The 99,829-nt window shown below is 60.5% G+C and carries 81 protein-coding genes, 3 tRNA genes, 2 rRNA genes and 1 pseudogene (2 of these 87 only partly in view); 44 read left to right on the top strand and 43 right to left on the bottom strand.

All coding sequences use genetic code 11. The features are described 5' to 3' along the window. From AC2ISB_RS14390 to AC2ISB_RS14370, 5 genes are all read left to right on the top strand, one after another. Window positions 1–1,477: ribosomal RNA gene (locus AC2ISB_RS14390) — 23S ribosomal RNA — on the top strand; it begins 1,354 nt to the left of the window's first position. Between the two features lie 72 nt (window positions 1,478–1,549). Beyond that, window positions 1,550–1,664, top strand: a 5S ribosomal RNA gene (gene rrf, locus AC2ISB_RS14385). A 63-nt stretch (window positions 1,665–1,727) separates the two neighbouring features. After that, window positions 1,728–1,804: transfer RNA gene (locus tag AC2ISB_RS14380), tRNA-Met, on the top strand. 118 nt (window positions 1,805–1,922) lie between these two features. Next, a complete protein-coding gene (locus tag AC2ISB_RS14375; RefSeq protein WP_486577005.1) occupies window positions 1,923–2,144 on the top strand; it encodes a hypothetical protein in 222 nt (73 codons plus the stop codon). A 267-nt stretch (window positions 2,145–2,411) separates the two neighbouring features. Further along, entirely contained in the window at window positions 2,412–2,822 is a 411-nt protein-coding gene (locus tag AC2ISB_RS14370; protein ID WP_486577004.1) for a hypothetical protein, read from the top strand. Between the two features lie 92 nt (window positions 2,823–2,914). On the opposite strand, the pseudogene AC2ISB_RS14365 reads toward AC2ISB_RS14370, so the two are convergent. Then, window positions 2,915–3,919: pseudogene (locus AC2ISB_RS14365) on the bottom strand (type I restriction-modification system subunit M); the annotation flags it as partial. A gap of 249 nt (window positions 3,920–4,168) precedes the next feature. Between AC2ISB_RS14365 and AC2ISB_RS14360 the strand changes: the two are divergent. Both AC2ISB_RS14360 and tnpC read left to right on the top strand, forming a co-directional pair. Continuing rightward, entirely contained in the window at window positions 4,169–4,411 is a 243-nt protein-coding gene (locus AC2ISB_RS14360) for a helix-turn-helix domain-containing protein (RefSeq protein ID WP_486577003.1), read from the top strand. A 182-nt stretch (window positions 4,412–4,593) separates the two neighbouring features. Beyond that, window positions 4,594–6,300 (top strand): IS66 family transposase, encoded by a 1,707-nt coding sequence (tnpC, locus tag AC2ISB_RS14355; protein ID WP_486577002.1) that lies wholly within the window; start codon window positions 4,594–4,596, stop codon window positions 6,298–6,300. A 450-nt stretch (window positions 6,301–6,750) separates the two neighbouring features. On the opposite strand, the gene AC2ISB_RS14350 is transcribed toward tnpC, so the two are convergent. The 4 genes from AC2ISB_RS14350 to AC2ISB_RS14335 all read right to left on the bottom strand — a co-directional run bounded on the left by AC2ISB_RS14350 (window position 6,751) and on the right by AC2ISB_RS14335 (window position 11,986). Then, the gene (locus AC2ISB_RS14350; RefSeq protein ID WP_486577001.1) at window positions 6,751–8,406 is read right to left on the bottom strand and encodes a DUF6119 family protein; all 1,656 of its coding nucleotides are present in this window, start codon (window positions 8,404–8,406) and stop codon (window positions 6,751–6,753) included. Beyond that, the gene (locus tag AC2ISB_RS14345; protein ID WP_486577000.1) at window positions 8,403–9,743 is read right to left on the bottom strand and encodes a hypothetical protein; all 1,341 of its coding nucleotides are present in this window, start codon (window positions 9,741–9,743) and stop codon (window positions 8,403–8,405) included. The genes AC2ISB_RS14350 and AC2ISB_RS14345 overlap by 4 nt, the downstream gene beginning before the upstream one ends. 626 nt (window positions 9,744–10,369) lie before the next feature. After that, the gene (locus tag AC2ISB_RS14340; protein WP_486576998.1) at window positions 10,370–10,729 is read right to left on the bottom strand and encodes an ASCH domain-containing protein; all 360 of its coding nucleotides are present in this window, start codon (window positions 10,727–10,729) and stop codon (window positions 10,370–10,372) included. A 438-nt stretch (window positions 10,730–11,167) separates the two neighbouring features. Next, window positions 11,168–11,986 (bottom strand): alpha/beta fold hydrolase, encoded by an 819-nt coding sequence (locus tag AC2ISB_RS14335; protein ID WP_486576997.1) that lies wholly within the window; start codon window positions 11,984–11,986, stop codon window positions 11,168–11,170. 76 nt (window positions 11,987–12,062) lie between these two features. Between AC2ISB_RS14335 and AC2ISB_RS14330 the strand changes: the two genes are divergently transcribed. Further along, window positions 12,063–12,359 carry an ArsR/SmtB family transcription factor gene (locus tag AC2ISB_RS14330; protein ID WP_486576996.1) on the top strand — a complete coding sequence of 99 codons (297 nt, stop codon included), beginning with the start codon at window positions 12,063–12,065 and terminating at the stop codon, window positions 12,357–12,359. A gap of 240 nt (window positions 12,360–12,599) precedes the next feature. Here the strand turns inward: AC2ISB_RS14330 and AC2ISB_RS14325 are convergent, their stop codons facing one another. Next, window positions 12,600–13,373 carry an alpha/beta hydrolase family protein gene (locus AC2ISB_RS14325; protein ID WP_486576995.1) on the bottom strand — a complete coding sequence of 258 codons (774 nt, stop codon included), beginning with the start codon at window positions 13,371–13,373 and terminating at the stop codon, window positions 12,600–12,602. Window positions 13,374–13,542: 169 nt separating this feature from the next. Here AC2ISB_RS14325 and AC2ISB_RS14320 point away from each other — a divergent pair, with 169 nt between their 5' ends. Continuing rightward, complete coding sequence (locus AC2ISB_RS14320) at window positions 13,543–13,737, top strand: hypothetical protein (RefSeq protein ID WP_486576994.1); 195 nt, start codon at window positions 13,543–13,545, stop codon at window positions 13,735–13,737. Window positions 13,738–14,176: 439 nt separating this feature from the next. On the opposite strand, the gene AC2ISB_RS14315 is transcribed toward AC2ISB_RS14320, so the two are convergent. After that, window positions 14,177–17,701: an AAA family ATPase gene (locus tag AC2ISB_RS14315; protein ID WP_486576992.1), complete on the bottom strand. Its 3,525-nt coding sequence runs from the start codon at window positions 17,699–17,701 to the stop codon at window positions 14,177–14,179. 887 nt (window positions 17,702–18,588) lie between these two features. On the opposite strand from AC2ISB_RS14315, the gene AC2ISB_RS14310 reads away from it, so the two are divergent. From AC2ISB_RS14310 to AC2ISB_RS14300, 3 genes are all read left to right on the top strand, one after another. After that, the gene (locus AC2ISB_RS14310) at window positions 18,589–19,503 is read left to right on the top strand and encodes a HamA C-terminal domain-containing protein (RefSeq protein ID WP_486576991.1); all 915 of its coding nucleotides are present in this window, start codon (window positions 18,589–18,591) and stop codon (window positions 19,501–19,503) included. 1 nt (window position 19,504) lies between these two features. Beyond that, complete coding sequence (locus tag AC2ISB_RS14305) at window positions 19,505–21,661, top strand: DEAD/DEAH box helicase (RefSeq protein WP_486576990.1); 2,157 nt, start codon at window positions 19,505–19,507, stop codon at window positions 21,659–21,661. Window positions 21,662–22,154: 493 nt separating this feature from the next. Further along, window positions 22,155–22,346 (top strand): hypothetical protein, encoded by a 192-nt coding sequence (locus tag AC2ISB_RS14300; protein ID WP_486576988.1) that lies wholly within the window; start codon window positions 22,155–22,157, stop codon window positions 22,344–22,346. Between the two features lie 281 nt (window positions 22,347–22,627). On the opposite strand, the gene AC2ISB_RS14295 is transcribed toward AC2ISB_RS14300, so the two are convergent. After that, window positions 22,628–22,717 (bottom strand) — tRNA-Ser (locus AC2ISB_RS14295). A 385-nt stretch (window positions 22,718–23,102) separates the two neighbouring features. Between AC2ISB_RS14295 and AC2ISB_RS14290 the strand changes: the two genes are divergently transcribed. Continuing rightward, a complete protein-coding gene (locus AC2ISB_RS14290) occupies window positions 23,103–23,516 on the top strand; it encodes a hypothetical protein (RefSeq protein ID WP_486576987.1) in 414 nt (137 codons plus the stop codon). A gap of 973 nt (window positions 23,517–24,489) precedes the next feature. Here AC2ISB_RS14290 and AC2ISB_RS14285 read toward each other — a convergent pair. The 9 genes from AC2ISB_RS14285 to AC2ISB_RS14245 form a co-directional block, all read right to left on the bottom strand. Beyond that, window positions 24,490–24,565 (bottom strand) — tRNA-Val (locus AC2ISB_RS14285). A gap of 335 nt (window positions 24,566–24,900) precedes the next feature. Further along, window positions 24,901–26,481 (bottom strand): malate dehydrogenase (quinone), encoded by a 1,581-nt coding sequence (gene mqo / locus AC2ISB_RS14280; protein ID WP_486576986.1) that lies wholly within the window; start codon window positions 26,479–26,481, stop codon window positions 24,901–24,903. Window positions 26,482–27,874: 1,393 nt separating this feature from the next. Next, window positions 27,875–28,687, bottom strand: a complete 813-nt coding sequence (locus tag AC2ISB_RS14275; RefSeq protein ID WP_486576985.1) for a sulfite exporter TauE/SafE family protein — start codon at window positions 28,685–28,687, stop codon at window positions 27,875–27,877. 1 nt (window position 28,688) lies between these two features. Then, window positions 28,689–30,098, bottom strand: a complete 1,410-nt coding sequence (locus tag AC2ISB_RS14270; RefSeq protein WP_486576984.1) for a M20 family metallopeptidase — start codon at window positions 30,096–30,098, stop codon at window positions 28,689–28,691. A 289-nt stretch (window positions 30,099–30,387) separates the two neighbouring features. Beyond that, window positions 30,388–31,491 carry a hypothetical protein gene (locus AC2ISB_RS14265; protein ID WP_486576983.1) on the bottom strand — a complete coding sequence of 368 codons (1,104 nt, stop codon included), beginning with the start codon at window positions 31,489–31,491 and terminating at the stop codon, window positions 30,388–30,390. A 165-nt stretch (window positions 31,492–31,656) separates the two neighbouring features. Further along, window positions 31,657–32,442, bottom strand: a complete 786-nt coding sequence (locus tag AC2ISB_RS14260) for an aldolase/citrate lyase family protein (RefSeq protein ID WP_486576982.1) — start codon at window positions 32,440–32,442, stop codon at window positions 31,657–31,659. Window position 32,443: 1 nt separating this feature from the next. After that, on the bottom strand, window positions 32,444–33,256 hold the full coding sequence (hpaH, locus tag AC2ISB_RS14255) for a 2-oxo-hept-4-ene-1,7-dioate hydratase (protein ID WP_486577044.1): 813 nt from the start codon (window positions 33,254–33,256) through the stop codon (window positions 32,444–32,446). A 2-nt stretch (window positions 33,257–33,258) separates the two neighbouring features. Beyond that, a complete protein-coding gene (locus AC2ISB_RS14250; protein WP_330629367.1) occupies window positions 33,259–34,113 on the bottom strand; it encodes a fumarylacetoacetate hydrolase family protein in 855 nt (284 codons plus the stop codon). A 98-nt stretch (window positions 34,114–34,211) separates the two neighbouring features. Next, complete coding sequence (locus AC2ISB_RS14245) at window positions 34,212–35,447, bottom strand: DUF3500 domain-containing protein (protein WP_486576981.1); 1,236 nt, start codon at window positions 35,445–35,447, stop codon at window positions 34,212–34,214. Between the two features lie 179 nt (window positions 35,448–35,626). On the opposite strand from AC2ISB_RS14245, the gene AC2ISB_RS14240 reads away from it, so the two are divergent. The 3 genes from AC2ISB_RS14240 to hpaD all read left to right on the top strand — a co-directional run bounded on the left by AC2ISB_RS14240 (window position 35,627) and on the right by hpaD (window position 38,302). Then, window positions 35,627–36,274, top strand: coding sequence for a GntR family transcriptional regulator (locus tag AC2ISB_RS14240; RefSeq protein WP_330629364.1), 648 nt, complete (start codon window positions 35,627–35,629; stop codon window positions 36,272–36,274). Between the two features lie 58 nt (window positions 36,275–36,332). Then, on the top strand, window positions 36,333–37,139 hold the full coding sequence (locus AC2ISB_RS14235) for an IclR family transcriptional regulator (protein ID WP_330629363.1): 807 nt from the start codon (window positions 36,333–36,335) through the stop codon (window positions 37,137–37,139). A 155-nt stretch (window positions 37,140–37,294) separates the two neighbouring features. Further along, on the top strand, window positions 37,295–38,302 hold the full coding sequence (gene hpaD, locus AC2ISB_RS14230) for a 3,4-dihydroxyphenylacetate 2,3-dioxygenase (protein ID WP_330629362.1): 1,008 nt from the start codon (window positions 37,295–37,297) through the stop codon (window positions 38,300–38,302). 88 nt (window positions 38,303–38,390) lie between these two features. Here hpaD and AC2ISB_RS14225 read toward each other — a convergent pair whose 3' ends face one another. Then, window positions 38,391–38,783 (bottom strand): hypothetical protein, encoded by a 393-nt coding sequence (locus tag AC2ISB_RS14225; protein ID WP_330629361.1) that lies wholly within the window; start codon window positions 38,781–38,783, stop codon window positions 38,391–38,393. A gap of 228 nt (window positions 38,784–39,011) precedes the next feature. On the opposite strand from AC2ISB_RS14225, the gene AC2ISB_RS14220 reads away from it, so the two are divergent. From AC2ISB_RS14220 to AC2ISB_RS14185, 8 genes are all read left to right on the top strand, one after another. Then, a complete protein-coding gene (locus AC2ISB_RS14220; RefSeq protein ID WP_486576980.1) occupies window positions 39,012–39,722 on the top strand; it encodes a dienelactone hydrolase family protein in 711 nt (236 codons plus the stop codon). 10 nt (window positions 39,723–39,732) lie between these two features. Further along, on the top strand, window positions 39,733–40,515 hold the full coding sequence (locus tag AC2ISB_RS14215) for an SDR family oxidoreductase (protein WP_330629359.1): 783 nt from the start codon (window positions 39,733–39,735) through the stop codon (window positions 40,513–40,515). After that, the gene (locus AC2ISB_RS14210; RefSeq protein WP_486576979.1) at window positions 40,515–40,919 is read left to right on the top strand and encodes a nuclear transport factor 2 family protein; all 405 of its coding nucleotides are present in this window, start codon (window positions 40,515–40,517) and stop codon (window positions 40,917–40,919) included. The genes AC2ISB_RS14215 and AC2ISB_RS14210 overlap by 1 nt, the downstream gene beginning before the upstream one ends. Window positions 40,920–41,094: 175 nt before the next feature. Next, window positions 41,095–42,312, top strand: a complete 1,218-nt coding sequence (locus AC2ISB_RS14205) for an MFS transporter (protein WP_330629357.1) — start codon at window positions 41,095–41,097, stop codon at window positions 42,310–42,312. Window positions 42,313–42,352: 40 nt separating this feature from the next. Then, complete coding sequence (locus AC2ISB_RS14200) at window positions 42,353–43,657, top strand: FAD-dependent monooxygenase (protein ID WP_339109897.1); 1,305 nt, start codon at window positions 42,353–42,355, stop codon at window positions 43,655–43,657. A 24-nt stretch (window positions 43,658–43,681) separates the two neighbouring features. After that, window positions 43,682–44,737, top strand: a complete 1,056-nt coding sequence (locus AC2ISB_RS14195) for an amidohydrolase family protein (RefSeq protein ID WP_339109895.1) — start codon at window positions 43,682–43,684, stop codon at window positions 44,735–44,737. A gap of 73 nt (window positions 44,738–44,810) precedes the next feature. Next, window positions 44,811–45,662 carry a fumarylacetoacetate hydrolase family protein gene (locus AC2ISB_RS14190; RefSeq protein WP_339109894.1) on the top strand — a complete coding sequence of 284 codons (852 nt, stop codon included), beginning with the start codon at window positions 44,811–44,813 and terminating at the stop codon, window positions 45,660–45,662. A gap of 419 nt (window positions 45,663–46,081) precedes the next feature. After that, window positions 46,082–46,369 (top strand): SH3 domain-containing protein, encoded by a 288-nt coding sequence (locus tag AC2ISB_RS14185; RefSeq protein ID WP_330629352.1) that lies wholly within the window; start codon window positions 46,082–46,084, stop codon window positions 46,367–46,369. Between the two features lie 86 nt (window positions 46,370–46,455). On the opposite strand, the gene AC2ISB_RS14180 is transcribed toward AC2ISB_RS14185, so the two are convergent. After that, complete coding sequence (locus AC2ISB_RS14180; protein WP_341485954.1) at window positions 46,456–47,370, bottom strand: LysR family transcriptional regulator; 915 nt, start codon at window positions 47,368–47,370, stop codon at window positions 46,456–46,458. A 119-nt stretch (window positions 47,371–47,489) separates the two neighbouring features. Here AC2ISB_RS14180 and speB point away from each other — a divergent pair, with 119 nt between their 5' ends. The 9 genes from speB (at window position 47,490) to AC2ISB_RS14135 (ending at window position 62,477) form a co-directional block, all read left to right on the top strand. Further along, window positions 47,490–48,530, top strand: a complete 1,041-nt coding sequence (speB, locus tag AC2ISB_RS14175; RefSeq protein WP_330629350.1) for an agmatinase — start codon at window positions 47,490–47,492, stop codon at window positions 48,528–48,530. A gap of 2 nt (window positions 48,531–48,532) precedes the next feature. Further along, window positions 48,533–48,898, top strand: coding sequence for a RidA family protein (locus AC2ISB_RS14170; protein ID WP_339109891.1), 366 nt, complete (start codon window positions 48,533–48,535; stop codon window positions 48,896–48,898). Window positions 48,899–49,247: 349 nt separating this feature from the next. Next, window positions 49,248–50,378 (top strand): acyltransferase family protein, encoded by a 1,131-nt coding sequence (locus AC2ISB_RS14165; protein WP_486576978.1) that lies wholly within the window; start codon window positions 49,248–49,250, stop codon window positions 50,376–50,378. 292 nt (window positions 50,379–50,670) lie between these two features. Beyond that, the gene (locus tag AC2ISB_RS14160) at window positions 50,671–52,134 is read left to right on the top strand and encodes a mannose-1-phosphate guanylyltransferase/mannose-6-phosphate isomerase (protein WP_330629347.1); all 1,464 of its coding nucleotides are present in this window, start codon (window positions 50,671–50,673) and stop codon (window positions 52,132–52,134) included. Between the two features lie 5 nt (window positions 52,135–52,139). After that, on the top strand, window positions 52,140–53,306 hold the full coding sequence (locus AC2ISB_RS14155; protein ID WP_330629346.1) for a nucleotide sugar dehydrogenase: 1,167 nt from the start codon (window positions 52,140–52,142) through the stop codon (window positions 53,304–53,306). Window positions 53,307–53,315: 9 nt separating this feature from the next. Next, window positions 53,316–54,710, top strand: a complete 1,395-nt coding sequence (locus tag AC2ISB_RS14150; protein ID WP_486576976.1) for a phosphohexomutase domain-containing protein — start codon at window positions 53,316–53,318, stop codon at window positions 54,708–54,710. Window positions 54,711–55,017: 307 nt separating this feature from the next. Beyond that, on the top strand, window positions 55,018–57,792 hold the full coding sequence (locus tag AC2ISB_RS14145; RefSeq protein WP_486576975.1) for a calcium-binding protein: 2,775 nt from the start codon (window positions 55,018–55,020) through the stop codon (window positions 57,790–57,792). Between the two features lie 233 nt (window positions 57,793–58,025). After that, window positions 58,026–60,974, top strand: coding sequence for a hypothetical protein (locus AC2ISB_RS14140; RefSeq protein ID WP_486576974.1), 2,949 nt, complete (start codon window positions 58,026–58,028; stop codon window positions 60,972–60,974). A 108-nt stretch (window positions 60,975–61,082) separates the two neighbouring features. Then, complete coding sequence (locus tag AC2ISB_RS14135) at window positions 61,083–62,477, top strand: oligosaccharide flippase family protein (protein WP_330629342.1); 1,395 nt, start codon at window positions 61,083–61,085, stop codon at window positions 62,475–62,477. Window positions 62,478–62,747: 270 nt separating this feature from the next. Here AC2ISB_RS14135 and AC2ISB_RS14130 read toward each other — a convergent pair whose 3' ends face one another. The 8 genes from AC2ISB_RS14130 to AC2ISB_RS14095 form a co-directional block, all read right to left on the bottom strand. Then, entirely contained in the window at window positions 62,748–64,220 is a 1,473-nt protein-coding gene (locus AC2ISB_RS14130) for a c-type cytochrome (RefSeq protein ID WP_486576973.1), read from the bottom strand. Window positions 64,221–64,222: 2 nt separating this feature from the next. Beyond that, window positions 64,223–65,812, bottom strand: coding sequence for a GMC family oxidoreductase (locus AC2ISB_RS14125; protein WP_330629340.1), 1,590 nt, complete (start codon window positions 65,810–65,812; stop codon window positions 64,223–64,225). 22 nt (window positions 65,813–65,834) lie between these two features. Next, entirely contained in the window at window positions 65,835–66,404 is a 570-nt protein-coding gene (locus AC2ISB_RS14120; protein WP_406721708.1) for a sugar dehydrogenase complex small subunit, read from the bottom strand. Window positions 66,405–66,835: 431 nt separating this feature from the next. Beyond that, the gene (locus AC2ISB_RS14115) at window positions 66,836–68,143 is read right to left on the bottom strand and encodes a TRAP transporter large permease (RefSeq protein ID WP_330629338.1); all 1,308 of its coding nucleotides are present in this window, start codon (window positions 68,141–68,143) and stop codon (window positions 66,836–66,838) included. Further along, on the bottom strand, window positions 68,140–68,643 hold the full coding sequence (locus tag AC2ISB_RS14110; protein ID WP_330629337.1) for a TRAP transporter small permease: 504 nt from the start codon (window positions 68,641–68,643) through the stop codon (window positions 68,140–68,142). Before AC2ISB_RS14110 ends, AC2ISB_RS14115 begins: the two co-directional genes overlap by 4 nt. Before the next feature lie 5 nt (window positions 68,644–68,648). Further along, window positions 68,649–69,626 carry a TRAP transporter substrate-binding protein gene (locus tag AC2ISB_RS14105; protein WP_330629336.1) on the bottom strand — a complete coding sequence of 326 codons (978 nt, stop codon included), beginning with the start codon at window positions 69,624–69,626 and terminating at the stop codon, window positions 68,649–68,651. A 112-nt stretch (window positions 69,627–69,738) separates the two neighbouring features. Then, entirely contained in the window at window positions 69,739–70,914 is a 1,176-nt protein-coding gene (locus AC2ISB_RS14100; RefSeq protein WP_486576972.1) for a LysR substrate-binding domain-containing protein, read from the bottom strand. 5 nt (window positions 70,915–70,919) lie between these two features. Then, window positions 70,920–71,795, bottom strand: a complete 876-nt coding sequence (locus tag AC2ISB_RS14095) for an NAD(P)-dependent oxidoreductase (RefSeq protein ID WP_330629334.1) — start codon at window positions 71,793–71,795, stop codon at window positions 70,920–70,922. Window positions 71,796–71,960: 165 nt separating this feature from the next. On the opposite strand from AC2ISB_RS14095, the gene AC2ISB_RS14090 reads away from it, so the two are divergent. Genes AC2ISB_RS14090 through AC2ISB_RS14075 form a run of 4 tightly spaced genes read left to right on the top strand, consistent with a single transcriptional unit; the run spans window position 71,961 to window position 75,470 of the window. Beyond that, window positions 71,961–72,692, top strand: a complete 732-nt coding sequence (locus AC2ISB_RS14090) for a PIG-L deacetylase family protein (RefSeq protein ID WP_330629333.1) — start codon at window positions 71,961–71,963, stop codon at window positions 72,690–72,692. A 38-nt stretch (window positions 72,693–72,730) separates the two neighbouring features. Further along, window positions 72,731–73,699: a VOC family protein gene (locus AC2ISB_RS14085; protein ID WP_341485963.1), complete on the top strand. Its 969-nt coding sequence runs from the start codon at window positions 72,731–72,733 to the stop codon at window positions 73,697–73,699. Between the two features lie 15 nt (window positions 73,700–73,714). Continuing rightward, window positions 73,715–74,386 carry a 4-carboxy-4-hydroxy-2-oxoadipate aldolase/oxaloacetate decarboxylase gene (locus AC2ISB_RS14080; RefSeq protein ID WP_455153326.1) on the top strand — a complete coding sequence of 224 codons (672 nt, stop codon included), beginning with the start codon at window positions 73,715–73,717 and terminating at the stop codon, window positions 74,384–74,386. Beyond that, window positions 74,379–75,470 carry a 4-oxalomesaconate tautomerase gene (locus tag AC2ISB_RS14075; RefSeq protein ID WP_486576971.1) on the top strand — a complete coding sequence of 364 codons (1,092 nt, stop codon included), beginning with the start codon at window positions 74,379–74,381 and terminating at the stop codon, window positions 75,468–75,470. Before AC2ISB_RS14080 ends, AC2ISB_RS14075 begins: the two co-directional genes overlap by 8 nt. A 57-nt stretch (window positions 75,471–75,527) precedes the next feature. On the opposite strand, the gene AC2ISB_RS14070 is transcribed toward AC2ISB_RS14075, so the two are convergent. Both AC2ISB_RS14070 and AC2ISB_RS14065 read right to left on the bottom strand, forming a co-directional pair. After that, entirely contained in the window at window positions 75,528–76,610 is a 1,083-nt protein-coding gene (locus AC2ISB_RS14070) for an acyltransferase family protein (protein ID WP_341485964.1), read from the bottom strand. Between the two features lie 169 nt (window positions 76,611–76,779). Next, on the bottom strand, window positions 76,780–77,715 hold the full coding sequence (locus AC2ISB_RS14065) for a glycosyltransferase family 2 protein (RefSeq protein WP_330629328.1): 936 nt from the start codon (window positions 77,713–77,715) through the stop codon (window positions 76,780–76,782). A 189-nt stretch (window positions 77,716–77,904) separates the two neighbouring features. On the opposite strand from AC2ISB_RS14065, the gene AC2ISB_RS14060 reads away from it, so the two are divergent. Both AC2ISB_RS14060 and AC2ISB_RS14055 read left to right on the top strand, forming a co-directional pair. Then, the gene (locus tag AC2ISB_RS14060; RefSeq protein ID WP_486576970.1) at window positions 77,905–78,957 is read left to right on the top strand and encodes a hypothetical protein; all 1,053 of its coding nucleotides are present in this window, start codon (window positions 77,905–77,907) and stop codon (window positions 78,955–78,957) included. Between the two features lie 54 nt (window positions 78,958–79,011). After that, window positions 79,012–79,956, top strand: a complete 945-nt coding sequence (locus AC2ISB_RS14055; protein ID WP_486576969.1) for a capsular polysaccharide synthesis protein — start codon at window positions 79,012–79,014, stop codon at window positions 79,954–79,956. Window positions 79,957–80,125: 169 nt separating this feature from the next. On the opposite strand, the gene AC2ISB_RS14050 is transcribed toward AC2ISB_RS14055, so the two are convergent. The 3 genes from AC2ISB_RS14050 to AC2ISB_RS14040 are packed head-to-tail and all read right to left on the bottom strand — an operon-like array spanning window position 80,126 to window position 85,837. Continuing rightward, a complete protein-coding gene (locus tag AC2ISB_RS14050; protein ID WP_330629325.1) occupies window positions 80,126–81,517 on the bottom strand; it encodes an efflux transporter outer membrane subunit in 1,392 nt (463 codons plus the stop codon). After that, window positions 81,514–84,624 (bottom strand): multidrug efflux RND transporter permease subunit, encoded by a 3,111-nt coding sequence (locus AC2ISB_RS14045; RefSeq protein ID WP_330629324.1) that lies wholly within the window; start codon window positions 84,622–84,624, stop codon window positions 81,514–81,516. The genes AC2ISB_RS14050 and AC2ISB_RS14045 overlap by 4 nt, the downstream gene beginning before the upstream one ends. 4 nt (window positions 84,625–84,628) lie before the next feature. Beyond that, window positions 84,629–85,837, bottom strand: a complete 1,209-nt coding sequence (locus tag AC2ISB_RS14040; RefSeq protein WP_330629323.1) for an efflux RND transporter periplasmic adaptor subunit — start codon at window positions 85,835–85,837, stop codon at window positions 84,629–84,631. Window positions 85,838–86,083: 246 nt separating this feature from the next. Here AC2ISB_RS14040 and AC2ISB_RS14035 point away from each other — a divergent pair, with 246 nt between their 5' ends. Then, window positions 86,084–86,689: a TetR/AcrR family transcriptional regulator gene (locus AC2ISB_RS14035; RefSeq protein WP_339109875.1), complete on the top strand. Its 606-nt coding sequence runs from the start codon at window positions 86,084–86,086 to the stop codon at window positions 86,687–86,689. A gap of 115 nt (window positions 86,690–86,804) precedes the next feature. Here AC2ISB_RS14035 and AC2ISB_RS14030 read toward each other — a convergent pair whose 3' ends face one another. The 6 genes from AC2ISB_RS14030 to dsbD form a co-directional block, all read right to left on the bottom strand. Next, a complete protein-coding gene (locus AC2ISB_RS14030) occupies window positions 86,805–87,701 on the bottom strand; it encodes an MBL fold metallo-hydrolase (RefSeq protein ID WP_486576968.1) in 897 nt (298 codons plus the stop codon). Between the two features lie 23 nt (window positions 87,702–87,724). Continuing rightward, window positions 87,725–88,501 (bottom strand): sulfite exporter TauE/SafE family protein, encoded by a 777-nt coding sequence (locus tag AC2ISB_RS14025; protein ID WP_330629320.1) that lies wholly within the window; start codon window positions 88,499–88,501, stop codon window positions 87,725–87,727. A gap of 12 nt (window positions 88,502–88,513) precedes the next feature. Further along, window positions 88,514–89,554, bottom strand: coding sequence for an SLAC1 anion channel family protein (locus tag AC2ISB_RS14020; protein ID WP_330629319.1), 1,041 nt, complete (start codon window positions 89,552–89,554; stop codon window positions 88,514–88,516). A 126-nt stretch (window positions 89,555–89,680) separates the two neighbouring features. Continuing rightward, window positions 89,681–90,298, bottom strand: a complete 618-nt coding sequence (locus AC2ISB_RS14015; protein ID WP_330629318.1) for a DsbA family protein — start codon at window positions 90,296–90,298, stop codon at window positions 89,681–89,683. Continuing rightward, the gene (locus AC2ISB_RS14010) at window positions 90,295–91,035 is read right to left on the bottom strand and encodes a L,D-transpeptidase (protein ID WP_486576967.1); all 741 of its coding nucleotides are present in this window, start codon (window positions 91,033–91,035) and stop codon (window positions 90,295–90,297) included. The genes AC2ISB_RS14015 and AC2ISB_RS14010 overlap by 4 nt, the downstream gene beginning before the upstream one ends. Window positions 91,036–91,106: 71 nt before the next feature. Beyond that, on the bottom strand, window positions 91,107–92,903 hold the full coding sequence (gene dsbD / locus AC2ISB_RS14005) for a protein-disulfide reductase DsbD (RefSeq protein WP_486576966.1): 1,797 nt from the start codon (window positions 92,901–92,903) through the stop codon (window positions 91,107–91,109). Window positions 92,904–92,975: 72 nt separating this feature from the next. On the opposite strand from dsbD, the gene AC2ISB_RS14000 reads away from it, so the two are divergent. Next, the gene (locus AC2ISB_RS14000) at window positions 92,976–93,653 is read left to right on the top strand and encodes a response regulator transcription factor (protein ID WP_330629315.1); all 678 of its coding nucleotides are present in this window, start codon (window positions 92,976–92,978) and stop codon (window positions 93,651–93,653) included. Then, window positions 93,644–95,026 carry an ATP-binding protein gene (locus AC2ISB_RS13995; RefSeq protein ID WP_486576965.1) on the top strand — a complete coding sequence of 461 codons (1,383 nt, stop codon included), beginning with the start codon at window positions 93,644–93,646 and terminating at the stop codon, window positions 95,024–95,026. Before AC2ISB_RS14000 ends, AC2ISB_RS13995 begins: the two co-directional genes overlap by 10 nt. 15 nt (window positions 95,027–95,041) lie before the next feature. On the opposite strand, the gene AC2ISB_RS13990 is transcribed toward AC2ISB_RS13995, so the two are convergent. Continuing rightward, window positions 95,042–95,962 carry a DMT family transporter gene (locus AC2ISB_RS13990; RefSeq protein ID WP_330629312.1) on the bottom strand — a complete coding sequence of 307 codons (921 nt, stop codon included), beginning with the start codon at window positions 95,960–95,962 and terminating at the stop codon, window positions 95,042–95,044. A 151-nt stretch (window positions 95,963–96,113) separates the two neighbouring features. Between AC2ISB_RS13990 and AC2ISB_RS13985 the strand changes: the two genes are divergently transcribed. After that, entirely contained in the window at window positions 96,114–96,575 is a 462-nt protein-coding gene (locus AC2ISB_RS13985; RefSeq protein WP_330629634.1) for an Lrp/AsnC family transcriptional regulator, read from the top strand. 3 nt (window positions 96,576–96,578) lie between these two features. On the opposite strand, the gene AC2ISB_RS13980 is transcribed toward AC2ISB_RS13985, so the two are convergent. From AC2ISB_RS13980 to AC2ISB_RS13970, 3 genes are read right to left on the bottom strand one after another with little or no spacing between them, the layout of a single operon-like run. Then, entirely contained in the window at window positions 96,579–97,589 is a 1,011-nt protein-coding gene (locus AC2ISB_RS13980; RefSeq protein WP_486576964.1) for an Lnb N-terminal periplasmic domain-containing protein, read from the bottom strand. A gap of 60 nt (window positions 97,590–97,649) precedes the next feature. Further along, a complete protein-coding gene (locus AC2ISB_RS13975; protein ID WP_330629310.1) occupies window positions 97,650–97,925 on the bottom strand; it encodes a YiaA/YiaB family inner membrane protein in 276 nt (91 codons plus the stop codon). Window positions 97,926–97,950: 25 nt separating this feature from the next. Then, window positions 97,951–98,628, bottom strand: coding sequence for a PspA/IM30 family protein (locus tag AC2ISB_RS13970; protein ID WP_330629309.1), 678 nt, complete (start codon window positions 98,626–98,628; stop codon window positions 97,951–97,953). A 162-nt stretch (window positions 98,629–98,790) separates the two neighbouring features. On the opposite strand from AC2ISB_RS13970, the gene AC2ISB_RS13965 reads away from it, so the two are divergent. After that, the gene (locus AC2ISB_RS13965; protein WP_486576963.1) at window positions 98,791–99,372 is read left to right on the top strand and encodes a TetR/AcrR family transcriptional regulator; all 582 of its coding nucleotides are present in this window, start codon (window positions 98,791–98,793) and stop codon (window positions 99,370–99,372) included. A 67-nt stretch (window positions 99,373–99,439) separates the two neighbouring features. On the opposite strand, the gene AC2ISB_RS13960 is transcribed toward AC2ISB_RS13965, so the two are convergent. Continuing rightward, window positions 99,440–99,829, bottom strand: partial view of an Lrp/AsnC family transcriptional regulator gene (locus tag AC2ISB_RS13960; protein WP_330629307.1) — the 3' portion only. The gene runs 72 nt beyond the window's last position; only the last 390 of its 462 coding nucleotides appear in the window; its start codon lies beyond the right edge, outside the window; its stop codon occupies window positions 99,440–99,442.

Raw genomic sequence — 99,829 nt, 5'->3', positions numbered from 1 at the left:
GTGAGAGACCCTGTCGCCGAAAGTCCAAGGGTTCCTGCTTAAAGCTAATCTGAGCAGGGTAAGCCGGCCCCTAAGGCGAGGCCGAAAGGCGTAGTCGATGGGAACCAGGTTAATATTCCTGGGCCGTGAGATGGTGACGGATCTGAACCGTTGTTCACACTTATCGGATTGTGTGGGCAGCCTACAGGTCCCTGGAAATAGCCTCTCTATAAGACCGTACCCGAAACCGACACAGGTGGACTGGTAGAGAATACCAAGGCGCTTGAGAGAACCACGTTTAAGGAACTCGGCAAAATGCCTCCGTAAGTTCGCGAGAAGGAGGCCCCATCGCTAGGCAACTAGTGGTGGGGGGCACAAACTAGGGGGTGGCGACTGTTTACTTAAAACACAGGGCTGTGCGAAGCCGTAAGGCGACGTATACAGTCTGACGCCTGCCCGGTGCCGGAAGGTTAAAAGGAGGGGTGCAAGCTCTGAATTGAAGCCCCGGTAAACGGCGGCCGTAACTATAACGGTCCTAAGGTAGCGAAATTCCTTGTCGGGTAAGTTCCGACCTGCACGAATGGCGTAACGATCTCCCCGCTGTCTCAAACGTGGACTCAGCGAAATTGAACTGTGTGTCAAGATGCACACTACCCGCGGTTAGACGGAAAGACCCCATGAACCTTTACTACAGCTTCACACTGGCATCAGGATTGTGATGTGCAGGATAGGTGGTAGCCTTTGAAACCAGAACGCCAGTTCCGGTGGAGGCATCCTTGAGATACCACCCTTCGCACTCTTGATGTCTAACCGCGGTCCGTTATCCGGATCCGGGACCCTGTGTGGCGGGTAGTTTGACTGGGGCGGTCGCCTCCCAAAGAGTAACGGAGGCGCGCGAAGGTGGGCTCAGACCGGTCGGAAATCGGTCGTTGAGTGCAATGGCAAAAGCCTGCCTGACTGCGAGACTGACAAGTCGAGCAGAGACGAAAGTCGGCCATAGTGATCCGGTGGTCCCAAGTGGGAGGGCCATCGCTCAACGGATAAAAGGTACTCTGGGGATAACAGGCTGATGGTGCCCAAGAGTCCATATCGACGGCACCGTTTGGCACCTCGATGTCGGCTCATCTCATCCTGGGGCTGGAGCAGGTCCCAAGGGTACGGCTGTTCGCCGTTTAAAGAGGTACGTGAGCTGGGTTTAGAACGTCGTGAGACAGTTCGGTCCCTATCTGCCGTGGGTGTAGGATACTTGAGAAGAGTTGCCCCTAGTACGAGAGGACCGGGGTGAACGGACCACTGGTGGACCAGTTATCGTGCCAACGGTAGTGCTGGGTAGCTATGTCCGGACAGGATAACCGCTGAAAGCATCTAAGCGGGAAGCCCCCTTCAAAACTAGGTATCCCTTGAGGGCCGTGGAAGACCACCACGTCGATAGGCTGGAGATGTAAGTGCAGCAATGCATTCAGTTGACCAGTACTAATTGCCCGATTGGCTTGATTTGATCCAGTAGTAGACAGACACTCCTACAGATCAAAATCATGCATACAACTTGACTTGCACGCTCTTTACTCGGTTTGGTGGTCATAGCGCTGGCTATACACCCGGTCCCATTCCGAACCCGGCCGTTAAGGGCCAACACGCCAATGGTACTGCGTCTTAAGACGTGGGAGAGTAGGTCACCGCCAAACCTAGCAAAGAGCGTCAATCATCTCTATATAACGATAACACCCCCCAAACGAGACAAACAATAACGCGGGATGGAGCAGCCCGGTAGCTCGTCAGGCTCATAACCTGAAGGTCGTAGGTTCAAATCCTACTCCCGCAACCAAGACTAATTATCTAGCAATATCAAAATCTTCCAGCCGTACGTCGCAAGACTGCGCGGACGTTTGCGTGCGTGCCTCCTCCTGAGCTGACGCAAGTTGAAGTAATCCGCCGAACGCTCCGTGCAAATCGATCGAAAGACCATCGCCAGACGCATCAGGCGTCAGCACGATCCGATCGATATCGATCGCTACATCGGTGAGGACAGCGAAGACCTGCGCGAACGTCTGGCGCGCGCACGCGAATTGGCGGATGAGCGCAAGGCCTCCGAGCGCGAGAGAGCCAGGCTGATGCGGCTTCTATTGTCCGCAACAAAATGGCGGCAAGGCAACACCCTATATTGACTTCAGCGCGACGGCTGTCTGAACCGTCCCGGGTTTGCCGGAGGCTCCAACTCCTGAGTAGGATGGAGCGTCATGTCCGCCTGTGTCACAGCCGGATGCTCTTCGTGCGTGCCTAGGTATTCCGTAAGCGTTGCATCTGAACCCTCCTAAAGGGGCTTTATTCCCTTTTGGGGGGACTTTTCGTAAGCGTTGCATTTGAACCCTTCTAAGGGGCAAATCTCTCCCCTCGTCACTCTGCTAGGATCCTCGAAACACGAGGTATCATGCATGAATGACTTTCCAAAGATTCGGAACCACTATGGCTTTGCGATCGAGTTGCATCCAGGAGGCCGTCGCGTTTGGCCGCCGAGCTTCAAAAGATTTATACGCGAGAAAATCGAAACAGGTCAACTGAGCGTCGAGGAAGTGCGAGAGGAATGCCGGGTTTCCAAATCCCTCGTGTACAAATGGCGCGATGATGTCGCGAAGGGGCGGGTTGCCGCTTCCGCGCCGGAAGACAACTCTGCCGAGCCGCTATTCTCGGAGATTTTGGTCCAGAATGACGAACCTCTACCGACAGGGGATGCGGCGCCCGAAAGCGTCATCACGCTCAGCGGAGAAGTCGTCAATCTGACGCTTCCGGCCAACTATCCTTTGAACGATCTGGTCATTCTTATCCAGACGCTGGAGCGCGGATAGATGTTTGCGCCTGCTGGAAACTTCAAAATCTATCTCGCCAGCCAGCCTGTCGACTTCCGGAAAGGAATGGATGGTCTCGCAGGGCTTATACAGGCGGAGAAGAGCACCCCGTCCGGCACGACCACCGCCGCACGGCCCCCGATGCGCAAGAGCCGCAGGAACAGCGCCATGAACAGCAGTTCGGTCTTCTTGGTTTTGACGATCTTCAGCAGATCCTTGGCCGTGGTCTCGTAATCGAGCGATCCGGCGAAGGGCGGGTTGGCGAGGATAAGGGAATAGTCGCCCGCATCCTCGCCATGCTCCTGCGCGAGGCTGTCGCGATAGGAGACATCGGCATTCTCGACACCGTGCAAGGTCATGTTCATCGCGCCGATCCGCAGCATGGTCGCGTCGAAATCGAAGCCGTGGAACATGTGGTTGTGGAAATGCTCGCGGCTGTCCTTGCTGCGCAGAATCTGGGGGTGATGGTCGCGCAGATATTCGCCCGCCGCGACAAGGAAGCCGCAGGTGCCCGCCGCCGGATCGCAGATCGTGTCACTGGGCTGCGGGGCCATGAGGTTGACCATCAGCTCGATGATATGGCGGGGAGTGCGGAACTGGCCGTTGGTGCCGGCGCTGGCGATCTTGCCCAGCATATATTCGTAGACATCGCCCTTGGTGTCGCGGTCGTCCATCGGGATGTCGTCAAGGAGCTGCACCACTTTGGCGAGGAGGTTGGCGTTGGAAAAACCCAGCCGCGCGTCCTTCATATGGGTGCCATAGGACGAGCCTTCCTCACCCAGCTGACGCAGGAAGGGGAAGACATGTTCGTCGACGATGCGCATCATCTCGCGGGCTTCGAAATGCTTGAAGCGGGACCAGCGGAGATTGTCATAGGGCTCGCCTTTGTCGTTTTTGCCCTCGGGGAAGATGCGGCGAGCCATCGGAAGGCCGAGGTCTTCGGCCTTGCGCTCTTCGACGGTGTGGAGATCGTCGAGCCGCTTGATGAACATCAGGAAGGTCAGTTGCTCGATCACGGAAAGCGGGTTCGAGACGCCTCCGGACCAGAATGCGTTCCAGATCTGATCGATCTGATTTTTGATTGTACCGGTAATCATTTAGGGGCCCGCCTTAGGTTTGGCGCGATGATAAACTGTGTAGAGATAGGCGCAACCGGCAACCTTTAGGGCAGTCGCCTAGTGGGTGATGAAAGCGGGAAATGCGGAATGGCCGAGTAGCATATGAGCGTTTTACTCTTGGCATAAGGTGTTGAAAAATATGAATTTTAAGCAATATTTATCCTTGACCGGCTGGATTCGACGCTACAGAATCGAGTGGAATGACCCAACATGTGAGGCAGAGGCTCCATGACCACGATCGCTGAACGAGAGTTTGTCAAATCCCAGCTGCGGATTGCCGGATCATCGATGGCGGCCGTCGGGCGTGAGCTTGGTCTGACGCGGAGCACCGTAGCCGGAGTGGTTGCCGGCACATGCAGGTCGGCGAGGGTCGAGCGAGCGGTTGCCGAGAAGATCGGCGTGCCGCGCGAGCAGCTTTGGCCAAGCAGGTTTATGGATACTGGAGATGACGATGCCCTAGATATCAGATGACAGGGCTCTGAAATAGGTTGAGGCCCCGGACTGCAATCCAAAGGGCCTCGAAAATCGCGCCGTGCGATACCTATACCATCCCCCCGCAGGTTCGAGAAGTCAAGCGTCGCGTTCGTCTGAACGCGCGGCTCGACTTATGCCGTTTGCGGCCAAGTTGCCGCCCGATCGGGATGTTTAAATCCATGGACGCAATACAAGAGGCCTGCGAGCTACTTGCGGGCCATCAGGACAGTTCTGTCCAAAAAGCTGCATCGGCCATATCCACTCATGATCTGGCGCGTGATCGCGAAATGGTCGTCCTTCAGGCGCGGCTCTCGACGGCGACTGCACAAATCAAGACTTTGCGCGCCGAAGTCAGGCGCCAGGCAGAGATCATTGAAAAGCTAAAGGCCATGAATTTTGGCCAAGCCTCTGAAAAAACACCCAAGCGGAAGCCAGATGAGTCCACTGGAGATCCGCCTCAGGCGCTTGCATCTGATGAACCGGAGGACGACGCCGAGGATAGTGCGAATGATGATGCTCCCCAAGAAAACTCGGAACTCAAAAAGGCTCGTGGCAAGCGCGGGCGTCAGAAGGTATTAGAACCTGCTCATCTTCGGCGGGAGACGATCGTCATTGAGCCTAAAGACGGGCCGCAGTGCGGGTGCAACTGGGGCGCTTCGTTGGCTGGGGAACAAAGGGTCGAGAGGCTCGCCTATAAGCCTGCAGAAGTATATGTAATTAAAGAAGTATATCCAAAATATTGCTGTCGAAAATGTAGCACGTTTTTTCAGGCGAAAGCGCCGGAGCGGGTGTTCGATTATTCCCGTTTCGACGACACGATGTCCCTTGCTGCCGTGATTTCGAAATTTGCGGATTTTCTGCCACATTATCGGCTGCAAGAAATATTTGGACGGAGCGGTTTGAAGATCAACCGATCCACGCTCTGGAGACTTGCCAAGCGGACGGGTGACGTTTTGCGGCCCCTGTACGAACTACTGATATCTGATCTACGGCAATCCGGAAAACTGTTCATGGATGAGACGAGGGCCCCTTTGCAGGCCCCAGGATTGGGAAAGACGAAAACTGCCTATATGTGGGCGATGACCCGCGATGACCGACGCTGGAAAGGCAATCGGCCTCCAGCAGTGGCGTTCCGGTTTGCCCAGACACGTGAGGGCATTCATGGCGAGAGTTTCCTCGGAAATTTCGCCGGAACGCTGCAAGTCGACGGCTACGCTGGATACAGGCGCCTAACCGCAGCGGACCGTGATGGTCGTCCAATAGTTCTTGCCTATTGCTGGGCACATGTCCGCCGCAAATTCTATGAGGCCTGGAAAAGCGGTAAATCGGAGAAGGCGTTCGAAATCGTGGAAACCATCGACGACTTGTTCGCAATCGAACGAGGTTTGAAAGGTCAGCCGCAGGTTGTGCGCCAAGCAGAGCGCGCCCGTCAAAGCGCCCCTATAGTCGATGCGCTATTCAAAGATCTCGAGGCTTTAAGCACTGAGATCATGATGAACTCGCTGCTGGGCGAGGCCATCAACTATGCCATGAAGCTGCGCGAAGGCCTGAAAGTATTCCTCGCCGATGGCCGTGTCGAAATAGACAATAATCCAGTGGAAAATGTTATTCGGCCTCTGGCGCTGATCCGGAAGAATTCTCTGTTCGCAGGCTCGCTGATTGGCGGTGAGATCTGGGCCATTCTGTCGAGCCTACTGGGAACCTGTAAGCTGAACGGTCTCGAACCTTATGCCTATCTGCAATGGGTGTTCGAAAAGCTTCGGGCCAAGACTCCATTGGCGGATTACCACAAGCTCTTACCTTGGAACTGTCCGCTTGAGCGATATACCGATGATGCAGAAGAACCCAAGTCTGAAGAGGCGGATGCGGATGCTGCTAACCCATAGATTTTGATTGCGTTATCGTTCTGACAGGGAAGATGAATAGCGACGGCTTCAGGCTGTCGCTTGGTCTCCAAATTCACGGATGAAAAATTTTGGGCACCAATGAAGCCGCGGTTGAAGACCGCCGGTCAGCATGTGATTGGCAGGGACCTGGCGCTCCAGATCGAAATCGTAAAACAGCTGCGCCGGTGCTTCTTGCCTGCCCATAACGCCGAAATCCTCCCGTCCTCTCATAGTCGAGTGAAACGAAAGACTTCCGGCAGCGCAACAAAGACTTTTTCAACAGCATGGGCGGAAGGCGGACGTTCGCCGCGCTTGTCACGAATGACTGCAGTGCGTCAAGAGAACCAGAATTTAGTTAGTACATGTTGAGAATATGTTGTGTGAGGACCGCGCTTGAGGGCCTTAGGTTACTTGCCTACTGCCTTGGGGTGGTGGGGTTTAGTCTTTCGGTTATTCTATAACCTCCGCATCCTCTTCAGCGGCTTTCTTGGATCGTTTGGCTTTCGCCTTTGCGCCAGACTTCGGCTTCTCGATCCAGGCGAAAGCCCATTTGTAGCCGAGCGCGTGCAATTCGCGCGCAGCCTGGCGGAACGACACCAAGCTGAAGAAGGGGAGTTTCGGCTTATCAGATGCAGCAATGACGCTGTAGACGACGGTGAAATCACCACGGGTGAAGTCATTCCCGGAATTCGGAATGATGTCCTGGTAGCCGGTCTGTCCGGTTTCAGCCTGGACTGCGATCACTTCGTTCCGAACGCTGTCGCGCGACGGTGGGTCGGTCGCGAGGACACGTGCGGAGACGGTCCCTTGGCTGAAAAGGTGACTGAGTCGAGACGAGGACGTCTTGTCCTTAACGTGGATCAGTTGACGCTCACGGCCGAGAAAGTCGCAAGCTTCGATCTTGCTCGCAGCACCTGTTGGCTTGATGAGCCGACGGTCTAAGCAGATCATGTCCGCATCCAGACCGGCGACACGCTTGTTGTAGGTCTCTTCTGTCTCGTCAGCCTCAGCGGCAGGCATGTCGACCTTGCTTGTCGTGTCGAAAAACTCCTGTACCTCTTTGGCGAGGTTCTGGTCGATCTGGTACCAGCGGCCTCCAGAGAAGACGTAGGTCGAGCCATCGAGTTCTGTTTCGAACACGATGCATTCCCGCAACTTCCACTTCCCACCACAGTCGTGGCCATCATCATCGACTTCGTGGACGGTGTGATTGCGGAGGTCCTCGTCCGAATAGCCGGCTTTCTCGCGCTCCTTCAATGCGTCGAGGTAACCGGGCAAGTCGAGGTCGGCATAAAGCTGCCAGCTGCGAAAACCCTTGTAGCGGATGAGGCTTGATTTCTCAGGGTCGTAAATGACCGGAAACGCGAGGTGAATACCGTCGGCCTCGCCTTCGTCAACCGCCTTCGCCAAAGCTTCAACCAGCTTGGCGTCCAGCTTGTCGATCAATTCTTGCTCGCGGATGTGGCGAATCTGGTCGATCCATCCGAAGTCGGTCTTGTAGTCGGTCTTCTGGTAGATTGCATACGCGTCCGCGCAAGCCTTGGCGAGTTCCGCAATCTCAAGCTTTCGGTTGAGCGTCAGGCCGTCGGTCCCCGCCACATAGGAGCCGAAGCCTGCATCCTTGGGCGTCCCCGCCAGACCACGGACAAGGTCACGCTCGATGTCGATGGCGAAGGCAGTCTGATCGGAGCCCCGGCTGGTCTGCGTACGGCGGGAAAGGGTATTCTCATCCGGTGTCCGAACGTCCGCGCTTTTTAACTGCTTCGGGTCAACCGAGTTGAGGACGACCCGAAGCCCAAAATCCTGCTCGAACGCCGCAGGATCAAGCTTGACGTGACCCATACCAAAAGACACGGCGAACCAGCGCCCTGACGCCTGGACGAACACGAGTCCGAAGGCTGTGTGGTTGAAAACCTTCTTCTTCTCGTCTTCTGACAGTGCGAGAAACCCCGCCCATTTCGGTGCGCCGCCGCCGAGCGTTGCCAATGAAATGAGTGCGCCTTCCAGCTTGTCCCATGGTGTTAGGTCTACACCGTCGCGCACTGCGTCAGCGGGGGCGAGGCGATCTCGAAGTAGGCGAATTGCAAGCTTCTGAGTATTGCTCATTCAGCGGCCTCCATTTCGGACGCGTGAGGAGGCGAGGTGTGCTTGATGGCGATCGTGACGGTCTTCCCGGTTTCCAGCACCTGCCGGACAATCTCGCTGAGTACAGCGGATTGCTCTATCGACGTGCCTACCCACGATCCGGCTACGAGCCCGACAAACTCCGAATTGTTGATTCGACGACCGACGTTCTTGAAGGTCAGAACCTTGCCGCCGCGCGGTCCCTTGAACAGACCAGCGGCATCCGCTCGTTTCCATAAATCGAGAGGCAGATAGATACCCTTGAAGAGTCCCTTGTCGTCGGGGTTGAAGACGACGCGCGGACAGAACTTTAGGAAAAACGGATTGTCCGAGAAGCGGAACCCATCAGGGTGGCCACCGCTTGGGAGCTTCCTGAGCTCGGCCAGTAGGGTTTCCATCCGCTGAACTTCGTCGCAGAACTGATCCTTCGCCTGCCAACGAAATTCCACCTCGTCTTTGCGCTTCTCCATCGCCTTATATTGGACCATCACGAAGCTGCGGTAAGCTTCGTTGAAGTAGATGAGGTCGGCGCCGGTCTGTTGTTCGAGGGGCAAACGGTTGGCCATGATCACCGTCAACCGCTTCGACGAATCCTCTTCGCTCGCGAACACCTTCGAGCCGTAGTGGGTGGTCTCGCCCATAGCTTCAAAGCCCGGCACGGTCGAGAAGTCGGACAAAAGCATAGCATCTTCCCGAACCTGTGCGCCCGGCAGTCCATCAAGGAAGGATTGCTGTGAAGCGTCCGTCGGGGTCCACGCCAAAAGGTCGTCTCGCGACATGCCAGCAATCTCGAGTGCGAGGCCGAGCGTTTCCTTCTGGTAGGCGAGGTTTTCGCGGGCACGGGGCTCGAGCCACCGCAGCGCTTGGGCACGGCGCTCGGAATAGCGCGCCAGGCGTGGGCTGACGGTCTCATCGAGTTGCGTGATACGATCAACAAATGCGCCGAGCGACTTCGGCGGGAGCAGGCCGCCTGTTTCCAGGCGCTGCTTGACGTGCCGGGCAACGCGTATGTCGATACCAGCAAGGATCTCATCGAAGCTCACGGGTCGCTTCAGCGGTTGGAGTTCTTCGAGATTCAGCCGGACGAGGCCTGTGCCCGCTGACTGTCCTTTTCGTCCGCCGGCGATGTGAGTAATGAAGCCATCCTCGAAGGACGCGAAGACGGCAAGCGGCGCGCGACGGCTGTGATCGAAGCGCGAAACAGGCTCCGAGACAAAAGGTTTCGGCGAATAAAACGAACCGCCGTGTTCGGCTTCGTTGAGCAGCAACTCTCTCCTTTGCTTCGGTACCCGCAGAATGTAGCCACCAGCCGCCACCATCGTTTTATGTCCTTCTTCGTAGAGCGGGCGCCAAAGCAAAAAACTCCAAAGCATTAAGGCTTACGGTTAGCCGGAAAAGACCCGAGATTATAATCCAATAAGCTTGACTCGTATTGATGGCGTCCGCAACTAACTTTGGTCTTCGCGCCCACTCGAAATACTTTGAAAGTACCCAAGGTCTGCTTTTCGGATGCCGCGTTGCAGAGACTCTGGCTATGGCCAATGTCCGCGATGGGCCGAAAGTTTCCCATCTTTCAGCATTTCCTATTGGCGCGTAGCGCCAAGATAGCCCCTCAGGACAATAGAGAAAAGTCCCCCCTAAAGGGAATAAAGCCCCTTTAGGAGGGTTCAGATGCAACGCTTACGACTTTTCTCTATTGCCCTTAGGGACTATCTTGGCGCTACGCGCCAAGATGAAATGCCGAAAGATGGGAAACTTTCGGCCCTGTCCGGACATTCGCCAAGCTGGCTCCGCTGGAGCGCAGCTTCCCCAAACCGGCCGTCCGTGGCATAATGCAGCGTGACTCGGCAGCCCGATGTCGGCAATGCGGGACGAAGCCGCCTTTCGCCGCGTGACAGCAGTCCCTGGCTATCTGAAGTTCCGCGCAGCGGGGCGAAGTGGGCGTTCACAGCATTTGCAAATCGACGGGCACTTCATAGATTCCCCTCGCGGCGAGCACGGGCAGCGAACATGATATCGGGCGGAGGTTCGTGAGTTCCCATGCCAGCCAACCGTCTTCGTAGTAGCTGGCGCAAGCCGCTGCGATGTCTGTGCTGCGGAAGGGCCTCACAGAAGCAACCCTCACGACCGCAACCGCCTTCCCATCTTGATCCTCTTCGTCGTCAATGTGCAGAAAACGAGAATTTTCAACGATCAAGAGATCTTCGTCAGGCTGAAGATCTGGAACCCATCGCCTGACCTCTAGTGTTTTTTCGCCACACGCAATTCTGGCTCCGCCGGGGGCAACAATAGATAGGGCCTTCATACGTTTAGCCTTCAACTGATCTTTATCTCGGAGCTTTTACCTGCAATGTATTTGCCGAGCAATGACCGCAACGGGCTCAAACCGGTCATGCGGCGGCGCGGCGGCCCCATCACAAGGGCCGCGTCACCCTATCGACGCGTTTGGCCGATTGTGTTGAAAAACTCCCTCACCGAGCAATCACAGGGCTCCGACGAGAATTTCGTTCTGGTGGATGTCAGACTTTCCGCTCTGGCGCAGCATCTTAGCTCCAAGTTAGAACAGGCGTTCTGGAGTTCCGTGCCGTGTTGGAGCCGCCCGAGTTCTTCAACACAATCGGCCCATTGCGGACGTTCGCCGGGTTGGCTTTCGCCGCGACGCAGCTTCTCCAAACCGGCCGTCCGTGGCATCATGCAGCGTGACTCGGCAGCCCGATGTCGGCAATGCGGACACAGCGGCCGGTCAGCTATCTTTAAGGCCTTTCAGAACCGCCGCCACCAGAACCTCAGGCCTATCTTCCTGTACCAGATGTCCGGCCTCGGGGACTGGAACCACGGGATGCCCCGAGATTAAGGTGGCAAGCGCTGTGCCCTTCTCATATGGGATCCAGTTATCTTTCAGCCCCCAAAGCACGGTGACCGGGCATTCCAGACGGTCATAGAGCGCTTCGACTTCATCCGTGAACCGCTGGTCCATCTGGGCGATCTGCCGGTAGAACGCTGCCTGTCCCACCGAACCGAGCCACGGTGCGCTGTATATTTCCAGGGCCTCATCAGACAACGGTTTATGCGCTGCCGTCTGTAGATAGGCGCTCAGCAGCGCCTTGTGCATGTAGTCCGGCATTCCTGTGAATGCTGCTTCATGTCTGCGTACATGCTGGACGAAGGGCGAACCCCAGGGCGCTAGAGCAACCGCATCGAAGATCGTCAGCGAGGCATAGCGCAGCCCGTTCAGATACCACGCGCGCAGTGCCGTCGCCCCACCGAAGTCATGTGCCAGAACGTCGGGGCGTTCGAGGCCCCAGTCCTCAAATAATGCAGCAAGAACCCTGTTCTGCACGGCGAGTGACACATCCTGCCCCTCACGCATCTCGGACAAGCCATATCCCACCAGATCGAAGTAGTAGACCGTTCTGCGGTCGGCAAGTTCCGGTACGATCCTGCGCCAGACCTGCGAAGAAAACGGGGTTCCGTGGATCGCGACAAGTGGTGGCCCGTCCCCGATCCTGCCCCAGCGGACGGCATTGCCCTCGATGAGCGTAGTATTCGGCAGTTCCAGCATCTCAGCAACTCATATTGTCATTTAGCTAATTGACGATATGATGATAAACATGGACAGATCAACACAAATCCGGGCTATGGCAAGCAAGCCGCGACTGCGCATCCTTCGGCTCTTAGCCGAGCCGGGAAAGCACTTCGGCCACCAGTGGTCCGCCGATCCGGTGGAGTTCGGCGTCTGCATGACGCTGATTTCCGAAGCGCTAGCTGTCGCCCAACCCACCGCCAGCAGGCATCTGGATATTCTCCGGCAGGCGGGCTTCATCTCGGTTCAAAAACACCTGAAATGGTCCTACTGCAAACGGGACGAGGTCGCGATCAGCGGTTATCTGAATTGGTTGGGCCGTGAAATTTCCGCGATTTCAACATGCAGATAAGGGCTCGAAGCGGTCATGCGGCGGCGCGGGTCCCCATCACGAGGGCCGCGACACCGTATCGACGCGATCGGCCCTCTGCGGTCATTCATCGGGCCGGTCTACGCGGCGACGCAGCTCACCGAACCGGCCATTCGCGGCACTGTGCAGCATGACCCGGTGGCCCGATGCCGGCAGTGCGGACAAAGTGTGCTTTCGTCGCGGATACGTCAGCGCCTGCTCTTCGACGACCTTGTGATGCTACTACCCCAAAGATCGCTGCAAAAAAGACAACAGCAGTTCGTGGTGGTGATTCTCACCTTCACTCCCGGGAACATGTCCCTCGTGCTCATAGTAGTGGGCTTCAACAGGTAAGCCATTGGCTTCTCTTCGTTTATGTAGTCTTTTTGTCATTTCCGGGGACCAAGTCAGATCTTTTAGCCCAACTGATAGGAAAAGCGGGCGAGCGTAGCACTCTATTTTAATCCGCTCCGACGGTAAGAGTTTGTCAGACGATCCGTTCCATGTCCAAGCGCGCCGAGACGGGTCCCACGCCTGCCAGCCCGGATCGCCGCTATCTCGAAAACCGCGCGCATCGAACGCGCCACAGATAACGTCCGGAGCGGCCAAGCACGCCACGGCATCGGGCTGGCCTAGCATATCTTCCTCGCCCATCAAGCTGGCCAAGAGCAAAGCATGTTCTGCTCCGCGTGATACGCCATAAACGGCAACTTTCCCGTTGCATGCCTCGAAGTTTCTAAGAGCTGAAAGAGCACTGACGGTTTCGGTAAGTTCTACGTCTTCGATGTGGCCTGCATTCCATGCGTTGCCGCCTTTTGAGTAACTGTGCGGGTAGCATAAAAAACCGTCCGCTGCGAGCATTGCAGCCGTTCGATGAGACCATCCTGAAACACCGCCTTCGGAGCCATGAAGGATCAAGAGGCCCGGAAATTTGCCCTCTCCTGAGGGGCCGTAGGTGGTTCCCCACTTTGGCAGAAAACGTCGCTTAATATTTGGGTGCATGCGGTCCTGTTCCAAAAATCAGTCTGTTAGGAGCTTGGTTAACAGACATTCACTTCGTGCGCAGCATCAATCAGTCCGGGCTCGAAGCGGCCATGCGGCGGCGCGGGGGCCCATCACGAGGGCCGCGACCGCCAAGGCGCCGGGACGTGCATGGCCGAGCGCATTGATCAAGGAGGCCATCGGAGTGCCCGCGCATGATCTGCGCACGCTGGTCGCAGACACCATGCGCTGGTATGACCCTGATACCGCTGCCAATATCATTTCCGCACATCTTGGCCACAAGTCCCAAGCGGCAGGAGAGGCCTATCGGTCATTGGCAGACGGGGACTCCGCGGCAAGATCTTGGACGGAAATGCGCGAGAAGCTGCTGCAAACCTGAGTGTGATCAGGATGAATTTGATCGTGCCCCAATCGTGCTTGTCAAATTCGACCCACAACAGACCTTCGCCAAGTTCTTTTTCGCTGCGGTGCCGCATTCTGATAACGGCTTTTCGTCGCATAGTGCAGCAATACTGGGAAGACCGATTTTAGTAATGCGCGGAACGCTGCCACCACTACACGACATTCTTTGGTTGCTAAGAGGTTCTAATCGCACTTTTAGATAACTGTCTCATCTCCACGATCCCATCTTGATCATTAAACCGCATCGATTTCCTCATTAGGCTCGCCCCCCCTTGCCGGCACCTGTAGGCTAAGAGGCAAACGTCCGAAAGAAGAGATCTTGCGCGAATGATTGCCTTAACGGCAGATTTTGTTGGGGAGCGAAGATACATTCAACGCAACCTTGCTGCAATCGCAGTAATTCAACCAGAAAAACCTTAGAGTAATATCAGCTTGGCAAGTCGTTCCACCTCAGTCATGTCAAGTCCTGAACCGGCAATTTCGCGTGTCTCGATCAGAACATCCCCACTTGCACTCTCTTCGATCGGCCGTATTCCAGCGGCGAGATAGGCGGCTCGTTTCGTCTTCCAGCGCGCAGCGTATTGCGGGTCAGACAGCATTCCGAGGTGCTCCCAGTAGTATGTGACGCCAGACTCGTCATCGGCAATGGTGAAGTCTGGCCAACGAGTCTTGCCGTCCAATTGCACCGGCTTCTCATAAACGTAAGCGATGCCCATGCCATGCAGCTTCTCGGCAATGGCAAGTTCAGACTTCGATCTGACGAATTCGCCCCTACTCGTGCGATGAAGAAGGTTCTGGTCGAGAAATCGGGGCCCCGAGCTTGTTTTGACCTCAACCGGGCCCGGATCATTGAAAAGATCAGTCATTCTTCGTGCGATCTCAGACGCGGACGGATCTGCGTAGCGTCGTAGCGCTCCCAGCTCCTCTTCGTGAAGAATAATGAGTTCGTCTTTGTGGCGAGTGATGGCGGTGTAGAGCAGCTCTCGAGAGAGCGGTCGGCAGTTGCGAGGGAGGACGAGGTACGATTGTCCGAACTGGCTTCCTTGAGTCTTGTGTACGGTCAGAGCATAGGCAAGTTCAATATCGGGAGAACTCTCCTGACCGGAGAACTCGCTTGCGTAGTAGGTGAATTTTATTCCCGGCTGACTCGCGAACTCGATCTCGAGATCGCGAGGGCGAAATTTCATATTCTTTGTCTTGTAGCCCCCAACTACCACGCCGATATCACCATTCGCGATATAAGGCCGCTCTTGACGCGGATATGTCCGTCGGCGGCCGTTGTTGTTCAAATTGATGACCTTGTCGCCCCATAAAATGCCCTGTGGCCCGGCGGGCTTTGGAAACTTGGCATATCTCGTCAATGCTCTTTCCCGGACCTTGCTCCGGAAGCGCCTCTGGACAGCTAAGTTAATGGCTTCGACGCCTGATAGACCTGCACGAACTGGCGACAGGATCTGCCAGTCATGCGATTGCGCTGCAGCGCCGCCTTTGGTCTCGCCAACGCGCCGCGGCCAGAACAACATGTGGCCTTCCCAATCGCTACCACCGATGCTCCGTTCGAAACCGTGCTGATCCGATCCATTTGCCAGTTTCAAGCCTCGTACTAATTCTTCCGTGAGTACGGGCTCCAACTCACTGGGCAGATTCCATCGGGCAGTTCGGACGTGCGAAAGTTTACCAAGCTGGAGAGCATCCCAAACCTCATCCGCGCCCGCATCGAGTGGTTCACCACTGAACTGTCTGGCGAGCAGCACGTCCCCCCTGTCGCGGCCTCTTTGCCGTCCAATGATCGTCAGTTCGGCGTATCCTCGGACGACCTTGGGGAAAATCGGTTTTGTTTCGTCAGGCGCCAGATGCCTGCAAATGTCGACAAAAGGCCTGCCAGCCCCAATAGGTGGCAGTTGGCGGGGGTCGCCGACCAAAATAAGCCTTTCCACACCCTCAATTGCGTCAATGAGCGCCGCGAGCTGATCTTCGGTGAGCATCGAGCATTCGTCTACGACCACGGAGCGATAGCCTTTCTCGCGTGGCGCGTCTGGGTTGCGGAAGTAGCGACCACTCGATCCATCGTAGCGTTGATGACGTTGCAGGAATTGCGCCAGGGTCATACCTTCGCCCAGACGCTCGGTGGCCTCTTCCAAGCGAACGCGCGCTTTACCTGTTGGAGCGAGCAGAAGGACGCCGCCCGCCTTTACCTCTGCGAGGTCGCAGATAACCTTAAGCAGCGTAGTTTTGCCCGATCCTGCGGGTCCGATCAGCACGGAAAAGCGCCTCGACATAAGTTCTTCAAGCGCGGCGGTCTTCTCCTTTCGAGCCAACTCTTCAGTCTCGGCATTAGGGCTGGTATCCATGTCGGGTAGGGCATCGTCCACGAGCGCACGCCAAGCCAAAGATAATTCATGTTGTTTTCCATACACCCGCTTGCGTACTGCATTGGCAATCACGGTGCGTGCCGAGCCGTAGCGCCTTAATTTTAGCGCGGGCTCATGCGACGAAGTTTGAGCCTCTTCCAATGTTTCTGCGAGATGGGCCGCCGCCATGTCGAGTACATCTTCATCCACCGCACAGCGAGGCTCTAAGGTGGCAGCAAGGGCGCGTCGCACGATCCAGGTCCGAGGCAGCAGGGTATGACCCTCTAACTGCACCGCCCGCTCAAGTAGGTTGGTCACAAGCCCTCGCACGCGGCGGCGGTCGATACCATCGGTCATGGCCGTGCCCGGCGGCAGCGGACGCTTCACGCGGACCACGTCTGGTGGAAAAACGCCCCGGTCTACAATGCCAAAGGCCACGCGATCAGCCGCAGCTTCGTCGCGCTCAAACAACAAATATGGGTTCGTCAAGATCTCAGCATCCGTAGTCTCTTCTGAGTAGGCTCGCTGACTTGATTGATAGGCCCTTTGCGCTTGTTCAGGGGTAAGGCTGCACCGAGCAATCAGGTCGAGAAGCTGCCGTCGAGGTTTAGGCAGCCCCCTCCACTTCTCGCGATAGGTGGAGCCAAAGCCAAAGGTCTCTGCCTGCGGGAATAATTTCGGCTCGGCGGCGAACCCGTCGATGAACGAGAACGCGTCGAATACTTCGCCTTCCTTGCTCCCGGTCGTCGCGATTTCGTGAGCAAGCAGGGCCCCATGCTCGAGCCCAAATGCCGCCAGTGCGCTACCGAGCCCCGGATGGATTCCCCTTGCTGTCCAAAGGCGGGAAACTTCACGGTCAATCCAAGTAAGCGCGGTCGAAATGTCCGTCTCGATCACGTCTGCCGATGCCCTGAGAGCGGCAGCACAAGCGAGCAGCGATGCTATGGCGCCATCATGGCCCAGATGCTCCGATCCGTAGGAGAATGCATCGAATTGATCATCGGGCGCGAACGCGACGCACTCTTCGATTGCGAGGCCAGCGTCGGCGTCTGCTGCGGCGAGCACATCGTAATAGGGCATTAGGAACCCATCTGCTCCATCGGGTCGCAGACTATGTCGAACGCACCGTTCCCAAAGGACGCCTCGCAGCTCCCCCGGCGTGTCGTACGCGTACTCTGTGAACTGACCGATACCTTTAACGCGCGCTGCTCCAATGATGACACGGCTTGAGCTCTCGGAGAGGGGAGTCTTCTTCGCGTAAAAAAAGCAAAGGGATTTTTCGGGCTCCACCGCGCCGAAGAAAGTGTCCAACATGATGAGTTGGTTGGTCTTATCTTGCACCCAAGCTGTCTCAAAGGAGAGCGAGGGTTCGCGTTCGGCCTCGTAACCGATGCGCAGGGCTGTGGCCTTCCCGACCACCCCTGATTTTTCATCGCCTTCCACGTTGGACTTCAGCATCCATCCGAAGGGAATGCAGGCGGCTGAATAAGCTTCGAGCCTAAGGGTGGTCTCGCCGAAATGACCATGGCTCTGAGGGCTCGACACCTTATACGGATGCTGTTTCCTTAGAACGAAATCGTGATCAGCCATGAAGCTCACCCGCTCGTCAACACAAGGTGGTAGCTACAAGGCATCCAAGTCCTCGAATAATCGCCCACTTTGCTCGTGCTGGTATTCACGGCGTCCCGCGGCTATTCGACTTAAAACGAGGCAAGAGGTGTTCGCTGATGGCGAGGTGCACACGCGGCCATTCCAGCCTCCGTCATGCCAAGGCACGCGTATTGTCAGATGCTGAGATGCCAGCTTCCTCGATCCCGAAATCATTTATCCCCACATCAGTTTACCGAAATATATTTTTGGAAATCCGCGGCAGCCTTAAAGGAGGCTATACGCGCTTGTGGCCCCAACATTGGGCGCAAGTCTACATCTTGCGCTGTCAATTGGAAGGCGGCCCGTCCAAAATCTTCTTAAAAGGCGCTTGCCGATTTAGCCCAGTTCCTTGGATCATCTCCGGATGCAGCCAACCGGTAGGTATTTCGCGCCTATCTACTGCACATTACAAGCATCGGGACAAAGGCCCACGCGTTCAGCGTGCGGATCGTTGTGTGCAGACCTCGCAGATCACCCGAGGCATACCGAGGGCCTTAAGGCCGCCATCCAGAGTGACCGTAAGTGTGCGGCACCGAAGTTCCCACGAACCGGTCATTCGTGCAAGCTGCAGCCTTTAGAGCAATTCAAGTTTTGCAGTGCACCCATGCCCATCAAGACCCTGTGGAATAATGCTGCTCACCCGAAAAGATGGCCGATGTTAGACCGATGCCTTCAACCTTAAATCGTTCAGAAAAAATGCTTCACAAGCCGCACAACGTGGAGCCACTTCAAGGGCTTCTATTGCAACCTCCAAACAACTTAAGCAAAGTGACGATAAATTTGGGCTTTGTGAAGGCTTGCCCGTCGAAGCTATCGAGTAGAACGCAATGACAATTAGTTTTGAAATTTTGTTTAGTGACGAAATTGGTTCATTCTGCGACCACAAGGACCTTGGCGTTCCGCAGAATACCTTGCTAAGTCTGCTCAATGACTTTGAAGATGGCCGCTGGATGGAAACTAAGTTTAATAATTTCATCTGGGACCATGTAGCACTAACAGCCCTGTCAAAACGCGAGCGAGATGCACTTGCGGGCAAGTCGCAGACAGGGCTGACAGCCGCTGCAAGAAATTTAAGACTGACTGATAAAGACCCCATCGGTGAGGGAAGCGAAATTGCAGAGATTATCCTATACGGAATCATGAATGATCACTATGGAGCCCTACCCGTGGTCCCGAAGATCTTCTACAAACAAAATAGCCAAGACAATGCAAAGGGTTCGGATGGCGTTCACATCGTCATAGATGGCGACGACTTTACCATCTGGTTTGGGGAAGCAAAGTTCTATAACTCCATCGAGGATGGACGGTTGGATAGCGTGATTGCTTCCGTGCTAACATCATTGCGCACTGACAAACTCAAGAAGGAAAACTCGATCATTACGAGCGTTCAGGATCTTGACCTTTTGGGCGTACCTGCCGCGGTTCTTGAAAAAATCAAGCAAGCGTTAAGCTCATCAAATTCAATCGACTACCTCAAGCCCAAGATTCACATTCCCATCCTCTTGGTTTATGAATGTAGCATAACTGGATCGTCCCGTGAAATGACCACCCAGTACCGCCAAAATATCTTGGAATTTCATCACCAGAGAGCAGAGCGATATTTCTCGAAGCAATTCAAGAAATCGCACGAAGTTCACAAATATGCGGACGTCCACTTTCATTTGATACTCCTACCCGTCCCGCAGAAGAAAGCGATTGTCGACAAATTCTCCAAGGCTGTCGAGTTCTACCAAGGTATTTAATATGGATATTTTTGAGTCTTGCCAAAAGGCAAACGACTTTCTTGCGCAGGGTCAAGAGAAGGCTGCGCGCAACATATTAATTCTCCTTTTGGACTCCTTGTCCAGATCTGGAGAGCCGTATCCTGAATTGCTAAATCAAATGCTGAGGGAAGCTGGCCTATATCCTTACATGCAACATTCGACTTCGAGTTGGGATCAGCGTTTCTTGATAAGAGCATTTTCTTCCCAAATTGGGCTATCTCCAAAAAATAGGCTGACCTTACATCGAGAGCAATCCCGCGTTCTGCGTCTTCTTCTGGAAGGAAAGAGTGTTTCCGTAAGCGCCCCAACAAGCTTCGGAAAGAGTTTAATTGTAGATGCGTTTATAGCTGAGAATAAGCCAAATACTGTGATGATCATTGTTCCGACGATCGCACTGATGGATGAGATGCGGAGAAGGTTGAACCGAGGATTTGGCAGTTTATATCGAATTGTCACGACAACGGATGCTACACTGAAAGATCGAACGATCTACGTGTTTCCTCAAGAGCGCGCACTCTCTTATGTGGGGAAAATCGACAATTTGGATTTGTTGATAATAGATGAGTTCTACAAGATAAGCTCAGCCCACGACAGAGAGAGGTCCGCAGCGTTATACAAGGCGGCTTTGAAGTTCTCGCCGCTTTCCAAGCAACGATACTTCCTTTCACCCAACATCTCCCGCCTGCATGACAATCCAATTACGGAAGGTATGCAGTTTGTTGAGCTCCTAAATTTCAACACTGTCTACCTCAGAGAGCATAACCTCCACCGGGGGATTAAGAGGGATGCGAGCAAAAAGTTTTCAGCAATTCAAGAGATTTTTTCCAGAGCCCCTGGAAACACTCTCATATACGCAGGATCATACACGGAGATCGACAAACTCTCGAAGTGGTTCAGGAAGGTAAGACCTGTAAATCCCTCAGGGATTCACTTCGATTTTGCGAACTGGCTGGCTACGAATTACTCGAGGGATTGGCATCTCCCGCATCTTGCTGCCCGCAATGTCGGAGTGCACAATGGAAGAATGCATCGATGCTTGTCTCAGTTACAAGTAAAGCTATTTGATCTCAAAGAAGGTGGATTGGACGTGCTTGCCTCAACGTCTTCAATAATTGAAGGCGTCAACACGAGCGCACAGACCGTTGTCGTATGGAACAACAAAAGCGGCGGGCGCAATCTGTCCAGCTTTTCATACAAGAATATCGTCGGTCGGGGCGGCCGAATGTTCAAGCATTTCGTGGGTGACATATACATCCTTGAGAAGCCCCCGGAAGACAAGGACACGCAGCTTGAGGTTGACTTTCCAGAATCGATATTGGGCGGATTGGACGCCGAAAAAGATAAAGATTTCCTGTCAGACGGTCAGAGGGCGCGAATTGGTGACTACGATTCTGAGATGGATGACCTCTTGGGAGCTGATAATTACCGCAAGGTTAAGTCGGGAGGGCTTCTTTCCGATAGTGATGCGAACTTCTTGCTTAATCTCGCACGTAGCATGAAAAGTCAGCCTGGCGATTGGAACGGGTTCTCTTATCTCAACTCCAATAGGCCGAGAGAATGGGACACGACTATTTACAAGCTTCTCCGTCTGAAGCCAGCGGCGTGGGAGGGTAATCACAGAGATACCGTTAGGTTCCTTCATGTTCTGTCTCAGAACTGGACGCTGGATATGAGAAGTATCCTCCAAAGGGCTTCCCAAATTGACGTTGATGTTGAGAGATTCTTCCAGTTGGAACGAGTAATAAGCTATAAGTTGTCATCTCTCATTTCTGATGCAAACGTTCTTTATCAGTGCATAATCAACGACCGAGTTGACGTGAGTCCATTTGCAACACGTGTCGGACACGCTTTCCTACCAAAGCTGGTGTATCAACTTGAGGAAGTGGGCATGCCACGAGTTGTTTCTCGAAAGATTCATGATTCTCAAATATTTAACATGGAAGCCTCCGATGTCCCGCTCGCGACGGCATGCCAAGAAATATCGCTGATTGGGGCAAATCGCCTTGCCAAAGAAATAGGGGCATCTTCCTTTGAGGCATTTATTTTGGATTACTTTGTCGAAGGCGTGACTCCGGAACCAATAGATAGCGCACCGATTCCGAATAAAGGCGACGAAGGCCCGTCGTTTTTAATGTAGTTCACAGCCAGCACTGCTGCCTTTGACCGTAAGCGGCGTCTGGGCCCCACCTTCTGTATGACCCGTTAAGCTGCAACTCCGCGCCTGAATGATATCGGGCGGGAGTTTCGCGATGGCGACTACGGTGGAGTTTCTCAGTAACCACCCGATTGTCACCGCCTGCCTGATCTTGGGCGGACCAGCTATGAGACGTGCATAACGACGTCTCTTATGCGGGGGGCAGGTCAGTCCATAAAAACATGATTAAAAATATTCTTGCGGGAACCAATAGCACCGAGCGCATCAAAGAGAAAAGAGGCGGGCTCAGCATCTCCATGCGCAGACTGGGTGTCGCGCATGAAGATGCTGTCCCTTTGGGTGTTGAAAAGAGGGGAGAAGCGAAAAGACGCGAAACGTCAGCTCTTGCCTCAGCTATGCGCTGTGCTCTTCCGTGGTCTTAGAACTCGAGGCGTTGCTTGCAGCCGTAGAAGGACGCATCGCTGAGGGCACCTCCATGGTCCCGTTCGAGACGAATGACAGGCTGATTGTAGGACGCGAAGCACCTTACCTCGTTAAACAATATGACACCGCCGCGGAGGCACTGCGCAAAGATCGTGCAATGCTATTGGAAATGCAGCGTGCCGTTATCCAAGTGCTGGATCTCTCGACAGCAATCAACGTCACCAAGGAGCTTCTGACCAACTGAAAAACGTCGGCGCCTTCATCAGGGGCGCCCTCTTGACGATCACAAGCATTACGCGACTTTCCTTGCGGGACTGTAGGATCATCCGGCGACTGGCGCGCCGGCATTCCACCTCTTTGCTGTAGCTGTCGGCGGACATCATGATCACCTTTGCAGGCGGGATATCAAAGCCGATCTTCTGGGCCGATAAAATTATCCACAGAAAAAATGTGGCACAAAAAGTGGCACATTTTGTGGCACAAATGGCCCCATAGGGGTTAAGTAATTGATTTTATTGAATTAAATGGCGGAGACGAAGGGATTCGAACCCTCGATACCGTTCCCGGTATACTCCCTTAGCAGGGGAGCGCCTTCGACCACTCGGCCACGTCTCCGTTGACCCGTATAGCCGACCAACTCTCGGATATACAAGAGCAAATTTTAGATTTTGGACAAAAAGACAAAAGCGCCTTCAAGCCTCTGAAAATGCCGAAAAACACCCAGATTTACGGTACTTTTAGTCAGGATCTGACCGTCTCCACAAGGTTGTATTTCGCGCGGAGTTTATCCCCACGGTGATCAATCGCACAATAGGTCCTCGGCTCTTTGCTCATGGACTTGAAAAGCTCCGCCAGAATTCGCCGCTTCTATTTCTGAGACGTCCAGAACGATCCCACCTCCTTGTCAGCGCAAAGGAGGTCTTATGAAGCACTCGGATTCACGCAGCGGCGAATGTGCCGCACGTCACAAAAAAGAGGCTGCAATAGAAGCTGCGAAGCTTTGCGCAGCTATGCCCGCGCCTTATCGCGTCAGACGCTTAGAAGCTTCACACAACAGGAGTTACGTCAACGCTGGCGGCTTGGCCCTGACACCGTGCGCGCAATTCTCGCTTCGGCATACCCAAACGTCAGCACTCTACCGAAGTCTTTCGATCTCCTTGAAGTTCTATCGATCGACGGCGTCAACGATCCGATCAGGGAATGGGTCGACACAACAGATCTTGGTCGTGCCATTTTTTGCGCTGACCTTCTGACGATGGATGAATGGCGAGAGACCGTCATTCGAGAGACGAAGCTTGATGCCTCCCATTATCACCGTGCGCTCAAAACGGGGAAGCACCCTTCTATTCGCTTAGGCAAATCTTATCGCTTTCGTCCAGCGCACGCTGTCCACGAAAGGAAAAATCAAAAATGACTCGAGGCGACAACGCCGACATTCAATGCGCCTGACCCGCTCAAGAAAAGGCACAAAAATTATATGCTTAAATCGAAAAAATGACACTTGTGGATACCGGTCATGGTTCAATGGTCCGGCAGCCCCGTTGAGCTAAAATACGCAACAATCGCCGATTTGACTGCGCTTTCTGCATATCTGCCCTGAGGGTCGCCCTTCTTCATCACTTGCTTTCGATAGAAGAAAGGACGTCCCTATGCTTGAAACCCATCAGTCATGTAATACGCCGCTAACGCCGCAAATCCTACTCGTAAGCTGGAATGCCGGTCTTTATAGCGCGTGTTGGGCAACCTCGGTCCAGCCACGCAAAGTTGCGGCATTGCGCAAGGCCGCGGCAGTTTTTCGTTGGGCCGGAAATATAACTGATAATGCGGACTCTCCTGCTTAAATTGATGAGCTTCGATATTTTGCCGATCAATACTGTACGACAGAACCGTTACCAGCACGGTGCAAGCTGAAATCTTCCAAGCACGCCCAGAAGTGGCTCAATGAGTATATTTCCGTGTTACGCGTTGGAGTGACGAGGCGTACGCTCAATACCCTTACCCCAAGTTTGTCGGACGATTGGAAGACTCTCTTTGACCATCTGAGTGGACGGACGTCCGGCGTCACGATCCTCGCGAATCCTGAACTAAGACTTGTCTTGGATTGCCCGCAGCTTTGTGACACCGCAGGGCTTAGGATATGCTCGGCGCGGGAATCCCGATCGAGAAGGTCGCACAGGTGCTCGGCCGCTCGAACGTGTCGGCAACGTATCGGGTCTATGGGTGCTTCCTGCCGAACCAGATGCAAGATGCCGTTGCGGCGTTAGATTTCATGAACCTTCGGCGCGGATAGTTCTCTGATTTTTGACGGATCCGACGATTTTGGGTTCACGGAACTTTATAAAGCTTCGTTGAATGCGTCCTATAATCATGTAAGTGATTGTTTTACATGGTGGGCGGTGAGGGACTCGAACCCCCGACATCTTCGGTGTAAACGAAGCGCTCTACCAACTGAGCTAACCGCCCGCCTGAAGGTGCTTCTACCGACAGTTTCTTTGCACCGCAAGAGCATTATGTCGTAAAATATCTGAATTTCCGGCATAGGTTTCAGGGGGCATACCTGATAGAACGTCAGTCGCAGCCCCGCAGACAAACCGACCCAACCCCATATTTTTAAAGGGACTCTTCGGTAGGCAGGCCAGCGGATCAACCGCCCTCCCTGGCACAAAAGACCGGATGGCGCGGGGCGCACATCGGATCTGGCAGGTGGGTGGGACATCACGCGCGCCTGCATATGGAAATCCCCGCCTTCCGGAGGGAGGGCGGGGGGTTCCGGTACGCTATGCCGCGCAGGCAGGGGGTCAGGCCGCCTGCGTTTTCAGCTCGGCTTCCGAAGAAATCAGGAACTGATCGATGAAGTTACGGATGTCCTCGACAGGAGCATCCAGCAGTTCAAGCACCTTGCCGGTCTCCGACCATTCGCTGGCGATCAGATCGGGGCTGTCTTGCAAAGATTGCCCGTAGCTCGGCACGATATCACGCAGCTTGGCCTGCCATGCGGCGCTGGAGACACGCTCGGGGAAGACCTGATCCAGCAGCTTGAGCATGATCGGAGCGGCCGTGGACGCGCCCGGAGATGCGCCAAGAAGCGCCGCAATCGAGCGGTCCTCACAGGCTACGATCTCTGTGCCGAGTTTCAGCTGACCACCGTTTTTCGGGTCTTTCTTGATGATCTGCACCCGCTGACCGGCCTGCCACAGGTGCCAGTCCTCATCACGGGCTTGCGGGAAATAGGCACGTAGGGCTTTCATCCGGTCTTTCTCCGACAGCATCAGCTGACCGGCCAGATATTCGACCAGATTGAAGTTATGCACACCTACCTGCATCATCGGCACAAGGTTGCGCCGCGTAATCGAGGACGGCAGATCCCACAGCGACCCCTCCTTCAGGAACTTGGTCGAGAAGGTCGCAAACGGACCGAACAACAGCATGTCCTTGCCATCAATCACCCGACGGTCGAGATGGGGCACCGACATCGGCGGGGCGCCGGTCGAGGCTTTGCCATAGACCTTGACGTTATGCTTGTTCACCACGTCGGGGTTTTCGCACACAAGGAAGGACCCGCCAACGGGGAACCCTGCGTATTCGCGGGCCTCGGGAATGCCGGACATCTGCAACAGCGGCAGCGCACCGCCCCCAGCCCCGAGGAAGACAAACTTCGCGTCGACGATCTGCTTGTCGCCCCCATGCGAATTTGTGCACACAACGCGCCAGCCCCCCTCTTTGCGACGGCGGATGCCGGTCACGGTGCGGCCCGTATTCAGTTGGAAGCGCGGACTGCTTTCAAGGAAGCGGATATATTGGCGGGTAATTTCACCATAATCGACATCGGTCCCTTGCGGGGCCCATGTGGCCGCCACTTTTTCGTCGGGGTTCAACCCTTCGCCCATGAGCGGTGCCCATTTGGAAATTTCCGCATGATCGGTCGAGAATTTCATGCCGGCAAAAAGCGGGCTCCGCACCAGCGCCTCATAACGCTTGCGTAGGAAATTTACGTTTTTCTCGCCCCAGACAAAGCTCATATGGGGGGTGCGGTTGATAAAGGAGCGCGGATTGGTCAACACGCCCTGCCGCACCTGATGGGCCCAGAATTGGCGCGAAATCTGGAACTGCTCGTTAATCGACAGCGCCTTCTCGATATTGATCGTGCCGTCTTCGGCTTCAGGCGTATAGTTGAGCTCGCACAGCGCCGAGTGGCCCGTGCCGGCATTGTTCCAGCCGTTCGAGCTTTCCGACGCGACCTCATCCAGCCGTTCGGTCAGCTCGATTGTCCATTCCGGTTCCAGCTCATGCAACAGCACACCCAAAGTTGCGCTCATGATGCCGCCACCAACAAGGAGTACGTCGACCGAACGGTCTGCGGTTTTGTTTTTGAAATCCATGATAACCGCCCCCTTCGCGGATCCGATGGGGCGAAACTATGAATTTGGCGAAAGGATGCAACCGCCGCGTTGCAGCATAAGCGGCCCGAGAATTCCTGAACAAAATTGTGAGGAAACGCAAAGTCTTACGGCTAAAGCTATGTTTGGGAAGCATTTTACTTTGCAAAAGCAGCATCGCAAGTTGGATCTGAGATATGCGTTTCACGCCTTATCTGCAAATCCGCTATGCATCAGGCGGGCAGCTCTTGCCCGTTATGGGGTCTGCGTCAGCTTGTCGCAGCCCGTGATGCTATCGCTAACTGACCGGACTCGTTTCATCTGGTCATAAAAACTAACCACCGAGCCAGGGTCACAAACGAATCATTCAGGGCCACAAAGATGGAAGTCGCCGTTCCACCTTTCAATGACACAGATTGTCGCATGCAATTGCATACCGAAACGGAGAGCACAATGGATGACGTGCCATTTTGTGTAGAACCGTCGCCTTCAGCCGAGCAAGACCTCGGTCACGCCGCGCTTCGTCGAACCGCTTGACGCGATATGGCAGACAATGTGACCTTGACGTAAAAGACGAGGCCCCGCCAAGCGCCGTCATGCCACGGTATGCAACAGGCAACTCGGCGCGGTGCCCTATATCAACATCATCGCGTTTGACGTTGGGATTTGGAGAAGGTTGCAATTCTGGTCACGCTCTTCAAATCCACAGACAGGGAAAAGAAGACCGATCGTGTCAATTAGATCCGATAGTGGGTCGGCGATACGGGTCAACGGAGACGTGGCCGAGTGGTCGAAGGCGTTCTCCTGCTAAGGGAAAGTCAATTTCCTCAAAAATGTCATAAAATCAGTTAAATATGAGAATGGCGCGCGGGCAATGTGGTGTAAGCGCCGCGCGCCATTTCCGCGTATCTTCCGGTGTATTCGATACACGCAAGAGGATGCATGGAAGACAACGGATTTTGTGAAGGGGCTGGGCGCGACGCAGGCATTTTACACGATGCTTGCAGGGCATTCGCGTGGGGCGACAATGGTGGCGCGCGGCTTGGGGCTTAATGCGCATGCGGCTGAATTCGACAAGAGCAAGGAAATCAATCTGGCACGCGCGGATCTGCGTGGCGGCCCGGCGCTGCGGTCTGGATGCCGCGTGGGGCTAGTCGGTTCAGCATGTCGTCTAGTCTTCATCAAAATGTCACCAGCCCCACAGGTAAAACCCCACAGACGGCGTGTACTTTGTAGCAATTCTCTGCACGGCCTTGCAATAAATCCACCCTTTAATATGCTGATTTTACTGAATTTAGGTCATTCGCTGTAAAACAATTCGTTCTGGAGATGGGTCCGATCTGCGTTGCAGGCAGGTCAACGCCCCGCGCGGTGGCGGGGCGGTTCTTGATTGCGGTTACCCCATCAGGGCCTTGCGCAGCATGTTTCCGGCAAGCACCAGCACGGTCAGGGAAAAGACCAGCCGCAAGCGTTGGGGGCTTAGCCGGTGCGCCAGTCGCACGCCGAAGGGCACCGCAATCAGCGAGGTGACCATGATCATTGCGACGGCGGGCAGGTTGACATAGCCGACTGTGCCGGGGGGCTTGCCGGTCAGGTGCCAGCCCGTCAGCAGATAGGCAATGAAGCCGGGGATCGAGATCAGCAATCCGAAGCCGGGCGAGGTGCCGACCGCACGATGGGGCGGCACGTTATAGGCGGTCAGCAGCGGCACAGTAAAGCTGCCGCCGCCAATTCCCATCAGGGCCGAGAAAAAACCGATAAGGCTGCCATAAAGCGCGGCAAGGCGACGTCCGGGCAGGCTGTCGGACAGGCGCCAGCTTTTCTTGCCCAGCAGCATATACAGGCCCAGACAGACGCCGATACCGCCAAAGATCACTTGCAGTTCATGGCTGCGCAGGCTGGCGGCGGCCAGCACGCCCAGCACCGATCCTATCGCGATGAAGGGCCCCCAACTGCGGATCAGCGCGAGGCTGACGGCGCCGCGCTGGTGATGGGCGGTGACCGATCGCAGCGAGGTGACGATGATGGTGCCTGTCGATGTGGCCACGCAGATCTGCATCAGCTGTTCGGGTGCATAGCCCAGCCCCTGAAAGACGTAATAGAATGCGGGCACCAGAATGATGCCATCCCCCACGCCAAGCAGGCCGGAGATCAGTCCGGCAACAAGCCCTGCGACACCGATCACAAGAACAAAAATCAGAATATCCATTTCAGGTCGGGGCCTTCGCGGTCAGGGGGACAGGCGCACCCTGTTCGGCCAGATCGGAGAATAGCCCCGTCATGCCGATAAGGGCCTGTCGTGAAAGGGATTTCAGCACATGCTCATTGGGCGCATGCTGGTTGCATCCCGCATAGGAATGGGGCACCCAGATCGTGGGCAGCCCCAAAGCGTCGGAAAAACAGTCATTGGGGAGAGAGCCGCCCAGATTGGGCAGGATATGCACGGCTTCGCCCGTGCTGCGGCCGAGGGACTCTGCGGCAAAGCGCACCCAGGGGTGGTCCGGGTCCAGACGTGTGGCGGTAAAGCTGCCATGGTCGGTGTGCCGGATGGTGACCTTGTCGAAGCCTTGCGCATCCAGATAGCGGCGCAGGGCGGGCAGGATCTCGCGGGCCTCGGTTCCCACCACATAGCGCAGCTGGCAGGTGGCCCGTGCCTCTCCTGAAATCGCGTTCAGCGGGGTCTCCGGCACGCCCGACACCATCGCCAGCACGGCGAAACTGTTCCAACCGAAGACACGCTCGGCCATGCTCAGACTTTCCTCGCCCCAATCGGGATCAAGGGGGAAGCCCGACTCTACCGGCGGGAGGGCCGCCAGAACCTCGCGCAGGCGCGGGGTCAGGCTGTCGGGGCGCCATTCCGGCACACGGATCTGGCCGCGCGCATCGGTGATACTGGCCAGAGCATGGGCCAGATAGATCGCGGGGTCAGCCAGAAGCCCGCCGAAATTGCCCGAGTGATGGGCCCCTTCGCGCAGCGCGACGACCAGCTCGAACATGATCGCGCCGCGCGCGCCGGTAAAGATGGTGGGCGCTTTGGGGGACAGGCGCGGCCCGTCCGAGGCAATCAGCACATCGGCGGCCAGCAGTGCCTGATTATCCTCACAAAACTGCCGCAGCCCCGGCGAGCCGGTTTCTTCGCCGGTCTCGATCAGCACTTTCGCGTTGAACCCCAGCCGCCCTTGTGTGGCGATCACCGCCTCTAGCGCGCGGAGATTGATCAGGTGTTGGGCCTTGTTATCGGCGGCACCGCGCCCATAAAGCCGGTCCCCCTCCTCGATAAGGGTGAAAGGGGCAAGCCCGTCGCGCCACTGGTCTTCCTGCGCCCGCACCACATCGGCATGCCCATAGATCAGCACGGTCGGCAAGGCGGGGTCTTCACGGCGACAGGCCACCAGAAACGGCCCCGCCTCGGGATCGGGGTTGGCATGGATCGTTGTTGTGAAGCCCATTTCCGTCAGCATCGGTTGCATGGCCTCGTGCAGATAGGCATGCAGATGGGGCCTGCCGCGCGGGGTCTGGCTTTCGGTCGGGCGGGCCACCAGTCCGGCCAGATCGCGCTGGAATGTCCCGTTGTCGAAATAGGCGCTGATCCGGGTTATGGCGGCGTGGCCGAGTGTCATGAACTGCCTCCTTCGTCGGTCGCGGGCCTGCCGCTGCAAGGCGGACAAGGGGGTCTTCTGCCGGAGGGGGCCACGGCCATACGCCTGGCATCCGGTCTTTCACCGCAGAGCATAGGCGAAAGCCGCAGGCTTGGCCAAGGCCGGAACGGGCCGGATTGCCCGAAAGCGCGGTCACAGGCCCGTGTGCCGGAACACAGGCTGGATGCTGCGGCGGCGCGTACTCTGCGGGGCCGTCCGGAAAAGGGTCTGCAGGCCGCGCCCGAGGGGGCCGCCTGCAGACAGGGCTTGCCTAGAATGTATAGGAGAAGATCGCCTTGAAGGTCTGGTTGCGGACATTGCCGCGGAAGCCGTCATAGCGCACATAGGCAAGGTTGAAGAACAGGTCCTTGCCGATCTGCCGTCCCAGCCCGACGGAGCTGTAATAGAAGTTCTGCTCGTTCGAGTAGCTGTCAAAACTATTGACGAATTCATGCTTGAGACCGAATTCAAGCTGCGGCGACCATGCGCCCGGACCGTAGACGGGCTTTTCGAAACGCAGCGTGGCCATGCCTTCGCTGTAATGGATTTTCTGTTTGTCGACCTTGGTGCCGAGGCTGTTGATGGAGGAGGAATTGGTCAGCTCCTCGATGGCAAAACCCAGACGCGGATGCATCAGCCAGCCTGCAGGCAGAAAGCCGATCTCGGCATCGGAATAGGTGCCCACAAGATCGCTTTGCCAATAGGTCAGGGCGGTGTGCTGGCGGTCGGTCAGCGTGGCAAAGCCCAGCGGGATTTCGCTGCGTGCGTTGCCCCATTGCGCGACAAAGCGGTTGGCCAGCGCCCAGTGCTCGTTCATCTTGTAAAGCAGGTCACCCCGAATGCCGCCCCAAGGGTTGTTGATCTTGCCGTCATTCTGCTTGAGATTGGTATGGGCATATTGCGCGATCGCGCCAATGCCCCATGTCAGGTTGTCGCTGGGCATATTGAGATATTCGACAGTCAGCGTGCCGATCCCGCCGCTGGCATAGGCCAGATCGGGCGAGGCCGAGAAGCCGTTCAACGACAGGTTCGTATAGACCATCGCGTGATCGCTGATGCCCACCAGCGCCGAAATCGGGACCTCGGCCGTCGAGATATTGTCCCGATAACCGGACAGGACGCCGGAATTCTCGGCCTGATTGAAATGCAGCATGCCGTTATTGATCTTGTCCTGCGTGATGCCGAAAACCTCGTTGCTGCTCCAGATCGTCAGCAATCCGGCATGGCCGAAGCTGCGCTGGAAACGGGATGTGATGGCCGAGCGTTCCGTTTGTGCTCCTGTTGTCCGGCCATCCGGCATATCGGCGAAAACGGGGGCGGCTGTCATCAGGCCGATTCCCGTGGCGACTGCTGTCAGAACAGTAAGTGCTTTCATTATTTCCTCCCTGATAGTGACGATGGTCTGGCCGCTCTCCTCCCCGAGGCGACCGGTTTGCGGACATGACCCGACGCGCCCGCAAAAGCTGTTTGCGGGGATAGGGGCGGGTCAGGTTGTCGCTCTGGCGTCTGGCGTCTGGCGTCTGGCGTCTGGCGTCTGGCGTTAGCGGTTGCTCTCCGCGCTGTTGCGGTAGCGCGCGGCAAGCTGGCGCAGGGCATGGGCAAAAACGGTGACATCAATGCCTACGCCCACAAAACGTGCCCCCGCCTGCGTGCAGGCTTGGATGAATTCGGGATCGGTGCTCAGGACACCTGCGGCCTTGCCGGACCGGTTGATCCGATCAAGCGCCTCCAGCACGGCCTGCCGGACTTGGGGATGGCCCGGATTGCCCAGATGCCCCATATCCGCCGCCAGATCGGACGGGCCGATAAAGACGGCATCCAGGCCTTCGATCTGCAAGATGTCATCCAGCGCGGCCAGTCCCGCGCGGCTTTCGACCTGCACGATCAGGCAGATCTGCGCATCCGCCGTGTTCAGGTAGTCAGGGATCTCGGCAAAGCGCGAGGCCCGCGCCAGCGCGGAGCCAACCCCGCGCAGCCCGTTGGGGGGATAGTGGCAGGCCGCCAAGGCGCGTTGTGCCTGCGCCGCGGATTCGATCATCGGCACCAGTAGGGTCTGCGCGCCGATATCCAGTGCCTGTTTGATCTTGGCGGGATCGTCATCGGGCAGGCGCAGCACGATATCGCTTGGCCCGTTCTGCAGCACACCGATCTGGGCCGAAAGCGAGCGGATGTCATTGGGCGCATGTTCGCCATCCAGCAAAAGCCAGTCGAACCGCGCGGTCGCGGCGATCTCGGCCAGATAGGGGTCGGCCAGACCCAGCCACAGGCCATGCGTGGTCTCGCCGGCTGCCAGACGCTGTTTGAGACGGTTCACAGGGGCAGGCATATCAGCTCTCCGCAAAGGTTAGGTCGACATGGCCGAAGGGGCCGAAATCGGCATGGAAACAACTGCCCGGCGGGGCCTCTATCGGGCGGATGAAGCTGCCCGACAGAAGGATGTCTCCCGCGGCGACCCCTTGGCCGTACTGTGCCAGACGCCGCACAAGCCAGACGATCCCTGCAACCGGATCATCCAGAACCCCCGCGCCAAGGCCGGTTTCCTCGACAATGCCATCGCGTCGCACGATGGCCCCGATCCAGCGCAGGTCGATGCTCTGCGGGGCGTGCCGTGCCGTGCCCAGCACGATGCCCGCATTGGCGGCATTGTCGGATACCGTGTCATGGATCTTGCGCGAGACGCCCGTGACCGGATCTGCGCGCAGGATGCGGGTGTCCAGAATTTCAAGCGCCGGTGCCACGAAATCGGTCGCGGCCAGCACATCGGCCCGCGTGACATCGGCCCCCGCCAGCGGAGCGTTCAGGACAAAGGCGATCTCGGCTTCGATCCGTGGCTGGATGAAGCGGCCCAGTGGAATGGTCGCGCCGCTGGGAAAGGCCATATCGCTGAGCAAGACACCGGAATCGGGGGTGTCGATATTCAGCGCCTGCTGCATCGCGCGCGAGGTCAGGCCGATTTTCCAGCCGATCACCTCCAGCCCCGCCGCCCGTTTGTGTGCGATCAGGGCGGCCTGTACCGCATAGGCGTCATCCAGTGTCATCTGCGGATATTGCTGCGACAGGAGGCCGGTCTGCTGTCTGCGGCGCTCGGCCTCGAACAGGGCGGCGGCGGCGGCGGCGATCTCGGCGTGGGTCAGGGTCATGGTCATTCGTCAGCCACTCCGTTGGACAGGGTGCCGATGCCTTCGGCGGTGATGTCGATCCTGTCCCCCGGTGTCAGCCAGATGGGCGGATCATGGCGCGCCCCCGCCCCTGTGGGGGTGCCGGTGACGATGATGTCGCCGGGCCGCAATGTGGTGAAGGTCGAGATATAGGCGATCTGTTCGGCCACCGGAAACAGCATCCGCCCCGTGCGGTCAGACTGGCGCAGCTCGCCATTCACGCGGGTTTCCAAGGCGATATCAAGGATCTGCGCGGGGTCGGTAAAGGGTACAAGCCACGGCCCCATTGCCCCCGAACGGTCCCAGTTCTTGCCCTGCGTGACGTTGAATTTCGCATGGCGCACCCAGTCGCGGATCGTGCCCTCGTTGCAGAGGGTCAACGCGGCGATATGGGAAAGCGCTTGATCCCTTGCGATGCGCCGCCCTTCCTTGCCGATGACAATCGCGATCTCGCCTTCGTAATCCAGCTGTGCGCTTTCGGGCGGGCGGATCAGGTTTTCTCCCTGCCCGACAAAGCTTTGCACGAAGCGTGGGAAAAGCGACATATGTGGCGGTGCCTCTTTGCCATCCTTATATTCGGCGTTGCGGTCGGGGAAGTTGACCCCGACACAAAGGATCTTGCCGGGATCGGGGATCGGCACCGTATAGCGGAACAGGCCCGCCTTATGGCTGGCGGTGCGGCCTTGCGCGGCGGTCAGGATGTCGGGCAGGGCCTGCGCGGCAATCACGTCGCGCAGGGTGCGATATTGCGGGAATTCCGGCGACAGGGCCAGAACGCCATCCTCTCGCGCGACACCCCAGAAGGCGGTGCCCTGCGCGGTGAATGAGACCAGATTCATAGGGGATCTCCGAAACAGGAAAGGATAGGACAGACGGGCAGCAGGGCGGCCCGTTCAGAAGCGGTGCTGCGGTGGCGCGGGCAGGGGCTGGCCCTGTGTCAGCGGGAGGCCCGCTGCTGGTGGGCGGCCAGAAGGGCCTTGCCGTAGTCATTGCCATTGGGGATGCGGCTGATGACATGGATATGGAATTTGGCGGGGGCTTCATTGCCGAGCCACATGCCGGAATGATGGTCGAATTCCAGCATCACGACCGGCGAGTGGATATGGTAGTAGAACGGGTCGTCGGGGCCATGCCCGCCGATCCAGCTGAAATACGTCCGGTCGAGATGGGCCTCGATCTGTTGCAGGCGGGCCTTGCGCGGACCATCCGGCCAATGGATGTGGAAGGTTTCGCACAGATCCATCAGGGCCTGCCGCTGCGCGGGGTCGAACTCTGCGGCGCAGACGCCCTCCAGTGGCACGATCCTGTTGTCCTGAAAAGCTCCGCCCAGATGCCGCTGGTCGGCAAAGTTGAAACGCCATTGCGGCAGGGCGGGATCTTCCATCTCCTTGTAAAGCGTAGCGCGCTCCTGAAGGGGCGGCGGCAGGCTGCGCATCAGGGCCAGCCCCTGCGCCTCTTCCTCCTTGAACATGCAAAACGTCTCGCCGCTGCGCAGCACGACCTCATTGGGTTCGGTGCCCATGAAGGTGGGGGAAATCACCATCTGCCGTCCCAGAATGAAGACGTTGAAGCCGACATGATGGCCGTAGATATGCCAGCCCCACGGCTCTGTTACGGATGGGGTGCCGAAAATCTCGAAATGATAGGACCACTCGTTCATGATCGTCGTCAGATCATAAAGCTCGCCCAGAAACAGATTCGCCTTCATCAGACGCCGGATCTTCTGGAACCCCCGCGCCGAGGTGCAGGCCGCCAGCAGATCCCAGAAACAGTCGCGCGAGGCGGGGCCGAGATGTTCCAGCCGGACGCCTTCGGTGTTGAACACCAGTTCGGGATTATACCAGCCGCGCCAGTTGCGATGGTCGATCGGCTTCATGGCGGCGGCCTTTTCCTGCGGGCGCAGCGTGGCCAGCATCGCCTCCATTGCCGAAACCGCAAGCGCCACGTCGAACCCTTCATCCGCGAGGTCGAACAGGCCTGTCTCTGCGGTGCCGTCATGGGTGACACCGATATAGGGGGCATCCTGTAGCCGTGCCCATTCCTCTTTCAGCGCAATGGCTTGCGGGGTGGCCAGAACCGGCTGGGAATAGGTGACAGGGTCGAGGCCATGCGATTTCCCGACCCGATCATAGCTTTCGGGCAGAATATAGGCGCGATAGTCTTGTGCAGTCATTTGGTCCTCTCCGCTGCTCCTCGCCGTCTATCAGGGCCAGCCCTGGGGGCCTGCGCAAGCGGCACGGGGGGAATCTTCCATATTCCGGAAAATCTCGGATCTGTGACAAAATAGATTTTGACAAAAATATATATTTTATGGTGAGCTTCCTCATGAACGCAGGACCGGAGGGCGGCAGGATGGCCATCAGCAAGACCGCAGCGCTTTATAGCGACCTCAAGGAAGAGCTGCTGAATGGTGGCTACGCGCCGGGATCGAAGCTTGCGATCGACTCCCTTGCGACGAATTTCGAGGTCAGCCCCAGCGCGGTGCGCGAGGCCCTGTCGCGACTGACATCGGACTGGCTGGTGCAGGCGATGCCGCAGCGCGGCTTCACCGTGGCACCGGTCTCGCGCGAGGATCTGATCGACCTGACGGCTGTGCGGATCGATATCGAGGCGCGCTGTGTGCGGCGGGCCATTGCGGTGGGCGATCTGGATTGGGAGGCGCGGATCTTGGCGACATGGCACTGCCTGTCGAAGACCGGTGCCTCTGCCGAGGGGCGGGCGCATGCCGACTGGCCGCGTCTGCATGCGCAATTCCATGATGATCTGGTCTCGGCCTGTGACAGCCTGTGGTGGTTGCGGTTGCGCGACCAGCTTTACGTGCAGGCCGAGAGGTATCGCCGCATCCTGCTGCCCCATGCGCGGCAGGACCGCGATACCGAAACCGAGCATCGCCAGATCATGGAGCTGGTGCTGGAGCGCAAGGCCGAGGAGGCGGCCGAGGCTCTGGGGGCACATTTGCATCGCACGGCGCAGGATCTGCTGGATGCGGGGCTGGTCTGAACCGGACAGGGATACCGAATGCATATGCCGGGTGGAGACGGCAAAGGAGGAGGACAGAATGGGCTATCAAGAAACAGGGGGCGTGCTGCGCAACGAGGTGACCGGCACGCAAAGCATCCGGCGCAGTTTCGCCATCATGCGGATGCTGGCGGGGGGCGATCATGACGGGGAGAAGCTTGTCGATATTGCGGGCTCGCTCAAGCTGTCGCATCCGACGGCGCATCGCATCCTGAAGGCGCTGGAAAAGGAAGGCGTTGTCGAGCGGGCGGGGGGCACGTCGCGTTACCGGTTGGGGGCAGAGGCCGCATGGCTCGGGGTGGCCCCGTTCAACCGCTGCCCGATCACCCGCATCTCTTCGCCTGTTCTGGACGAACTGGCGCAGCTGACCAAGGATTCGATCTTCCTGTCGGTGCCATCACATAATGATGCGGTTTATGCCGACCGCCGTTTCGGCAGCTGGCCCGTGCAGGCGCGCGGGGTGCATGTGGGCGCACGGCGTCCGCTGGGGGTCAGCGTGGCGGGACGGGTCATGATGGCCTATCTGGGCGAGGCCCGCGCCACCGAAGTGTTTCAGGAAAACCTTGAACGCTATGCCGAATGGAACTGCCCCGAGGCCCTGATCCTTGACGGGATCACGCGCGCGCGCGAACAGGGGTATCTGGTCGAGGACAGTCTGACGGGTCGCGGGCGGCGGGCGCTTGCGGTGCCGGTGCGCGATATCGGCGGGCGGGCCATCGGGGCGCTCTGTGTCATCGCGCCTGCGGCACGGCTGGGGGCGGAACGGGTCAACCGGCTGTGGCCCGCCTTGCGCGAGGCCAGCCGCAAGGTCAGCGCCTCGCTCTTCGAGACCCGTCTGGCGGGATGAGCCATGTGCTGCTCCGGCACCGGTCTGGCCGGTTTCGGGGCAGGGTATTCCGGCATGTGAACAGAACGCCCCGCAGCGCTTGCCCGAACCCTTTCCGGAACGAATGCTCGGTTCATACGAGCGCGGGGTTGCCCCGCCGTCCAGAGGAGGAAAGCATGCATATTCCGGACCCAGTTCTGACCCCGCCTTTCAATATCACCCGCTCAAGCCATGTGGTGCTGAGCGTGCGTGACCTCGAGGCCAGCCGGACATTCTACACCGATCTGGTGGGGCTGGTGGTCAGTGATGCCGATAGCGAAACGGTCTGGCTGCGCGGGCGCGAGGAGAACGCGCATCATTCGCTGGTGCTGCGCAAGGGCGAGACCCCGAACTGTCAGCGGCTCGGGTTCCGCGTGCAGACCGAAGACGACATCCACAAGGCCGAAGCCTATTTCAACAGCATCGGCACCGAGGCAAAGCTGGTCGATGTGCCGTATCAGGGCAAGACATTGCAGTTTCGCGATGCGATCGGGATGCCCGTCGAGCTGACCGCCTCCATGCCGATCCGCGAGCGCATGTTTATGGCCTATGACCAGTATCGCGGGGCGTCCGCGCAGCGCATCGACCATTGGCAGATTCAGGCACAGGATGTGCGGAAGGCGTTCGATTTCTGGCACCCTCTGGGCTTCCGGACCTCGGAATATACCTATTCGGACGGGGCGCAGGGGCAGGTGGACCTGTGGGGGGTCTGGATGCAGCGCAAGGGTAATCCGCATGATCAGGTTTTCACCAACGGGCCGGGGCCGCGCCTGCACCATTTCGCCTATCTGCTGCGCGATACCGCCGATCTGATGCATGCCTGTGATGTGGCGGGGGCCTTGGGGCTGGGCCGCAGACTGGAGCGCGGCCCGGGCCGTCACGGGATTTCTGGCGCGATGTTCTTGTATTTCCGCGATCCTGACGGCCACCGCATCGAATTGTTCAACACCCATTACCAGCATATCGATCTGGAACCGCCTGTGGCCTGGAGCCTCGATAACCCCAAACGGGCCGATCAATGGGGCATGCCCGCACGGGCGAAATGGTTCAACGAGGCGACCGTTTTTGAAGGTGCGGCGCCGGTCGAACCGGATCTGTCGGTCGAAGCTCCGACACTCGAGCGTTTTCTGGAACTGACCAGCTAGGGCCCTGTCCTGCCTGACCCGTTTCATGGACATGACCGCCGGAGCCCGAGGCTCCGGCGGTCGGCGATGTGAAGGACGGATATTCGGCCTAGAGGGATTTGGCCATATGGGCATGGATCGAATTGGTCTTCCATGACCCTTCGGGATCGGCCTGATCGACATAGAAGGTGATGCCCAGACCACGCCGCGCACTTTCGGCCTCGAAATGGGCGACGACAATCTCGTAGGCCTTGGAAAAGAAGGCCTTGCGGATATCGGCGGGGCGGCCTGCGCCGATCCGGCACATCACGTTGACAAACGCATGTTCGGGATTGCCATCGGCAATCACATAGCGCGTCACCGGCCAGGCCCGCACCCGCACGCCACCTGTGGGGAAGACCTCCGGCGCGGTGCGGAAATGCGCGGCGATCTTGTGCAGGAGCGCGTCGATCTGGCCGCTTTCTTCGAGATTGCTGGAATATTCGATAATGCAATGCGGCATGGCTATGTCCTGACTTGCCAGAGAAAAGGGTAGGGTTTTTGTAGTCTTGCGCGGCGCGGCGGGAGATCAATCCCTGCACGCCGTTGTGTTCATCATGTGGAGCCTCTTCGTGTGAGCGCGGCCGATTTCGCCTGCGGTTTCGCAATGTGAACAAAACCTGTCGTCCTGCTTGCCCCCATCGCCCTGCCACGGGCCAATGGGCACACCCCGAACCACAGGAGCCGCCCGATGACCGCCAGAGATCTTGCCTATAGCCTTGCCGGAACCACCATGTCGGGCCGGTTTGTCTGCGGGGACAGCCCCTTGCCCCGACCGGCGCTGCTACTGGTGCACGGTGCCCACGGTCTGGACCGGTTCATGCTGGACACCGCTGTGAGGCTGGCAGATCTGGGCTTTGCCGTGCTGGCGGTGGATCTGTGGGGCGGGCGGGCCCTGCCGGAGGGGCCGCAGCAGATCGAGGCCCGCATCGGAGCCTGCCTTGCCGATCGGGCCGCATGGATGGCGCGGCTGGAGGCGGCCCGTCAGGCGCTGGCGGCCCAGCCGGAGGCCGATGCCGCGCGGATCGGGATGTTGGGATATTGTTTCGGCGGCAGTAGCGCGCTGGAATTCATCCGCACGGGCGGGGCTGTGCGCTGTGTGGCAAGCTTCCATGCAGGGCTAGATCTGGTCGCGAATGACTGGTCTGCGGCCTCGGCGGGGCGTGTCCTGCTGTGCACCGGCAGCGATGACCCGATGGCACAGAGCACGGACTTGCAGCGTCTGACGGCGGCCATGTCGGCGGCGGCGGTCCCGTGGGAGGCCGATATCTATGGCGGGGCGCGTCATGCCTTCACCGAACCCGATGCCCCCGGTCGTCCGCCCTTTGCCAGATACGATGCCTATGCCGACCAGCGTTCATGGGCGGCGATGGCGGATTTCTTCACTCATTGTCTCGCTTGAGGATAGCTATATGGAACTTGGATTACAGGGCCGCAGCGCGTTTGTATGCGCCTCGTCACAGGGGTTGGGGCTGGCCTGTGCCACCGCCCTCGCGCGCGAGGGGGCGCGGGTGACGATCAATGGTCGCACCGAAGGCAAATTGCAGCGCGCGGTCGCGACGCTGCAGGCCGCGCATCCCGATGCGGTGGTGGGGTATATCGTTGCCGATCTGAACAGCGCGCAGGGCCGCGAAACCATCCTGAAGACCCTGCCCGAGGTCGATATTCTGGTGACCAATAACGAAGGCCCGAAACCCGGCGGTCTGGAGGAGTGGACCGAGGAGGCGCTTCTGGGCGCGATGGAGATGAATATGATCCCTGCCGTGCAGCTGATGCGGCAGTATATTCCCGGGATGCGGGCGCGCAAATTCGGGCGGATCGTCAATATCACTTCGGCAATGGTCAAAAGCCCGCGCTATTTCATGGGGCTGTCAACAGCGGCCCGCACCGCGCTGACAGCGATTTCGAAGGCCATCGCGCGCGAGGTCGTGGCGGATAATGTCACCATCAACAACCTGATGCCGGAAAAGATCGACACCCCGCGGCAGGACGCGGTGGCGGCGCATTTTGCCAAGACCGAGGGGCTGACCCGTGACGAGGTGCGCGCCCGCACGATTGCGACCATTGCCGCCAAGCGCTTCGGGCAGGCCAGCGAATTCGGTGATGCCTGCGCCTTCCTGTGTTCGGCGCAGGCGGGCTATATCTCGGGGCAGAACCTGCAACTGGATGGCGGCACGTATGAGGGGCTGATCTGATGGCGCGGCTGTCTCATGACAGCGCGCTCGCGCAGGCCCTTCTGGCGTTCGAGGCGCGGCGCTGTAACGCGCTGGTGTCGGCGGATGCGGCCGAATTGCACGCGCTTTTGCATCCCGATCTGGTGCATGTGCATTCAACGGGGATGGTGCATGACAAGGCCGCGTTCATGGCGCATGTCGCGCGTATGGGCGGCTTTGTCGAGATCGAGCGGGGCGAGATCGAGCTGCGCCAGACAGGAACGGATGCGGCGGCGGGGGCCATTATCAGCGGCCCGACCCGCAATCGCGTCCGGCGTCTTGATACAGGGAAAACCGTTGATCTGATTGGCTTTAGCACGGTTGTCGCGACCCTCGGGGAGGAGGGGTGGCAAGTGCTTTTGTCGCAGCTCACCCTGACGGGCTAGGCCCGATATCCAGCCGCGTTCCGCAATATGAAATATCTCAGAAGTAACATTGGCGGAAGGCGCAAGGGCACGACAGACTACCTTTAGAGGGCGCCGCAAGCGCAGAGAGGACTGCCGGTCGGGAGAGATCCGGACCAAGCTTGCACCGCCCGTCTTCATCTTGGGAGGGGACTTTATGTCGACTGTGATCACGTCGCCGTTCGGGCGCGTTCTGATCGTCTACGGGCTTGGTGTAGCTGCCGCGATGTGCGTCAGCGAAGCCGTGACCGAACTGGGAAAGATTGCACAGGAATTCCATCCGGGCTCGCATTCGACAATCGGTTTCATCATGTCGATGCCGTCGCTTGTCGTGGCCCTTGGGGCATTGCTGGCGGGCTATCTGGTGGACCGTCTGGGAGACCGCCGCGTGCTGTATGCCGGTGTGGTCGTGATGATCCTTGGCGATGCCTGCGCGATTGCGGTGCCGTCGCTGGGACTTTTGCTGGCGGCCCGTGCGCTGACCGGTGTGGGATATGTGCTGACGGCGGTCGCCGCGATCACCGCGCTGATCCGCCTGACCAAGGGCCACCAGCGGACGATGGCGCTGGCGCTCTGGTCGACATTCGTGCCGATGAGTTTCCTGCTGCCGTTCCTGTCGGCGGGGCTGGCCGCCGAACTGGGCACCTGGCGCGCGGCTTTCGGCTTCCATATCGCGCTGATGCTGGGGCTTCTGGTGCTGGCGGTGCTGGCAATCCCGCGCCGCACCGAGGGCGAACGCGCTGTGCGCAGCCGTGGTGTCGGCAAGGTTCTGCGCGCACCGATGGTCTATCTGCTGGGGATTTCCTTCGCAGGGGACTCCTTCCTGCAAACCGGTGTTCTGGCCACGCTCGGCCATTATCTGGCGGCGAAATACAATCAGCCGGAAGTGGCGGTGGCGCACTGGAATGCGGTCTCGATGGTGGTCAATGCGCTGGCCTGCCTCAGCGTGGGCCTGCTGCTCCGGCGGGGCGTGTCCAGCCGCGCGGTGACCACGCTCGGCATCCTGATCACCGGCATTCCGGGGGCGCTGCTATACGGCACGGATCTGGGCTTCATGAATTCCATCTATGCGGTCTGGGGGCTGATGTTCGGTTCGGGGCTGCTGGTCGGGATGTGGACGCTGGTCCCCTATACCGCGCCGTCTCCTGAAACCAACGGTGCCACCAGCGGCCTTGTGACCCAGTTCACCCTGCTTGGTGTGCTGCTTGGCCCGCCTGCCTATTTCGCCGCACAGGCCGCAGGGGCCGGCGTCACGGTGGCCGTCTTCCTTGGTGCGCTGGTCGTCTGTGCACTGCGCTATCCGGTCTGCCGTCTGGCCGATCACGCTCCGAAGACCTCTGCGGCCCGTGCCGTTGTCGTCGAAGCCACTCATTGAACGCTTGGTCACCGCACCAAGCCCCCGAAAGGAGAACCCTATGCTTGATATCGCCATCATCGGCGCAGGCCCCGGCGGCCTTGCCACAGCCCTCCGCCTTGAACAGAAAGGCTTCCGTCCGAAAATCTACGAGGCCGTGCCCGATTTACAACCGCTTGGCGTAGGCGTCGACATCAAGGTCTATGGCACCAAGGAACTGACCGAGATGGGACTTCTGGAACGGTTTCAGGAGATCTCGGTCGAGGCGACGGAATCGATTTTCTATACCGGCCACGGTCAGGAGATCTTCGGCGAGAAATGCGGCAAGCATATCGGCTATGATCACGAACAACGCTTCGTCCATCGCGGGACGCTGCAGTTTCTGCTGCGCGAGGCGGTGATCGAACGTCTGGGCCCCGATGCGATTGTCTATGGCGCGAGGTTGCAGACCTTCGAGCAGGACGAGACCGGCGTCACGCTGCATTTCGCCGAGGCCGAAGGGGTGCCGCAGACCGTACGTGCCGATGTCATGCTGGGGATCGACGGGATCCATTCGGCGGTGCGCAAGCAGCTTTTGCCCGCCTCCACCCGCACCCATTATTCCGGCATCGCGATGTATCGCGGGGTGACGGTGATGCCCGCCTATCGCGATGGCGGCACGATCTTGCATATCGGGGACCCGATCCGGCAGGGCAGCCTGATTGTCTATCCGATCCGCAACGATGTGGATGGCCAGGGCAATGTGCTGGTCAACTGGGTCTGCGAACAGCGCGGCAAGCCCAAAGGGGTCGAGGATTGGTCGGTGCGCGTCAGCCCCGACGAGATCGCCCATGTGTTCGATGACGTGAAGCTGGATTTCTTGGATGTGGGCAAAATGATCCGCGAGGCCCGCGAGATCTATATCTACCCGCTGATCGACAATGATCCGCTGGAGCAATGGTCCTTCGGGCGGGTGTCTCTGGTGGGGGATGCAGCCCACGCCATGTATCCGCGCGGCGGCAACGGGGTCTGTCAGGCGCTGGTCGATGCCCGCGTCATTGCCGAGAAACTGCACGAGATCGACGATCCGGTTGCGGCCCTTCAGGCCTATCAGGACGCCCGTCTGGAGGGGGTCAACCGTCTGGTCATCGCCAATCGCGGCGAAGGCCCCGAGGTGATCCGCCGGCTGGTCGAAGAGAAATCCGGCGGGCAGCCCTTCGACGATATCGACACGGTCATTCCCCGTGCCGAAGTCGAGGCGCTGTTCATGGAATACCACCGCATGGCCGGGATGAAACGTCCCGACGATGCCCAAAAGGCCGCGTTCAAGGCCGTCTTCACCGAAGAAACCATGAAGAAAACGGCATTTGCCGAAGACATCCGCTGAGTGAGTAGGAAAGAGAGACTGAAAATGGTTACGAAACCGCGCGTCATTGACGCAAATATGCACTGGCTCCCCGATACGCTGTTTACCGATGACGACCTGCGCGAGAAAATGATGCGCTGTATCCCGCGGCAGAACAATATCCACGTCAAGATGGTGCCGATCGAGGGCAAGAACCTCAACCAGATCATCATTGAAGAGCCGAAGGGCTTTGTGAATATCAACTACGCCGAAGGGCAGTATAATATCGAAAGTCAGCTTGAGGATATGGACCGCGCGGGGATCGACCATGCCGTGTTCCGTATTCCGGTCTGGCAGGAGTGGCTGGATCTGGAATGCTCCAAGCGCATCAATGACGGTCTGGCCGAATATGTCAGCCGTTCGAACGGGCGGTTCACCGCGCTGGCGGTCTGCCCGCCTTGGGGTGACAAGACCATGATCGACGAGGTCGAGCGCTGCATCGACCAGCTCGGCTTCAAGGGCGTGCAGCTTGCCTGCAAATACGGCGACATCTATCTGGATGACGAGGCCTTCTACCCCTATTTCGAATTCCTCAACGACCGGAAGATCCCCGCCGTTGTCCACCATACACCGCTGCCGGTGGATTATGACTCGATCCTGTCGTTCAACAACCAGCGTCGCCAATATGGCCGTTGCATCGCGCAGGGCACGGCGGTCGGGCGTGAATTGTTCTCGGGGTTGTTCGACCGTTTCCCGAACCTGCGGCTGAGCCATTCGATGCTAGGCGGCGGCTTCTTTGCCTTCGTCGATATGTTGGTGCCCAAGCCCAAACATGCCTATGGCGATGCGGTGGACCGCTTCGATACCGGCAATTCCAACCTGCGCGAAAAGCTCAGGAACAACCTGTTCTTCGATATTTCCGGCCCGCCGCAATGGGGCAAGAAACAGCTTGAATGCGCGGTCGAGGTGCTGGGCGAGGACAATATCCTTTACGGTGCCTCCTATCCGATCCGTAAGGACTGGTTCTTTGACGGTGTGCCAACGGTCGAAGCGCTCGATATTTCGGACAGCGCGAAAGAGAAGATCTTCTCGAAAAATGCCGAGACGCTGTTCGGGCTGTAAGCCCGCAGGTTCGGGTGGCCGGAGCTTGTCCGGCCGCCCTTTGTGAAAAACGATGTAGAACAAGGCGATATCAATGAAACTTGCCCGCTTCACCGAAGCGTCGCGCACCCGGATCGGCAAGGTGCTTGGCGACGAGATCGTGGATCTGACCCCTGTGCTGGGCGAAGGGGCCTCGATGCGCCGCGTGCTGGCCGATCTCGATGCCCTGCGCCCCGCTCTGGAGGCGCTGGAAGGGCCGCGTTATGCGCTGGCCGATATCCGGCTGGAAGTTCCGGTGCCGGACCCGCAGAAATTCATGGCGATCGGCATGAATTATGCCAAACATGCCCAAGAGGCCGCAAAGGCCGGTATCCCGACCCCGACCAGCCAGTTCTGGTTCAACAAGCAGGTCTCGTGCCTGAATGCGCCCTTTGATCCGGTGGTCAAGCCGGATGCCTCGGAGAAGGTCGATTACGAAATCGAACTGGGCGTGGTGATCGGGAAGGCCTGCCGACATGTCGCGCGCGCGGATGCGCGGTCGGTGATTGCGGGATATGTGATCGTCAATGATGTTTCCGCGCGGGACTGGCTGCCCAAATCGCCCACCTTCACCTTGGGCAAATCCTTTGACACGCATGGGCCGGTGGGGCCGTGGATCACGACCGATGACGAGATCCCCGATCCTTTGGATCTGGCCATGAAACTGTGGGTCAATGGCGAATTGCGCCAGAATGACCGGACCAGCGATATGATCTACGACATCTATGACCAGATTGCCTATCTGAGCACGGTCATGACGCTGCAGCCGGGTGATATTCTGGCCAGCGGAACGCCCAGCGGCATCGGTGCGCCCAGCGGGCGGTTCCTGCAACCGGGCGACCGGATGGAGTTGGAGATCGAGCGGTTGGGCCGGATTGCGGCGGAGGTCATCGCAGAGACGGCCTGACCGAAAGGCGCTCGGTATTTGGCCGGAGGCTTGTGGCACCCGTGCTGCGACGTCCGGTCAATGGCGGCACCTTGGCCCGAGGTTGCCGCCACCCTGTCATGCCGGATCGGGGAGGGCGAAACCCTGCTATGGCCCCTCCCGAGACCGGCGCAGTGCTTTGTGCCGCGGGATTTGCCTCTCCCATGTGGCACAGGTTCAGGGGCGGGTGGCCTTTACGCTTCTGGACGGGGGGCGCATGATCGCATAAGCCAAGGGGGCATCCTGCGATTTGCGGCCCTTCTCGGCGCGTCGGGCCGGTCCCGCAGATCGGCTGGTGCCCGCAAAGACGTTTCGATTGGAACGCTCCGGCGGCTCTCGCCGGACGGGGTACGCGGAACGTCCTGCGGTCAGGCAATAAGAAAAGACGATGAGGCAAATCAATGCGTGGTCACACCTTTCTCAAAGTAATGGCGCTTGCGCTGCTGGCAGGCTGCACCGGCATGGGGTCGGGGGGTGTTGTGGTTAAAGGAGCAGGGCCGGACGAGCTTTTGAAGCTGCGTGCGGGGCCGGGCCTTGGCTACAATATCATCATGGGCCTGCCCAATGGCACCCAGTTGAAAAAGCATGAATGCGTCACCGAGGTCGGGCAGCTCTGGTGCCATGTCTCGCTGGTGAATGCGCCGCAAGTCATGGGCTATGTCTCTGCCGATTATCTGGCGATCCGCTGATCCGGCCCCGCCGCCATAGGCCGGAGCGGTGTCTCCGGCCCGAGCGGGCGGCTGAGACGGCATGGGTGCGCGCGAACGGTGCGCGATCAGCCCAGAAAAAGCGGCAGGAAATCCGATAAGGTGGCCGATTGTTCCCGATCGCTGCGCCAGATTGCATGGATCGGCGTGCTGTAGCGGAAAAGTTCCGGCAGCAGTTCGTGGCTGCGCCCGTGCAGATGCCGCTGGCAGTGAACGGGCAGGAACCCGATATAGATCCCGCTTTGGATCAGCCCCATCACCGCCTCGGTCTGATAGGCGGTGCTGCCTTGCGGAAAGGCCAGTTTGCGCTGACGCAGCAGATCGCTTTCGAAATAGCCGCGATAGACCAGTGCATGTGCGCGGATCTCGCGCTCTGACAGCGGCGCGCCCCGATCCAGCGCCTGCGCCAGCGGATGGTCCCCGCCGCAAAATAGCCCCACCGGTTCATCGTAAAGCGGGTGGCATTGCAGCCCCGGTGTCCGGTGGTAATCCGGCACGACCCCAAGATGCAGGCGGCCATCCAGCACCCCGCGCTCGATTTCGGCGGGTGTGCCGACCGTGATATTCACGGTCAGGCCGGGCGCATCGGCGCGACAGGTCTTGATGGCCCCAAGCAGCGGATTGGCCTCGTCGGTCAGCGCAAAATCCATCAGGCCGATTTCCAGCCGTCCCACCAGACGGTCTCCCATCGCGGCGATATTGGCGCTGAAGTCATCGGCGGATTTCAGGAAGCGGTCCACATAGTCCAGCACCTGCCGCCCCGCCTGTGTCAGGCTGAACCCCGCCCGTCCCCGATGGCACAGCCGCAACCCAAGCCGCGTTTCCAGATCCGCGATCTGGCGCGAGATCGTCGAGCGCCCGACCCCCAGTTCGGTCTGGGCTGCCGACAGGCCGCCACATTCGATCACCGTGCGGAAGACGCGCATCAGCCGGATGTCGACATCACTGATCTGCCCCGAAAAGACCTTGCGTCGCCGTGCCATGAGTTCTCCTGCGCAATGACGTGCATGAATATGCAACTTATGTTTGATTCTTGCAAGTTTAAGAAACTTTTGCCGCCGCTAGGATAGGCCGCATAAAGACAGTTTGCCGGAATGGACCCATGTGGAATGACGAAAAACTTGCAAAGCTGCGCCAGCAGTTCTGCAATACGAATGGCGGCGAGATGGTCGATCCGGATTTCCGCCGGATTGCGGCGCAGATCTTTGATCCGCAGGGGCGCCGCACCGCGCCCTATGCCGGCCTGCCGACCTTGCTGGATGCCCCCGCACGGGCGGATGGAAGCGCCGAGGGGCTTCAGGTCGCGCTTTACGGGATGCCGATGGATCTGGGCGTGACCAATCGCAATGGCGCACGTTTCGGTCCGCGCGCGCTGCGCGCGATCGAGCGGATAGGCCCCTATAACGATGCGCTGGTCTGCGCGCCCGTGCACGAGATGGCGGTGGCCGATATCGGGGATGTGCCCTTCCGCAGCCGCTTCGACCTGACGCGGAGCCATGAGGATATCGAGGCATTCGTGGCGGGGATTGTCGCGTCGGGGGCCTTGCCGCTGGGGGTCGGGGGGGATCACTCGGTCAGCCTGCCGGTCTTGCGGGCCATCGGGCGGGAACGCCCTGTGGGGATGATCCATATCGATGCGCATTGCGATACGGGCGGGGCCTATGAGGGCGAGAAGTTCCATCATGGCGGCCCGTTCCGCAATGCCGTCCTGGAAGGGGTTCTGGACCCGGAGCGGACCATCCAGATCGGTATTCGCGGGGCGGCGGGATATATCTGGGAATTCTCGACCCTGTCGGGCATGACGGTCATTCCCGCACAGGAAATCACCGAGGCATCGCTGCCCGACATCATCGCCCGTGCCCGCGCGGTGATCGGCACCGGCCCGACCTATCTGAGTTTCGACATCGACAGTCTCGATCCGGCATTCGCCCCCGGAACAGGGACGCCGGAGGTTGGTGGCCTGACCCCGCGCGAAGTGCTGCGTCTGCTGCGGGGCCTCAAGGGGGCCAATATCGTCGGTGCGGATGTCGTCGAGGTGGCTCCGGCCTATGACAGCACCACGAATACCGCGCAGAACGCGGCCCAGATGCTGTTCGAGATCCTCAGCCTCATGCAGTTTTCTCCGTCACTTCCCAAAGGATAATCATGTTTCCCCCGATTACACGTCTTGAGCCCGGCCCCCGCATGAGCGAGGCCGTCATTTACAACGGTCTGGTCTGGCTGGCGGGGCAGGTGGGCGAAGGGGCCACAGTGGCCGCCCAGACCGCTGATATGCTGGCCCGTGTCGAGACCCTGCTCGGGCAGTCGGGCAGCTCGAAATCCCGCATTCTGTCAGCCCAGATCTGGTTGGCGGATATGGCCGATTTTGCCGATATGAATGCGGTCTGGGATGCTTGGATCGACCCCGAGCATCCGCCCGCACGCGCCTGCGGCGAGGCACGGCTGGCGACAGAGGAGTATCGCGTCGAGATCCTGATCCTTGCGGCGCAGGGCGACGATGCGGCGGCATAACCGCGAAGCGATAGTGTGAAGACACGCAACAGCCGCAAGATGACTTGCGGCTGTTGTCCTGATGGCGCGCGCCGCCATCGCCTGGACCTGGAACGCCCGAAGCATAAGAAAGCGTCGCGCTCCGGCGGTGCAATCCCGCAGCGCGCGTCGGGGATGGGCGCATGGGCAGTTTTTGCGCATTTGCAACCAAGGAGGGAAATGCCGTTCCGGAAATATCGCATTTGGGTATGGAAGGGCATGGGCAAGCCGTGGCAGAATGGTTAATGTCGGGGCTGTTATTTGTGCTCCCGAGCATATTGTTGAACTCTTCCCGCCCACGTTGTCCATTTTAACGGATCCCACAGGTTTCATGGCCCATCTTGACACGACTTCTTCGTTTGCGATCCGTTTGGCGCGGGTGCTCTGTATCACCCTGATGATCGGGATCCATTTCGCACCGGGGATCAATACGCTTCTTGCCCTGCCGCTGACGCGGCTCGAGCATGGGCTGATCTGGTTGGTGCTGGATGAATTCGGCCGTGCCAGCGTCCCGCTGCTCAGTATCGTTTCGGGGTTTCTGGTCACGCAGGCGATGTCCTCGGGCCGCGCCCGCACCAAGATCCTGCGTTCCAAACTGGCGCGGCTGGGCATTCCGCTGCTGTTCTGGTGTTCTGTCAGTTTCGTCCTGCTTCTGGCCTATAGCCCTGCGGCTTTACAGGCGGCTCTGGCACAGACAGACTGGCTGCAACGCATCAGCTGGTTCACCGCCCTGACCGAGATGCCCGCCAATACACCCTTGTATTTCCTGCGCGATCTTCTGGTCTGCAATGTTGTCTTGCTGGCGCTTTGGCCGTTGGGCAAACATGCGCCGGCCTTGCTTCTGGGGGTGCTGCTGGCGGTCTACGTGGCCGCATGGGGGGTGAATAACCTGCATCTGCCGATGCTGCCGATCTTCATCAAATCCCGCATCTTCATTTTCTTTCTCTTTGGCGTCGCGATCTCGCTATTTGCCAAGGCCCCGCCGCGTCCTGCATTCTGGCTGATCGGGATCGTCTATGCGGCACATCTTCTGGATCTGTGGACGGGGCGCAGCTATCTGCCGCAAACCCTGAGCGACATCCTGCACCGTCTGGCGATTTCGATGCTGATGTGGCGGGTCTGCCTGTCGCTGGCCACGAAACCTGCCGTGTCGCATCTGCTGGGACGGTGCGAGCCCTACATGTTCTTCATGTTCTGCTCGCATTGGATCGTGACGATCCTTTATATGCGACTTCTCGACCATCTCGGGATCACCGATAACGACCGTGTGTTCCTGTTCCTGTTCTTGCTGAATTATCCGCTGTCTTTTGTGACCGCATGGCTGCTGCAACATATGGCACGGCATGTGCCGGTGGCACGGCTTCTGATGACGGGCAAGGGGCCCTCCAGACATCGCCCGACCGTTCTGGCACATACCGCCCCCGCCTCTGGCACGTCCGAACAGGAGCTTCCCTCGCGCTGACGTGGCGGCACACGCGGCCTGTCCCGTTCGTCGGGGAGGGCGCAGGTGATTCAACTTACGGTTTTGTGGCGGGGCTGTCATTCGGGCACTGCCCGTCTGTTGGGCATCACGCGGCGGATCTTGGCGCATCGGGGCCGTTCTATAAGCAAAACGGCACCGAAAGCGGCTGCAAACCCCGCAAATACCATTTTACCCTACGGTTTTTTCATCCTCTTTCGGGCGAGTGCTCTTGGCATTTCTCGCAAGGTGGGGTTTCTTGGCCAAAAGCCTGAGTTTATCCAAGGACTTTCTCATGACTGTCTTTTCCCGTCAAAAGATCACTCCCGTTATTCTAGCGGGAGGGTCGGGGACGCGGCTGTGGCCGCTATCACGTAAATCCTACCCCAAGCAATTCGTGCCACTGGTCGGGGAAGAAACCCTGTTCCAGTCTTCCGCAAAGCGGATGGTCGGTGCGGTCGGGACTATGGATTTCGCAGCGCCCGTGGTGCTGACCAATTCCGATTTCCGTTTCATCGTGACCGAGCAGCTTGCCGAGGCAGGCATTGATCCGGGCGCGATCATGATCGAGCCCGAGGGGCGCAATACCGCCCCCGCCGTGCTGGCGGCGGCGCTTCATGCGCAGGCCAAGGACCCGCAGGCGATCCTGCTGGTCTCGCCCTCCGATCACGTCATCCCCGACGGGGACAGCTTCCGCGCCGCCGTCGAGGCGGGGCTTGCGGCGGTTGCGCAGGGCAATCTGGTGACCTTCGGCATCACGCCCGACCGCCCCGAAACCGGCTATGGGTATCTGGAGCTGACCGGCACGCCATCCGGCACCGATCCTGTCGCGCTCAAGCGCTTTGTCGAAAAGCCCGATGCCGCCCGCGCCGCCGAGATGCTGGCCGCAGGCACCTATCTTTGGAATGCGGGCATCTTCCTGTTCCGCGCGGCGGATATCATTGCCGCTTTCGAAACCCATGCCCCCGATCTGATCCCGCCGGTACAGGCATCGGTGACCGAGGCGCAGCCCGATCTGGGCTTCCTGCGGCTGGACCCGACCGCTTGGGCGGGGGCCAAGGATATTTCCATCGACTATGCGGTGATGGAAAAAGCCGGAAACCTATCGGTCGTGCCGTTCTCGGCGGGCTGGTCGGATCTGGGCGGCTGGGATGCCGTCTGGCGCGAAGGGGCGCGCGACGAGAACGGGGTCGGGCTCTCGGGGGCGGCCACCGCGATCGACTGCGAGGACAGCTTGCTGCGTTCCGATAGCGACCGTCTGGAAGTCGTGGGCATCGGCCTGAAGAACATCATGGCGGTCGCGATGAATGACGCCGTGCTGGTGGCCGATATGAGCTGCGCGCAGGATGTGAAAAAGGCGGTGGATGCGCTCAAGGCCAAGAAATCGCAGCAGGCGACGCATTTCCCGAAGGACCATCGCCCGTGGGGCTGGTTCGAAAGCCTTGTGGTGGGCGCGCGTTTTCAGGTGAAGCGTATCCATGTCCATCCGGGGGCGGCGCTTAGCCTGCAAAGCCATTTCCACCGCTCCGAGCACTGGATCGTGGTCGAAGGCACCGCGCGGGTGACGATTGATGACGAAGTGACCCTCGTCACCGAGAACCAGTCGGTCTATATCCCCTTGGGATCGGTGCACCGTATGGAAAACCCGGGCAAGGTGCCGATGGTGTTGATCGAGGTGCAGACCGGCTCGTATGTCGGCGAGGATGATATTGTGCGCTACGAGGATATTTATTCCCGCGGGCAGGGTGAAAAAGGATAATCCGGATGAAAATTGTTGTTGCTGGCCTTGGGTATGTAGGCCTGTCGAATGCTGTGCTTCTGGCGCAGAACAACGCGGTGGTGGCAGTCGATGTGGATGCCCGCCGCGTGGAGATGGTCAATAACAAGAAATCCCCGATCGAGGATCGCGAGCTGGAAGACTATCTGGCCAACAAGGATCTGGATCTGGTGGCCACGACCGAGGCAGGTCCGGCCTATGAGGGGGCGGATTATGTGATCATCGCGACGCCCACCAATTATGACACCAAGTCGAACTATTTCGATACCTCTTCGGTCAATTCGGTGATCAAGCAGGTGATCGCGGTCAACAAGACGGCGACCATCGTGGTGAAATCCACGATTCCGGTGGGCTATGTGCAGGATATCCGCGAAGAGCTGGACACCCAGCAGGTGATCTTCTCGCCGGAATTCCTGCGGGAGGGCCGCGCGCTTTACGACAATCTCTACCCCTCGCGGATCATCGTGGGCGAAGAGAGCGAGCGCGCCAAGATCTTCGCGGACCTGCTGCTGGGCGGCGCGATCAAGAAGGACGTGCCGGTCATGTTCACCGGTCCGACCGAGGCCGAGGCGATCAAGCTTTTCGCCAATACCTATCTTGCGATGCGGGTGGCCTATTTCAACGAGCTTGACAGCTATGCGATGGCGGGGGGCATGGACAGCCGCCAGATCATCGAAGGCATCGGTCTCGACCCGCGGATCGGCAGCCATTACAACAACCCCTCCTTCGGCTATGGCGGCTATTGCCTGCCGAAAGACACCAAGCAGCTTCTGGCCAATTACAATCAGGTGCCGCAGAACCTAATCCGCGCCATCGTGGATGCCAACCGCACGCGCAAGGACTTCCTGTCGGACCAGATCCTGATGCGCGGCCCGAAAGTCGTGGGTATCTACCGTCTGGTGATGAAGGCGGGGTCGGACAATTTCCGCCAGTCCTCGATCCAGGGCATCATGAAGCGGCTGAAGGCCAAGGGCGTCGAGGTCATCGTCTATGAGCCCGTGCTGAACGAGCCCGAATTCTACCGTTCGCGCGTCGTCAATGATCTGGCGGCCTTCAAACGCGAGGCGGATGTGATCGTGGCCAACCGGATCACGGATGATATCAGCGATGTCGAGGCCAAGATCTTCACGCGCGATCTCTTCCACGCGGATTAAGGAACGAGGATGGCACCCGCTTTTGGTACGTCAGGCCTGCGTGGCCTTGTGACGGAGCTGACGCCCGATCTTGTGGCGTCCTATATCGAAGCGTTTCTTGTGGCCTGTCCGCAGGGACGCGCGCTTTATGTCGGGCGTGACCTGCGCCCGTCCTCGCCCGAGATTGCCGCCGCCGTCATTGCTGCCGCACAGGCGGTGGGCATGGATACGGTGGATTGCGGGGCGCAGCCCACGCCGTCTCTGGCGATGGCCTCGATGGCGGCGGGCTGTGCCGCCGTGATGGTCACTGGCAGCCATATTCCGGCAGATCGCAACGGGCTGAAATTCTACATCCCCGAAGGCGAGATTTCCAAAGCCGACGAGGCCGCGATCAAGGCAGCCCGCGCGGCGGGGCACAAGCCGCAGGGCAGCGGCGGGCAGGCGCGTCCGGCCCCCGATGCCGGTGCCGCCTATATCGCGCGCTATGTGCAGGGCTTCGGCGCGCAGGCGCTGGCGGGGCTGCGCGTCGGTGTCTACCGGCATTCCTCGGTGGCGCGGGATGTCATGGAGGCCGTGATGGCGGGGCTGGGGGCCGAGATCGTGCCGCTTGCCAACTCCGATGTTTTCATTCCCGTCGATACCGAGGCCGTGGACCCCGGGACCCGCCACCAGTTGGCGCAATGGTGCAGCGAGTACGGGCTGGATGCGGTGATCTCGACCGATGGCGATGCCGACCGTCCGATGCTGACCGACGCGGCGGGCAATGTCGTGCCGGGCGATATTCTGGGCGTGCTGAGCGCGCGCTATCTGGGCGCCGAGGTGATCGTCACGCCCGTATCGTCGAATGACATGGTGCGCCAGATCCCCGAATTCCGTCAGGTGCATCTGACCAAGATCGGTTCGCCCTTCGTGATTGCGGGCATGGAGGCCGCACGTGATCGGGACCCGCAGGCGAAAATATGTGGTTTTGAAGCCAATGGTGGCTTCCTTCTGGGGTTCGAGGCACAGCAGCGCCAGCCGCTTGCGCCGCTGATGACGCGTGACAGCCTGTTGCCGATCGTTGTGCCGTTGATTGCCGCGCGTGCGGCGGGCCTGTCTCTGGCGGCGCTGGTTGCGGCGCTGCCGCCCTGCTTTACCGCCGCAGACCGCTTGCAGGATATCGACCGTGACAAGGCGGGGGCATTCCTGAGCCGGTTGAGCACCGATATGCAGGCGCGAGCCGCCTTCTTCGCGCCCGAAGGCCCGATTGCCGATATCGACCTGACCGACGGGCTTCGGGTGAATTTCACCTCGGGCGCTGTCGTGCATCTGCGGCCCTCGGGGAATGCGCCCGAATTCCGCATCTATGCCCAGGCCGGAACCGCCCAAGCGGCGCAGGATCTGGTGCCTTCGGTTATGGAACGCGTATCTGCCCATATGGGCTGATGATGGGAAACGCAAAAAAGGGGGTCATGCCGTCGCGGCATGGCCCTTTTTTTATTGGCTTTTGCGTAATATCTACTCGGTTGCGGCGCACAACCTGAGGATGCAAAAGACATATCCACATTGCAGAAAATACGCGCATAGTTTGGATTAATTGTCGCGATCCGCCCAATAATCGCCACGAACATGACGCGGCTTTAGCGCCGCGCGCATGCAGCCTGTTCTCACGTAGACGTATCTCCACCGGTGCGCCTGCGTCTCACGGATTTTGAAACCACTCCTTGTTCCGAGACCAGAAAGGGCCTGCCCGATGACGAGCTATTCGACCATTTCCGCGACCGGAAATGATAATCCGACACTGGCTTTCAATTTGTCGCGTATCACCGATTGGAATTCTGCCTCGCAGTTTCTCGATCAGATGAAGATGATGCGGCAATGGCTTGTCCATGAAGACGGTGTCTGGGGTGGAGGTAGCCTGTCTGAGGCGATCGAGGCCGGTATTTTCGACGAGAACGGCTGGCCTACGGAAATTCCCGAAGGGGCGGACGGGATCGGTACGGTGTTCGACTGGACCACCTCCTCGACGGCGGATGCGGCCCTGGCCGAGCAACGGGCCGGCGTCTATATCGTGGAATACGAGGGCGAGGGGACGCTGAAACTTCAGGGCGATGTGACGATCCTGTCGAACGAGGATGGCAAGATCGTCTTCGAGAATGTGTCCGGAAACAGCTGGACCCTGACCATCACCGAGACCGACCCCGAAGGCACGGGCGATTACATCCGTGATGTTACTGTGGTGGCCGAGGAGGATTATGATCTGTTTCAGGCAGGGGCGGTCTATAACCCCGACTGGATCAACCTGATCGACGATGCCCGCCAGTTGCGCTTCATGGACTGGCTCAACACCAACAGCTCGACGGCGGTCACGGTGGAGGATCTCAAGATTTCCACCGACGAGCGCGGGCTGACCACCGATGCCTCGCTGGAGGATATGGTGCGGCTGGCCAATGAGGTCGGGGCGGACCCGTGGTTTTCCATCCCCTATCTGGCGGATGAGAGCTATATCCGCGCCTTTGCGGAATATGTGCGCGACAATCTCGATCCGGATCTGGTGGTGCGGGTGGAATATTCGAACGAGGCCTGGAACACCGATTACGCCGTCAATGCGTGGCTGGCCGAGCAGGCCCTGTCCGAATGGGGGCTGACCGGGCAGGAAGCCAAGGATGCCTATTATGTGAAGATGGCCAGTCAGGTGGCGCAGATCTGGGAGGAGGTCTTTGGCGAGGAGGCCGATGACCGTCTGGTCAATGTGCTGTCCGGTCAGGCCAATAACACATGGCGCACGGCCCGCTTGCTGGAGGCCTCGGCCTGGGCCGAGAACGAGCCGGATGCCTATGTCGATCCGTCCGAGCTGTTCGAGGAATTCGCGATCACCAATTACTTCGGCACCAACCCGCTGCAGACCACTGCGGGGCGCACCGCGGTGCTGGATTTGCTGCAGACGCAGGGCACGCAGGCGGCGATCGATTATATCGTCGCGCTGACGATGGACCCGTCACAAAGCTATTCGATCCCGACGCTGGCAGCGGCTTGGGCCAAGCAGGCCGAGCTTGCCCATGATGCGGGGCTGGAACTTGTGGCCTATGAGGGCGGGCAGCATCTGTTCAGCTGGTTCTCGACCACGGGGCTGAGCGCCGACGAGCGGACCCTCCTGATCGATTTCATGGCCGAACTGGTGCGCACGCCGGAAATGGCCGAGATGTATCAGACCGCGTTCGACCTGTGGTCCGCCGTGTCCGACGGGCCCTTCATGCAGTATCAGGAAGCCTCGACGGTGACGGCCTATGGCTCTTGGGGGCTTTATGCCAACCTCTCCGACAGCAATGAACGCGCCGATCTGCTGACCGAACTGAACGAGATCAGCGATACATGGTGGGAAGCCACCGGCGGCACGCAATATCTGCAGGGGATCGTGGCCCGCGGCACCGCCGAGGACGACATTCTGATCGGCACCGATCAGGAGGATTACCTGATTGGCGGCGATGGCGATGACACATTTGTGGGCGGCGCGGGCAATGACGGCATCAATGGCGGGGAAGGCACGGACCGTCTGATCCTGTCGGGGAACTTTGCCGATTACACCATCACCGCCGAGGGCGACGGCGTCTATCTGGTCGAGGGGGCCGACGGGCTGGACTACATCCGCGATGTCGAGGAATTGCAGTTCGACGATACTGTCGTGGGTCTGGATGTCGAGATTGCCGCCGCAGAGCCGGATCTGGTGGCTGCAGCGCTTGTCGAGGAGGCCGGATCGACCGCAGTCAACGAACCGCTGGCTGACGAGACCGAAGTGGTGGCCACGGAAAATATTCTGGATCTGTCGGATCTCACCGAAGGGCAGTCGATCAGCGCGATCAACCGCTATAGCGCGCTTGGCAAGGAATTGGGGTTGCAGGATTCGCAGAACTATTTCTACGCCGAAAGGGGCAGTACCGCGACGGTGGACGGGCAGGAATTCGGGATCAGCTACTGGACGACCAATGAAAACAGCCTTGATTCCGGCAAGGTGGCCCTGACCAGCAGCGCGTTGATCACCGCGCAGATGCTGGGGGATGTGGCTTTGGATGTGGATCAGGTCATCGGTTCGCAGGGGGCGGATAGCTTCAACATGCGCAGTGCCGATGATGTGGTCTATGGCGGGGCGGGCAACGACACGATCAACACGTCCGACGGCAATGACTTTGTGGATGGCGGCGCTGATAACGACTGGATACAGGGCGGCGGGGGCAATGACACCCTGTTGGGCGGCGACGGTGCCGACGGTCTGGTGGGCGGCACGGGCGATGATCTGCTGACCGGCGGTGCGGGGGTGGACCAGTTCATCTTCGATCAGGGCACGGGGCAGGATACCATCACCGATTTCACCGATGAGGATATCCTGATCCTGCGCGATTTCATGGAAGGCGTTTCCGATCTTGCCTCGGCTCTGAGCGAGACGGATGAGGGGCTTTTGCTGAGCAACGGCACGGATTCGATCCTGTTTGCGGGATGCAGCCTCGAAGATGCCGACTGGATTTTCGAATAGCGCGAAGAGGGCGGCTTTGCGCCGTGCTCTGACCGGATCAGGCGGTCTTATCAAGGGCGATCAACGGCGGGTGAGGGTGCGGGAAACCGCACCCTTTGCGCGTTTACAATCGCGCGGACGCGTGGAAAGCTGTGACCTTTGCAGGCGGGGAGGCAAGCGGTCTTGTTGCTCTGCCGACCGGTCCTATGTGCTTTTTGTTTGTCGCTCTTTCGCTCTGCTTTCTGGAATACCCCATGATCCTGTCGCGCCTTTCCCTGTCCGGTTTTTCCCGTATGCCCCGTCTGCCTGATGGCGGGCGGGTCTGGTATGGCCTCCGGCATCTGGCTCTCGGGGCCGTTTCGCTGGGCGGGCTGCTGGCGGGCGGCGTTCTGGCGGGGAGTGTTCCGGCGGGGGCGGTCCATGCCGGACCGGAGATCACGGTAAGCCCGCAGGTGCTGCAGCAGGATCTGCACCCCTTTACCGCGACGGTGGGCGATTTCGGCAATGGCGCGGATCTGGCACCGATGGGGTTCGAACCCACGATCTACCGCACCATGTTGACGGCAACACAGGATGCCACGGATCGGGTGAGTGCGGACCCCGCCAAGATTTCGGCCAATGGCCTCCTGCGTGACGGGGCGCTGGACGGGGCCGAGCTTGAAGTGCTGCGGATCGAGAACGGCCAGTTCCGCTCGGTGCGGCTGGGGCATGTGGCGCAGGGCGGGTTCCATGCCAGCGGGTTCCTGCCGCTGGCGGAGGGACGGATGCTGCGCGGCACGCAGACCAGTGTGCAACTGGATCTGGGACAGGACGCCCGTCCCGGATCGGCGCGATATTTCCGGCTGCGTGCGGTGGATGCGGCGGGGCGCCTGTCGGAGCCGTCCAATGTCGCGGTGGTGAATGTGCCCAAAACTGCAGGCAAGGCACCGCGTCCCCAACTGGCCAAGGCGGACCTGCGCATGGATCATGCGTCACGGCTTTCGGCACCGCGTCTGGCGGCGCGGCTGACCGCCTCCGGTCTGGCGCAGCTCAGCTGGGCGGCCCAGAGCGGCGCGACAGGCTATGTGATCGAAAGCTCGGACACGGCCCCCGAGGCCCAGAAGGGCTATGCGCTGGTCTTTGACAAGGCAGGGGCCTCGGTGAAGGCCGGAGATCTGGTGATCGTGCGTGCCAATCTTGCGGGGCGCGGGCGCGATGCGCTTGTCACCGATGCCGAATGGACCTCTTGGCCCGCCCGTCGTCTGCTTGCGCCAAACGGGATCGGGCGGGCCTTATGGGAGGGTCGCCAGCCGTGGTCTCTGCGTATGTGGGATGGCAAGCAGCCCGCCGGTATGGCGGCAGGCGCTGGCGGCCAGAGCTATCTGCACCTTGATCTTGCGGGCGGCAAAACCGCTTTGGGCAATTACAACCATTCCGGTGCGGGGCAGGCGTTCTATCCGGTGCTCAACCCCGAAAAGACCTATCGCGCCGAAGTCTGGATGCGTGCCGATCCGGGGGTGAAGGCGCGATTTGTCCTGCAGGGGCCGCTGGCCAAGCTGGGCGTGACGGGCCTGCCCGCCGCATTGCAGATCAAGGATGGCTGGACGCGCTATAGCGTCGAGTTCCGCCCCGACCGCATCTATCAGGGCGACAAGCCCGGCGCGATCCAGCTGGAACTTTCGGGGCAGGGGGCTGTCGATCTGGACAATCTACGGATCTATGCCACCGATGCGGGCTTTCTGGACTGGAGCCCCGAAGATCTGGCGCGTCTGAAGCTGTCGGGCATGTCGGATCTGCGCACCCATGCTTTGGTGCGCACGGGGCGCGATAGCTATGATCTGGCGCAACTGACCAATACCGGCGGGTCCAGCAATCTGCCCGGAACGGCGACACTGGACCAGAGCCTCAAGGGGATTGCGGCGGCGGGCATGTCGCCCTGGCTCCAGATCGAACCGCATCTGTCCCGCGCGGAATGGCTGGGGCTGGCGGAATATCTGGCAGGGCCGGAGGGCGCGGGCCCGATGGCAGACAAGCGCGCAGCCCAAGGCCATCCGGCCCCGTGGACCGACAGTTTCCCGCATATCCGGCTGGAATTGGGCAACGAGACATGGAACCGGCTTTTTGCGCCCTGGACCTTTCCGAAGATGCGCGATGCCACAACCGGTGCGCAGTATTCCAATGGCGATGTCTACGGGCTTTATCAGGAATATGTGCTGTCCATCCTGCGCCAGAGCCCCTATTGGGCCGCGCTGGAACCCGAGCTGATCCCTGTGCTGGGCGGGTTCAATGGCAGCGATTACGGGCCGGATGCCGCCGCGCATTCGCCGCATAGCGCCGAGCTGACCCATGCCGAATATATCGGCGGTTGGGATCAGGGCGAGGGCGTGGTCCGCCCGAATGATGCCAATTTCGCGACCATTCTCAGTTTCGGGCCACAGATGGGGGGGCCGAATGCGCAGCGCTACGGGAAGGATCTGCGCCAGCTGGACCGCGGACGGAAACGGCCCTTGGCTCTGGGGACCTATGAGGCCGGGCCGGGCTATACGATCAACGGGCTGAACGGGCGGAAGGTCAGTGCCGATCAGGCCGCCCAGCAGGAACTGGCGATGAAAGGGGTGGTGGCGGGCACTGCGACGCTGGATGCGTTTCTGCTGCAGGCTGCGGATGGCTATAAGGTGCAGAATTTCTTCACCTTCGGCGAAGGGCGCACATGGTCGTCGCATGCGCGCTGGGATCATGGCGGGCAGGCCTATCCGTCATGGGACTGGCTGGCCCTGATCAACCGGCTGGTGCTGGAGGGGCCGGAGGCCGGGGGGGCGCAGATGCTGGAGGTGCGTGGCACGGACCTGCCCCGCATGGATATCCCCAAAATGGCGCGGCGGGCCGCACGTGAGGATGTGCCGATGGTCGGGGCCTATGCGCTGCGCCGCGGGTCGCGTCTGGTGGTGGTGGTGACCTCGCGCCTGCTGCCGCAGATCCCGAAAGGTCAGGATGGCCATCTGGCCCTGACGGTGGATCTGCCCGCAGGCACCGGCCCCAAGGTGACGCGCTACCGGATGGAGGGTGGATATCGGGCCAGCAACTATCTGGCCCCCGAGGCGAAGCTGGTGGCGGAGCCACAACCGGACCTTGTTTCCGACAAAAGCGGAAAATTGAGGCTGAATATCGCCGATCTACCACCGGCAGAGGCTTTTGTTTACGTATTTGACGCTGCGCAAGGGTGATCGGGCGCGCGGCAGGCCTTGTCCCCGCCGTGAAAGCGGATGAAAAGCTTACCAAGATTTCAGAACGGCAGCCCCCGGAAATTGCGGGGACCATGAAAAGGAATATCCATGCGCGGCAAAATCGGAGAGCTCATCCGGGGCGATAGCGTCAAGGCGCGGTCGATGCGGTCTTCGGCTTTTGTGGTTGTCGGGTTCGGCGGGCAGAATGTGCTGCGGCTTGGCTCGAACCTGATCCTGACGCGGCTTCTCTATCCGGAAGCGTTCGGCCTTATGGCGTTGGTGCAGGTGTTCCTGACCGGCCTGCAGATGTTTTCCGATCTGGGGATCAACGCCTCGATCATCCAGAACAAACGCGGGGAAGAGCCCGAGTTCCTGAACACCGCCTGGACCGTGCAGATCCTGCGCGGGGTGCTGCTTTGGGCCATTGCCTGCACTCTGGCATGGCCTGCCGCCCAGCTTTACCACGAGCCGCGCCTGATGGAGCTGATGCCGGTCGCGGCCCTGACGGCGGTGATCACGGGCTTCACCACCACCAAGATCGCCGTGGCCAACCGGAACCTGCAGATTGGTGTGCAGGTGATGACCGAGCTGGCCGCGCAATTTGCAGGGCTGATCGTGACGGTCGTGCTGACGTTCATCTGGCGCGATGTCTGGGCGCTGGTGATTGGCGGGGTCTGCGCCGCGGTGTTCAAGGTCTCGGCGCAGCATGTCATGCTCAAGGGCCCTGCGAACCGCTTCCATTGGGACAAACCCGCCGCGCAGGAGCTGATCCGTTTCGGCAAGTTCATCTTTCTCAGCTCGATTGCCGGTTTCATCGTCAACCAGAGCGACCGTGCCATTCTGGGGGCGCATATTCCGCTGGGCGATCTGGGGATCTACACGATTGCCTATACGGTGGCCAGCATCCCGCTTCTGCTGGCGCAGCAGGCGGGCGGCAAGGTGATATTTCCGCTCTATCGCCGTTTTCCGATGGATCAATCCGCAGAGAACCGCCGCAAGGTCCATCGGGCGCGGCGGCTGACACGGCTGTTCACGCTCTGTCTGGCCTGCGCGATCTCGTTGGGCGGGGTCGGGCTGATCGGCGTGATGTATGACGAGCGATACATCAAGGCCGGTCCGATCGTGGTGCTGATGGGGTTCTCTATGGCGGCACAGATCTCTGTGTCGATGTATGACGGGGCCTATCTGTCGAAAGGCGACAGCCGCAACCACTTCTTCCTGACCTCGCTGTCTGCCGCGCTGCAACTGGTGTTTTTGCTGGTGGGCGTGGCGTGGTTCGGCCTGCTGGGGGCGATCTTCGCGCCGGTCGGCGTGGTGCTGTGCGTCTATCCGTTCCGCGCCAAGCTTCTGCGGCGCTATCAGGCATGGGACCCGATCGGTGATATCGGTGCGCTGGCCTTGGGCTGGGCGATCACCGCTTTGGCGACGTGGTATTGGTGGGGGTCTGTCGGGCCGTTCATCCGGCAGGTGCTGGCGGCTGCGGGCTGGGCGATCGCTGCCTGAGCGTGAGGCAGGCGCCGTTTGCGGGCCTTCCGGCATTTGGACACAAAGAGCCTTCTTGCCCCGTCATGGCGGGCAGGAGGGCGGTTTGCACATCGCGCGGTCTTCGGGCAGGGTGCTTGTGCAGAGTTTTCGCAAACGCCCTCCGGACCTGCCAAAGGCGTATGGGACTGCCTATGAAAAAGCTCGAACGCGCCGTTTGTCCTGCGCGTTCGGGCTTGTGTTTTTGGGGAGCGCGTGGCCTCCGGCGATGACCGGAGGCCCGCAGACCCGTTAGCGTTTGCGGCGGATCACACGGATCAGAGCCGCCAGAAGCAGCACCAGAACAAGCACGGCCCCGCCCAGCAACCAAGGTGTGGCGCGCAGCAGCCAAGGCGTGGGACCACCGGCTTTCATCTGGGCCACATCCCGTGCGGTAACGCTGAGATCCTTGTTGCCGAAGCTGGTCAGGACATAGTTCGAGACCGCCGCGATCTGCGGATCGCTGAGCGTGTCGCCAAAGGCGGGCATCGAGACGGTATAGCCATTGGTCTCGCGATGGATGCCATTGGCCACGGCCATCACAAGATTGGCCGCCGACAGCCCGCCCGTTGCCGAATTGGCACTCAGCGAGGGGTAGAACTGGTCTGCGGTACCTGCGCCGTCCAGCTGGTGGCAGCTCGAGCAGGCGCCCGCATAGATCTCGGCCCCGTCGGTCGAGCTGCCATCGGCCATAGCCCGCGGCGCGTGATCGATGGGCGCATCAAAGGCCATCATCTGCACATCTGCCGCCTTGGTCACGCCATAAGAGGGAATGGTCTGGCCCTCGGCATGGATGGCCGGCACGGTTTTCAGATAGCCCGCAATCGCCTCGAGATCGGCATCCGAAAGGTGACGGAAGCTTTTCCCGACGGCTTCGGCCATTGCGCCGCCCGCCTGTGCCTTGCCATGTGCGGCCCCGCTGCGCAGGTAGGACACGATCTCGTCCTTGCTCCAGCCGCCGATCCCCGAGATCTTGTCGGAGGTGATATTGGGGGCGTGCCAGCCATTCAGATCCGCCCCGCCCAGATAGGCCGAAGAGGTCTCGCCCATCAGCAGGTTGCGCGGGGTATGGCAGGTCTGGCAGTGCCCCAGCACATTGACCAGATAGGCCCCGCGCCCCTCGGCACCCGGTGCGACATCGGCGGCCTGTGCCGGTGTGCCGCCGGCAAACATCAGGTTCCAGCCCGCCATCAGCCAGCGCTGGTCATAGGGGAAGCCAAGCTGTGTCTGCTGCGCAGGCGCGACATCAACCGGCTGCACCTGTTGCATCAGATAGCTGTAGAGCGCGTGCACATCCGCATCGGTCATGCCCGCATAGGCGGTATAGGGCATGGCCGGATAGAGATGCCCGTCCGGCGCGACGCCCTGACGCAGCGCCTTGGCAAATTGCTCTTCGGACCAGTTGCCGATCCCGAACTCTTTCGAGGGCGTGATATTGGAGGCGATGATCGCTCCCATCGGAGAGGCGATCGCATAGCCGCCCGCCATATCCTTGCCACCCGGTGCGGTGTGACAGGCAGCGCAATCGGCTGCGGTCGCGATATAGCGACCCTGCGCGATCAGATCGCCCTCCGGTGACAGAAGCGCCTCCGTGCCCAGCGTGCTGTCGTCGGCAATCCGCTGCACCAGATCGGGCGTGGCGTCCGGACCGCCGGTATAAAGACCGTCGGCTGCGGCGGGCAGCGCCCCTGCCAGAACAAGGGGCAGAACAAGACTGTAACGCATGATCAGATCTCCCGCGCGATGATGTCGGCCGAACGCAGCGCCAGTGCGACGCCGGGCAGGGTCGGGTTGATGACACCCGAGGCCGGAATGACGCCGGTCGTGGCCATGAAGAGGTTCGGGTGATCCCATGTGCGGCATTCGTGGTTCACGACCGAGTCCTTCGGATCGTCGCCCATGATGACGGTGCCCATGATATGGTCGCGGTTCTGGAACCCGGTATCATCCTCGATGACCTCGCCATTCATGATGCGGACGAAATCGGCGAAGTTCTCCTTGGCCTTGACCGCGCCCGCCTTGACGTAATCATCCACGTCATAATGCACGCTCAGTCCCGGAATGCCCAAAGCATCCTTCTTCTGCGACGGTGTCACGCGGTTTTCCGGATGCGGCAGCATCTCGAACACGGTCGAGACATCCACCCAACGTGCGGCCATGTCGCGGATACGCTCGTCCAGCTCCGGCCCGACGACCCCTTGCTTAAGAAGGCGCTCGGCAATGGCGCGGTTGGGCACGGTATTGGTCAGCGCATGTTTGACGGCGGAATGCTCGCGGCGGAAATCGCCGTCGCGCAGGTTGAAAATGCCGCCTTGTTGCACCTGACCGCGGCCCGGCCAGAGCTGTTCATCGGCGAGGAATTGCAGCCCCATGCCGCTATGGTCCATCAGGTTGCGCCCGACCTGATCCGAGCTGTTGGCCACATCCGACAGCAGCAGCAGCTTCGGCGTTTCCAGACCGTGGCAGGCAATGATGAAATACTTGGCCGTCAAGCGCACGTCATCGCCCTTGGACGAGCGGTAATGCACCGCCGCAATCTTGCCGCCCTCGCCTTTTTCCAGCTTGTAGGCGGTGGCATCGGTCAGGATCTTGGCCCCGGCCTTCTGTGCATGGCGAGCATGGACATCGCCCGAATACATCGCCCCGATGGGGCAGACGGGCATGCAGTTATTGTTGCCCGAACAGGCCGGACGCCCGTCCCACGGCTGGTTGGTCCGGCCATTGGGCTCATGCAGGAAGTTATAGCCTTCGGCCCCGATCCGCGCCTTCAGACGCTGGAAGTAATAGGTTTCGGCCTCGGGCGGCACCGGATAGGGTTTCGAGCGGGGCGGGTAGGCGCTATCGCCCCCGCGGCCCGACTGGTCCTCGGTATCGGAACCGGCCACACCCAGATTGTATTCGGCCTTGGTATACCACGGCTCCAGCTCGTCATAGTCCATCGGCCAGTCGCGGCCCACGCCATAGAGCGTCTTCAGCTTCATGTCATTGGGGATATAGCGCCATGTGGCCGCCGCCCAGTGCCATGTGGTGCCGCCCACCAGCTTGAGCATCCCGGGCTTGAATTCGAAGCTGCCGGTGTTTTCAAGATAGTCCCCGTCAAAGGAGGTATGCGCCCAAGGGGCGTTCGGATAGGGGTCGTTATGGTTGCCTTTGCGCGGCGAGGCGCGGAAATTCTCGACCACTTTCCAGCGCGGGATCCATTCGCCGGCCTCCAGCATGATCACGGATTTGCCGCGACTTGCGAGTTCATATGCCGCATTGCTGCCTAGAGCACCGGAGCCGACGACGATAACGTCGGCGTCAAATTCAGTTGCCATTTGGGTTGCTTTCGAAAACTTGTTACTTGCCAGTCATGAAGGCGGGCGGGTTTTTCCAGTAATTGGAATGGCCGCGCGACCAGCTGGGGATCACCGTTGCATCGCGGGTGGGCTCGTACATCAGAGCTTCCGCATAGGATACGAACTGGGCATCGTCTTTGGTGGTGTTCATCGACGGGGTTCCGGTATAGCCCAGATACCATGCAGAGATGATCTTCATTGCCACCGGACGCAGCGCCGGATTGGCCTCGGCAAAGCTGTTGAACTGCCGCATATCCGAAAAACCGGCGGCCTCGATGGCCTGTGCAAGCTCGGCGGCCTGGGCGGCGAAAGCGTCATCGTCTTGCGACAACGCGGCAAGGGCGCGCGCGCCCACCACAGGCGACAGGGTCTCGCGGCCGGTCAGCAGTTGCGACAGGCGGGTAAACCCGTCTGCATCAAGCGGCTGTGTCACCGCAGCCCCGACCGCCGCCGGCATTGCCGCAGCGGCCAGCATGGCGGTTGCGCTTCCCAGAAGACGCCTGCGCGTCAGACGACCGGAAGCCGCCCCATCGGCCTCGTGTCCTGTCCTCTCATACAATGAGGAAATCATGAGTGTACCTTTCTCGTTTGGGTCAGGTTTCGCGTCTGTCGGCGCCGCGGCCCTTGCAGGATCTGCCCGATGCCATCCGCGTTCAGGAGATCACGCGTGCGCGCGAAAGACGTGAAAAACCTTGCCTTGCCTGCTGATTGTAGTGATTTTGCGCTAACATCAAGAGTGTTATTGGCTGGCTTATTGTATCTTTGCTCAAGATATCAAAACGCATCCCGAGTGCGAAAGATACGGGATGGATCACGCTTTGATCGCGCTATTTTGTGTCGCGCCATTTGCGGCCTGCGGGGAATTGCACAGCAGATGGGCACCTTTTCCGAGGCCTTACAGGTCCTGTCGCTACCGGCGGGGCTGATTCACCCGCACAGAAAAAGGCGCGGCACCGGTCGTGTTCCGGTGCCGCGCCCTGGTTCGGAACGAACAGGCCGCCGTTATTGCCCGAACATCGAATTGGGCACGATCAGGGCGATCTGCGGGAACAGGATGATCAGCAAAAGCCCCAGCACCATCGCCATCAGGAACGGCGTGACCCCCTTGAAAACGGTGGCCATCGGTACGTCGGTTGCGACCCCCTTGACCACAAAGACGTTCAGCCCGACCGGCGGGGTGATCATCCCCATTTCGATCACGATCACCGCCACGACCCCGAACCAGACCGGATCGAACCCGAGCTGGACGATGACCGGAAAGACGATCGGAATGGTGACCACCAGCATCGACAGCCCGTCCAGAAACATGCCCAGCACGATATAGCCCAGCAGGATCAGCGCCAGCGTGCCATAGGGGCCGATCTCCATCGATACCAGCGCATGGCCCAGCGTTTCGGGGATATGGGTGACCGCCAGAAACGGGTTGAGGACATTGGCCCCGATCACGACCATATAGAGCATGGCCGATGTCTTCAGTGTCTCGAAGAGGGCATCGCGGAAGGTGCGCAGGCTGATGGCCCGCATCACGAAGGCCAGCAGGGTCACCAGCCCCGCTCCGATGGCAGAGGCCTCGACCGGCGTGAAGATCCCCGCATAGATCCCGCCAATGGAAATGCCGATGATCGATAGAAGCGGCATCGCCCGCCCCAGCAGGGCCAGACGCCGTGTCAGCGGCACCCGAGCGCCGCGCGGGCCGGTTTCGGGGGAGAGTGTCGCGATGATGGCAATCGTGCCGATGAAAAGGCCCATCAGCAGCAGTCCCGGCAAGATTCCCGCCATGAACAGGCGGCCAATGGATTCTTCCGTCAGGATGGCATAGAGCACGAAGCCGGTCGAGGGCGGGATCAGGAAGCCCAGCGTGCCGCCTGCGGCGATGGACCCCGTCGAGAGCGCATCGCCATAGCCCAGCCGTTTCATCTCCGGCAGCGCCACTTTGCCGATGGTCACCGCCGTGGCCACAGATGAGCCCGACACCGCCGAGAACACCGCGCAGCCCAGCACCGAGGCCGAGGCCAGACCGCCCCTGAACCGCCCGACCCATGCGAAGGCCGCATCATACAAGGCGCGCGAGAATCCGGCGACCGAGGAGATATTGCCCAGTAAGATGAACATGGGCACCACGATCAGGTTATAATTGGTCACCGCCGAATAGGTCTCGGTCAGGGTGACGGCACCCGCCGTGCGGCTGCCCTCAAGCTGCCATAGCCCGAAATAGCCCACGATCAGCATGGCGAACGCCACCGGAGTGCGGAAGATCATCAGCAGGAAGAGCCCGCCAATGCCCAGCAGGCCAACAGAGAGATCGGTCATGCGCGCACCTTTTCAATCATAATAACAATGGCTTGCAGGGCCATCACCACGATACACAGCGCCACGCCCGCCGCGATGATCGCGTAGAACGGCCAAAGCGGCAGGCCCAGCATATTGGTGGTGTCTTCGTAGTCCCACGCATCCACCGCCTTGGCGATGGCCCGTGTGCACAGGATATACAGCACGAAAGACGACAGCACGCGCGAGACGATATCGCCCAGAAAGCGCCCCCACGCGCCGATGACCCCGTCCAGCACATCCACGCTGACATGGCCCGAATAGGAGGTGCAATAGGGCAGGGCCAACATGACCACCGCCGCCGAGGCCAGTTGCACCACCTCATTGATGCCAAGGATGGGGGCATTGAAGACATAGCGTGCAAACACCCCCACAAAGACCAGTCCCAGCACCACCATCAGGAAGGCCCCTGCCAAGGTCACCAGAACCAGATTGGCGCGGTCGAAGATCTGTAGCCAGAGCGGGCGAGATACAGGTTCCATCACGGTTACTGCGCCGAAAGCACGTCAACGATATGCTGGGCGTCCTTGCCCTCTTCTTTCGCGATGGTTTTCACCAGCCCGTCCGACAGCCTGTCAAAGGCGGACGCTTCCTCGGGGGTGAGATGGATCACCTGCTTGCCGGGCAGGGCGGCGAAATCCGCGATCCCCTTGCTGGCAACGGCAAGCTGGCTGTCATGGCCGTTCTTCGCCGCCTCCAGCCCTGCCGCATCGATGGCCTTCTGGTCGGCCTCGCTGAGATCGGCATAGGCGTCGCGGTTCATCAGGATAAAGAAGGGCGAGATGGTCGTTTCCATGCCCATCGTGATGTAATTCGTGACCTCGGACAGCTTGAAGGCATTGATCCCCGTGCCATCGATCATCGCCCCGTCGATCACGCCGGTCTGCAGGCTGTTATAGATTTCGGACACCGGCATCGAGACCGGCGTGCCCCCCCATGCCTCGACCAGTCGGCCGGTATTGCGCGACGGCACGCGGATCTTCAGCCCTTTTAGATCTGCAGGGCTATGAACGGGCTTTTTCACGGTGAACAGGATGTTTTCGGCATTGGACCACAGCGCCACCAGATGCGCGCGCCGGTATTCCTTGGCGAACAGGTCGAGATGGGCGCTCAGCTCCTGCGTGCCGGTCTTCTCGTCCAGCAGTCCGGGCAGTTCGGCGGTCAGCGTCAGCGGGAATTGCGAGGCGGTATAGCCCGGAAGCGAGACCGCGAATTCCGCCACCCCGTCCACGACACGGCCATATTGCTCGGCAGGGCCTGCCCCCAGTTCGCCGCCGGAATACAGCTTGACGGTCACATCGCCTTTGGTGGCCTGCGCCACCTGATCGGCAAAGGGTTGGAAGGTCGATGCCACATAAGGATGCCCTGCAGGCATAAAATTGGCAAATTTCATTTCGTCGGCCTGTGCGGTGACGGCCAGTCCGGATCCCATCATCAGACCCAGCAAGAGATTAGCGGCTTTCATGTCATCCTCCCCTTGGTGTAGCGGGCTCCCCCCGCGCTACTTCGCCCTGAAAGATCACATTTTAAATCGGGGCTCTACCAATCAGAAGAAAGCGCCCCTTCATAAATTTACGCTATAACGCCTCGGCAGAGGCCTGCCGGATCTCTTCCATGATCAGGCTTTGCGCAGGCGTCGGCATCCAGTCACGGCGATAGGTCAACCCGATGGCGCGGGTGGAATGGGGCACCGCGAAAGGCAGCACCGCCACCAGCTTGCGGTCGATATCGGCGCGGGCCTGCAGATGCGAGACACAGGACAGCACCTCGGAAATTTCCATCATCTCGCGCATCAGGATGACAGAGCCCGTTTCGATAATGCTGTCGGGCAGCGCCAGACCCGCCGCATGGAACATCGCGTCGAACTGGGTGCGCGTCGGTGTGCCAGTGCGGGTGACCAGCCAGTGCTGCTGGCGCAGCACCTCCAGAGACAACGGGCGGTGCAAGAGCGGATGGTGATGGCCCGCCAGTAGCACCAGATCATCGTCGAACACCCTTTCCTGCACCACATCCTCGATGGGGGCGGGACTGCGCAGCGCACCGATCAGGAAGTCCAGATCGCCCCGCCGCAACTGGCCCAGAAGCTCGTCATACGTGCCTTCGATAATGCGGATCCGCAGATTCGGGCGTTTTTCGCGAAACCGCGCCAGCACCTTCGGCATCGGGTGCGACCGCGCCAGTGGCATCGCTCCGATGGTGATCTCCCCGACTTCGCGCCCCACCAGATCACCCAGTTCCGACACCGCCTGATCCAGCTCGGCAAAGCTCAGCCGCGCGATCCGTGCCAGCATGGCGCAGGCGCGGGTTGGCACGATGCCGAACGCACTGCGCTGGAAAAGCGCCTTGCCCGCCTCGCGTTCCAACTGGGTCACGGCCCGATGCACCGTCGGCTGGGCAATGCCAAGCTGGCGGGCCGCCAAGGAGAAATTCTGCGCCTCCGAGGTGGCAATCAGCGCCAGAAGCTGCGCCCGCGTCGCGGTGAGTGGCAGGCGGGGGGCGATCTCGTTCAGCGCCCCGTCCAGCATGTCCAGCGCGCGTTTGCCGCGCCGCGCCAGCAGTGCCCCCGCTTCGGTCAGGAAAAACCCCTGTGACGTGCGCCGGAACAGCGGCAGTTCGGCCTCGGCTTCCAGTTTGGCAATCGCCTGTGTCACGGCGGGTTGCGACACAAGGCAAAGCTCTGCCGCCCGCGTCACCGAGCCCGTTTCGGCCACCGCATGAAAGACGCGCAAATGGCGCAGATTGGAGCCCAGCATTGCCCTTACCCTTTATGTGCCAACCCTTCTAGCACAGCGGTGCTACGGGATTCGAGACCATCTTTGCCCGCGCCCAGCCCCAGTGACCCGACGGTCCTTTGCCACCGCGTGACGGCCTGCGCCATGTCGTTGGGCAGCCCCAGATCGGCCAGCGTCTTGGCGACCTCTTCCATCTCGGCGGCGCGGCGTGTGCCATGCACCATCATGCGTTCCAGATTGTAATTGCCCCGTGCGGCCCAATCCGTATCGGGGTCGGAAGCCTGCAACGAGGCGATCACCGCATCGGTCAGATTGGCGCGGCGGGCCGCCAGCAGACATTCGGCACTGAGCGCCTCCATACCCTTGATCATCACCGAGCGGATCATCTTTACAGAAGACGCCGCGCCGATTTCGGGGCCTGCCAGCGTGGCACGCATATCCAGCGCCTGAAGATAGGGCAGGGCGGATGCCGCATGCGGGCCGGACACCAGCAGCGGCACATGATGCAGTTTCGGATAGACAGGTGCCATCACCGCCACATCCACATAGCGCCCGCCCGCCGCCTGCACATAGCCCGCCGCCTGTGTCTTGCTGCTGGGCGCGCAGGAATTGCAGTCAAGCCACAGCGCCTCAGGGCGCAGGAAGGGCGCATAGTCGCGCGCGGCATGGACAGCCTGATCGGCGGTCACCAGCGACAGCACGATCTGTGCGCCGGAAAGGGCGGCCTCGGGACTGTCCTGCGCGGTAACAGAGAGCGCCGCCGCCCGCTCCAGAACCGTGGCGCGCTCTGCGCCGCCCATCTTCCGGTCATAGCAGCCCAAGTCAAAGCCTCGCGGGGCGTTCCAGCCCTTGGCAAAGGCTTGGGCGGCCTCTCCGAACCCGATCAATGTTAGCTGTGTCATCCTGTCATGGCCCCTTGCAAACTCGTGTGAATTTTGGGCCGATCGGTGCGTATTTCAAAGCGGTTATAGCGCGTTCTTATGGGTTGGCGAATGTTTCTGAATTGCCTCCGCTGCCGGATTTCCGGAAGTTTGCGACAACAGGTTTCGAGGATCTCGGAGGAAAGAATGTCAGATCGTAAAACGGCGCTGGTGATCAGCGCGCATGCGGCGGATTTCGTGTGGCGCTGCGGCGGGGCCATCGCGCTGCATGCCGCGCTTGGCTATGACGTGACGGTGGCCTGCCTGTCATTCGGAGAGCGGGGAGAAAGCGCGCGGCTTTGGAAAGAGGGCAAATCGCTTGACGAGGTGAAGGCGATCCGCCGTGACGAGGCCGAGAAAGCCGCCGCGGTTCTGGGCGTGGCCGATCTGCACTGCTTCGATCTGGGGGATTACCCGCTGGAGCTTGACCGCGAGGACAAATTCCGTCTGGTCGATCTGATCCGTAAGGTGCAGCCGAAATTCATGCTCAGCCATAGCCAGTATGATCCCTATAATACCGACCATATGTATACCACCCGCATCGCGCTTGAGGCGCGGATGGTGGCGCAGGCTTGGGGGCATAATCCGGGCGAGAAGGTGCTGGGCGCGCCGCAACTATACCTGTTCGAGCCGCATCAGACCGAGCAGATGGGCTGGAAACCCGATACGTTCCTCGACATCACATCGGTCTGGGACAAGAAGCGGGCGGCGATGGAATGCATGAACGGGCAGGTCCATCTGTGGGAATATTACACCCGCGTGGCCCAACAGCGCGCCAACCATTTCAAGCGCAATTCCGGTGGTATGTCGGGAGGGCGTGACTGCCAGTATGGCGAGGGGTTCCAGTCGGTTTTCCCGCGCACCGTCGACGAATTGTAAGAGAGGCGGCCCTCGGGCCGTTTCGGGAGGAGACTATCATGAGCCATCCGGCAACCAATCCAAGCTTCGACATTGCCCATCTCGGCCATGTCGAGATGCTCACCGACAAATTCGACGAGAGCCTCGATTTTTTCACCCGCGTCTACGGGCTCAAGCTTTCGGCGCAGGACGGGAACTCGGCCTATCTGCGGGCATGGGATGATTACGAATTCTGCACGCTCAAACTGACCAGATCCGATGTCACGGGTGTGGCCCATATCGGCTATCGCGCCTCTTCGCCCGAGGCGCTGGAGCGTCGGGTTGCGGCCATCGAGGCCTCGGATTTCAAGGTGATCGGCTGGAATGACGGGGACCTGTCGCACGGGCGGGCGTTCCGTTTCGAGGATCCGTTCGGGCATGTGTTCGAAATCTATTACGATACCAACTGGTATACCGCGCCGGATGCGGCAGAACGGGCCGCGCTGAAGAATACCGCGTCGTCCTTTACCGGCGCTGCCCCGCGGCGTCTTGACCACCTCAACCTGCTGGCCGAAGACGTGACCGAATTCCGCCGCTTCATGACCACCTGTCTGGGCGCGCGGGTGACCGAACAGATCCAGCTGGATAACGGTCGGCTGGGGGGCTGCTGGTTCACCGTTAACAACAAGACCTATGATCTTGCCTGCACGGAAGAACATGGCGGTGGCACGGGACGGCTGCATCATGTGACCTATGCCACCGACCAGCGCGAGGACATCCTGCGCGCCGCCGATATCTTCCTGCAAAACGACATCCATATCGAAACCGGCCCGCATAAGCATGCGGTTCAGGGCACGTTCTTCCTGTATGTCTGGGAACCTGCGGGCAACCGCGTCGAGCTGGCCAATTCCGGCGCGCGGCTCATTCTGGCCCCCGACTGGGAGACCGTCACCTGGACCGAGACAGAGCGCAAGAAGGGGCAGGCCTGGGGCTTGAAGACCATCGAGAGCTTCCATCTGCATGGCACCCCGCCGGTCCGGAAAGCCTGAAAGAAGGAGAGAATGATGCCTGTGGTAGTCCAAGATATCCAACGCGCCGATCCCGATGTGATCGCGGCTCTTGCGCAGGCCGGTGTGGCCACCGTCCATGAGGCGCAGGGGCGGACCGGTTGTCTGCAAAGCTATATGCGCCCGATCTATTCGGGGGCAAAGATTGCCGGATCGGCCGTGACCATTTCCGCCGCGCCGGGCGATAACTGGATGGTGCATGTGGCCATCGAACAGCTCCAGCCCGGCGATATTCTGGTGCTGGCCCCGACCTCGCCCTGCGATAACGGCTATTTCGGTGATCTTCTGGCAACCTCGGCGCAGGCGCGCGGCTGTCGCGGGTTGATCATCGATGCGGGGGTGCGTGACATCGCGGATCTCAAGGCGATGGATTTTCCGGTCTGGTCGAAGGCGATCTCGGCGCAAGGCACGGTGAAAGAGACGCTGGGATCGGTGAATGTTCCGGTGGTCTGCGCGGGGCAGTGCATCGAGGCGGGAGATGTGATCTGTGCCGACGATGATGGTGTGGTGGTGGTCAAGCGGGCGCAGGCCGCGCAGGTGATGGCCAACGCCACGGCACGGCTTGCCGCCGAAGAGGCCAAGCGCCAGCGGCTTGCCGCCGGAGAATTGGGGCTGGATATCTATGACATGCGCCCGCGTCTGAAGGAAAAGGGCCTGCGCTATGTCTGAGCCGCAGGTCGGCGGGTCCGGCGGCGGCGGGGCGTCCGAGGGGATCGCCTGTCTGTGGATGCGCGGCGGGACGTCGAAAGGGGCGTATTTCCGTGCCAGCGATCTGCCCGCAGACAGGCAGGCGCGCGATGCGCTTTTGCTGCGGATCATGGGGTCGCCCGATCCGCGCCAGATTGACGGGATCGGCGGGGCCGATCCGCTGACCTCCAAGGTGGCGATCCTTTCGCCGCCCAGTCGCGACGATGCCGATATCGACTACCTTTTCCTGCAGGTCTTTGTCGATCAGGCGCTGGTGTCGGATGCGCAGGCCTGTGGCAATATTCTGGCCGGTGTCGGGCCTGCGGCGCTGGAGCTGGGGCTTGTTGCCGCGCAGGAGGGCGAGACATCGCTGCGGATCCATATGCGCAATACCGGCGAGATTGCCGAGGCCACGGTGCAGACACCGCAAGGGCGGGTCAGCTATCGGGGCACGACCGCGATTGACGGTGTGCCCGGTACGGCGGCACCGGTGCGGTTGCTGTTTTCCAATCTGGCGGGGTCGATGTGCGGTCACCTGTTTCCCACCGGCCAGCCGCGCGATTGGGTGGATGGCATAGCGATGACCCTGATCGATTATGGCATGCCGGTCGCGCTTGTCGCCGCGCAGGATCTGGGGCTGACAGGGCAGGAAAGCCGCGAGACGCTGGAAGGGGACATGCCCCTGCGCGCAAGGCTCGAGGCCCTGCGGCTGCAGGTGGGGCCTTTGATGGGGCTTGGCGATGTGTCCGAGAAATCCGTGCCGAAAATGACCATTCTCAGTGCCGCGCAAGAGGACGGGGTGATTGCGACGCGCAGTTTCATTCCCCATCGCTGTCACGCTTCTATCGGGGTTTTCGCCGCGATCAGTGTGGCCTCGGCCTGCACGATTGAGGGCACGGTGGCCGCGCCTCTTGCGCGGCTGCCAGAGGGCGAGACCTTCCGCATAGAGCATCCGACGGGGGCGGCCGATATTGTCCTGCGCACCGATGGCGCGGGTTATCCCGTGGCCGCAGGATCTGTGCGCACGGCGCGCAAGCTGTTTGCGGGGCAGGTTTTCGCTGACTGATCCCTGCGCGGGGATGTACATTCTGATGCGGGGCGGGGCGGGCAGGCCCGTCCCGTTCTATCGTGCCGCAGTGGCCACGCGACGCGGTGCGAACGGCATGCCGATCCCCAGACAGAGGAAGCGCGACAGGCGCGACTGCAGGATCACCTGATGCAGCAGGATCGGGCCGGTCAGGCCGCATAGAAGCGAGACCGGATAGATCCAGTGTCGGTCAAGAGCGGGCAGGAGATGCTGCATCGCCAAGGTCGCCGCCGCGGTGAAAAAGACGTGGAACAGGTAGATGGTAAAGGACTTGTCGCCGATCCATGCCAGAAACCGGATATGGACCCGCAGCACCAGAAAGGACAGGGCGGCTGTCAGCCCGACCAGCACCGACAGGCTGCGCCGGATCTCGGACTGCCACGGGCCCAGAAGCTGGAAGGCGCACAGCGCCCCCCACAGAACCAGCGCCCCCAGCCAGAGACCGGCAAGCACACGCGGCCAGCCGCGATCCGACAGCCCCGCCAGTGCCGGTTTCAGGCGCTGCGCAACGATATGCCCGCCCATGAAGAACGGCGCCAGATAGGCAGCACGCGGGAAGGAAAAGATCTGGAACCCGTCCAGCCGCCCCGAGATGAAGATGGCCGCCCCGAGGGCGCCGATCAGCGCGGCATTGCGCACCGACACCGCTTTGGGGTCGCGGGCGAAGGCGTCGGGCCTGATTTGCGCATAAAGCCAGTTGAGCGCCAGAAGCAGTACCATCAGCGTGAAGGTCGCCTGCAGGAACCAGAAATGCGCATAGGGCAGGAAAAGAGTATCGACCCACGGCATCTGCACCCGTCCGGTGGCATCGCCAATCACCCAGAACAGGCCGCCGACAAAGATCATCGGCACCAGCAGGCGGCGCATCTTGCTGGTTAGCACCTGCCCCCAGCTTTTGCGCGCACTCAGCACGGCGGTGAAGACATAGCCCGAGATGAAGCTGAACAGCGGCATCCGCATATCCGCCAGCATCAGTTGCAGCCGGAACAGCCAGTCGGTGCCGGGAACCTCCAGCCCGACCTGCGGGGTCGCGCCGACCACATGGTAGGATACCAGCGCCAGACAGGCCAGTCCCCGCATGGTTTCCACATGCGTTTCGCGTTTCTGTGGTCCTGTCATCGCGGTGCCTTTCTGACCCGGAAAGAAGGGGAGCGCGCCCCGTTTGAGCGCCCCGTTTGTGCGAGCTGTTCGAGCGGGCGCCCTGTGGCGGCGCGGCCAGAGGCTTTCGGTCGCGGCGCCAGGGCGACTGAGCGGCTAGATGGCGGGAACCGGCGTGGAGTGCCGCGCCTCAGACGGCGGCGCGCGCATCCCAGACCGGTGCCTGTGCTGCATCGATTTCGGCAATCGCCGCATCCTTGCCCTTGACCAGTGCGCGGCGCTGGTAAGACCGGATGAAGGCGCGCAACTCGGGGTCGGGGAGCTGCTCTTTGCCCTGAAGGGCGGCACGCACATATCCCCACCACGAGGCAAGTCCGCCGGTGACATAGGGGGGGTGCGCCATGCGGAAAATGCAGCTTGCGGTGAAGAACCAGAAGCTCGACCCCATGAAATACTGGCCATAGCCGTGGCGCATCCGTCCCGTATAGACCGACTTCTGCGACGACCCCATCGGACGCAGATGCTCGAAAGACAGCGCCTCGTCGTCAAAGGCGCGGGCCTGCCAGCCAAGCTGGCGGGATTTGTGGCAATCGATCGCATCCCACATCACTTCGCGCACGAAGCCGCCGATCTCGCGGAAACATTGCACACGGTAGAATTTGGTCATGCCGACCGACATTTCCGAGCCGCATTTCTCCGAGACCTTGGCCCCGTTCCACATGAACCACGGCTTGCCCGAGCACGACCCCAGACGCGGATTGGCCTCCATCTTGTCCATCAGGATCGCGAAATATCCGCTGGGCATTTCCAGATCGAGGTCGAATTTGCAGATATAGTCGAATGCGCCCATATCGATCTGGTCAAGGCCGAAATAGAAGGCTTCGATCACGCCCGGACCCACAGCGCGCGCGCCGCGATTGGGTTTGGGAACCACGCGGATCCAGTCATGCCGCGCGGCATATTCTGCAAGGATCTGCGGGGTGTCATCTGTCGAACCGTCATCGACGATCAACCAGAGGGCGGGGTGTTCGGTTTGCGCGACAACACTGTCCAGCGTGCGGCGCATATATTGCGCCTCGTCACGGCAGGGGGTGATCAGTGCATAGCGACGACCTGAGTGGGGCATGAAAGGTTCCGTGCTGAAATTGAAGCGACTTTGGTGCAGTTTGACCCTTTGGCGCGCCCATGACAAGAGACCTCACACGATTGTCGCTGCGTCGCGGCACAACCTTGACGATTATCCGCTTACATGCTTGTCAACTGCGCAGCAAAAGGCCAAAACAGGGTTAAATTTATTCCTTATCGTGGATATTCAATGACCCGTCGCTATCTTTTCTGGAGCCCGGACATCACAAAAGCCGCAGGCGGGGTCGCGGTGATCTATGATCTGGTGGCGCTGTTGCGACGCAATGGGCTGGATTGCGCGCTGTTGCATAACAGCCCGTCCGGCTGCTATCCCGACCATCCGCAGGATCTGCCCAAATTCTGGACCGGCGCATTCGACCGTATCTATGGCCGTTACCAGCCGCGCCGCAGCCGTCTGGGATATTATCTCAAGACGCGCCGTCGGGTGCGCCTTGCCGGCCCCAATCCGCGTTACGTGGCGCGGCCGGAGGATGTGATCGTGATGCCCGAACTCTTTCTGGCCGAGGCGCTGGAGGCGTTCCCCGGCCAGACACTGTGCATTCTGGTGCAGAACCCGTTCCTGCTGATGGAAAGCTATCAACGCGCGGTCGAGCGCGGCCTTGATCCGGCGCGCTCGGTGCGGGCCTATCTGAGCACCTCCGAGGTCTGCCATACCCATCTCGACCTGATCGAGGCCGAGACGGTGCTGAAATTTCCGGTCAGCATGAAGCCCGAAGAGATCGGTTTCGTGCCGATGCCCGACAAGGAGCGGCTGATCACCTATATGCCGCGCAAGCGTCCCGAAGAGGCGCGCCAGATCGTCGAGATGCTGGAAAAACGCGGCAAGCTACAGGGCTACCGGCTGGAAGCGATTGATGGCATCCCGCGCGCACAGGTGATCGACAAGTTGCGCAAAAGCCGCTTTTTCATCTCGCTCATGCGGCGCGAAAGCCTTGGCTTTCCGGCGGCGGAAGCGATGGCTGCGGGGGCGGTGGCCATTGGCTATGACGGGCTAGGGGCTGCGGAATATTTCGACCGGAGCACCGGCTTCCCGATCCCCGAAGGCGATTTCGCGGGCATGGTGCTGACGGTCGAGCAACAAATTGCCGCTTTCGAGGAGAGCCCGAAGGTTTTCGATGTGCTTTGCGCCCGCGCCTGTGCCAGAATCCACGAGCGGTATTCGCAAACCTATTTCGAAACCAATGCCCTGCGTGTGTGGCGCGAACTCGACGCAATCCTGTAGCCCGCGCGCCATCTCTCCCTAAATTCCTTCTGAAAACCGTTTTCAGGATCTCCCATGCCCCTTCCTTCCTGCCTGTCCAAAGCTCTCAAATCCGCGCGGTTCACCGCGAAATGGCTGCGTTCGGAGCTGCCTTATGCGCCGGGGCTTGAACTTTACGCCCGCCATATCGACCGTCATAACCGCCATCTGACCGCGCAGATGATGTTCAATGCCCCCGAGGCGACACCGGCATATTACGCCCCCTATCGCGGACGGGCGATCCCGAAGATCATCTGGATGTATTGGGCACAGGGGATCGAGGCCGCCCCCCCCGTCGTGCAGCGCTGCATTGCCCAGTGGCGGGCAATGAACCCGGGCTGGGATCTGCGCGTGCTGACGCGTGAGACGGTCGGCGAATGGGTCGATTTGTCCGATATCGATGACAGCCTCGCGTTCCGTCTGCATGCCAATGCGCTCCGGCTGCGCCTGCTGGCCCGCTATGGCGGGCTTTGGGCCGATGTGACCACCTATTGCCACCGCCCGCTGGATGAATGGATGCCGCTTCTGGGCGGGCAGACCGGCTTTTTCACCTTTGGTGGCCCCTATCATGACCGCTGGGTGGATAACTGGTTTATCGCCGCCCATCCCGAAAACCCGCTGATCCAGCGCTGGTGTGCCGATTACGATGCCTATGTGACCCGCCTGCGCCATACGCCGCGCAAGTATTTCATGATGATCTACACCTTCCAATGGGCGATGATCCGCAATGCGAAGCTGCGCCATGCATTTCGTGCCGCCGGAAGCCTGCCCGCCGTGCCCGCCTATTATCTGATGGCCGCGCTGGAGGGGAATGCGACGCTCGATCCCTTCCTTGCCGCGCAGGAATGTGGCTTTCCGGTCAGCAAGCTCAGTCACCGCTCCAGCCTTGACCCGCAGGGGCTGGTCGACCGGCTGGAGGCACTTCTTGCCGAGGCGCAGCCCGTGCTGGCCGCTCCACGATCCGCCCGTCCGGCGCAATAGCCCGTGCGGCGCGCCTGTCGTTTCCGCCGCTCTTAGGGGCTGCTCCTAAGCGCCGTTCCGAGGGACGGCACGGTTTGCCCGCGCGGCTTGCCGAAACCACAAAGGGCGGCCCCTCACGGGACCGCCCTTTTCTGGTGGTGCAGGGGGGCGCGCCCCCCTATCCCAAAGCCTATTTGGCGGCGGCCTTGGGGGCCGGAGCCTCTTCGGGGCTTTCGGCATAGCCTGCGCCCGCACCGATGGCGATCTGCAAGGTCGCCCATTCCTGTGCCGCGCTATTGGCCGCCGAGGCTGCCGAGATCCGTGCCGATGCTTCGGAACGGTCGGTATCCAGCAGGTCAAGCAGGGTCATGCCGCCATTGCGATAGGTGGTGCGCCCCAGTTCCAAGGCTTTGGAATAGGATTGCGCCGCGCGGTTAAGCTGTGCGGCCTGCGCGCGGTACTGACGCAGGTTGGACTGCGCGACCTGCACATCTTCCACCGCCGAGGTGATGGCCGAGCGATAGTCGATCTCGGCCTGTTTGGCGGCGGAGACCTGCGCATCGCGGGCGGCGCGCAGGGACCCCTGATTGAAGATGGCCTGGGTGATGGTGGGGCCGAAGCTCCAGCTGGTGGATTTGCTGGTGCCCGACACGGTGCCCGAGAGGCTGAGCGAGGGGTAAAGGGCTGCCGTGTCCACGCCGACGGTGGCCACTTCCTGATGCAGCACCGCTTCGTAATAGCGGATATCGGGACGGTTGCGCAGCAGGTCCGCCGGAACGCCGGTGGCGCTGTCGGTCGGAATCCGCAACGGGGCGGCCCCTTTTTCCATCCGGTCCATCAACGGGCCGGCGGGCACGTTCAGCAAGGTCGCGATGGCAAAAACCTTGGCGCGGAATTGCGCAAGGTAGTTGGGCAGATCGGCTTTGGCCGATTCCAGCGCGGCTTCGGCTTCGGCCTGTTCCAGCGTGGTCGCGGCACCGGCATTCACTTCCTGCTGGGTAATGTTGAACGTATCCTGACGGGTCGCGATGGTTTTGCGCGTCAGCTCCAGCGCCTGCTGGTAATAGCGCGCATCGGCATAATCGGCGACCAGCTCGGCCAGCCATGCCAGACGCTCGGTGCCGACATTGGCCTGGCTGGCTGCCAGATTGGCCTTGGCCGCCTCGCGTTCGCGGCGCAATCCGCCAAACAGGTCGAGCACGAAATCCGCATCCAGCGTGCCGGTGGCATTGTCCCAGCCGGACCCGCCCCCTTTGGTGACGCCCGAGCGGGTCTTGGACCCGCTGGCCGACCCGCTGAGCGCCTCGTTCACGCCGGTCTGGCGAAGCTGGGCGCGTGCCTGACGGATGCGCTCTTGCGCCTGCAGGATGTCGAGGCTCTGTTTCATCCCCGTCTCGACCAGCTCGTTGAGCAGCGGGTCACGGTAATCGCGCCACCATGCACGATAGGCCACCTGCGCCAGCGGGCTGGTGTCCCCGCCCACGAATTGGGTGGTGACAGGCACGGCGGGCGTTTTGTAATCCGGCCCGACCGCACATCCCGCGAGAACCATTAGCGGAACCAGTTTCATAAAGCGCATCATGCATTCTCCTTGCGGCCTGCGCCGGATTTTCTGTCAACAAGACGACGGACCGCCACATACAATACCGGAACCATCAGGATACCGAAGACAGCCGAGAAGAGGATCCCGCCCAACATGCCGATCCCGATGGAGTTCTGCGCATTTGCACCTGTGCCGCTGGCAATGGCAAGGGGCAGAACCCCCAGCCCGAAGGCAAAGGTGGTCATCAGGATCGGGCGCAGACGCATCCGCGCGGCCGTTTTCACCGCCTCGAACAGGCCCAGCCCCTCGGCGCGGAGTGTCTCGGCGAATTCCACGATCAGGATGGCATTACGCGCCGCCAGACCGATGGTCGTCAGCATCCCGACCTTGAAGTAGACGTCATTCGACTGCCCGAAGACCAGAGCCGCGATCAGCGCCCCGAGCAGGCCGATCGGCACGGCCAGCATCACCGCGAAGGGCACCGACCAGCTTTCATAGAGCGCCGCCAGCGCAAGGAAGACGACCACTGCCGAAAGCGTATACAGGATCGGTTCCTGATTGCCCGAGAGCTGTTCCTGATAGGACAGGCCGACCCAGGCGCTCTGGTAATTGCCATCCATGCTATCGACGATTTTCTCCATTTCGGCCATCGCATCCCCGGACGAGACGCCCGATGCCGGAGAGCCCTGCAATTCGATCGCGTTGACGCCGCCATAACGGGCGATCTTGGTATAGGTCTGCCCCCAGCTTTGCGACGAGAAGGCCGACATCGGAACCATTTCGTCATCGCTGTTACGCATATACCATTTCTTGATATCGCCCGGCTGCATCCGGTATGCCTGATCGCCCATCACCCGCACGTCGCGCAGTTTGCCGTTCAGCGTGAAGTCGTTGACATAGCTGCCCGCGAAGATGGTCGAGAGGTTGGAGTTGATGTCCGAGATCGTCAGCCCCATCGACTGCGCCTTGGCCGCATCCAGATTGATCGCAAGCTGCGTCTTGGAATTGGCCTCATAGCCGCGGATGGCGGTTGCCTTGCCCGATTCCTGCGCTTTCTGGGCCACCTTGGCGGCCGTCTCGCGCAGCTTGTCGAGCCCCTCATTGCCTTGGTCGATCAGATACATCTCGAACCCGTCAGACGAGCCCATCCCGTGGATCGGCGGCGGTTGCAGGAAGAAGACCTGCCCGTAACGCCCCGAGCCGAAGAACATATTGGCTTTCATCGCGATGGAGGCTGCCGTGATGCCCTTGCGGTCTTCCAGATCCGACAGCTTGACGAACATCATCGCATTGTTCTGGCCGGACCCCGAGAAGCCGAAGCCGATCGCCGCAAACACGCTTTTGGTCGCGTCGGGGTAGTTCTGCTTCATGAAGTCGGTGATGGCCGTAACGCTTTGTTGGGTCTGCGCCCGCGTCGCGTTCTGCGGCAGCGAGATCGACGCCATCAGCACGCCCTGATCCTCGGTCGGTACGAAGCTCGAAGGCAGGCGGGAATAGACGCCATAGATGCCCACGCCAACCGCCACCACCACGACCAGCATCCGGAACGGACGGCGGATCAGGCGGATGACCGTGCCGGTATAGCCGGAATTGACGCGGTCCATGCCTTTGTTGAACTTGCGCGCGGGCCAGATCTTGGGCTTGTCATGCGAGGGTTTCAGCAGGCTTGCACACATGGCCGGCGTCAGGATCAGCGCCACCAGCAACGACAGCACCATTGCCGAAATGATGGTCACCGAGAACTGCCGGTAGATCACACCGGTCGAGCCGGACATGAAGGCCATCGGCAGGAATACCGAAGACAGCACCACCACGATCCCCACCAGCGCGGTCGAGATCTCCTTCATGGATTTCTCGGTCGCCTCGACAGGGCCCAGCTTTTCTTCTTCCATCACCCGTTCGACGTTTTCCACCACAACGATGGCGTCATCCACCAATAGCCCGATGGCCAGCACAAGGGCGAACATCGTCAATGTGTTGATCGACATCCCCGTGGCGGCAAGCACGGCGAATGTGCCCAGCAGAACCACCGGCACCGCGATACAGGGGATAATGGTCGCCCGCCAGCTTTGCAGAAAGACCATGATCACCACGAAGACCAGCACGATGGCCTCGAAGAGGGTGTGATAGATCTGGTGGATGGATTCCTGAATGAACGGGGTCGTGTCATAGGGATAGACCAGCGTCACGCCTTCGGGCAGCGACTTGGCCAGCTTGTCAAGCGCGGTATGGACGCGCTCGGAGGTCTCGACGGCATTGGCACCGTTTTGCAGGTTGACGCCGAAACCGGTGGCGTTCTTGCCGTTATACTGGCCCAGCACCGAGTAATCGTCATCGGCCAGCTCGACCGTAGCGACATCGCCCAGATAGACCGAAGAGCCGTCATCATTGGTTTTCAGCAGGATCTTGCGGAAATCATCCACCGTCGAAAGCTGGCTTTGGGCCTTCAGCGAGATGGTGACTTCCTGCCCGTTCTTGCTTGGCAGATCGCCCAGCGACCCGACCGTGACGTTGGTGTTCTGTTCCGAAACGGCATCGGTGACATCCGAAGGGGTCAGCGAGTATTTGTAAAGCTTTGCCGGATCGAGCCAGATGCGCATGGCATATTCCGACCCGAAGACCTGAATCGAGCCGACGCCTTCCAGACGCTGGACGGTATCTTCCATCTGGTTCGAGAAGAGATCCCCCAATTCGACATTGCTGCGCTTGTTATCGTCGGAGACAAGCGCGCCCACCAGCAGGATCGAACTGGTGGAGCGGGTGACCGAGACCCCCGTCTGGGTCACGGCTGTAGGCAGGGAACTCTCGACCAGCTGTAACTTGTTCTGCACCTGCACCTGCGCCATATCGGCGTCGGTGCTGGAGTTGAAGACAAGCGAGATCTGCGAACTGCCCTGCGAGGAGTTCGAGGTCATGTAAAGCAGACCATCCAGCCCTGTCATGCCGTCCTCGATGACGGATGTCACCGAATTGGCCACGATCTGGGCGGAGGCTCCGGTATAGGTGGCCTGAATCCGCACCGTGGTCGGCGAGACTTCGGGATATTGCGAAATCGCAAGCGAGTTTAGCCCGAAGACACCCGCGATCATCAGGACAATCGCAAGCACCCAAGCAAAGACGGGCCGGTGAATGAAGAACTGTGCCATCGGATCAGTCCGCCGTTGCTGCGCTCTCGGCGCTGTCCTGAGAGGCGGCGTCGGTGGCGACATCCTGCGTGGTGCCGTCGTCGGCAATCTTCACCTGCACGGCCTTCACTGTGGCACCGTCCTGCAGGGTTTTCTGCCCGTCCACGATCACTTTCACCCCGTCCTCAAGGCCGGAGGTCACAATCCACGCGGTATCGGTGCTGCCTTCGGTCGGCACGCTGACCTGTTTGGCCTTGCCGTCCGCATCGACCACGAAGAAGCTCAGATTGCCATTGGTATCATGCTCGCCTGCGCGCTGGGGCACCAGAAAGGCCTTGAGCGAGCCGAGCTGCACATTCCCGCGCAGGAACATGCCCGGCAGGATGATATGGTCGGGATTGTCGAAGCGGAAGCGCACCGTGACCGAACCGGTGGTGGTGGACACCGTCGGAGACGGGGTGACCAGCTCGCCAGTCGCTTTATAGGTCTCGCCGTTTTCAAGCACCAGATTGGCCTGCAACTTGTCGGAAAGCTGCAATTCGCCGTTCTTGACCTTGGAGCGGAGCGACAGGATATCGGCGGCAGGTTCCAGCAATTCCACATCGATCGGATCAAGCGTCGTGACCGTGGTCAGGGCGGTGTCCTGCCCCGAGGTCACAAGGTCGCCGGTCGAGACATCGGCCACATCCACCACCCCGTCAATCGGCGAACGGATCGTGGTCCAGCCAAGCTCGATCTTGGCATATTTCAGCGCCGCTTGCGCCGATTGCAGCGTCGCTTTTGCCGATGCCAGATCCGAGCGGGCGGTTTCTACATCGGCTGCGGTATAGCCTGACCCCTCAAGTTTGGCGGCACGGTCATAGGCGGCCTGTTTGACAGGCAGATCGGCTTCGGCTTCGGCCACTGTCGCCTCATCCGCCTCGACCGTGGCCTGATAGCTGGCATCGTCCAGCTGGAACAGCGGATCACCGGTTTTCACCTCTGCCCCGGGTTTATAGAGCTTTTGCATGATCACCCCGTCCACGCGCGGACGGATATCGGCCTGTTCAAAGGCCACGGCGCGGCCCGGAAGCTCGATGGTCTGCGGAACGTCGCTTGGATGCAGCACGACATACCCGACTTCGGCATTCGGCTGTTGGTAGGCCTGTGCAAAGGCGATCCCTGTGGTGCCCAGCCCCATCGCCGGTGCAAGGAAGGCCGCCACCAGAGGCATGCGTAATTTTGTGTTCATCATATCCGCTCGTTTCTATCGTTCCGCTGTCACTCGCTCTTGACGATGGCCTGGCGACGAAGTCTATGGTCAATTCTTGCAGAGTGTGCAAAATTTGCCGAAAGTGTAAATATCTGGCGCGATAACGAGCGCTTGATTTTTGAAAATATTTCGGCCCGATGCACGTAAAAACAGCAAGGGTCAGGTGTTCTGATACGCGGCCAAGGCTTCCTATAAAGCGGGATGTGCCGACTTGCTCAGGGGAGAGGCATGAGTGATTTGAGATCGCGCCGTAAGGCGGAAATGGCGCAGGTGATTCAGCAGGCGACGATCGATCTCTCGCGGGATTACGGCTTTGACGCCATTACGACCGAAATGATCAGCCAGCAGGCGGGAATCAGTGCGCGGACGTTTTTCAACTACTACGCCAACAAGGAAGCCGCGCTTTTCGGGCAGGTTCCGTTTCTGACGGACGAGATCTGCCGCACACTTGTTCCGGGCAGCGGGGTTTTGGCGGACGATCTCTACCAGCTTTTGCGGGCGATGATGATGCGGGCGGTGCCGCGCAAGGCCGAACTGGCGATCATCGTCCCTGCCTTGCAGACGCAGCCGAAGGTGCTGAAGGTCTATATGGCCGAGCGGGCTGCCATGAGCGAGAGGCTGGCCCAGATGCTGGAGGACCGTCTGCCCGAATCCACCCAGCTTTTCCGCGCGGTGCTTGCGGAGATGCTGATGAGCGCCTCCTGGAACGGGATCATGGCGTGGCTGGAAAACAGGGTCACATCCGACATGGCCCTGGAACAGGGCTGGCGCGCCATCTGTGAAATCGCCCAGCTGTTTGTCGGCCCCGAGGCCCCGGGTCCGTCCTCCCCCTGACGCGCCCCTCGGGGCTGTTCTTCGGGCCAAAGGGGGCGCGGGCCATGACTGCCCATGCCAGAGGTCGGGGCGGCAGGTCGGGCTGTCCGGTGCCCGACCCAAGACGCAACCGGTCCTAGAACCTGTTTGCGGGGATTTTGAAATAGCGATGCCCGTCGGCTTCCGGCTCGGGCAGGCGACCGCCACGCAGATTGACCTGAAGGGCATGCAGCATCTGCTTGGGCAGGCTCAGCGTGGCATCCCGTTTTTCACGCAATGCGATATATTCCGCACGGCTGCGTCCGCCGCCAATATGGATATTCTCGGCTTTCTGCTGCGCCACGGTGCTTTCCCATGCCGGTTCCTCGCGGGTTTTGGTGCCGTAATCATGGCCGACAAAGATCCGCGTCTCGTCGGGCAGGGCAAGGATAGCCTGCAGACTGTCCCATAGCTCTGCCGCCGAACCGCCGGGAAAATCCGCGCGCGAGGTGCCTGCATCGGGCTGCATGAACGTGTCATGCACGAAGGCCGCATCACCGATCACATAGGTGATCGAGCCAAGCGTGTGGCCGGGCGAGAGCATCACCTTGACCGGCAGCTGGCCCAGCGTGAATTCCTCGCCATCGGCCAGAAGCCTGTCATACAGCGTGGCAGGGTCCAGCGTCTGGGGCGGGAGGTGATAGATTTCGGTCCAGATTTTCGCGATATCGGTGCATTTCTCGCCGATCCAATGCGGGCAACCGGTGCGTTCGGCCAGCAGGCGGCCTGCGGTGAGGTGGTCGGCATGGGGGTGCGTGTCAAGGATCAGCTTCAGATCGGCCTCATGGTCCTTGACCAGCGCCAGTGCATGATCCGCCGATTCTGTGCCGCTGCGCGCGGCGGTGACATCGAATTCCTGCACCACATCAATCAGGGCGCTGGCACGGGTGTCAGGGTCGATCACCAGATACTGGCACGATCCTGAAACCGGTTCGTAAAATCCGACCACGACCGGCGAGCCGGACCCACGGGAGGGGCTGATTTTGGTAAGCATGACAGATCTCCTTTCCAGCCGGATCACAACGCGGTCCAGCTTTTCCATAACATATAGGCCGCGACGACAAAAATCAGGCCCGCAAAGACGGTGGTCAGGGTGCCTTTGCCCGAAAGTTTCCGCGCAAGGCCCGTGCCGGCGATCCCGCCCAGAAACCCGCCTGCGATGAAGGTCGCGGCGATCCCCCATGCCACCAGCCCCGAAAACGCGTAATTTAGCGCGGTGGTCAGGCCGAAAGCGGTCACGGCCACAAGGCTTGTGCCCACGGCATTGAGGGTGGGCATTCTGGTCGAGGCCATTAGTCCGGGCACGATCAGAAACCCGCCTCCAATCCCGAACACCCCTGAAAAGGCCCCCGTTCCAAAGCCGAAACCGGCGACTTTGCCTGCATTCTCGCGGCCGCATTGCGCCCCCGGAATGCCCTCGGCATGGCGGTTTTTCAGCATCAACACTCCCACGACCACCATGACCAGCGCGAACAGGAACAGCAGGTGCTGGCCGTTGATGGCCTTGCCCAGCGTCGATCCGCCGAAAGCCCCGATGATCCCCGCACCGGCATAGATCGCTCCGCAGCGCCATTTGACGGTATGGGCGCGGGCATGCAGCGCCAGATTGCTGGCGGCATTCACGGCCACCGCAAGCGCCGAGGTGCCGATGGCGACATGCGGGCTGGCCACCCCCACCACATAGACCATCAACGGCACCGCCAGAATGGAGCCGCCGCCGCCCACGAGGCCTAACGTCAGCCCGACCAGCCCGCCCGAAAGCGCGCCAAGAGAGTAGTGCAGGGTATCATACATCGGGTCGGTCCTTTATTCGGGTAGGCAGATCTGGCCACGCAGCGCGAGGCGGAGGGTGTTCCACAGCAGGAGGATTACGGTCAGGCTCAGCAGGGCCAGACCCGCATGGCCCAAGCTCTGGTGGAAGACCGATCCCGTCATGGCCGCAAAGCGGAAACTCGCCGTGGTCAGCGCCGCCAGCGGGAAAGACAGCGCCCAGAACGAGATCGAAAAGGGCAGGCGCAGCAGTCCCGGCAGTTGGAACAGCACGAGCGCCGCGAAGAGATAGGCGACATTCAGCAAGATCCGCGCCAGCGCATCGGGGTTGGGGCCGGTCAGCAGTAGCCATGACAGGAAGGCCATCGCGGGCGGCGCGATCAGGATCACCAATGTGGGGCGCAGCTTGCCCGGCAAGGGCGCATGGAAGATCAGCCGGTTGATGACCAAGGTGGTGAGGATGATCCAGAAGGTCAGCCCTGCGGCAAAGAAATACCAGCTGGCTTCGATATGGCCCAGCGGCACCCCTGCCAGCGGCACCACCAGATTGCCCACCGCCGGAATGAACCACGCCGGTGACAGGCTTTCGGGACCGAAGGGACGCGCCGAGATCCAAGCCGAGATGATCACCAGCGTCAGGCCGAATTGCGCCGCAGCCCCCAGCATCCACAGGATATTGGCCAGGCTCGGGGCATATTCCAGCACCAGACGCGCCAATAGCAGGCCCGAAATGGCGATGGCCGGAAAGAATGCCAGCCGCACGGGGTGGTTCCATTCGGCTTTCAACGCCTGTGGCTGGCGCAGGGCCTTGGCCACAAACAGCGTGGCCAGAAGCCCGAAGACAGCGCAGGCCAGCCCGAAGACCATATGCGACGCCATCATCGCTCCGGCCGAACGCAGCGCCAGCGCATAGCCCATAAGCCCCATCGTCATGCCGAACAGGCTGACCGGAAAATGTGCCAGCCAGCCGGAGCTTTCGGGGGGGAGTGCGGCGGGGCCCGCCGACGGGGTCTGCGCGGCCCCCAGCGAGGAGGCGGGGGAGGGGGCTGCAAACCGGACAGGATGATCAGGGCGCATGGAAGGGCTCCTTGGGCGCGGCGCACGCGGCGGGGTCGTGAGGGTGGCTCGGGGTCCGGCATAAGACCCTTTGCGGGACCGCGACGGTGACATTGTCACGCGCGGCCCTCACGGGGGCGTGAGATGTCACCCTTGCGGATGGCGGGCCACACGGATCGCCTCGGTCAGGGCGGCTTTGTCCAGCGCGCCGGGATAGATCATGCGCCCCGCCACAAAACCCGGTGTGCCGAATAAACCCAAACCGCTGGCCTGCCGGTCATTGCGCGCCAGTACGGCGTCGATCTTCTGGCGTGCGCTCTGATAGCCTGCCTGCGCCTTCGGCACGGAAACGCCCGCCGCGTTCAGGGTTTTGTCGACCTGTGCATCGCTTAACCGTCCTTTGGTGGCCATCAGGGCTTCAAGGGCGGTGGCATAGGCGCCGTTTTCCTGCGCGCCCAGCACCAACCGTGCAGCCCGCAGCGAGACCGGCCCGAAGACCGGCCAGTCCTTCATGACAACCCGCAAACCGCGATCTTCGGCCATCACCTCTTCCAGAACGGGGTGGTTCTTTTTACAGAAGGGGCATTGGTAATCGAAAAACTCCACCAGAGTGACATCGCCTTGCGGGTTGCCCAAAGCGGGGGCATCGGGGTCGTGGAAGACCATCTGCGGGTCAAGCGCCCCTGTTTCGGCTTCGGCCTTGGCGGCGGCGGGCAGGACCATTGCGGCCCCTGACAGGATCAGGAAATTTCGACGGTCGATCATAGGGCGGCTCCTTTGCTGGGGATCGGATCTTGGGGATGGTGCGGCAGGGGCGTGCCGGGCGGGACGGTGCCCTTGCCGCTTTCGGCCTGCGAGAGCACCACGACATGGGTGCCCGATTTGACCCGTGCGGCCAGATCGACGATGTCTTGGTTCCAAAGCCGGATGCAGCCCGCCGAGGTCGCCTCGCCAATGCTCCACGGCTGCATGGTGCCGTGGATGCGGTAGAAGGTGTCGCGATTGCCCTTGTGCAGATAGAGCGCCCGCGCCCCGAGCGGGTTTTCCAGCCCGCCCTCCAGCCCGTCTTTGACCGGCCCGTAAAGCTGGGGGGCATCGTTGATCATGTTCTGGGTGGGCCGCCAGCTGGGCCAGTCGCGCTGATAGGGGATATGCGCCTCACCGGTGAAACCGCGCCCTTCCTCGCCCACGGCCACGGTATAACGCAGGGCGCGGTTGTTCTTTTGCACGAAGTAAAGTTTGCGCGCCCACGGGTCGACGATGATCGTGCCGGGCGCCTCCTCCGTCCAGTAATCGACCTCCTGACGGGCTTTCTCGGCGGAAAGATATTTCGGATCCACCGCAGGGATGACGCGCGTGCCATCCTGCTCGGCCCCGTATTTCGCAAGGACATCGGCAGGCACCGCAGGGGCGGGCGGTGTGGCGGAGGGGTCCGGTCTGGGTGCACAAGCGGCCAGAAAGGCGATACAGATCAGGGCAAGCCCTGTAGGGGATCGGGTCATCTTGGGATCTTTCGTTTGAAAAAGGGGGGATCAGGCGCAGGCCTGTGCCGTTGGGGCCCGGGCGGGGGCCACTAGGAGGGATGCGCCGCGAGTGCGCTGTGCAGTTGGTCTGCGGTGATCTCGCCCAGCAGCCGCGTCTCGCCCTCGGGGGTGACAAAAATCATGGTCGGCGGGCCGATCACCGCAAGCTGCGTCATCAGGGCCTGACGGTTCTGGTCAAGGTGGCTGACATCCACGACCAGCCGCTGCCAGTTCTGCAGGGCGTGACGAATGGCTGGGTCGGTCAGAACCTTGCGGTCGATGGTCCGGCAGGATGTGCACCAGTCGGCGGTGACATAGATCAGCGTCGGAAGACGGGTCTGCCGGGCGTGGGCCAGCGCGGCGTCCAATGCCTCCGGCGTGCCAATCGCCTGAAACGCCGCCGCCGCGTCTTCGGTAAAGGGCCTTACGGTCCGGCCCTGTAGCGCGGCCAGCGGTTGCAGGGGGTCCGTGCCGCCCAGTGCGGCCCCGACCCCCTGCAGCGCACCGCCGCAAAGGGCGATGGCCGCCAGCGCATTGCCCATGCCTGCGCCGCGGCCCAGCAGGCTGCCGCCAAGGCCCAGCAGAAGCACCGCCCAAAGCGCAAGCGTCAGTGGACCGGGCAGGATGCGCCCCAGCAACCAGATCGCGAGGGCCAGAAACAGCAGCCCCATCGCGCGGTTGACCAGCCCCGTCCACGGGCCCATTCTCGGCAGGATACTGGCCCCGAACAGCCCGACGGCCAGAAGCGGCATGCCTTGCCCGAGCCCCAGCGCAAAGAGCGCCCCCATGCCAAGCACGACATCCCCGCTTTGCGCGATATAGAGCAGGGCTCCCGCCAAAGGGGCGGTGACACAGGGGCCGATGATCAGGGCCGACGAGAACCCCAGCAGGGCCGCGCGGGCCGGAGATCCCGGTCGCGGCGCGATCTGCCCGACCCGTGCGGCCAGTGCCTGCGGCATTTGCATGGTGAACAGACCGAAGCTGCCCAAGCCCAGCAACACAAAGACCCCCGCCATCAGCCCGACCGCCAGCGGTTGTTGGAGCAGGATCTGCAGATTGGCCCCCGAAACGGCCGCCACGGCGCCGATCAGCGCAAAGGCCAGTGCCATTGCCAGCACATAGACCGTGGCAAGGCCCAATCCGCGCCGCGGCGTGATGCCCTGTATGCGGGTGCCGATCATGGCTGCGACAATCGGCACCATCGGCAGCACGCAGGGGGTAAAGGCCAAAGCCAGCCCGAAGCCGAAAAACGCGACCACCACCCAGAGCGCGCCGCCCGACTGCCCCAAAGAGGCCACCAGCCCCGAGGCTTCTTTCGCCGGAATGCCGGTCTGCGCAGTGTCTGCCAATGCAGGGGCTGTGGGCGGAAGGACTGCCTGCGGGGCTTCTGTTTGGAGCGGCCCTGTCGGGGGGGAGGCCGAGGCTGCGGGCGGAACCACCTGACGCGCCTGCGGCGGATAGCATAGCCCTGCTTCCTCGCAGCCCTGCCAACTGAGGGTTGCGGTATGATTGACAGGGGCGAAAACGACGCGGGCATGGTTCTGCCAGATCTCGACCTGCCCGAAATTCGGGTCCTGCTTGCTTTGGGTCGGGCTGGCCTCCACCCGAGGCGCATCAGGGCTTAGCGTCAGCCTGTCCCCATAAAGGTAATAGCCTTTGGCGATGTCCATCGTGACAATCAGCCTGTCCCCCTGCCAGCGGGTTTGCACCCCGAACGCCTGATCGGGGGGCAGGGGCTGGGCGTGCGGGGTCAGGCTGTGCCGCAGATCCGGCTGGGCAGAAGCGGCGGTGCCAAGTGCGACAGTCAGCGTCAGGGCAATGGCCAGAAGGGACGGAGTGTGTTTCATAAGGGGCAGACAGGAAATCCACCTTAAGTCAGTCTTAAGGTTGGTGCCGCCCCTGACGCCAAAGGAGACATCATGCGCTTACTTGTGGTTGAAGATGATCATGTGCTGGCCGACGGGCTTGTGGCAGGGCTGAGGATCGCGGGGTTTACGGTGGATCAGGTCGCCACGCTGGAGGATGCGCGCCATGCGCTGGCCGGCATTGCCTATGCCGCGCTCGTGCTGGATCTGATGCTGCCGGACGGTAGCGGGCTGGATCTGGTGGCCGAACAGCGCAGGCGGCACAATCAGGTGCCGATCCTGCTATTGACCGCCCGCGATCAGGTGGCCGACCGCGTGGCAGGGCTGGATTGCGGGGCGGATGACTATCTGGGCAAACCTTTCGAGCTTGACGAACTGGCCGCGCGGTTGCGTGCGCTGATGCGCCGCTCGGACGGGCGGGCCGAAGCGCAACTGCAGGTGCAGGGGCTCTGTCTCTTTCCGGCCGAGCGGCGTGCGGTCTATCTGGACCGCGAGCTGTCCCTGTCGCGGCGCGAATATGCGGTCTTGCTGGCGCTGGCCGAACGCCCCGGGCGGGTGCTGGCGAAATCCGATCTGGAGGACCGGCTTTATGGTTGGGGGGAAGAGATCGAAAGCAACGCAGTCGAGGTGCATATCCATCATCTGCGCGCCAAGCTCGGGCGCGGGTTCATCGAAACCCTGCGCGGCATCGGTTACCGTATCCGCCCCGAGGAGGGCCGGTCATGTCGATAAAGCTCCGGTTGTTCCTGATCCTCACGGCCTCGACGCTGATCGTCTGGTTCTCGGCGGTGGTCTGGATCGAACATGTCACCCGTGCGCAGGTGGAAAAGGTGCTGGACGCGCGGTTGATGGAAGCGGCGCGGATGGTGGCCTCTTTGGTCGAGAGCAGCGATATGCGCAGGGGTGACAGCGCTCAGGCGGCGGGGGCACTGTCGAAGGGGGGACAGGCGGCGGGGGCACTCCTGACGGGAGCGGGGTATACGCAGCAGCAATTCTGCCAGATCTGGTCGCTGAGCGGGCAGATGATCGGACGTTCGGAAGATGCGCCGGACGGGCGGCTTCTGTCCTTTGACCAGACCGGCTTTCACGATGTGACCAGTCAGGGCAAGGCGTTGCGGGTCTATGCGATCGTCAATCCCGATCTGCGGGTGCAGGTGACGGTGGGCGATAGCCTCGAGATGCGGGACCGGCTGGTGCATGGCGTGGTGGAAGGTCTGGCCCTGCCTGCCTTGGTTGTGCTGCCCCTGATGGGCGGGCTGATCTGGTGGTCGACAGGGCGTGGGCTAAAACCGCTGGAACGTCTGGCCAAGGCGCTGGAGCACCGACATATCGATGATGCGGGCCAGATCCCGCAGCAACCCGCCACGCCGCGCGAAATCCGTCCGGTGATTGCCGCGCTGAACGATCTTCTGGCACGGCTCCATCGGGCGCGACGGCGCGAGAAGGATTTTGTCAGCTATGCCGCGCATGAGATGAAGACCCCCTTGGCGGGGCTGAAGATGCAGGCCTATGTCGCGCGCCATGCCCCTGATGAGGCCGCGCGGCTTCATGCGCTGCAGGCGATCGAGTATTCGGTGACCCGCACGGACCGGATGGTGCGGCAACTTCTGGATCTCGCGCAGATCGAGAACCGCCCGCTGGAACCCGCAGCACTGGATCTGGCGGCACTGGCGCGCGAGCAGATGATCTCGCTGACCGATATGGCGGATGCGAAAGGGGTGGGCTATGCCTTGGAGGCGCCCGAGCGGCCGATGATCCGCAGCGATGCTGTCCTGCTGGGGCTGGCCATCCGCAATCTGGTGGAAAACGCGATTCATGCCACAGCCGCCGGAGGGCAGGTCGGCGTGGAGGTCTGCCTGCGGCCCGAGGGGGTTGAACTGGCCGTCTATGATGGCGGGCCGGGGCTGCCGCCAGAGCTGGCCGGAAGGATTGGCGAGAAATTCCTGCGCCCGTCCGCTGCTGGCGGATTGGGCAGCGGGCTGGGGCTGGCCATCACATCGGATGCCCTCGCGCTTCTGGGCTGTCGTCTGGTCTGCGCGCAGACGGCGCGGGGCCATAAGATGAGCTTCCTGCTGCCGCCCGCCCACTCCGGCGTCGGCCTCTGACCTCGGGTTTTGATCTCAGGCTCTGGATGTAGCGCGGGCGGCAAGGACCATGCCGCAGAATACCAGCGCCAACCCCGTCAGGAACAGAAGTGACAGCCGGTTTGCCAGCAGCAGCACCGACGCCGCAATGCCGATCAGCGGCACACCCAGCGTGACATTCGACATGGCGAATGCCGAGATGCGGCGGCCATAATCTGCCGCGATCACAAAGCACAAAGAGGTGGCGACAGGGCCGATAAAGACCAGCATCCCGACCAGAGACAGGCTCCAGCGGATCTGGCGGGGCGGGCCCTCAAGCCAGAAGGCCCCAAGACCAAGGCAGAGCGCCGCCAGCGCCATCTGCCACGGCGCAAGGGCCAGCGGGCTGCTGTGCCAGCGGTGACGGCGGATATGCACGATGACCCCCGACCAGCAGATCGCCCCGATCAGCAGGAAGCCCGCCCCCATGAAGGCATCGGGCTGCGTCCAGTCGGTTTCCAGCGGCGAACAGACCAGCGCGATGCCCGAAAGGCCAAGCCCCAAAGCGACAAGCTGGGCGCGGCTCGGGCGCTGGCGCAACATCACAGCGCCCAGAAACACGGTCCAGAGCGGGGTGGTATAGGCCAGCAGCACCGCATGGCTGGTATCGGTCACCGTCATGGCGATCATCCCTAGACCGGTGAACACGGTCATCTGCAACAGGGCGATGCTGAGCACGATCGGCAGGTCGGCGCGTTTGGGCCATGTGATCGCGCCCCGCACGGCCGGCACCGCAAACAGGCATAGGGCGGCAGAGCCGAAGCGGAATGTCGCCAGCCAGAGCGGCGGGATCTCTTGCAATGCCATCTGGGTCGCGGGCCAGCTGAGCCCCCAAAGCAGCACCATCATCCCCAGAGCGCCCCCCGTGCGCGACAGATCGGAGGGTGGAAACAGGCGAAGGGCTGGGGAACTGAGCATGGGATATCCGGTGTGACTGGTTCGGCCCATCTTTTCGTATCATCGCGGGTGAAGCTGTTCTTTCTTGCTGCGGAATGGCGGTTTATAGGTATATCTCACCGCTTATCTGCCAATGAGGGAAAAATTGAACCGCAAGCCCGAAGATCTGGATATGGCCAGCCTGCGCATTCTCGAGGCGCTGCAACAGAATGCGGAACTCAGCACGGCCGAGTTGGCCGCCCATGCACATCTGTCTGCCTCGCCCTGCTGGCGGCGGGTGGCCGATATGCGCGAGAAAGGGGTGATCCGTGGGTCGGTCGCATTGGTTGATCCGGTGAGCCTTGGCTTGCTGGTCAATGTGTTCGTGCATGTGACGCTGGAAAAGCAGGAGAAAAAGACGCTCAAGACCTTTACCGATGCCATCCGGAACCGGCCTGAGATCATGGAATGCTATCTGATGACCGGTTCCGAGGATTTCATGCTGCGCGTCGTGGTCGAGGATCTGTTGCGCTATCAGGATCTGGTGATGAATTTTCTTACCCAGATCCCCGGTGTGGCCAATATCCGCTCCAGCTTCGCGCTGGATCAGGTGAAATACACCACCGCGCTACCGACCAATCACCTGAAGACCTGAGCGTTATTGTGCAGCCAGTTGCGGCTCTGGTTCCGGTTGGGGGCGGCGCACCCATGCCGAATAGTCGCCGCCCTCCGGCAAGGCACGGGCACGGGCGCTGATCTCGGCACTGGCGCGGCGGGCCTGCATCGAAGGGGCGGGGTCCAGCACGCCCAGACGGTCGAGATATTCAGGCAGGCGTCCCGAGAAAATCAGATCGCTGCCCAACGGCAGGTCGGCATCTAGCGTCTTGGCCAGCCGGTAGACGGTTGTCGTGCAGTTTGCGGTGATCGTATTGTAGAAGGCAGGCTTTTCCTCAAGCTGTTGCGCCAGGTCGATATAGGACAGGAACAGCGTGCGGCGTTGTGCAGCGGTCAGGTTCACAGGATAGAGACTGACCGTTTCCTGCCGGTAATTCGTGCGCAGCTTGACGATATCCTCTTCGGTGGCGGCAATCAGCACCATTTCGAACTGCCGGAAGAACCCGCCCAGCTCATTGAAACTTTCACCGGCCTCGCGGCGGATTTCGACAGAGAAGGCGACCTCGCGCCCGTCGGTAAAGCCGAAACTGACGATGAGATGGGCGATATCGGGATTGTCCCAGACCGATGTCAGCATATCCACCCGTTCAAGCTGGGTCAGGTCATATTCCTGCGTGATCCAGCGCGGTGTCGCGGTGTCGCGGGTTTTCCAGTCGAAATCGCGGATATTGGCCAGTTGGACCAGATCGCCGTCGCGGCGGGCGATCACCCCGCGCGATACCTCCGGAGCCCAGTCGCGGTCCTGACGGGGCAGGATCGTGCTATACCATCCGGCCATGATGCAGGCCGCGGCCAGAAAACCGGCATAGGCCCAGCGTTTGCGCCATAGGCGCAGCCCCCAGAGACCGCAGGCGGCCCCGCCCAGAAGACAGAGCGCGGCCACCCGCAGCGGTCCGTCCAGATGGAACCAAAGGGCGCAGGCGCTCCAGCCGGTGGCAGCCAGAAGAACAAGGCTGAAACAGATGATACGAAAGGTTTTGAGAAAGAAGGTCATGGGAACCACCATCGGCTGGAGCAAGCCACCAGCCCGTCGACAGGCCGGCAGCTATCGGGATCAATCGTGTTGCGAGCTTTCGGACAGCAGGCGCTCGGTGCGGGCATCCTCGAGCTTGTTATAGATCCGGTCGGCTTCTTCCTTGTCGCGCAGGGCTTTGGTGATCGAGGCGGTCGAATAGACCAGCATGATGGCCGCCATGCTATAGAACCCTTTCGCGGCAAAGCTGGCCTCAAGGGAGTAAATCCCGCCAGCCATCATGATCGCGGCCAGAGCGAAGTTGAAATAGGTGAAGTAGTTCCAGGCTTTCGAAGCATGCGGGATGTAATTGTTCATGGGTCTGTTCCTTCGGGAATAAGGGTTATTGGGCTTTGGCTTTCAGGCGGTCAAGGACCGCCGAGGCCGAGGATTTCTGGGCAGGGCCACAGCCTGCGGCGGCCAGCCTGTCGCGGGTGCTTTCGGCCTCGTTGGGCAGCGACAGCGCGGCAAGGGCGGTTTCGGTGCTTTCGGTCAGGGACTGGCGGTCCTGCAGACGCTTCAGCGTCGCTTCGGCTTCGGCGATCGAGGAGACCACACCGGCAGGGGCCGCACCACGCAGGCGTTGGGTGCGGTCGGTGGCCTCGGCCAGTTGCTTGCCGCGTTGCAGGGCGCGCAGGCGCTGTTCCGCAAGCGACATCTCTTCCCGCAATTTCCGGATCTGCGCGGTATAGGTCGCAATCGCCTGCTGGCTGACGGCGCGCTCCTCTTCAAGCTGGGCAATCACCTCGGCGGCCTCTTGCGCCAGATCCAGCTTGTCTTGGGCCAAAGCCGCACAGGCACGGGTTTCCAGATCGGCCAGTTGCGCTTCGATCCGTTCGGCATTCGTTTTCTCGCGCTCGGCATAGGCCATCGTCACTGCCACAGAGCGCTTGGCGGCCTCCAGCCCCTGGGTCGCATCGCGCAACTGCTGGCGCAGGATGGACATGGCATTGGCATCGCTCAGGGCTTCGGCCGCATCATGGCTGCGGGCGCGAACGAGCGTACTGATAAATTTGAACATCGAAGACCTCGTTTCTTTCGTATCTGACGCGGGGTGCGCCGTGGGGCGCGTTGACTTGCATTCGTTTTTCGTTATGAACGCTGTTCATGAAGACTGTTTACGAGAGTCGTGAACGATGTTCAAGTCCTTTTGTGAACGTTGTTCAAAAAAATTCGAGGACCTATGAACAAAGACGCAAAACGTGAAGATCTGAAGCAGCGCCTGATCACAGCCGCCGAAGACCAGATCAGGGAGCATGGTCTGGGCGGGCTGAAGGCACGGGCCGTAACCGCACAGGCGGGATGTGCTTTGGGGGCGCTATATAATGCGGTGGAAGATCTCGACATGCTCGTGCTGCACGTCAACTCCAAGACGCTGGCGCGTCTGGGGCAGGAGCTTGCGCAGGCGGTGCGGGCCGATATGACGGCCAAAGCGGCTCTTCTGGCTCTGGCGCATGCCTATGTGGCCTTTGCCACGCAGAATGAACGGCTGTGGATTGCGCTGTTCGAGCATCGTCTGCCCGAGGGGCGCGACATCCCCGACTGGCACAAACAGGACCACGAGCAGTTGATCGCGCAGATCAACGGCCCGCTGTCGCAACTGGTGCCGGGACTGAGCGGCGATCAGCTCTCCATGCGTGGGCGCACCCTTTTTGCAGCAGTGCAGGGGGTGGTGCATCTGTCGTTCAAGGGGCGGTTCGTCGGCGTCCCGCGCGAGCATCTGCAATCCGAAGTGGCGGCTTTGGTGACCGCGCTGGTCGGGTAGGGCGTCTTTCCGGCCCCTGCATTTTGTGGCCCCTGCATCCTGTGCGCCCGTTCCGGCGGGCGCGCCTCTAGCCTGCTACATGGGTCAGCAGCAGCGAGCTTTCCGAGTTGATCACCCCGGGCACCTCGCGAATCGCACGCAGCACCTTGTCGAAGGACACAAGGGTATCGGTGCGGATATCCACCACCAGATCCCATGCCCCGTTGGTTGACCACACGGTGCTGACGCCGTTGATCCGCGAGAGCGTATGCACAACCTGCCGCGACATGCGGCCTTGCAGCTCGACCATCGTAATGGCGCGCACCCCGCCTTCCACATCCACATCTGTTTCAATGGTAAAACGGCGGATGCGCCCGCTGGCCTTGAGGCTGTCAAGCCGCGCCTTCACCGTGGTGCGCGACAATCCGGTGACCTGCGCAAGCTCGGTAACCGACATGCGTGCATTGTCGCGAAGGGC

The organism is Thioclava sp. NS-SX20, assembly GCF_057380695.1.
This window is presented reverse-complemented; position numbering and strand designations above follow the sequence as displayed.

What these genes read in the sequence shown, in the direction of transcription:
- AC2ISB_RS14370 (WP_486577004.1), top strand. Translation starts at nt 2,412, where the DNA reads ATGAATGACTTTCCAAAGATTCGGAACCACTATGGCTTTGCGATCGAG.
- AC2ISB_RS14360 (WP_486577003.1), top strand. Translation starts at nt 4,169, where the DNA reads ATGACCACGATCGCTGAACGAGAGTTTGTCAAATCCCAGCTGCGGATT.
- tnpC (WP_486577002.1), top strand. Translation starts at nt 4,594, where the DNA reads ATGGACGCAATACAAGAGGCCTGCGAGCTACTTGCGGGCCATCAGGAC.
- AC2ISB_RS14350 (WP_486577001.1), bottom strand. Translation starts at nt 8,406, where the DNA reads ATGAGCAATACTCAGAAGCTTGCAATTCGCCTACTTCGAGATCGCCTC.
- AC2ISB_RS14345 (WP_486577000.1), bottom strand. Translation starts at nt 9,743, where the DNA reads ATGGTGGCGGCTGGTGGCTACATTCTGCGGGTACCGAAGCAAAGGAGA.
- AC2ISB_RS14340 (WP_486576998.1), bottom strand. Translation starts at nt 10,729, where the DNA reads ATGAAGGCCCTATCTATTGTTGCCCCCGGCGGAGCCAGAATTGCGTGT.
- AC2ISB_RS14335 (WP_486576997.1), bottom strand. Translation starts at nt 11,986, where the DNA reads ATGCTGGAACTGCCGAATACTACGCTCATCGAGGGCAATGCCGTCCGC.
- AC2ISB_RS14330 (WP_486576996.1), top strand. Translation starts at nt 12,063, where the DNA reads ATGGCAAGCAAGCCGCGACTGCGCATCCTTCGGCTCTTAGCCGAGCCG.
- AC2ISB_RS14315 (WP_486576992.1), bottom strand. Translation starts at nt 17,701, where the DNA reads ATGGCTGATCACGATTTCGTTCTAAGGAAACAGCATCCGTATAAGGTG.
- AC2ISB_RS14310 (WP_486576991.1), top strand. Translation starts at nt 18,589, where the DNA reads ATGACAATTAGTTTTGAAATTTTGTTTAGTGACGAAATTGGTTCATTC.
- AC2ISB_RS14305 (WP_486576990.1), top strand. Translation starts at nt 19,505, where the DNA reads ATGGATATTTTTGAGTCTTGCCAAAAGGCAAACGACTTTCTTGCGCAG.
- AC2ISB_RS14300 (WP_486576988.1), top strand. Translation starts at nt 22,155, where the DNA reads ATGGTCCCGTTCGAGACGAATGACAGGCTGATTGTAGGACGCGAAGCA.
- mqo (WP_486576986.1), bottom strand. Translation starts at nt 26,481, where the DNA reads ATGGATTTCAAAAACAAAACCGCAGACCGTTCGGTCGACGTACTCCTT.
- AC2ISB_RS14275 (WP_486576985.1), bottom strand. Translation starts at nt 28,687, where the DNA reads ATGGATATTCTGATTTTTGTTCTTGTGATCGGTGTCGCAGGGCTTGTT.
- AC2ISB_RS14270 (WP_486576984.1), bottom strand. Translation starts at nt 30,098, where the DNA reads ATGACACTCGGCCACGCCGCCATAACCCGGATCAGCGCCTATTTCGAC.
- AC2ISB_RS14265 (WP_486576983.1), bottom strand. Translation starts at nt 31,491, where the DNA reads ATGAAAGCACTTACTGTTCTGACAGCAGTCGCCACGGGAATCGGCCTG.
- AC2ISB_RS14260 (WP_486576982.1), bottom strand. Translation starts at nt 32,442, where the DNA reads ATGCCTGCCCCTGTGAACCGTCTCAAACAGCGTCTGGCAGCCGGCGAG.
- hpaH (WP_486577044.1), bottom strand. Translation starts at nt 33,256, where the DNA reads ATGACCCTGACCCACGCCGAGATCGCCGCCGCCGCCGCCGCCCTGTTC.
- AC2ISB_RS14250 (WP_330629367.1), bottom strand. Translation starts at nt 34,113, where the DNA reads ATGAATCTGGTCTCATTCACCGCGCAGGGCACCGCCTTCTGGGGTGTC.
- AC2ISB_RS14245 (WP_486576981.1), bottom strand. Translation starts at nt 35,447, where the DNA reads ATGACTGCACAAGACTATCGCGCCTATATTCTGCCCGAAAGCTATGAT.
- AC2ISB_RS14240 (WP_330629364.1), top strand. Translation starts at nt 35,627, where the DNA reads ATGGCCATCAGCAAGACCGCAGCGCTTTATAGCGACCTCAAGGAAGAG.
- AC2ISB_RS14235 (WP_330629363.1), top strand. Translation starts at nt 36,333, where the DNA reads ATGGGCTATCAAGAAACAGGGGGCGTGCTGCGCAACGAGGTGACCGGC.
- hpaD (WP_330629362.1), top strand. Translation starts at nt 37,295, where the DNA reads ATGCATATTCCGGACCCAGTTCTGACCCCGCCTTTCAATATCACCCGC.
- AC2ISB_RS14225 (WP_330629361.1), bottom strand. Translation starts at nt 38,783, where the DNA reads ATGCCGCATTGCATTATCGAATATTCCAGCAATCTCGAAGAAAGCGGC.
- AC2ISB_RS14220 (WP_486576980.1), top strand. Translation starts at nt 39,012, where the DNA reads ATGACCGCCAGAGATCTTGCCTATAGCCTTGCCGGAACCACCATGTCG.
- AC2ISB_RS14215 (WP_330629359.1), top strand. Translation starts at nt 39,733, where the DNA reads ATGGAACTTGGATTACAGGGCCGCAGCGCGTTTGTATGCGCCTCGTCA.
- AC2ISB_RS14210 (WP_486576979.1), top strand. Translation starts at nt 40,515, where the DNA reads ATGGCGCGGCTGTCTCATGACAGCGCGCTCGCGCAGGCCCTTCTGGCG.
- AC2ISB_RS14205 (WP_330629357.1), top strand. Translation starts at nt 41,095, where the DNA reads ATGTCGACTGTGATCACGTCGCCGTTCGGGCGCGTTCTGATCGTCTAC.
- AC2ISB_RS14200 (WP_339109897.1), top strand. Translation starts at nt 42,353, where the DNA reads ATGCTTGATATCGCCATCATCGGCGCAGGCCCCGGCGGCCTTGCCACA.
- AC2ISB_RS14195 (WP_339109895.1), top strand. Translation starts at nt 43,682, where the DNA reads ATGGTTACGAAACCGCGCGTCATTGACGCAAATATGCACTGGCTCCCC.
- AC2ISB_RS14190 (WP_339109894.1), top strand. Translation starts at nt 44,811, where the DNA reads ATGAAACTTGCCCGCTTCACCGAAGCGTCGCGCACCCGGATCGGCAAG.
- AC2ISB_RS14185 (WP_330629352.1), top strand. Translation starts at nt 46,082, where the DNA reads ATGCGTGGTCACACCTTTCTCAAAGTAATGGCGCTTGCGCTGCTGGCA.
- AC2ISB_RS14180 (WP_341485954.1), bottom strand. Translation starts at nt 47,370, where the DNA reads ATGGCACGGCGACGCAAGGTCTTTTCGGGGCAGATCAGTGATGTCGAC.
- speB (WP_330629350.1), top strand. Translation starts at nt 47,490, where the DNA reads ATGTGGAATGACGAAAAACTTGCAAAGCTGCGCCAGCAGTTCTGCAAT.
- AC2ISB_RS14170 (WP_339109891.1), top strand. Translation starts at nt 48,533, where the DNA reads ATGTTTCCCCCGATTACACGTCTTGAGCCCGGCCCCCGCATGAGCGAG.
- AC2ISB_RS14165 (WP_486576978.1), top strand. Translation starts at nt 49,248, where the DNA reads ATGGCCCATCTTGACACGACTTCTTCGTTTGCGATCCGTTTGGCGCGG.
- AC2ISB_RS14160 (WP_330629347.1), top strand. Translation starts at nt 50,671, where the DNA reads ATGACTGTCTTTTCCCGTCAAAAGATCACTCCCGTTATTCTAGCGGGA.
- AC2ISB_RS14155 (WP_330629346.1), top strand. Translation starts at nt 52,140, where the DNA reads ATGAAAATTGTTGTTGCTGGCCTTGGGTATGTAGGCCTGTCGAATGCT.
- AC2ISB_RS14150 (WP_486576976.1), top strand. Translation starts at nt 53,316, where the DNA reads ATGGCACCCGCTTTTGGTACGTCAGGCCTGCGTGGCCTTGTGACGGAG.
- AC2ISB_RS14145 (WP_486576975.1), top strand. Translation starts at nt 55,018, where the DNA reads ATGACGAGCTATTCGACCATTTCCGCGACCGGAAATGATAATCCGACA.
- AC2ISB_RS14140 (WP_486576974.1), top strand. Translation starts at nt 58,026, where the DNA reads ATGATCCTGTCGCGCCTTTCCCTGTCCGGTTTTTCCCGTATGCCCCGT.
- AC2ISB_RS14135 (WP_330629342.1), top strand. Translation starts at nt 61,083, where the DNA reads ATGCGCGGCAAAATCGGAGAGCTCATCCGGGGCGATAGCGTCAAGGCG.
- AC2ISB_RS14130 (WP_486576973.1), bottom strand. Translation starts at nt 64,220, where the DNA reads ATGCGTTACAGTCTTGTTCTGCCCCTTGTTCTGGCAGGGGCGCTGCCC.
- AC2ISB_RS14125 (WP_330629340.1), bottom strand. Translation starts at nt 65,812, where the DNA reads ATGGCAACTGAATTTGACGCCGACGTTATCGTCGTCGGCTCCGGTGCT.
- AC2ISB_RS14120 (WP_406721708.1), bottom strand. Translation starts at nt 66,404, where the DNA reads ATGATTTCCTCATTGTATGAGAGGACAGGACACGAGGCCGATGGGGCG.
- AC2ISB_RS14115 (WP_330629338.1), bottom strand. Translation starts at nt 68,143, where the DNA reads ATGACCGATCTCTCTGTTGGCCTGCTGGGCATTGGCGGGCTCTTCCTG.
- AC2ISB_RS14110 (WP_330629337.1), bottom strand. Translation starts at nt 68,643, where the DNA reads ATGGAACCTGTATCTCGCCCGCTCTGGCTACAGATCTTCGACCGCGCC.
- AC2ISB_RS14105 (WP_330629336.1), bottom strand. Translation starts at nt 69,626, where the DNA reads ATGAAAGCCGCTAATCTCTTGCTGGGTCTGATGATGGGATCCGGACTG.
- AC2ISB_RS14100 (WP_486576972.1), bottom strand. Translation starts at nt 70,914, where the DNA reads ATGCTGGGCTCCAATCTGCGCCATTTGCGCGTCTTTCATGCGGTGGCC.
- AC2ISB_RS14095 (WP_330629334.1), bottom strand. Translation starts at nt 71,795, where the DNA reads ATGACACAGCTAACATTGATCGGGTTCGGAGAGGCCGCCCAAGCCTTT.
- AC2ISB_RS14090 (WP_330629333.1), top strand. Translation starts at nt 71,961, where the DNA reads ATGTCAGATCGTAAAACGGCGCTGGTGATCAGCGCGCATGCGGCGGAT.
- AC2ISB_RS14085 (WP_341485963.1), top strand. Translation starts at nt 72,731, where the DNA reads ATGAGCCATCCGGCAACCAATCCAAGCTTCGACATTGCCCATCTCGGC.
- AC2ISB_RS14080 (WP_455153326.1), top strand. Translation starts at nt 73,715, where the DNA reads ATGCCTGTGGTAGTCCAAGATATCCAACGCGCCGATCCCGATGTGATC.
- AC2ISB_RS14075 (WP_486576971.1), top strand. Translation starts at nt 74,379, where the DNA reads ATGTCTGAGCCGCAGGTCGGCGGGTCCGGCGGCGGCGGGGCGTCCGAG.
- AC2ISB_RS14070 (WP_341485964.1), bottom strand. Translation starts at nt 76,610, where the DNA reads ATGACAGGACCACAGAAACGCGAAACGCATGTGGAAACCATGCGGGGA.
- AC2ISB_RS14065 (WP_330629328.1), bottom strand. Translation starts at nt 77,715, where the DNA reads ATGCCCCACTCAGGTCGTCGCTATGCACTGATCACCCCCTGCCGTGAC.
- AC2ISB_RS14060 (WP_486576970.1), top strand. Translation starts at nt 77,905, where the DNA reads ATGACCCGTCGCTATCTTTTCTGGAGCCCGGACATCACAAAAGCCGCA.
- AC2ISB_RS14055 (WP_486576969.1), top strand. Translation starts at nt 79,012, where the DNA reads ATGCCCCTTCCTTCCTGCCTGTCCAAAGCTCTCAAATCCGCGCGGTTC.
- AC2ISB_RS14050 (WP_330629325.1), bottom strand. Translation starts at nt 81,517, where the DNA reads ATGATGCGCTTTATGAAACTGGTTCCGCTAATGGTTCTCGCGGGATGT.
- AC2ISB_RS14045 (WP_330629324.1), bottom strand. Translation starts at nt 84,624, where the DNA reads ATGGCACAGTTCTTCATTCACCGGCCCGTCTTTGCTTGGGTGCTTGCG.
- AC2ISB_RS14040 (WP_330629323.1), bottom strand. Translation starts at nt 85,837, where the DNA reads ATGATGAACACAAAATTACGCATGCCTCTGGTGGCGGCCTTCCTTGCA.
- AC2ISB_RS14035 (WP_339109875.1), top strand. Translation starts at nt 86,084, where the DNA reads ATGAGTGATTTGAGATCGCGCCGTAAGGCGGAAATGGCGCAGGTGATT.
- AC2ISB_RS14030 (WP_486576968.1), bottom strand. Translation starts at nt 87,701, where the DNA reads ATGCTTACCAAAATCAGCCCCTCCCGTGGGTCCGGCTCGCCGGTCGTG.
- AC2ISB_RS14025 (WP_330629320.1), bottom strand. Translation starts at nt 88,501, where the DNA reads ATGTATGATACCCTGCACTACTCTCTTGGCGCGCTTTCGGGCGGGCTG.
- AC2ISB_RS14020 (WP_330629319.1), bottom strand. Translation starts at nt 89,554, where the DNA reads ATGCGCCCTGATCATCCTGTCCGGTTTGCAGCCCCCTCCCCCGCCTCC.
- AC2ISB_RS14015 (WP_330629318.1), bottom strand. Translation starts at nt 90,298, where the DNA reads ATGATCGACCGTCGAAATTTCCTGATCCTGTCAGGGGCCGCAATGGTC.
- AC2ISB_RS14010 (WP_486576967.1), bottom strand. Translation starts at nt 91,035, where the DNA reads ATGACCCGATCCCCTACAGGGCTTGCCCTGATCTGTATCGCCTTTCTG.
- dsbD (WP_486576966.1), bottom strand. Translation starts at nt 92,903, where the DNA reads ATGAAACACACTCCGTCCCTTCTGGCCATTGCCCTGACGCTGACTGTC.
- AC2ISB_RS14000 (WP_330629315.1), top strand. Translation starts at nt 92,976, where the DNA reads ATGCGCTTACTTGTGGTTGAAGATGATCATGTGCTGGCCGACGGGCTT.
- AC2ISB_RS13995 (WP_486576965.1), top strand. Translation starts at nt 93,644, where the DNA reads ATGTCGATAAAGCTCCGGTTGTTCCTGATCCTCACGGCCTCGACGCTG.
- AC2ISB_RS13990 (WP_330629312.1), bottom strand. Translation starts at nt 95,962, where the DNA reads ATGCTCAGTTCCCCAGCCCTTCGCCTGTTTCCACCCTCCGATCTGTCG.
- AC2ISB_RS13985 (WP_330629634.1), top strand. Translation starts at nt 96,114, where the DNA reads ATGGCCAGCCTGCGCATTCTCGAGGCGCTGCAACAGAATGCGGAACTC.
- AC2ISB_RS13980 (WP_486576964.1), bottom strand. Translation starts at nt 97,589, where the DNA reads ATGACCTTCTTTCTCAAAACCTTTCGTATCATCTGTTTCAGCCTTGTT.
- AC2ISB_RS13975 (WP_330629310.1), bottom strand. Translation starts at nt 97,925, where the DNA reads ATGAACAATTACATCCCGCATGCTTCGAAAGCCTGGAACTACTTCACC.
- AC2ISB_RS13970 (WP_330629309.1), bottom strand. Translation starts at nt 98,628, where the DNA reads ATGTTCAAATTTATCAGTACGCTCGTTCGCGCCCGCAGCCATGATGCG.
- AC2ISB_RS13965 (WP_486576963.1), top strand. Translation starts at nt 98,791, where the DNA reads ATGAACAAAGACGCAAAACGTGAAGATCTGAAGCAGCGCCTGATCACA.